111 protein-coding genes, 1 tRNA gene and 1 pseudogene (2 of these 113 cut by a window edge) are annotated in these 115,343 nt (G+C 41.0%); 44 read left to right on the top strand and 69 right to left on the bottom strand.

Annotated elements, in window-relative coordinates; genetic code table 11:
• Positions 1 to 680, top strand: partial view of an ABC transporter ATP-binding protein gene (locus tag AABS66_RS01035; RefSeq protein ID WP_206084186.1) — the 3' portion only. The gene continues 103 nt to the left of window position 1, outside the view; 680 of the gene's 783 nt are visible here — the last part of the coding sequence; its start codon lies beyond the left edge, outside the window; the stop codon is at positions 678 to 680.
• A 102-nt stretch (positions 681 to 782) separates the two neighbouring features.
• Here the strand turns inward: AABS66_RS01035 and zwf are convergent, their stop codons facing one another.
• Complete coding sequence (zwf, locus tag AABS66_RS01040; protein ID WP_206084185.1) at positions 783 to 2,258, bottom strand: glucose-6-phosphate dehydrogenase; 1,476 nt, start codon at positions 2,256 to 2,258, stop codon at positions 783 to 785.
• Positions 2,259 to 2,729: 471 nt separating this feature from the next.
• On the opposite strand from zwf, the gene AABS66_RS01045 reads away from it, so the two are divergent.
• Positions 2,730 to 3,575: a MurR/RpiR family transcriptional regulator gene (locus AABS66_RS01045; protein WP_206084184.1), complete on the top strand. Its 846-nt coding sequence runs from the start codon at positions 2,730 to 2,732 to the stop codon at positions 3,573 to 3,575.
• A 199-nt stretch (positions 3,576 to 3,774) separates the two neighbouring features.
• A complete protein-coding gene (gene pyk / locus AABS66_RS01050) occupies positions 3,775 to 5,217 on the top strand; it encodes a pyruvate kinase (protein ID WP_206084183.1) in 1,443 nt (480 codons plus the stop codon).
• 86 nt (positions 5,218 to 5,303) lie between these two features.
• On the opposite strand, the gene AABS66_RS01055 is transcribed toward pyk, so the two are convergent.
• From AABS66_RS01055 to znuA, 9 genes are all read right to left on the bottom strand, one after another.
• Positions 5,304 to 5,732, bottom strand: a complete 429-nt coding sequence (locus tag AABS66_RS01055; protein ID WP_349421774.1) for a hypothetical protein — start codon at positions 5,730 to 5,732, stop codon at positions 5,304 to 5,306.
• 136 nt (positions 5,733 to 5,868) lie between these two features.
• Positions 5,869 to 6,888: a fimbrial protein gene (locus AABS66_RS01060; RefSeq protein WP_272538478.1), complete on the bottom strand. Its 1,020-nt coding sequence runs from the start codon at positions 6,886 to 6,888 to the stop codon at positions 5,869 to 5,871.
• 8 nt (positions 6,889 to 6,896) lie between these two features.
• A complete protein-coding gene (locus AABS66_RS01065; RefSeq protein ID WP_272680890.1) occupies positions 6,897 to 9,383 on the bottom strand; it encodes a fimbria/pilus outer membrane usher protein in 2,487 nt (828 codons plus the stop codon).
• A gap of 12 nt (positions 9,384 to 9,395) precedes the next feature.
• The gene (locus AABS66_RS01070) at positions 9,396 to 10,058 is read right to left on the bottom strand and encodes a fimbrial biogenesis chaperone (protein WP_206084179.1); all 663 of its coding nucleotides are present in this window, start codon (positions 10,056 to 10,058) and stop codon (positions 9,396 to 9,398) included.
• Between the two features lie 58 nt (positions 10,059 to 10,116).
• Positions 10,117 to 10,638, bottom strand: coding sequence for a fimbrial protein (locus AABS66_RS01075; protein WP_430224445.1), 522 nt, complete (start codon positions 10,636 to 10,638; stop codon positions 10,117 to 10,119).
• Positions 10,639 to 10,826: 188 nt separating this feature from the next.
• A complete protein-coding gene (locus AABS66_RS01080) occupies positions 10,827 to 11,684 on the bottom strand; it encodes a LysR family transcriptional regulator (protein WP_206084177.1) in 858 nt (285 codons plus the stop codon).
• Positions 11,685 to 12,935: 1,251 nt separating this feature from the next.
• Positions 12,936 to 13,910 carry a lauroyl-Kdo(2)-lipid IV(A) myristoyltransferase gene (lpxM, locus tag AABS66_RS01085; RefSeq protein WP_206084176.1) on the bottom strand — a complete coding sequence of 325 codons (975 nt, stop codon included), beginning with the start codon at positions 13,908 to 13,910 and terminating at the stop codon, positions 12,936 to 12,938.
• Positions 13,911 to 14,028: 118 nt separating this feature from the next.
• Positions 14,029 to 15,366: a murein DD-endopeptidase MepM gene (gene mepM, locus AABS66_RS01090; RefSeq protein WP_241016837.1), complete on the bottom strand. Its 1,338-nt coding sequence runs from the start codon at positions 15,364 to 15,366 to the stop codon at positions 14,029 to 14,031.
• A gap of 20 nt (positions 15,367 to 15,386) precedes the next feature.
• On the bottom strand, positions 15,387 to 16,346 hold the full coding sequence (gene znuA, locus AABS66_RS01095; RefSeq protein WP_206084175.1) for a zinc ABC transporter substrate-binding protein ZnuA: 960 nt from the start codon (positions 16,344 to 16,346) through the stop codon (positions 15,387 to 15,389).
• A 76-nt stretch (positions 16,347 to 16,422) separates the two neighbouring features.
• Between znuA and znuC the strand changes: the two genes are divergently transcribed.
• From znuC to AABS66_RS01110, 3 genes are all read left to right on the top strand, one after another.
• The gene (znuC, locus tag AABS66_RS01100) at positions 16,423 to 17,190 is read left to right on the top strand and encodes a zinc ABC transporter ATP-binding protein ZnuC (RefSeq protein WP_206084174.1); all 768 of its coding nucleotides are present in this window, start codon (positions 16,423 to 16,425) and stop codon (positions 17,188 to 17,190) included.
• The gene (gene znuB / locus AABS66_RS01105) at positions 17,183 to 17,968 is read left to right on the top strand and encodes a zinc ABC transporter permease subunit ZnuB (RefSeq protein WP_206084173.1); all 786 of its coding nucleotides are present in this window, start codon (positions 17,183 to 17,185) and stop codon (positions 17,966 to 17,968) included. Before znuC ends, znuB begins: the two co-directional genes overlap by 8 nt.
• A gap of 143 nt (positions 17,969 to 18,111) precedes the next feature.
• Complete coding sequence (locus AABS66_RS01110; protein WP_430224446.1) at positions 18,112 to 18,579, top strand: hypothetical protein; 468 nt, start codon at positions 18,112 to 18,114, stop codon at positions 18,577 to 18,579.
• Positions 18,580 to 18,640: 61 nt separating this feature from the next.
• Here the strand turns inward: AABS66_RS01110 and ruvB are convergent, their stop codons facing one another.
• The 6 genes from ruvB to aspS form a co-directional block, all read right to left on the bottom strand.
• Positions 18,641 to 19,651 carry a Holliday junction branch migration DNA helicase RuvB gene (gene ruvB / locus AABS66_RS01115; protein ID WP_206084171.1) on the bottom strand — a complete coding sequence of 337 codons (1,011 nt, stop codon included), beginning with the start codon at positions 19,649 to 19,651 and terminating at the stop codon, positions 18,641 to 18,643.
• Positions 19,652 to 19,667: 16 nt separating this feature from the next.
• Entirely contained in the window at positions 19,668 to 20,285 is a 618-nt protein-coding gene (gene ruvA, locus AABS66_RS01120) for a Holliday junction branch migration protein RuvA (protein WP_430224447.1), read from the bottom strand.
• 140 nt (positions 20,286 to 20,425) lie between these two features.
• Entirely contained in the window at positions 20,426 to 20,947 is a 522-nt protein-coding gene (gene ruvC / locus AABS66_RS01125) for a crossover junction endodeoxyribonuclease RuvC (protein ID WP_206084169.1), read from the bottom strand.
• A 239-nt stretch (positions 20,948 to 21,186) separates the two neighbouring features.
• Complete coding sequence (locus tag AABS66_RS01130) at positions 21,187 to 21,930, bottom strand: YebC/PmpR family DNA-binding transcriptional regulator (protein ID WP_206084168.1); 744 nt, start codon at positions 21,928 to 21,930, stop codon at positions 21,187 to 21,189.
• A 30-nt stretch (positions 21,931 to 21,960) separates the two neighbouring features.
• Positions 21,961 to 22,392 (bottom strand): dihydroneopterin triphosphate diphosphatase, encoded by a 432-nt coding sequence (gene nudB, locus AABS66_RS01135; RefSeq protein ID WP_206084167.1) that lies wholly within the window; start codon positions 22,390 to 22,392, stop codon positions 21,961 to 21,963.
• An 8-nt stretch (positions 22,393 to 22,400) separates the two neighbouring features.
• Positions 22,401 to 24,170: an aspartate--tRNA ligase gene (gene aspS / locus AABS66_RS01140; protein ID WP_206084166.1), complete on the bottom strand. Its 1,770-nt coding sequence runs from the start codon at positions 24,168 to 24,170 to the stop codon at positions 22,401 to 22,403.
• 518 nt (positions 24,171 to 24,688) lie between these two features.
• Here aspS and AABS66_RS01145 point away from each other — a divergent pair.
• The 5 genes from AABS66_RS01145 to cmoB all read left to right on the top strand — a co-directional run bounded on the left by AABS66_RS01145 (position 24,689) and on the right by cmoB (position 27,924).
• Positions 24,689 to 25,012 (top strand): DUF4377 domain-containing protein, encoded by a 324-nt coding sequence (locus tag AABS66_RS01145; protein ID WP_206084165.1) that lies wholly within the window; start codon positions 24,689 to 24,691, stop codon positions 25,010 to 25,012.
• Between the two features lie 111 nt (positions 25,013 to 25,123).
• Positions 25,124 to 25,528, top strand: a complete 405-nt coding sequence (locus AABS66_RS01150) for an NUDIX hydrolase (protein ID WP_206084164.1) — start codon at positions 25,124 to 25,126, stop codon at positions 25,526 to 25,528.
• Between the two features lie 149 nt (positions 25,529 to 25,677).
• A complete protein-coding gene (locus AABS66_RS01155) occupies positions 25,678 to 26,076 on the top strand; it encodes an MAPEG family protein (RefSeq protein WP_206084163.1) in 399 nt (132 codons plus the stop codon).
• Between the two features lie 124 nt (positions 26,077 to 26,200).
• Entirely contained in the window at positions 26,201 to 26,950 is a 750-nt protein-coding gene (gene cmoA, locus AABS66_RS01160; protein ID WP_225818333.1) for a carboxy-S-adenosyl-L-methionine synthase CmoA, read from the top strand.
• Between the two features lie 2 nt (positions 26,951 to 26,952).
• Positions 26,953 to 27,924, top strand: coding sequence for a tRNA 5-methoxyuridine(34)/uridine 5-oxyacetic acid(34) synthase CmoB (gene cmoB / locus AABS66_RS01165; RefSeq protein ID WP_206084161.1), 972 nt, complete (start codon positions 26,953 to 26,955; stop codon positions 27,922 to 27,924).
• A 54-nt stretch (positions 27,925 to 27,978) separates the two neighbouring features.
• On the opposite strand, the gene AABS66_RS01170 is transcribed toward cmoB, so the two are convergent.
• The 5 genes from AABS66_RS01170 to AABS66_RS01190 form a co-directional block, all read right to left on the bottom strand.
• Positions 27,979 to 28,755 carry a dimethyl sulfoxide reductase anchor subunit family protein gene (locus tag AABS66_RS01170; protein WP_430224448.1) on the bottom strand — a complete coding sequence of 259 codons (777 nt, stop codon included), beginning with the start codon at positions 28,753 to 28,755 and terminating at the stop codon, positions 27,979 to 27,981.
• A 1-nt stretch (position 28,756) separates the two neighbouring features.
• On the bottom strand, positions 28,757 to 29,374 hold the full coding sequence (locus AABS66_RS01175; RefSeq protein ID WP_206084159.1) for a DMSO/selenate family reductase complex B subunit: 618 nt from the start codon (positions 29,372 to 29,374) through the stop codon (positions 28,757 to 28,759).
• Positions 29,375 to 29,384: 10 nt separating this feature from the next.
• Positions 29,385 to 31,811, bottom strand: coding sequence for a DMSO/selenate family reductase complex A subunit (locus AABS66_RS01180; RefSeq protein WP_430224449.1), 2,427 nt, complete (start codon positions 31,809 to 31,811; stop codon positions 29,385 to 29,387).
• A 334-nt stretch (positions 31,812 to 32,145) separates the two neighbouring features.
• Complete coding sequence (gene cutC / locus AABS66_RS01185; protein ID WP_272538485.1) at positions 32,146 to 32,907, bottom strand: copper homeostasis protein CutC; 762 nt, start codon at positions 32,905 to 32,907, stop codon at positions 32,146 to 32,148.
• A 184-nt stretch (positions 32,908 to 33,091) separates the two neighbouring features.
• Entirely contained in the window at positions 33,092 to 33,646 is a 555-nt protein-coding gene (locus AABS66_RS01190; RefSeq protein ID WP_206084156.1) for a VOC family protein, read from the bottom strand.
• 166 nt (positions 33,647 to 33,812) lie between these two features.
• Here AABS66_RS01190 and argS point away from each other — a divergent pair, with 166 nt between their 5' ends.
• Complete coding sequence (gene argS / locus AABS66_RS01195; RefSeq protein ID WP_206084155.1) at positions 33,813 to 35,543, top strand: arginine--tRNA ligase; 1,731 nt, start codon at positions 33,813 to 33,815, stop codon at positions 35,541 to 35,543.
• 19 nt (positions 35,544 to 35,562) lie between these two features.
• Here the strand turns inward: argS and AABS66_RS01200 are convergent, their stop codons facing one another.
• From AABS66_RS01200 to rimJ, 4 genes are all read right to left on the bottom strand, one after another.
• Entirely contained in the window at positions 35,563 to 36,135 is a 573-nt protein-coding gene (locus tag AABS66_RS01200; protein WP_206084154.1) for a helix-turn-helix transcriptional regulator, read from the bottom strand.
• A 54-nt stretch (positions 36,136 to 36,189) separates the two neighbouring features.
• A complete protein-coding gene (locus AABS66_RS01205; RefSeq protein WP_206084153.1) occupies positions 36,190 to 36,426 on the bottom strand; it encodes a hypothetical protein in 237 nt (78 codons plus the stop codon).
• 331 nt (positions 36,427 to 36,757) lie between these two features.
• Positions 36,758 to 38,296 carry a murein biosynthesis integral membrane protein MurJ gene (gene murJ, locus AABS66_RS01210; protein WP_206084152.1) on the bottom strand — a complete coding sequence of 513 codons (1,539 nt, stop codon included), beginning with the start codon at positions 38,294 to 38,296 and terminating at the stop codon, positions 36,758 to 36,760.
• 83 nt (positions 38,297 to 38,379) lie between these two features.
• Positions 38,380 to 38,967, bottom strand: a complete 588-nt coding sequence (gene rimJ, locus AABS66_RS01215; RefSeq protein ID WP_272538486.1) for a ribosomal protein S5-alanine N-acetyltransferase — start codon at positions 38,965 to 38,967, stop codon at positions 38,380 to 38,382.
• 349 nt (positions 38,968 to 39,316) lie between these two features.
• Between rimJ and AABS66_RS01220 the strand changes: the two genes are divergently transcribed.
• The 3 genes from AABS66_RS01220 to AABS66_RS01230 are packed head-to-tail and all read left to right on the top strand — an operon-like array spanning position 39,317 to position 41,336.
• The gene (locus tag AABS66_RS01220; RefSeq protein WP_353165975.1) at positions 39,317 to 39,487 is read left to right on the top strand and encodes a hypothetical protein; all 171 of its coding nucleotides are present in this window, start codon (positions 39,317 to 39,319) and stop codon (positions 39,485 to 39,487) included.
• Positions 39,488 to 39,531: 44 nt separating this feature from the next.
• Positions 39,532 to 40,737 (top strand): multidrug efflux MFS transporter MdtH, encoded by a 1,206-nt coding sequence (mdtH, locus tag AABS66_RS01225; protein WP_206084149.1) that lies wholly within the window; start codon positions 39,532 to 39,534, stop codon positions 40,735 to 40,737.
• A gap of 38 nt (positions 40,738 to 40,775) precedes the next feature.
• Complete coding sequence (locus AABS66_RS01230) at positions 40,776 to 41,336, top strand: lipoprotein (RefSeq protein WP_206084148.1); 561 nt, start codon at positions 40,776 to 40,778, stop codon at positions 41,334 to 41,336.
• A 203-nt stretch (positions 41,337 to 41,539) separates the two neighbouring features.
• Here the strand turns inward: AABS66_RS01230 and AABS66_RS01235 are convergent, their stop codons facing one another.
• Both AABS66_RS01235 and ghrA read right to left on the bottom strand, forming a co-directional pair.
• Entirely contained in the window at positions 41,540 to 42,097 is a 558-nt protein-coding gene (locus AABS66_RS01235; RefSeq protein WP_272538490.1) for a TorD/DmsD family molecular chaperone, read from the bottom strand.
• Between the two features lie 144 nt (positions 42,098 to 42,241).
• Positions 42,242 to 43,183 (bottom strand): glyoxylate/hydroxypyruvate reductase GhrA, encoded by a 942-nt coding sequence (gene ghrA / locus AABS66_RS01240; protein ID WP_206084146.1) that lies wholly within the window; start codon positions 43,181 to 43,183, stop codon positions 42,242 to 42,244.
• A gap of 337 nt (positions 43,184 to 43,520) precedes the next feature.
• Here ghrA and AABS66_RS01245 point away from each other — a divergent pair.
• Positions 43,521 to 43,608 (top strand) — tRNA-Ser (locus AABS66_RS01245).
• Positions 43,609 to 43,617: 9 nt separating this feature from the next.
• On the opposite strand, the gene AABS66_RS01250 is transcribed toward AABS66_RS01245, so the two are convergent.
• The 5 genes from AABS66_RS01250 to AABS66_RS01270 all read right to left on the bottom strand — a co-directional run bounded on the left by AABS66_RS01250 (position 43,618) and on the right by AABS66_RS01270 (position 49,809).
• Positions 43,618 to 45,135, bottom strand: coding sequence for an alanine/glycine:cation symporter family protein (locus AABS66_RS01250; RefSeq protein ID WP_206084145.1), 1,518 nt, complete (start codon positions 45,133 to 45,135; stop codon positions 43,618 to 43,620).
• Positions 45,136 to 45,221: 86 nt separating this feature from the next.
• Positions 45,222 to 46,706: an aldehyde dehydrogenase gene (locus AABS66_RS01255; protein ID WP_430224450.1), complete on the bottom strand. Its 1,485-nt coding sequence runs from the start codon at positions 46,704 to 46,706 to the stop codon at positions 45,222 to 45,224.
• A 10-nt stretch (positions 46,707 to 46,716) separates the two neighbouring features.
• Positions 46,717 to 47,583 carry a 4-hydroxy-tetrahydrodipicolinate synthase gene (gene dapA / locus AABS66_RS01260; RefSeq protein ID WP_430224451.1) on the bottom strand — a complete coding sequence of 289 codons (867 nt, stop codon included), beginning with the start codon at positions 47,581 to 47,583 and terminating at the stop codon, positions 46,717 to 46,719.
• A gap of 17 nt (positions 47,584 to 47,600) precedes the next feature.
• Positions 47,601 to 48,848 carry an NAD(P)/FAD-dependent oxidoreductase gene (locus tag AABS66_RS01265; RefSeq protein ID WP_349415188.1) on the bottom strand — a complete coding sequence of 416 codons (1,248 nt, stop codon included), beginning with the start codon at positions 48,846 to 48,848 and terminating at the stop codon, positions 47,601 to 47,603.
• A gap of 10 nt (positions 48,849 to 48,858) precedes the next feature.
• The gene (locus AABS66_RS01270) at positions 48,859 to 49,809 is read right to left on the bottom strand and encodes a 4-hydroxyproline epimerase (RefSeq protein WP_206084141.1); all 951 of its coding nucleotides are present in this window, start codon (positions 49,807 to 49,809) and stop codon (positions 48,859 to 48,861) included.
• Between the two features lie 154 nt (positions 49,810 to 49,963).
• Here AABS66_RS01270 and AABS66_RS01275 point away from each other — a divergent pair, with 154 nt between their 5' ends.
• The 6 genes from AABS66_RS01275 to dauA all read left to right on the top strand — a co-directional run bounded on the left by AABS66_RS01275 (position 49,964) and on the right by dauA (position 57,329).
• Complete coding sequence (locus AABS66_RS01275) at positions 49,964 to 50,767, top strand: AraC family transcriptional regulator (RefSeq protein WP_206084140.1); 804 nt, start codon at positions 49,964 to 49,966, stop codon at positions 50,765 to 50,767.
• A gap of 245 nt (positions 50,768 to 51,012) precedes the next feature.
• Positions 51,013 to 51,636, top strand: coding sequence for a CDP-alcohol phosphatidyltransferase family protein (locus AABS66_RS01280; protein ID WP_206084139.1), 624 nt, complete (start codon positions 51,013 to 51,015; stop codon positions 51,634 to 51,636).
• A 9-nt stretch (positions 51,637 to 51,645) separates the two neighbouring features.
• Entirely contained in the window at positions 51,646 to 53,412 is a 1,767-nt protein-coding gene (locus tag AABS66_RS01285) for a bifunctional alpha/beta hydrolase/class I SAM-dependent methyltransferase (RefSeq protein ID WP_430224452.1), read from the top strand.
• Between the two features lie 205 nt (positions 53,413 to 53,617).
• Positions 53,618 to 54,958 (top strand): phosphatase PAP2/dual specificity phosphatase family protein, encoded by a 1,341-nt coding sequence (locus AABS66_RS01290; protein WP_430224453.1) that lies wholly within the window; start codon positions 53,618 to 53,620, stop codon positions 54,956 to 54,958.
• A complete protein-coding gene (locus tag AABS66_RS01295) occupies positions 54,955 to 55,356 on the top strand; it encodes a hypothetical protein (RefSeq protein WP_272573267.1) in 402 nt (133 codons plus the stop codon). Before AABS66_RS01290 ends, AABS66_RS01295 begins: the two co-directional genes overlap by 4 nt.
• Positions 55,357 to 55,595: 239 nt before the next feature.
• Complete coding sequence (gene dauA / locus AABS66_RS01300; RefSeq protein WP_206084135.1) at positions 55,596 to 57,329, top strand: C4-dicarboxylic acid transporter DauA; 1,734 nt, start codon at positions 55,596 to 55,598, stop codon at positions 57,327 to 57,329.
• Between the two features lie 57 nt (positions 57,330 to 57,386).
• Here dauA and AABS66_RS01305 read toward each other — a convergent pair whose 3' ends face one another.
• From AABS66_RS01305 to kdsA, 3 genes are read right to left on the bottom strand one after another with little or no spacing between them, the layout of a single operon-like run.
• Entirely contained in the window at positions 57,387 to 58,124 is a 738-nt protein-coding gene (locus tag AABS66_RS01305) for a tetratricopeptide repeat protein (RefSeq protein WP_206084134.1), read from the bottom strand.
• Positions 58,125 to 58,144: 20 nt separating this feature from the next.
• Positions 58,145 to 59,047, bottom strand: coding sequence for a TIGR01212 family radical SAM protein (locus AABS66_RS01310; RefSeq protein WP_206084133.1), 903 nt, complete (start codon positions 59,045 to 59,047; stop codon positions 58,145 to 58,147).
• Between the two features lie 11 nt (positions 59,048 to 59,058).
• Entirely contained in the window at positions 59,059 to 59,913 is an 855-nt protein-coding gene (gene kdsA / locus AABS66_RS01315) for a 3-deoxy-8-phosphooctulonate synthase (RefSeq protein ID WP_206084132.1), read from the bottom strand.
• Between the two features lie 373 nt (positions 59,914 to 60,286).
• Here kdsA and AABS66_RS01320 point away from each other — a divergent pair, with 373 nt between their 5' ends.
• Positions 60,287 to 60,775, top strand: a complete 489-nt coding sequence (locus tag AABS66_RS01320) for a cysteine hydrolase family protein (RefSeq protein ID WP_430224454.1) — start codon at positions 60,287 to 60,289, stop codon at positions 60,773 to 60,775.
• Between the two features lie 115 nt (positions 60,776 to 60,890).
• Here the strand turns inward: AABS66_RS01320 and AABS66_RS01325 are convergent, their stop codons facing one another.
• From AABS66_RS01325 to hemA, 5 genes are all read right to left on the bottom strand, one after another.
• Complete coding sequence (locus AABS66_RS01325; protein WP_349415193.1) at positions 60,891 to 62,018, bottom strand: ABC transporter substrate-binding protein; 1,128 nt, start codon at positions 62,016 to 62,018, stop codon at positions 60,891 to 60,893.
• A 160-nt stretch (positions 62,019 to 62,178) separates the two neighbouring features.
• Positions 62,179 to 62,988: an invasion regulator SirB1 gene (sirB1, locus tag AABS66_RS01330; RefSeq protein WP_206084129.1), complete on the bottom strand. Its 810-nt coding sequence runs from the start codon at positions 62,986 to 62,988 to the stop codon at positions 62,179 to 62,181.
• A 23-nt stretch (positions 62,989 to 63,011) separates the two neighbouring features.
• Entirely contained in the window at positions 63,012 to 63,845 is an 834-nt protein-coding gene (gene prmC / locus AABS66_RS01335) for a peptide chain release factor N(5)-glutamine methyltransferase (protein ID WP_349415194.1), read from the bottom strand.
• Positions 63,845 to 64,927, bottom strand: coding sequence for a peptide chain release factor 1 (gene prfA, locus AABS66_RS01340; protein WP_206084127.1), 1,083 nt, complete (start codon positions 64,925 to 64,927; stop codon positions 63,845 to 63,847). The genes prmC and prfA overlap by 1 nt, the downstream gene beginning before the upstream one ends.
• 31 nt (positions 64,928 to 64,958) lie before the next feature.
• On the bottom strand, positions 64,959 to 66,221 hold the full coding sequence (gene hemA, locus AABS66_RS01345) for a glutamyl-tRNA reductase (protein ID WP_272573270.1): 1,263 nt from the start codon (positions 66,219 to 66,221) through the stop codon (positions 64,959 to 64,961).
• Between the two features lie 500 nt (positions 66,222 to 66,721).
• On the opposite strand from hemA, the gene lolB reads away from it, so the two are divergent.
• From lolB to prs, 3 genes are all read left to right on the top strand, one after another.
• A complete protein-coding gene (gene lolB / locus AABS66_RS01350; protein WP_206084125.1) occupies positions 66,722 to 67,378 on the top strand; it encodes a lipoprotein insertase outer membrane protein LolB in 657 nt (218 codons plus the stop codon).
• Positions 67,375 to 68,250: a 4-(cytidine 5'-diphospho)-2-C-methyl-D-erythritol kinase gene (ispE, locus tag AABS66_RS01355; protein WP_206084124.1), complete on the top strand. Its 876-nt coding sequence runs from the start codon at positions 67,375 to 67,377 to the stop codon at positions 68,248 to 68,250. The genes lolB and ispE overlap by 4 nt, the downstream gene beginning before the upstream one ends.
• Before the next feature lie 68 nt (positions 68,251 to 68,318).
• On the top strand, positions 68,319 to 69,266 hold the full coding sequence (gene prs / locus AABS66_RS01360) for a ribose-phosphate diphosphokinase (RefSeq protein WP_004910604.1): 948 nt from the start codon (positions 68,319 to 68,321) through the stop codon (positions 69,264 to 69,266).
• Positions 69,267 to 69,570: 304 nt separating this feature from the next.
• On the opposite strand, the gene ychH is transcribed toward prs, so the two are convergent.
• Positions 69,571 to 69,837, bottom strand: coding sequence for a stress-induced protein YchH (gene ychH, locus AABS66_RS01365; RefSeq protein ID WP_206084123.1), 267 nt, complete (start codon positions 69,835 to 69,837; stop codon positions 69,571 to 69,573).
• 300 nt (positions 69,838 to 70,137) lie between these two features.
• Here ychH and pth point away from each other — a divergent pair, with 300 nt between their 5' ends.
• Positions 70,138 to 70,728 carry an aminoacyl-tRNA hydrolase gene (gene pth, locus AABS66_RS01370; RefSeq protein ID WP_206084122.1) on the top strand — a complete coding sequence of 197 codons (591 nt, stop codon included), beginning with the start codon at positions 70,138 to 70,140 and terminating at the stop codon, positions 70,726 to 70,728.
• Positions 70,729 to 70,831: 103 nt separating this feature from the next.
• Positions 70,832 to 71,923 carry a redox-regulated ATPase YchF gene (gene ychF / locus AABS66_RS01375; protein WP_206084121.1) on the top strand — a complete coding sequence of 364 codons (1,092 nt, stop codon included), beginning with the start codon at positions 70,832 to 70,834 and terminating at the stop codon, positions 71,921 to 71,923.
• Between the two features lie 567 nt (positions 71,924 to 72,490).
• Here the strand turns inward: ychF and AABS66_RS01380 are convergent.
• The 3 genes and pseudogenes from AABS66_RS01380 to AABS66_RS01390 form a co-directional block, all read right to left on the bottom strand.
• Positions 72,491 to 72,589: pseudogene (locus AABS66_RS01380) on the bottom strand (PAAR domain-containing protein); the annotation flags it as partial.
• A complete protein-coding gene (locus tag AABS66_RS01385; protein ID WP_430224455.1) occupies positions 72,585 to 72,914 on the bottom strand; it encodes a hypothetical protein in 330 nt (109 codons plus the stop codon). The gene AABS66_RS01385 and the pseudogene AABS66_RS01380, both read right to left, overlap by 5 nt.
• 67 nt (positions 72,915 to 72,981) lie before the next feature.
• Positions 72,982 to 74,589, bottom strand: a complete 1,608-nt coding sequence (locus AABS66_RS01390) for a GMC family oxidoreductase (RefSeq protein WP_272680877.1) — start codon at positions 74,587 to 74,589, stop codon at positions 72,982 to 72,984.
• Positions 74,590 to 75,010: 421 nt separating this feature from the next.
• Between AABS66_RS01390 and AABS66_RS01395 the strand changes: the two genes are divergently transcribed.
• Entirely contained in the window at positions 75,011 to 76,174 is a 1,164-nt protein-coding gene (locus AABS66_RS01395; protein WP_430224456.1) for a calcium:proton antiporter, read from the top strand.
• Positions 76,175 to 76,244: 70 nt separating this feature from the next.
• On the opposite strand, the gene AABS66_RS01400 is transcribed toward AABS66_RS01395, so the two are convergent.
• Positions 76,245 to 77,138 (bottom strand): LysR family transcriptional regulator, encoded by an 894-nt coding sequence (locus AABS66_RS01400; RefSeq protein ID WP_206084118.1) that lies wholly within the window; start codon positions 77,136 to 77,138, stop codon positions 76,245 to 76,247.
• A 124-nt stretch (positions 77,139 to 77,262) separates the two neighbouring features.
• Here AABS66_RS01400 and AABS66_RS01405 point away from each other — a divergent pair, with 124 nt between their 5' ends.
• Positions 77,263 to 78,912: an alpha-keto acid decarboxylase family protein gene (locus tag AABS66_RS01405; RefSeq protein WP_430224457.1), complete on the top strand. Its 1,650-nt coding sequence runs from the start codon at positions 77,263 to 77,265 to the stop codon at positions 78,910 to 78,912.
• Positions 78,913 to 78,971: 59 nt separating this feature from the next.
• On the opposite strand, the gene AABS66_RS01410 is transcribed toward AABS66_RS01405, so the two are convergent.
• Positions 78,972 to 79,949: a Gfo/Idh/MocA family protein gene (locus AABS66_RS01410; protein ID WP_206084116.1), complete on the bottom strand. Its 978-nt coding sequence runs from the start codon at positions 79,947 to 79,949 to the stop codon at positions 78,972 to 78,974.
• A gap of 78 nt (positions 79,950 to 80,027) precedes the next feature.
• Entirely contained in the window at positions 80,028 to 80,954 is a 927-nt protein-coding gene (locus AABS66_RS01415) for a LysR family transcriptional regulator (protein ID WP_206084115.1), read from the bottom strand.
• A gap of 116 nt (positions 80,955 to 81,070) precedes the next feature.
• On the opposite strand from AABS66_RS01415, the gene AABS66_RS01420 reads away from it, so the two are divergent.
• From AABS66_RS01420 to AABS66_RS01440, 5 genes are all read left to right on the top strand, one after another.
• The gene (locus AABS66_RS01420; RefSeq protein WP_430224458.1) at positions 81,071 to 81,523 is read left to right on the top strand and encodes a DMT family transporter; all 453 of its coding nucleotides are present in this window, start codon (positions 81,071 to 81,073) and stop codon (positions 81,521 to 81,523) included.
• 5 nt (positions 81,524 to 81,528) lie between these two features.
• Positions 81,529 to 81,957, top strand: coding sequence for a DMT family transporter (locus tag AABS66_RS01425; RefSeq protein WP_206084113.1), 429 nt, complete (start codon positions 81,529 to 81,531; stop codon positions 81,955 to 81,957).
• Between the two features lie 267 nt (positions 81,958 to 82,224).
• Entirely contained in the window at positions 82,225 to 82,953 is a 729-nt protein-coding gene (locus AABS66_RS01430; protein WP_272573276.1) for an IclR family transcriptional regulator, read from the top strand.
• A gap of 21 nt (positions 82,954 to 82,974) precedes the next feature.
• Positions 82,975 to 84,384 carry a YfcC family protein gene (locus AABS66_RS01435; RefSeq protein ID WP_430224459.1) on the top strand — a complete coding sequence of 470 codons (1,410 nt, stop codon included), beginning with the start codon at positions 82,975 to 82,977 and terminating at the stop codon, positions 84,382 to 84,384.
• 4 nt (positions 84,385 to 84,388) lie between these two features.
• Positions 84,389 to 86,209 carry a CocE/NonD family hydrolase gene (locus AABS66_RS01440; protein WP_430224460.1) on the top strand — a complete coding sequence of 607 codons (1,821 nt, stop codon included), beginning with the start codon at positions 84,389 to 84,391 and terminating at the stop codon, positions 86,207 to 86,209.
• A gap of 73 nt (positions 86,210 to 86,282) precedes the next feature.
• Here the strand turns inward: AABS66_RS01440 and AABS66_RS01445 are convergent, their stop codons facing one another.
• From AABS66_RS01445 to AABS66_RS01475, 7 genes are all read right to left on the bottom strand, one after another.
• Positions 86,283 to 87,422, bottom strand: coding sequence for an ABC transporter substrate-binding protein (locus tag AABS66_RS01445; protein ID WP_206084110.1), 1,140 nt, complete (start codon positions 87,420 to 87,422; stop codon positions 86,283 to 86,285).
• 18 nt (positions 87,423 to 87,440) lie between these two features.
• A complete protein-coding gene (locus AABS66_RS01450; RefSeq protein ID WP_206084109.1) occupies positions 87,441 to 89,564 on the bottom strand; it encodes a TonB-dependent receptor family protein in 2,124 nt (707 codons plus the stop codon).
• Between the two features lie 370 nt (positions 89,565 to 89,934).
• Entirely contained in the window at positions 89,935 to 90,780 is an 846-nt protein-coding gene (locus tag AABS66_RS01455) for a dimethyl sulfoxide reductase anchor subunit family protein (protein WP_206084108.1), read from the bottom strand.
• Positions 90,781 to 90,791: 11 nt separating this feature from the next.
• On the bottom strand, positions 90,792 to 91,334 hold the full coding sequence (locus AABS66_RS01460; RefSeq protein ID WP_206084107.1) for a DMSO/selenate family reductase complex B subunit: 543 nt from the start codon (positions 91,332 to 91,334) through the stop codon (positions 90,792 to 90,794).
• Positions 91,335 to 91,347: 13 nt separating this feature from the next.
• Positions 91,348 to 93,930, bottom strand: a complete 2,583-nt coding sequence (locus tag AABS66_RS01465) for a molybdopterin-dependent oxidoreductase (RefSeq protein ID WP_430224461.1) — start codon at positions 93,928 to 93,930, stop codon at positions 91,348 to 91,350.
• A gap of 29 nt (positions 93,931 to 93,959) precedes the next feature.
• On the bottom strand, positions 93,960 to 94,643 hold the full coding sequence (locus tag AABS66_RS01470) for a TorD/DmsD family molecular chaperone (protein ID WP_206084105.1): 684 nt from the start codon (positions 94,641 to 94,643) through the stop codon (positions 93,960 to 93,962).
• Complete coding sequence (locus tag AABS66_RS01475) at positions 94,633 to 95,997, bottom strand: radical SAM protein (protein ID WP_430224462.1); 1,365 nt, start codon at positions 95,995 to 95,997, stop codon at positions 94,633 to 94,635. Before AABS66_RS01475 ends, AABS66_RS01470 begins: the two co-directional genes overlap by 11 nt.
• Before the next feature lie 748 nt (positions 95,998 to 96,745).
• Between AABS66_RS01475 and AABS66_RS01480 the strand changes: the two genes are divergently transcribed.
• Positions 96,746 to 97,288: an RNA 2'-phosphotransferase gene (locus AABS66_RS01480; protein WP_272680864.1), complete on the top strand. Its 543-nt coding sequence runs from the start codon at positions 96,746 to 96,748 to the stop codon at positions 97,286 to 97,288.
• A 3-nt stretch (positions 97,289 to 97,291) separates the two neighbouring features.
• Here AABS66_RS01480 and AABS66_RS01485 read toward each other — a convergent pair whose 3' ends face one another.
• Complete coding sequence (locus AABS66_RS01485) at positions 97,292 to 97,759, bottom strand: Lrp/AsnC family transcriptional regulator (protein ID WP_225818287.1); 468 nt, start codon at positions 97,757 to 97,759, stop codon at positions 97,292 to 97,294.
• 164 nt (positions 97,760 to 97,923) lie between these two features.
• Between AABS66_RS01485 and AABS66_RS01490 the strand changes: the two genes are divergently transcribed.
• Positions 97,924 to 98,535 (top strand): LysE family translocator, encoded by a 612-nt coding sequence (locus tag AABS66_RS01490; protein ID WP_206084102.1) that lies wholly within the window; start codon positions 97,924 to 97,926, stop codon positions 98,533 to 98,535.
• Here the strand turns inward: AABS66_RS01490 and AABS66_RS01495 are convergent.
• Complete coding sequence (locus AABS66_RS01495) at positions 98,532 to 99,098, bottom strand: HutD/Ves family protein (protein ID WP_206084101.1); 567 nt, start codon at positions 99,096 to 99,098, stop codon at positions 98,532 to 98,534. The two genes, AABS66_RS01490 and AABS66_RS01495, sit on opposite strands and share 4 nt — an antisense overlap.
• Positions 99,099 to 99,194: 96 nt before the next feature.
• Positions 99,195 to 100,619 (bottom strand): PLP-dependent aminotransferase family protein, encoded by a 1,425-nt coding sequence (locus AABS66_RS01500; protein ID WP_430224463.1) that lies wholly within the window; start codon positions 100,617 to 100,619, stop codon positions 99,195 to 99,197.
• Between the two features lie 244 nt (positions 100,620 to 100,863).
• Between AABS66_RS01500 and AABS66_RS01505 the strand changes: the two genes are divergently transcribed.
• From AABS66_RS01505 to zinT, 5 genes are all read left to right on the top strand, one after another.
• Positions 100,864 to 102,201, top strand: a complete 1,338-nt coding sequence (locus AABS66_RS01505; RefSeq protein ID WP_206084099.1) for a cytochrome ubiquinol oxidase subunit I — start codon at positions 100,864 to 100,866, stop codon at positions 102,199 to 102,201.
• Positions 102,191 to 103,201, top strand: a complete 1,011-nt coding sequence (gene cydB / locus AABS66_RS01510) for a cytochrome d ubiquinol oxidase subunit II (protein WP_206084098.1) — start codon at positions 102,191 to 102,193, stop codon at positions 103,199 to 103,201. Before AABS66_RS01505 ends, cydB begins: the two co-directional genes overlap by 11 nt.
• Positions 103,158 to 103,337, top strand: a complete 180-nt coding sequence (locus AABS66_RS01515; protein ID WP_206084097.1) for a DUF2474 domain-containing protein — start codon at positions 103,158 to 103,160, stop codon at positions 103,335 to 103,337. The genes cydB and AABS66_RS01515 overlap by 44 nt, the downstream gene beginning before the upstream one ends.
• Positions 103,338 to 103,488: 151 nt before the next feature.
• A complete protein-coding gene (locus AABS66_RS01520) occupies positions 103,489 to 104,334 on the top strand; it encodes a siderophore-interacting protein (RefSeq protein WP_430224464.1) in 846 nt (281 codons plus the stop codon).
• Positions 104,335 to 104,515: 181 nt separating this feature from the next.
• Complete coding sequence (gene zinT / locus AABS66_RS01525) at positions 104,516 to 105,175, top strand: metal-binding protein ZinT (protein ID WP_430224465.1); 660 nt, start codon at positions 104,516 to 104,518, stop codon at positions 105,173 to 105,175.
• A gap of 76 nt (positions 105,176 to 105,251) precedes the next feature.
• Here the strand turns inward: zinT and phoH are convergent, their stop codons facing one another.
• From phoH to AABS66_RS01545, 4 genes are all read right to left on the bottom strand, one after another.
• Positions 105,252 to 106,037: a phosphate starvation-inducible protein PhoH gene (gene phoH / locus AABS66_RS01530; protein WP_206084094.1), complete on the bottom strand. Its 786-nt coding sequence runs from the start codon at positions 106,035 to 106,037 to the stop codon at positions 105,252 to 105,254.
• A gap of 477 nt (positions 106,038 to 106,514) precedes the next feature.
• Positions 106,515 to 107,486: an endonuclease gene (locus tag AABS66_RS01535; RefSeq protein ID WP_375084308.1), complete on the bottom strand. Its 972-nt coding sequence runs from the start codon at positions 107,484 to 107,486 to the stop codon at positions 106,515 to 106,517.
• A 291-nt stretch (positions 107,487 to 107,777) separates the two neighbouring features.
• Positions 107,778 to 108,248, bottom strand: a complete 471-nt coding sequence (locus AABS66_RS01540; protein ID WP_206084092.1) for a threonine/serine exporter — start codon at positions 108,246 to 108,248, stop codon at positions 107,778 to 107,780.
• Complete coding sequence (locus tag AABS66_RS01545) at positions 108,239 to 109,051, bottom strand: threonine/serine ThrE exporter family protein (protein WP_430224466.1); 813 nt, start codon at positions 109,049 to 109,051, stop codon at positions 108,239 to 108,241. The genes AABS66_RS01540 and AABS66_RS01545 overlap by 10 nt, the downstream gene beginning before the upstream one ends.
• Positions 109,052 to 109,249: 198 nt before the next feature.
• On the opposite strand from AABS66_RS01545, the gene AABS66_RS01550 reads away from it, so the two are divergent.
• Positions 109,250 to 109,879 carry a TetR/AcrR family transcriptional regulator gene (locus tag AABS66_RS01550; RefSeq protein ID WP_206084091.1) on the top strand — a complete coding sequence of 210 codons (630 nt, stop codon included), beginning with the start codon at positions 109,250 to 109,252 and terminating at the stop codon, positions 109,877 to 109,879.
• An 8-nt stretch (positions 109,880 to 109,887) separates the two neighbouring features.
• Here the strand turns inward: AABS66_RS01550 and AABS66_RS01555 are convergent, their stop codons facing one another.
• Positions 109,888 to 110,289, bottom strand: a complete 402-nt coding sequence (locus AABS66_RS01555; RefSeq protein WP_206084090.1) for a hypothetical protein — start codon at positions 110,287 to 110,289, stop codon at positions 109,888 to 109,890.
• 239 nt (positions 110,290 to 110,528) lie between these two features.
• Here AABS66_RS01555 and AABS66_RS01560 point away from each other — a divergent pair, with 239 nt between their 5' ends.
• Positions 110,529 to 110,822 carry a DUF5339 family protein gene (locus tag AABS66_RS01560; protein WP_225818277.1) on the top strand — a complete coding sequence of 98 codons (294 nt, stop codon included), beginning with the start codon at positions 110,529 to 110,531 and terminating at the stop codon, positions 110,820 to 110,822.
• 53 nt (positions 110,823 to 110,875) lie between these two features.
• On the opposite strand, the gene AABS66_RS01565 is transcribed toward AABS66_RS01560, so the two are convergent.
• The 7 genes from AABS66_RS01565 to sra form a co-directional block, all read right to left on the bottom strand.
• On the bottom strand, positions 110,876 to 111,313 hold the full coding sequence (locus AABS66_RS01565) for a universal stress protein (RefSeq protein ID WP_206084088.1): 438 nt from the start codon (positions 111,311 to 111,313) through the stop codon (positions 110,876 to 110,878).
• A gap of 169 nt (positions 111,314 to 111,482) precedes the next feature.
• On the bottom strand, positions 111,483 to 111,818 hold the full coding sequence (locus tag AABS66_RS01570; protein ID WP_206084087.1) for a hypothetical protein: 336 nt from the start codon (positions 111,816 to 111,818) through the stop codon (positions 111,483 to 111,485).
• A gap of 128 nt (positions 111,819 to 111,946) precedes the next feature.
• Complete coding sequence (locus AABS66_RS01575) at positions 111,947 to 112,375, bottom strand: universal stress protein (RefSeq protein ID WP_206084086.1); 429 nt, start codon at positions 112,373 to 112,375, stop codon at positions 111,947 to 111,949.
• A 114-nt stretch (positions 112,376 to 112,489) separates the two neighbouring features.
• A complete protein-coding gene (locus AABS66_RS01580; RefSeq protein ID WP_206084085.1) occupies positions 112,490 to 112,927 on the bottom strand; it encodes a VOC family protein in 438 nt (145 codons plus the stop codon).
• Positions 112,928 to 113,012: 85 nt separating this feature from the next.
• Positions 113,013 to 113,936: a Gfo/Idh/MocA family protein gene (locus AABS66_RS01585; protein ID WP_206084084.1), complete on the bottom strand. Its 924-nt coding sequence runs from the start codon at positions 113,934 to 113,936 to the stop codon at positions 113,013 to 113,015.
• 330 nt (positions 113,937 to 114,266) lie between these two features.
• On the bottom strand, positions 114,267 to 115,046 hold the full coding sequence (locus tag AABS66_RS01590; protein ID WP_206084083.1) for a YaeF family permuted papain-like enzyme: 780 nt from the start codon (positions 115,044 to 115,046) through the stop codon (positions 114,267 to 114,269).
• Between the two features lie 229 nt (positions 115,047 to 115,275).
• Positions 115,276 to 115,343: the 3' portion of a stationary-phase-induced ribosome-associated protein gene (gene sra / locus AABS66_RS01595; protein WP_206084082.1), read on the bottom strand. 121 nt of this gene lie beyond the right edge of the window; the window shows 68 of its 189 coding nt (coding positions 122-189); its start codon lies beyond the right edge, outside the window — the gene reads right to left on this strand; it ends in the stop codon at positions 115,276 to 115,278.

Consider the following 115,343-nt stretch of genomic DNA (forward strand, 5'->3'; position numbering starts at 1 on the left):
CTGTCATCATTGGGCCTAATGGGTGTGGTAAATCCACTTTACTGCGCAGTTTATGCCGTTTGTTAACGCCACGCTCCGGCTATGTTTCCCTTGACCAGCAACCATTGTCAACCTATTCGACTAAAACATTAGCTCAACAAATAGCCTTGTTACCACAAACAATGCAAGCGCCATCAGGTATCACGGCCATGGACTTAGTGGCTAGAGGCCGCTTTCCTCATCAAAGCTTAATGCACCAGTGGCGTAATGAAGATAAACTCGCGGTTACTGAAGCGATGCAACTGACTGGTATTACTGAATTTGCTGATACCCCTGTCGAATCGTTGTCCGGAGGGCAACGCCAGCGCGTTTGGGTTGCGATGATCCTCGCCCAGCAAACAGAAATTATCCTGTTAGATGAGCCAACTACCTACCTTGATATTGCTTATCAAATAGAGTTACTCAATATTTTTCAGAGTTTAAACCAGCAACAAGGCCGTACTATTGTCACCGTACTGCATGACCTCAATCAGGCTTGCCGTTATGCAGACAACCTCGTGGTCATGGTAAAAGGCTCGATTGTTGCCCAAGGCAAGCCTCAAGATATCGTCAACGCTCAATTAATTAAGCAAGTATTTGATGTCAATTGTTTAATTACGCCTGACCCTATCACCCACACCCCAATGATAGTGCCTTATTAAGTCGATTTTTATGCAAAAAAAAGCCCCACCTGTAAGATGACCAATTTATTGGGTCACTTCAAGATGAGGCTTAACTGCAATGAATAACTGTTTTACCTATAATTATTCAAATTCATTCCAAGAACGGCCATCGCGAGCAATCATTGCAACAGAAGCAATTGGCCCCCAGGTTCCCGCTTGATATGGTTTTGGTGCTTCGTTATCCATTGCCCATGCATCCATGATAGAATCAACAAATTTCCATGCTTCTTCAACTTCATCACGACGTACGAATAACGCTTGGATACCACGCATTGCTTCAAGCAGTAGACGCTCATAGGCATCGGCTAGATGAGTTTGATTAAAGGTTTCAGAGAAACTTAAGTCCAATTTAGTGGTTTGCAAACGGTGTTTATGATCAAGGCCTGGAGCCTTATTCATAATTTCGATATCAATCCCTTCATCTGGCTGCAAACGGATAGTCAGTTTGTTTTGTGGTAAATCTTGATAGCTTTCAGAGAAAATATTCAGTGCAGGCTTTTTAAAGTACACAACCACTTCTGAACATTTTGCTGGTAGGCGCTTACCTGTACGTAAATAGAAAGGCACACCCGCCCAACGCCAATCGTCGATATCCACACGTAGTGCAACGAATGACTCCGTCATACTCTGCTTGTTAGCCCCCTCTTCCTCGAGGTAGCCAGGAACTTTTTTACCTTGAACAAAACCAGAGGTGTATTGCCCACGCACTGCTTTTTCACGCACATTGGTATGGTCAATACGGCGTAATGAGCGCAACACTTTGACTTTCTCATCACGAATACGGTCAGTGGTTAAATCGGCAGGTGGCGACATGGCAATCATCGTCAGAATCTGCAGTAAGTGGTTTTGAATCATATCGCGCATTTGACCTGCTTGGTCAAAATAGCCCCAACGGCCTTCAATCCCAACTTCTTCTGCAACAGTAATTTGCACATGGTCAATCGTACGATTATCCCAGTTGTTGATAAACAACGAGTTTGCAAAACGCAGCGCTAACAGGTTTAAAACTGTTTCTTTGCCTAAATAGTGGTCAATACGATAAACTTGGCTTTCGTCAAAGTATTTCGCTACTTCATTATTGATTTCTTGAGAAGATTCCAAATCAGTACCTAATGGTTTTTCCATCACGACACGGTTTGGTTTTTTGTTTAATTTTGCGTGACCAAGACCTTGGCACATTGCACCGAATGTGCTTGGTGGCATGGCAAAGTAATGAATAGCTGGGTGTGAATCTTGCTTTAGCATATCCGCTAAACGCACAAAACTGTCTGTTTCGTTAACGTCTAAATTACAGAAATCTAAGCGGGCACTGAGTTTTTCCCACAATGCTGAATCGAGTTCTTCTTTTAAGAATTTGTCTAACGCTTCTTTAACGAATTCGACATAATCAGCTTGTGTCCAATCTGCACGGCCTACGCCGATAATTCGTGTGTCAGGGTGGATGTAACCCGCCTTTTCCAACTGATATAAAGAAGGAAGCAGCTTACGACGCGCGAGATCTCCCTTGGTACCGAAAATAATTAAGTCACAAGCTTGAGCAGCATTATGTACCGCCATATTGGTTCTCCTCAATTTGCGGAATCTAAGACCTAACTAGGATAGGCCTTATTGTAATTTTGTTAAAATTAGCCCTAATTCCGCTAATGTACCCTGTTGCTAGTGCTCAGTAAATCTTCATGATACTGATCACAGTTTTTATGCTGAAAAAAGCAGCATATCATTGTTCTTAACTGCCATTATACACTTTATGTCATCCTACCCGTAAAACTAACTCGAAAACTGAAAGGAGCCAGCTTCCGTAATAAAATGACAAAAAATGAGGTCAACTTACTGAGGTGAAAATTAGATACGCTTCAAAGTTTACAAAAAAGCTGCCATTTATCACCTGCATTCAGATAGCCTACTTACCGCACATAGTATATTTTCACTCTAAGTGATTGCCTCACGACAGCCAGCTTATAATGAAACATAACATAGCGTGATGGCAGAAAAATTTCTCCTTTTGATGAAATAGGCGCTTTTGCTATTATGAATATTTTAGAACAAATGAAAACCAGCCTCGATTTTTTAAGCAAATCGGAGAAAAAAGTGGCTGAAGTGATTTTAGGGATGCCACAGCGCGCTATTCATCTGAGTATCGCAACCCTTGCTCAATTAGCTGATGTCAGTGAACCTACAGTTAACCGATTTTGCCGGAAGATGGATACCAAAGGGTTTCCCGATTTCAAACTTCGCCTCGCCCAAAACTTGGCTAATGGCACCCCCTACGTTAATCGACATGTAGAAGAAACGGATACAGTAAACACCTATACACACAAAATTTTTGAATCCGCGATGGCAGGTCTTGATCATGTGAAACATACGCTTGACATCGGCGCAATTAATCGAGCTGTTGACTTACTCACCCAAGCACGAAAAATTAGTTTTTTTGGCTTCGGCGCATCCGCTGCCGTCGCTCACGATGCAATGAATAAGTTTTTTCGCTTTAATATTCCTGTCATGTATTTTGATGATATTGTCATGCAACGTATGAGCTGTATGAATAGTACTGAAGGGGACGTCATTGTGCTCATTTCCCATACTGGGAGAACAAAAGCCCTTGTTGAGATGGCTCAATTAGCCCGACAAAATGATGCAACGGTCATCGCTATCACTTCAGAAAATGCCCCTCTGGCACAAGCCGCTTCATTATCTATCATTATTGATGTCCCTGAAGATACTGATATATACATGCCGATGGTTTCTCGAATGGCGCAACTTGCTGTTGTTGATGTATTAACAACTGGATTTACGTTAAGAAGAGGTGAAAAATTTAGAGATAACTTGAAGCGTGTCAAAGAAGCCTTACGCGATTCGCGGTTTGATAACGTCTAAAGCTAAAACTGACAGGATAAAATGTCTTTCTGTGCTCATCGGACTTTAATAGTTTTACAGACCTGATAGCATTAAGAAATTTGCAGTATATAATAGCTGTGCTCGTGTCAGCATCCCTATTTGCAGTAAACAGGTTTCGAAATGGAGTGAAATGGTTTCACTCTTTTATCAACACCATTACAGGTCAACGGAGTCATACATGTCTAGACGGCTTAGAAGAACTAAAATTGTTACAACTCTTGGTCCAGCTACTGATCGTGATAATAACCTCGAAAAAATTATCAATGCAGGTGCCAATGTTGTTCGCCTTAACTTCTCCCACGGAACTCCAGAAGACCATCAGCTACGTGCTAACAAAGTGCGTGAAATTGCCGCTCGTTTAGGTCGCCATGTTGCGATCCTCGGTGATTTGCAAGGTCCTAAAATTCGTGTTTCTACGTTTAAAGACGGTAAAGTATTCTTAAATATCGGTGATAAATTCATTCTTGATGCAAACTTAGGCAAAGGTGAAGGTGACCAGCAAAAAGTCGGCATCGACTATAAAGGGTTACCTGCTGATGTCGTTCCTGGTGATATCCTGCTACTTGATGATGGGCGTGTTCAATTAAAAGTCCGTGAAGTACAAGGTTTGCAAGTCTTTACGGAAGTAACCGTTGGCGGCCAATTATCAAATAATAAAGGTATCAATAAATTAGGTGGTGGCCTTTCTGCTGAAGCGTTAACAGACAAAGATAAAGAAGATATCAAAACTGCCGCTAAAATTAATGTCGACTACTTAGCAGTTTCTTTCCCACGTTCAGGGGAAGATTTAGATTATGCGCGTCGTTTAGCGCGTGACGCAGGTTGTGAATGCCAAATCGTAGCGAAAGTTGAGCGTGCAGAAGCCGTTGCAAATGACCAAGTTATGGATGAAGTTATCCTTGCCTCTGACGTTGTTATGGTCGCTCGTGGTGACTTAGGCGTGGAAATTGGTGATCCTGAACTCGTTGCTGTCCAGAAAAAGCTAATCCGCCGTTCACGTCAATTAAACCGTGTCGTTATCACTGCAACCCAAATGATGGAGTCAATGATAACAAACCCAATGCCAACACGCGCAGAAGTCATGGATGTGGCGAATGCAGTGTTAGATGGCACGGATGCGGTGATGTTATCCGCAGAAACCGCCGCGGGTCAGTACCCAGCAGAAACCGTTGCCGCCATGGCACAAGTTTGTTTTGGCGCAGAAAAAATGCCTGGTTTAAATGTGTCTAAACACCGTTTAGATGCTGAATTTAGCAGCCCTGAAGAAGCCATCGCGATGTCAACGATGTACGCAGCTAACCATCTGAAAGGGGTAAAAGCAATTATTGCGATGACTGAATCAGGTCGTACCGCCCGTATGATGTCCCGCATCAGTTCTGGCTTACCTATTTTCGCTATGTCACGTCACGAAAAAACACTGAACCAGTGCTCATTGTATCGCGGCGTTACCCCTGTTTTCTGTAGCACACACACTGATGGTATTGAAGCTGCAGCTGAGGCCGTCACTCGCTTACGTGATAACGGCTATTTAATGAGTGGAGATATCGTCCTCGTGACCCAAGGTGACCTGATGGGTACAGTAGGAAGCACTAATACTTGCCGTATCTTAGAAGTCGAATAATCTTCCCTCTGTGTTCAACTGAGCGGAATTAGGTTATCGAACATAAAAGGCAGCGGTTATTCGCTGCCTTTATCATATCCGTATCATCAAGCTTTTGCCTTCTTCCACTTGGTAAACGCATCGCTAATTATTACGGCAATTTTATCGTAATTTTCCCAACTATTTTCAACATGATAAGTAGACGGTAAATCACTTTGTAAAACACGTTCATAATCATCGAAGTACCCACCTTCTTCTGCCCCGTAATAAAACTCAGTGAACGCATTACCTTCATCGTTTAAATCTTCACTGATAAATTTTTCATCACACATAGAAATTAAGAATTCGCGACCATCCATTTTTCGTGCTTTAACTAACTCAATTTCATCTTCCGATTCTTCAAGGTGAAACTCACCAACTAAATTATTTTGAATGATCCAAGTCAGGTAAAAACCAATGTGCGTTCCACCATTTTCAGTAGGAAGCCCTTCAGGGTAATCGCCTCCATAGTGCCAATCCATACGATCAATTGCCATTGTCTTTTACACCTTCATTATTATTTATCAACGACCATTACTATACAGGGTTAAATTCATTTAATTGATAGGAAATTTGGCATAAAACAGTGTGCTTCTGCATTTAGTTGTTTGCTAAATACAGAAGCTACCATTGCTAATGATATTGTAGATTAAACTGTAATGTGCCATTCGCTTTGCCTGTTTTCGTTGCAGATTGTGTTTGTATATAGGCGGCTTCTAAAGGAATATTATATAACCCTGCACTGCTATTTTTTTCGACTAAAGTCATCAGCTGATTCAATTTAATTGGCTCGCCTTTATATTTAACTTGAATAGCATAACCTTGCGCGGTATTGATGTCGCTTAAGTCATTCAATGCAATAGCCCCTGGTGTTTGGCTCGCATCTTGTGTTCCGATAAACGTTACCCTAATTGCCGAAATAGGGTCACAATCGAGTTGTATTTGAAGATTTTTCTGACTCTCAGGACTCGTTGACCCCACGCCTGAAAAAGTTGTTTTGCTAACATTTCCAAAAGGAACATCAATATTTTTATTTTTCACTTCGCACCCGCTTGAAACTACCTTTACCGGACCCATCATAACTCGCGGCTCCGTTTTTCCATATGAATCAGACGTAATAAAACCATTGTTGTACAAAATAAGCATTGCAGCCTCAATACTGGGTAATGTTTGTGTTGTAACATTTTCACCCACTTTATAAAAATCTGCTCTTAACTGTACGGAATAGGATGCTGAAGATGAATTAACACCACAAATCATTCTATTGCTAATATTTCCATCTTTAGTATTCACGCCATCAACATATGCATTTCCTGAACAAGGGCTTGTCACTGTGCCATGAAGCGCATAGCCTACACCTGAGCTGTTGATCTCTCTCACATAACCAACACCAGGGATTTTTATTGATGGAGCTGAAAGCCCTGTAAGATAAATTCCCACTTCTGTTCGACCTGTGACATTCCACCAAACCCACGGTGTGTAACCTCCCAAATCGACCGAATCAATAAAACTGCCAACAGGCAAAGTTCGAGGCACATAAAGTGTTTTTGCTACATCTTTTGTTCTTGTCGCAAATTCAGCTCTATATTCTGCGAAACCAGATTGTGAATATAAAAGCGCAGGAATACAGAATATTAAACCTAATTTTTTCATGATAACTCCTATTCACAAACGCGTTCTATAAACTGAATTTTGTCACTCTCTAGTGATAATAAAAGTGGCACAGTGCATTGCTGCGCTGGTTTATTCCCCCACTTCACTTTAATAACACTTTGCTCTGGTACACCACTTAAATACACTTCACCATCATTGGCTACAATACCACTAGTCACTTGTTTATCTTTTTCAAACACGAAGACTTGAGTACCAAAAGCAATCGGATTATCTTTATTCATTAATCTTAATAAAATTCTTGCCCCGCGTTTCGCTTGGAAATTTGCTAATACAATTGCACCTTGTGTCGGAACAACTGTCGTCGTATTGATTGCAACATCATTATTTCCTGTCAATGTGGCAGTATCCACACTTACCTTATTACGTTCATAACGTGTCACTGTTGGAATAACCGCATAACCCGAGGCATCCGTATATAAAGCTTGGGAGTTATTCACTTTAAGATTATCGATATCTTCCGCTTTAACTAATACCGCTGAGTCATAAATTGTTCGAGATGCCGTCATTCCGCCAGAATGCAGTAACAGCGCACCTGTTGCACCTAAATCTACAGAGTTATATTTAGGATCATAGTTATATCCAGCGCTGTATTCTCCTGCAGAAATAATATAGTTAGCACTTATCGAATTACTGTATTCATTTCTGCTATGGTTATAGCGTTGAGTAAGGTCGTATTGAAGGTTATTATCTTCTAAACGTGTGCCATTAAAGCTAAGCGAACTTGTTGAATCTCCTTTACGACTAGTATTAAAACTATAATTAACCCAATTATTTTTCTGACCAATATCAAATGGGATACTCAAATTCACCGAAAGCATTTGATCATTTGTATTAGAGTAGTCTTGCTTTATATATGAATAAGCAACACTGTAGTTCATCGCGTTGTAATTTGAACTAAAACTCATTGTCAAATTTTTATCTGAACCGCCCTTATCCCAATAATACTGTTGATAGCCATTGACGGAAAAATAGCCAACTCCATCCAATGACTGTGAAATAGACGCTTGGAATTGTTGCTTTTTCCTGCCTATATCGTAGAAATAGTTATTTGATGAAGAAAAATCATAATAGTTTTTTGTTGAATAACGATATGAAGCTAACGAAAATGATGTACCTGTACCAGGCAGGTATTTTGAATATTGAACGCGATATGATTGCCCATCCGCTTTTGTTTTATCAATTAATGTTGTCGAGGCTTGCGTAATATCCGTTGAGATAGCGCCAATATTTCCCAAATTGATGCCAGTTCCCATTGTATAAGCTTGGTAATCAGCGGAAACTAAAAAACCACCATATATCGACATGTTATAAGGTAAACCATAAATTGCAGAAGCTTGTGCAAAATTAGGATTTCTTCGCGCATTATCAACATTATATTTACCAATATCGAGACTGTATTTTAGCGCTCCAGACCTTTGCATCATTGGCACAGCTGAGAATGGTTGAATAAAAGAACGTGTTGTACCATTTGTTTCTTCAATAGTAACGTCTAAGTCACCACTATAAGATGTTGGGTAAAGGTCATTAATCGAAAACTCACCTGGCGGTACTGTCGTTTGGTAAATGACATTACCATTTTGCCTTACCGTCACAATGGCATTGGTCTGTGCAATTCCCGTTACAACAGGTGCAAAGCCCCTCTGGCTTTGTGGTAACATGCTCTCATCTGACGCTAATCTAACCCCACGAAACGGGTTGCTTTCCATTACACCATTATCAGAAGATGTTTCGCCAATCGTTAAACGGCTTTTTAATGTTCGAATATCCCGTTCTAAATAAGTTTGTAGGTTATTCCAATGGCTTTCATCCATCGTTTTACTGTATGTACTATGATTTCTTAGCCGCCATGCATTTAAATTAATGCCACTTCTCAAACCTAGAAATGAGTTATTATTGTTATCTCTGTCTTTATACCAATACTTGTTATATCTTGCTGTATAATTAACAAACGCGGCATTAATTCCGTCATCCCATTCACTTGGTTCAACGTAACCACGGCTCGTATTCTCTAACCCAATTTGAGGAATACTTAATTGCAATTGATTAACTTCAAAATGATAGCCCAGCTTCGCCCCCGGAATAAGTGTCTCAATGTTTTTCACATATTCGTTCTCATTCATATCTGAGAATTCTTGGCTTACTGAATTTTTCACCCCCCATTCTAATAACATTTTTTTTGTCACTTCAGGGATGAGCTTTTTTATTTTATTGTCATAAACAAAGGTTATGCTCTTGTTCACAACTAAATTATTGTTTATATAGATATCGACATAGTAAGTACCTGGCAGTTGTCCACCGACTTGCGAAAGGTAGCCTAAACTATTAACGTCCGCCACTTGGCTTTCAATGCCTGTATTAATTGCATTAATATCAAATATATCTTCAGAAATAGCACTATTTGTATAAATCACCATGCTGATAGGTATAAATATTTTAGAATAGGCTAGCTTATTTTTCGCGCAGGCAACTGACATTTTTATATACTCTTACTTGTTTTTTTTCTCAATAATGGCGCCATAATCATTAATAAATTGCACCACTATAGAATTATCATTGTTCATATTTTTCTTAAGAATATAATCGTTGTTAAATGGGTAAATTAGGTTTTTGCCATTTACCACATTGCCATTCACTAATATATTTTTTATCGACAAATGGTAAGGTGTTTGATTATTAATCATAATTCCATCTGTTTTTTTTACTAAAAAAACCTTTTCGAAGTCGAATGGCTCAATATCTTTTGAACGCAAAAATAATTTAAACTGTGAGTTAATAATTATCTGTAATTCGTTTTCTATTCCACTATCCTTTGGTGGTATAGATTTGATATTCAATAAATACAGTTTTTCCTGATTAGCCCCTATTGGCTCGCCTATATATGAAATACGTGCAGAACCATTTGTGTCAGGTTCAATCCTAAATAAAGGTGGAGTCGCTATAAATGGCGTTTTTCCTTCACCTTCATAGGGTGATACCCAACTTTGTATTAAAAATGGTTTTTCTTTATCACTATTATAAATTGGAATATCAATTTCACGTTTATTCTCTTCATAAACAAATCGTGTTCCCCCAACGCTAATACCTGCTGCGTAAGAAAAATTGGACATAGTGAACGTAAATAAAAATACTGAAAGTAATATTCTTTTCATAAACACAGCCTGGATTTAAGGAAAGATAGAGAGTGGCGAATACCACCCTCTAATAGTATTAATGGTATTGAATACTATAAACTGCACTGCTGTTTGCAGGACCTGCGGTTGCAGCGCCCGTTGCTTTATAACGAGCAACATAATCTAAATCGACTGTTGCACCATCAAATTCAACTTCTTTTGAATCTTCAAACAGTTTAATTTGTGTAGTTGCATCTTTTTCAAATAAAGCGATACCCACGTTTTTAGCAACGCCCGCAGCTTGGTTGATCGCAAGAATGTCACGGTCAGCCGTATCACGTGTGCCGCCAAAACGTACTGTCACTTTAGAGTTAGCTGGGCAATCAACAAGCTTAATTGTAAAATCCTTTAGTCCAGCAACTTCACCTTGTGCAGCTAAGCTTTTTGATGAAACTTTTCCAAGGTCAACATTTAAATTTTTAGAGTTGCTATCTACTGTACAAGCGATATCTGTTATTTCTCCAGTAAAATTAATTGTACCTGAAGCTAAAACGGTTGACGCAGATGTTACAGCTAAAGCCCCCCCTATTACTGTTAGGGATTTTTTTAGAATACTCATAATAGTTCCTATAATATAGATCTTTAATTATTAATTATTACTTAATGAATAATTACATTACTCATATTGGGAGTGCGGACGGAATATACCATCTACCTTTAGTTAAGTTAACAAATTGATACATTGAATTTTTTTAAATTACATCTAAAATTTTCATGTTTATTTTTATCATTCAAAAAAAGATGTATTTATTTATTTTTATCATTATCGATAAGGTAATATTTTAAAATATCACTCACCATTGAATTTTTATTCAAATACATATAAAAGCGATATTCATTGCTTTTATTTGCAATTCTCAGCTCTTTTAGTGAATTATTATTCAGCTCATCCTGTATTAGATTTTTAGGTAACCATGAATATCCAACTGAATTTTCAGTTAATTTTACCGCTATTTCAACGTTAGCTACATTAATTGTCTGAATGCTTTTCTCAACTTCACCAAAAGCAGGAAGCAGAACGATATGTGTTGTTTTTTCTAATAAATTCAGCACATTAGACTCATTACATGATTGTAATTTATGGTCTGGGCTTGTCACTAAAATAGCATCAACTTGCTCTAAATAAATTGGGTTTAAAGACTCAATTTTATGATGAGTAATGAGCAAATCATAATTTTTCAGTGATAGCACATCGGCCCTATCTAATGAAACTCTTTTAAAATCAATATCATAATCCTTTCTTAGACGTGTGAACTGTCCTATTTTTTCAAGTATTTCATCACTTTGATACAAAGAGTCCATTACAATATTAATTTTTCCATTACCATCATAATTCAATGATTTAGCCAATTCTTCTAATGAAATTGCTTTATTTGTAACCTCCCTAGATAATGCTAAAAGTTGTTCGCCCTGTTTAGTGAGTACTGCACGGCGTCTTTCTAAAGAAAATATCTCAAGTTCCAATGTTTGCTCTAATTTGCTAATCGTATAACTAATTGATGATTGTGTTCTATGCAAAATTTCAGCTGCTTGAGCAAAGCCACCATAGTCAACGACAGCTTGTAAAGTAATCCATTGATCTAATGTCGTTCGGGTTTTTTCCATAATCTCTCCAAGTATTAGCCTGAAGTTATTTTTTTAATTCCATTAAAATATAGCAATATATTTTAAATGCGTTAATAGGTATTTATACATAGAGGTTAATTAACAAACATATGTTTAGTTTTTTTTAAGTTAATTTTCTTAAAAATTAAAATATTAGTTTTTAAATGGTCAATTGTTTCTTATTTATTAACAATTAAAAAATCAAATGAAAATCAATAATATTAAATTAATTTAAAACTTAATAAATAAAAACAATAGACTTTTTATTTTTCATTTAAAATAACAAATAGAAATAAACTATTTAATTTTTATTTTAATATAATTTGTTTTTTACTTTATCATTAAATTTCTCTTTATACGATTAAATTACCATCTATATTTAATCATAAAAATAACATAATTCTAATCATAATAGAATAAATTACCCCCTGCATTATCATTAATGGTTAGTCTTTTTATGATAATAAATTAACATTAAATGCTTCACATTTAAAAAAACTCATATAAAAAATGAAATATAGCACAATAGTCAACGGTAGAAACCATGATCTGTGCGTGCTAATTTAATAACGTTAGCCTAAACATCCATTTTTCATCACATTTATCTCTAATTTTGAGGGTTTAACAAAACCAGCATGTTTTTTTCCAGTCATGATGATAGATAAATATATTAGTCTTCCGCTTAACGCACTCCTTAACTGAAATTTATTTTACCTATAACCCGTATTATTGCCCTCAATCATCTGGCTTATTAAGTCGATTTTAAATGCGTGTTATAGATTAGACATAAAGGTTAGATTTCTATTTTGTTCAAAAAATCAATGTATATGAAGAATTACATTAAATATAAATATGTAAAACATTAAACTATAACATAGATAAACCTTATCAAATCATCAAATAGATAAAGTTTACTTACTCTTTAAAAGCATTTAAAAAGGGAAATATGGTTTTTGACGTAGAAAATGAGGTTAATTTATGGAATGCAAATGACAATAAATAAAAATATTTCTTTAAATTTCAATAAATTGAGAATGAAATATTATATATGGATTATCTTCGTGAATTTTTTAATTTTAGAAGTAAGTCTAAAAATAAATATTTTAACCTAGGATTACCCTACCTTATGTTAAATTTTCATGTTAAAACTTATAAAATTATAAAAACACATTGGGCTTGAATATCATGATTCTTAGCGAAAAAAAACCACCACAGTAATGTGATGGTTTCAATTGTAACGTTTAAGTCGCACTACCGGTACAGATCCTTACGTTGATAGGGTTCTATCTCCCCTTTTTTGCGTGTTTTCAATAGTTTTAAAATCCATGTATATTGTTCAAGGCTAGGCAAGACGAGGTATTCAAGCTCTTCATTCATCCTACGTGCTATATACTCATCGTCTTTCCCATCAATGTCATCCATTGGCTCACGAATATAAATGTGTAATTGATGAGTTTTATGATCATATACTGGAAATAGCGGCACAATTTTCGCTTTGCATACTTTCATTAAACGACCAATTGCAGGAAGTGTCGCTTTGTATGTACCAAAGAAATCAACAAATTCACTGTGTTCCTCACCATGGTCTTGATCAGGAAGATAGAATCCCCAGTACCCTTGCCTCACGGATGCGATAAATGGCTTAATCCCCGCCTCTCGCGAATGGAGGCGGCCACCAAAATGATAGCGCGCTTTGTTCCAAAGATAATCTGCAACAGGATTCTTTTGATGGTGAAACATTGCGGCCATTTGCTGGCCTTTTGCCGCTAATAACATCGCAGGTGCATCGACTGCCCACCCATGTGGCACCATAAAAATCACATTACTTTGTTGTTCTTTTAACCGCTGAATGATTTCTTCATTATGCCAATGTGTACGTGCTAACGTTTTATTTGCCCCTCGTAGGCACAATTCCGCCAACATGACAAAAGACTGCGGTGCAGTTTCAAACATGCGATCAACTAAATCTTCTCTTTGCTCTTCCGTGTACTCAGGAAAGCAATAAAGTAAGTTGATCTTCGCACGACGACGAGCACTTTTGGCTATTCTGCCCACCCATTTGCCTATTTTAGCCAGCATCGGGTCACGAATTTTAACAGGTATATAAGCAAGCCCTGCAAATACAGCGGCTCCCAACCAAACACCCCAATATTTTGGCAATAAATAAGAACGATGAAATGTTGGCACATAGCCTTTTTTACTGTCTGTGTCTTTATCTTTATTCATACTGCACTCAAGTGAATAATGGCTATATTTTTATAGCTTAAAATAATGATTTATGGAAGCATTTCAAAAAAAACTGGCAGATACAAGTACCTGCCAGTTATGAAAGGAGAAGAATTTATTACAGCTTCAGTTGAGGTTTTGTTTCTTTAACTAACGCTAAGTATTCTTTGCGCTCTTTACCTGTTAACCCACCTGAACTTGGTAATTTGGCAGTTAAAGGATTAACCGCTTGCTGATTTACCCACATTTCAAAATGCAAGTGCGGCCCTGTCGAGCGCCCTGTATTACCTGACAATGCGATGCGGTCACCACGTTTGACTTTTTGACCAGGTTTAACAAGTAATTGACGTAAATGCATATAACGAGTGGTATATTGGCGACCATGACGAATAGCAATAAAGTTGCCCGCAGCACCACTGTATTTCGACACAATCACCTCACCGTCACCAACTGCTAAAACGGGTGTCCCTACTGGCATTGCAAAGTCTACACCCTTATGTGGTGCAACACGCCCTGTTACTGGATTGACACGACGAGGATTGAACTGGGAAGAAACCCTAAATTGTTTCGCTGTTGGAAAACGCAGGAAACCACGTTCTAAGCCATTCCCTTCGCTATCATAGTATTTGCCATCTTCAGCTCGGAACGCATAATAGCTTTTACCATTAGTTTGCAAACGTACACCAACAAGCTGGCTTTGTTCGCTGCGGCCATTGAGCATTTCACGGCTCATTAACACACTAAATTTATCGCCTTTTTTCAATTTACGAAAATCAATTTGCCATTGTAGCGCTTTAATGACTTCACGGCCTTCATTACGTGTTAAACCTGCTTTACTGGTACTTTGTGCAAAAGAACCATCAACAGTACCTTTTAAAATACTGTTCGTCCATTCGCCAGTACGAATTTGCTTAACCTCTTCGAATTTATTCGTCGTGCCTACTCGGTTAAATACCCGCGTTTCACGGCGATTCACTTCCCATGTTAGTGATTCTAATTCACCTTGCTCTGTCAAAGACCAATTTAGTGCCTGACCAATTTTTAGGTTTCTCAGTGACTTATGTTGATTCGAAAGTGTTGCAACATCCCCAGCTTCAATACCAAACTGAGTTAAAATTGTTGTTAAGTTATCACCGCTTGCAACAACATATTCATGGGCTAACGGCGTTGTCTCCCCCTCCGCACCATCTGCTTCTGCTTCGGTATCTGCAAGACCTTCGTCAGGTAATTGATCACTACTATCTTGAATAATATCGTCAGTGGCATCAGTGGAAGGTAATAACGCTAGAGGAATGATGGTATCAGGCATACCATCATTTTCAGAAGTCGTTGGAACATGAACTGGCCGCCAAATTGCGACGGCCATGGTAGCGACTGTAAGCGTACTTAATACGATTTTATGAGTTCTAGACAGGCTACCATATACCTGAGCCAGACCTTTGGCCATTTGCTGCACTTAAACAATTCCTTCTATTTTTAATTCAGGCAGCTGGCATATTGTTCCGACAAGTTTGTCAAAAACTGCATGTAGCTATCTGGTCCAAGTACCAGCCCAATTCCGAGTGGGTCGAGAGTTCCCATTTTGACTCCCGTATTACGCGCTACACTTTCAATTACTGCAGGCCTGAATTGTGGCTCAGCAAAAACGCATTGCGCTTTATGCTCAACCAATTGTGTTCGTATTTGATGTAATTTCTGCGCACCAGGCTGTATTTCTGGGTTTATCGTAAAATGCCCCAAAGGAGCGAGTTGATAGTGTTTTTCAAAGTAGCCATAAGCGTCGTGAAAAACAAAATAACCCTTGTTTCGAGCTGGCTGCAAAATACTAGCAATTTTTTTATCACTTTGCGCCATATTTTCTCTGAATTTACGAAGGTTTACGTCTAGCTTATCTTTTTGATCAGGATAAAGCTCTACTAAACGATCATGAATGTCCTGTGCAGCGAAATTTGCGATCTCTGGGGATAACCAGATGTGCATATTATACTCACCATGGTGATGATGTTCGTGATCCTTGTCATGATTAGCTTCATCCGAGTGTTCATGGTCATGTTCATCTTCATGAGACTCGGCCATAAGTCGTGATTTAATGTTTGTCTGTTCCGCTAGTGCCAGACGTTTATTCTGAGGTAACGTATTGATAGGCTTCTGTAAAAACATTTCGAGATCAGGTCCAACCCACACAAATAAGTCTGCTTGTTTAATTTTTTTCAAATCAGAAGGTTTTAATGCGTAATCATGCGGGGATGAACCGTCTGGCAGTAGAACTTGTGTCTCCGTCACGCCATCAGCAATACCTGAGGCAATAAAAGCCAATGGACGAATCGATGTTACCACATCCGCATTTGAGGTAGACACCAATGTTGCACTCAATACGGAGGTCGCCACAGCTCCGAAAAGAAATTTACGGGCAATGTGTTTCGATTTATGTATCATAGCAGTCTTTTTCCGTGATTTTAATTTTGAAATGTTATAATATAACACAACATGATTTCTGCAAGATGTTTTTCATATGCAACCATTACTGACTTTAAATAAAATTTCTGTTTCATTTGGTGACAAGCAAGTCCTTAAAGATGTGTCCTTTGAACTTAACAAAGGAGACATTGTGACGCTTTTAGGGCCAAATGGTGCAGGAAAATCAACCATAGTACGTGTTGTTCTTGGGTTACTTCCCCCAACTTCAGGCTCAATTGAACGTGCCTCATCACTTGCTATTGGCTATGTTCCTCAAAAATTGCATTTAGATACAACGCTCCCCCTAACAGTAAAGCGTTTTATGTTACTCAAGCTAGGTGTTCGCCAAGAACATTTATTACCTGCTCTTGAGCGTGTTAATGCGACTCATCTTCTAGAGCAACCGATGCAAAAGTTATCGGGTGGTGAAACTCAACGCGTTTTACTCGCACGTGCATTGCTCAACAAACCTGACTTGCTCGTACTGGATGAGCCTGCGCAAGGTGTTGATATTACAGGTCAAGTTGCTTTGTATGACTTAATTAATCAATTAAGAACAGAGCTTGGCTGTGCCGTACTCATGGTTTCTCACGACTTACACCTAGTGATGGCAAAAACAGATAAAGTACTCTGTATTAATGGCCATATCTGTTGTTCAGGTGCACCTGATGTGGTGTCCAATCACCCTGAATTTGTTGCTATGTTTGGGTATCGCGGTGCGCAACAATTAGGGGTATATCGCCATCAACATAATCACCAACATGATTTAGAAGGTAATATTATTCGTAGCCATCAACACAGCAAGGACTGCAAGCATGATTGAGTTATTATTACCTGGCTGGATAGCGGGCATGTTACTTGCGATTGCAGCGGGGCCATTAGGCTCTTTCGTTGTTTGGCGTCGCATGTCCTATTTTGGTGACACTTTAGCACATGCTTCTTTATTGGGTGTTGCCTTTGGGTTATTACTAAATATTAACCCTTTTTATGCTGTCGTTGCCGTTACCCTTTTACTTGCACTAATTTTAGTTTGGCTTGAAAAACGTCCACAACTTGCCGTTGATACATTACTCGGAATTATGGCTCACAGCTCGTTATCACTCGGTTTAGTGGTCGTAAGTTTAATGGCTAATGTACGTGTTGACCTAATGGCTTACTTATTTGGTGATCTTCTCTCTGTTAACTATGAAGATATTATCATGATCTTTATTGGTGTGATTGTCGTTTGCGGGTTACTTTTTTATCGCTGGCGAGCGCTTTTATCCATTACCGTTAGTCCTGAGCTTGCTTTTGTCGATGGCATCAATATTCAACGTTTACGTTTATTATTGATGTTAGTCACTGCATTAACAATCGGTATCGCCATGAAGTTTGTTGGTGCACTAATTATTACTTCACTTCTGATTATTCCAGCCGCTACCGCTCGTCGTTTTGCACGTACACCTGAGCAAATGGCATTTATTGCGGTGTTAATTGGTATGATATCGGTCACGGGTGGATTAACCTTTTCGGCATTTTATGATACCCCTGCTGGCCCATCGGTTGTTTTGGTTTCTGCCGTTTTATTTGTGCTCAGCTTAACAGTTAAAGCAAAAAACTAATTGATAACTTAAAAGTTTATCCACGCCGTTGTTTATTTTGAACAACGGCGTTTTTATTTATATAAACTTAATTAATATAAATGGCTTTTCCTTTACCGATTATCCATACTCACAAAGAGTAATTTAAATCACAGGATGGTAACATGAAGCAGTCCCTCACCTTTTTGGTTGCTCTAGGGTTATTTTCAGCATCGGCAAGCGCAATAGAATACTCATGCCAGTTAGAAAATAACAAATTAGTTAGCGTTGTTATAGAAAAAGGCAAACCCCCTGTCTATCGTTATGGAACCTTAGGTAAAACTGAGATTACTCTGCCCACCAATACAAAAGGTAAAGAGAATATTTTTGTCGGAGAAGGGATGTTTATCGGTGGTGCAAGCTCAGTCTACATTCGTTTTCAGAATGGTAATTATAATTATGTACTTTATGATGGGGAGGGTAAAGGTTGGTATTATCAAGGTGTTGTTGTCTACAAAGGTGACAAAATTATCAGTAAAAAAGCATGTAAACCATCATCGAACCTGAACTTGTACAGTATTCTAGATTATGGTTTACCGAAAGACACGGGTGATATTGATATCGATTTTACAACCGACCCAAATTCCCGATAAATGCTCAACGCTACCCAGCACGTAAAGTTTCCCCCACCTTAATTCGCTGGTGGGGTATTGGTTACACCTCTTTTGGCGTTAAACCAAAATGGTTATACGCATGCGCTGTCGCCATTCGTCCTCGAGGAGTACGTTGGATAAAACCTTGTTGAATTAAATAAGGTTCTAAAACATCTTCGATTGTTTCACGTTCTTCCCCAATTGCTGCTGCTAAGTTATCCACACCAACAGGACCACCCATAAATTTATCGATAATCGCCACGAGTAGCTTACGGTCTAAGTAATCAAAGCCTGCTGCATCGACATTTAACATATCCAAAGCTTGGTTTGCGATTAGCTCATCAATAGAGCCATCACCTTTAACTTGTGCGAAATCACGTACACGACGTAACAAGCGATTTGTAATACGTGGCGTGCCGCGAGAGCGCATGGCAACTTGCATGGCACCTTCTTCGGTGATATCAAGCCCCATATATTGGGCGCTACGTTTGACAATATACTGTAAGTCCGCAACCTGATAGAATTCAAGGCGTTGTACGATACCAAACCGATCACGTAACGGGGAAGTTAGTGACCCAGCCCGCGTTGTTGCACCAATTAACGTAAATGGCGGTAGGTCAATTTTAATGGAACGCGCCGCAGGCCCTTCACCAATCATGATATCCAATTGGTAGTCTTCCATTGCAGGATAAAGAATTTCTTCAACAACAGGTGAGAGGCGGTGAATTTCATCAATAAAGAGCACATCATGTGGCTCTAAGTTGGTTAGCATCGCAGCTAAATCACCTGCTTTTTCCAATACAGGCCCTGAGGTTGTCCGTAAATTTACGCCTAATTCGTTAGCAACAATCCCTGCGAGGGTTGTTTTACCCAGCCCTGGGGGGCCAAAAATCAACAGATGGTCGAGAGCATCACCCCGCATTTTGGCTGCTTGGATAAAAATCTCCATTTGATCTTTAACCTGTGGCTGACCAATATACTCGCTGAGTAATTTTGGTCTAATCGCACGATCAATGGCTTCTTCATCCGACTGTAAAACTTCAGCAGTAATTAAGCGATCTGCTTCAATCATCTCAATGGCCTCTTAATCAGAGTGCTGCACGTAAGGCATCACGGATTAATGTTTCAGAATCACTGCCTGGCTTCGCGACTTTGCTTATCATGCGACTCGCTTCTTGTGGCTTATAGCCCAATGCAATTAATGCCGCCGCTGCTTCTGCTTCGATATCAGCAGTACTTGGTACCTTACTATTCACATTAGGTAAGTTGATATCACTGGTTTGATTGAATAAATCACCATTCAACCCTTTGAAACGGTCTTTCATTTCAACAACTAAACGTTCGGCTGTTTTTTTACCAATCCCTGGTAACTTAACCAATGATGCAATCGCTTCTTGTTCAATTGCAGAAACAAATTGTTGTGCTGACATACCAGACAAAATTGCCAATGCAAGCTTAGGCCCAACACCGTTAACTTTGATTAATTCTTTGAACAGTGCTCTTTCTTGCTTATCGTTAAAACCATATAGTAATTGGGCGTCTTCACGAACAACAAAATGTGTAAAAACAATCGCTTCTTGCCCAATATCAGGTAATTCATAGAAACACGTCATTGGCATATGAACTTCATAACCTACCCCTTGAAGTTCTAATAAAACTATTGGTGGTTGCTTTTCTAATACGATACCACGTAAACGACCAATCACATTGAATTCCTCTATTATGGCCTAAGACGAAATCTGTTTAGCCAAAGTTATTAATAGTGCTGTTTATACCACAAAAAGAGCTGGATGCATATCCAGTTGCAAGCTATTTGTTTTCATACCGTCAGCTTTCAGACAAACTTCTACCTTAACCGCCCACGCGTTAATACTAAACGAGGATCACCCACTTTTAATAAGTTCTGATTAAAATGGCAATGTGTAATCGCAATCGCCAACGCATCCGCAGCATCGGATTGTGGGTTAGCGGACAGCTTGAGTATTGATTTAACCATATGTTGTACTTGGCTTTTTTCAGCGGCCCCTGTCCCAACAACCGTTTGTTTAACTTGGCGAGCCGCATATTCAAACACTGGAATACTCAAATTTGCCGCTGCAACTATCGCGACGCCACGTGCTTGGCCTAATTTGAGCGCTGAATCTGGGTTTTTTGCCATAAAGACTTGTTCGATTGAAAGAACGTCGGGCTGGTATTGTGTGATAATTTCCGAGACCCCCGCATAAATACGTTGCAGACGACTTGGTAAATCATCAACCTGAGTGCGAATACAACCACTGCCTAGATACAGTAATTGCCGACCTTGTTGGCGAATAACGCCGTAGCCAGTGACACGAGAACCAGGGTCAATTCCTAATATAATTGCCATAAAGAATCGATTTGTACCTCTTATTATTAAATGCTATTTATTCATCATTCTACTTAGTAGCATAATACTATCTATTTCAATTAAATAGCTATTTGATTCTTAATGTTATCCATGGAATATAAAAAGTATAGTAGAAGAAAAAGAAAGAAGAACAAAGGCGTTAGAGAAAACAGGCTGGGTCAGCCCGCTTTCTCTACGCGGAGGGACTAGATTACAGATGTAAAATAGTACGTCACTGATTACAGTGTCGCTGCGACTTCGTCAGAAATATCACCATTATGGTAAACTTCTTGAACGTCGTCAGAATCCTCTAACATGTCGATAAGGCGCATCAATTTTGGTGCCGTTTCAGCATCAAGTTCTGCTGTGATCGATGGGATCATTGAAACTTCAGCCGCTTCGCTCGTAAAGCCTGCTGCATCTAATGCATCTTTAACCGTACCAAATGTTTCAAAGGTAGTGTAAACATCGATTGCACCGTCGTCATAGGTCTCAACGTCATCCGCACCCGCTTCAAGCGCCGCTTCCATCAATGCATCTTCATCCACACCTGGTGCATAAGTAATAACACCACGTTTGGTAAATAAATAAGAGACTGAACCATCTGTTCCCAAGTTACCACCTGTTTTAGTAAACGCGTGGCGCACTTCAGATACGGTACGGTTACGGTTGTCACTTAAGCACTCAACCATAACAGCAGTACCGCCAGGACCATAACCTTCATAAATGATGGTTTCCATATTATCACTTTCATCATTACCCACACCGCGTGCAATTGCACGGTTTAAGGTGTCACGAGTCATGTTATTTGATAATGCTTTATCTACTGCGGCACGTAAACGTGGGTTAGTGCCAGTATCACCACCACCTAAACGTGCAGCAGTGACAAGTTCACGAATAATTTTTGTGAAAATCTTACCGCGCTTAGAATCTTGGGCTGCTTTACGGTGTTTGGTATTGGCCCATTTACTATGACCTGCCATGAAATATCTCCAAAAACGTCAATACAATAATTAATTAGCAAATTCTAAAATAGCCTGACTGTTACTCCATGATTTAGTAAGTTTTGCCGCTTCATTTGGGCTTAACCAACGAAACTCTGTATGTTCAGTCAGTAATGGCATATGTTCTTCATCTAGCACCATTTTAAACCAGTGCTCTTTGCAATGTGTTACATTCGGTGCATAACGATGCCTGAAATGCGGAAAAATTTCAAAGATGATGCTATGGGACAAGTCTTGCAAGCCGTTTTGTTTAACGTCAAAACCTGTCTCTTCTTTGATTTCACGACACGCAGTTTCATACGGTTTTTCGTTAGGTTCCAGACTTCCAGTCACGGACTGCCAGAAGTCTGGATCATCTTTACGCCGTAGCATTAGCACCCGACCGCTTGTTTCAGCCACGATGATGACTAATACCGATTCAGGGCGCTTAAATGCGGTCATTCGCCGTCTTACTCTTCGTCTTTCGCCACAACAGCAATCGCCAACTCAGTCAATGAGTCTGGGTTTGCATAGCTTGGTGCATTCGTCATTAAACAAGCCGCAGCGGTTGTTTTCGGGAAAGCGATAACATCACGGATGTTATCCGTTCCAGTCAATAACATCACTAAACGGTCAAGGCCAAAAGCTAAACCTGCGTGTGGTGGTGTGCCGTATTTCAGTGCGTCTAATAAGAAACCAAATTTTTCACGTTGATCTTCTTCATTAATACCTAAAATGCTAAACACGGTTTGCTGCATTTCATTACGGTGAATACGCACTGAACCGCCACCCACTTCATAACCGTTAATCACCATATCATAAGCATTGGCAACAGCATCTTCTGGTTTACTTGCTAGCTCTTCTGGTGAGAAATCTTTCGGCGATGTGAATGGATGGTGCATCGCGGTTAAACCACCTTCCCCATCTTCTTCAAACATTGGAAAATCGATGACCCACAGTGGCTGCCAGCTATTTAGATCTGTCAGTTCAAAATCACGCCCCACTTTCAAACGCAGTGCACCCATTGAATCTGTGACCACATTTTTCGCACCTGCACCAAACAGAATGATATCGCCATCCGCTGCACCAGTACGGTCTAACAGTTGGTTAATCACCTCTTCATTGAGGAATTTTGCGACTGGGCTTTGAATACCTTCTATTCCTTTAGCACGTTCGTTGACTTTCATCCAAGCCAACCCTTTCGCACCATATATACCCACGAATTGGCCATATTCGTCAATTTGTTTACGGGTCATTGCTGCGCCGCCAGGCACTTTCAATGCCGCGACACGGCCTTTCGGATCATTCGCAGGACCAGAGAATACGGCAAACTCAACATCTTTAACGATATCAGCAACATCCACCAGTTCCATTGGGTTACGAAGGTCTGGTTTATCTGAACCATAACGACGCATTGCTTCTGCAAACGTCATGATTGGGAAATCGCCTAAATCAACATTTTTCACGTCTAACCAGAGATTGCGGATCATGCGTTCCATGATTTCGCGTACTTGCTCTGCAGTCATAAATGAGGTTTCAACATCGATTTGAGTAAATTCAGGTTGACGGTCTGCTCGTAAATCTTCATCACGAAAGCATTTTACGATTTGATAATAGCGGTCAAAGCCAGACATCATCAGTAACTGTTTAAACAGTTGTGGAGACTGTGGCAGCGCGTAAAATTTACCTTTATGAACACGGCTTGGAACTAAATAGTCACGAGCGCCTTCAGGCGTTGCTTTAGTTAACATTGGCGTTTCAACATCAACGAAGCCTTCTGTATCCATGAAATTACGGACAAAACTGGTAATTTTCGCACGAGTGCGTAAGCGCTCAGACATTTCAGGACGGCGTAAATCTAGGTAGCGGTATTTTAAGCGACGCTCTTCTGTATTTGTTTGGTTGCTATCGAGTGGCAACGGTTCTGATTTATTGAATACATAAAGCTCTTGCGCAAAAATTTCAATTTCCCCAGTCGCCATATCTTTATTTTTCTGGCTATCTGGACGCGCGCGTACTGTCCCTGTGATTTGGATACAGAACTCATTACGCAGCTCTGACGCTTTTTCAAATATGTCTTTACGATCTGGATCGAAGAAAACTTGAACGATGCCTTCACGGTCACGCATATCGATAAAAATCAAACCACCTAAGTCGCGACGGCGGTTTACCCATCCACAAAGAGTGACCTGTTGGCCTTCGTGAGCAATGCTTAACTGCCCACAATAATTAGTACGCATACAATATCCTTTTACTCAGCTGTTGTGCTTTTGCTTGCTGCGGGATTTTGGCATTTTGCTGAACCCTATTTGCGAAACACGGGCTGAAAATTCAGAATGTCAAAAAGGCAGACATTATACAGGAAATTCTGTTAGACAAATAGTTGCGAATACCGCTTATCGCCTAAACCATTTTGTTTTTAATCATATTTTCATCATTTTTATGGTTGTTCATCAACTTCATTGTGATTACCACCCTTAGCTAGACAGGGTTAAATGAGGAATATGGTTAAGTTGATTTTAAGGGACTAAAGACGCCATGTATATATTATGGCAAAGGTTTATTTCTAATATCACTTATTGCTGCACAAAAAGTACACGAAGCTTACAGAGTAAGACCTTCATCCCTTTTTATAACTTAATAGCTTAGACATTCTGGGAATTAGGTCGATTTAGGAATTGTTACCTTTTTCAGTTTGCTATAATCCAATTAACTCAGTAATCAACCTAATTAATCATCTGCTGCTTAAGGATCACACATGAAAAAACTGTTAATTGCTTCATCTATGCTGATGCTACTTGTTGGATGCCAAACTGTGAAAACTGCAGATATTGATAACAATAAAACATTTTACATCGATTCCACACTCGCTGACTGCGTGGGTGTTGCTCCAATGAAGTGTATGAAAGTCAAAGAAAACCCAAATGATGACTGGCAGTTATTCTATAGTTCTATTCAAGGTTTTGAATATCAACCAGGCTTCTCTTACGTCTTACAAGTTAAACAATTTGATGTACCAAACCCACCAGCTGATGCACCAAGCATCCGCTATGAACTTGTAAAAATCGTTGAAAAGAAATAAATTTTAATCCTTGATAGTCATTAAGTGAGCTTACTTCCTGCTTAATGGCTTTATTTTATCTCAACCAAATTGAGCAAACTAACCATCGGAAATAACAAGAGTAGCAAAATTATGAGTGATAAAATTATTGATAAACTTGGGTTAATTGCTTTGTCTGAAAATAAAGTTGCCATGGTACGCTCACACAATAAAAGCTTATTTTACATCCCAGGCGGAAAGCGCGAGCAAGGTGAAAGTGATGAGCAAGCTTTATGTCGTGAAATTGAAGAAGAATTGACGTTAAACTTAGTACCTGGCTCTATTGGCTTTTATGGTGAGTTTATAGGACTTGCTGATGGTAAAGACGGTGGCACACAAGTGCGTATTCGCTGCTATTTTGCAGATTACCAAGGAATACCGCAACCTGCCGCTGAAATTGCTGAGTTAGCGTGGTTTACCAGTGAAGATTTACCTCGATGTTCAACGACAGCCGCCGCGGTTCTATCCCAATTAAAACAAGATGGCTTAGTCAAGTAACGCTACGTGATTACCCAAAAAAGTTGTTAATTCATTTGTCGAACGGCATTTTAGGATTTACAATTTAGAAAATATCGTTAATACCCATTACTATAACTTATATTTTTAGGTGTTTTCATAATTTGATTCGTTTTATGGTGGAGTAAAAAATGGTCAGCTCTTTGTACGCTGTACTGGGTGCCTTACTGCTGCTTAGATTATCTTTAAATGTTGTGAAGCTACGTAACCAGTACCGTATAGCCTATGGGGATGGTGGTTTTTATGAACTGCAAACCGCAATTCGTGTTCATGGCAATGCCATTGAATACATACCTATCTCCCTTATTTTATTACTTTTAATGGAGATGAACGGTGCTCAAGTTTGGATGATCCACATTTGTGGTTTAATTTTAATTGCAGGTCGGTTACTCCATTCTTATGGCTTAAAAAACCATGATTACTCTTATCGCCGCTCAGGTATGGTTGCAACTTATCTTTCGATGGCATTAATGGTTATCGCCAATACTTATTATCTGCCATGGCTACAAATCGTTTCATTTAATCTTTAGTGCTCTTCTACGGCACGACTTAATGTGCCGCCTCATTATTTCATTCTCAATGGATTGATTTTCACTGTGCTACCTTTCTGATACAATCCCCCACTACTTTTGTTTGATTATTAATACAGAACTTATGTCAAGTCAGGATCCAAACCACAAAGACAGTCTTTTTTCCGCACCGATTGCTAACCTTGGTGATTGGCAATTTGATGAAAAAGTCGCCGAAGTATTCCCCGATATGATCCAGCGCTCTGTGCCTGGCTATTCCAATATTATTACCATGATTGGTATGCTTGCGGGCCGTTTTGTGAAGCCAAACAGCCGCGTATATGATTTAGGCTGCTCATTAGGTGCGGCAACGCTTTCTATTCGACGCAATATTACGGTTGAGAACAGTAAAATTATTGCTATCGATAACTCCCCAGCGATGGTAGAACGATGCCGCCGCCATATTGATGCCTACCGCGCAAAGACCCCCGTTGAGGTGATTGAAGGTGATATTCGTGATGTGAATATTGAAAATGCATCAATGGTTGTACTCAATTTTACTTTGCAATTCCTCAAGCCTGATGACCGACTTTTATTACTCGAAAAAATTTATCGCGGGTTACAACCAGGTGGTATTTTGGTTCTCTCCGAAAAATTTAATTTTGAAGACAACGAAATCGGTGAGTTACTGTTCAATATGCATCATGATTTCAAACGGGCAAATGGCTATAGCGAATTAGAAATTAGCCAAAAGCGCAGCATGTTAGAAAACGTGATGTTGACTGACTCCGTTGAAACACACAAAGCTCGCCTAAAACACGTTGGGTTTAGCCACTGCGAAGTTTGGTTCCAATGTTTTAATTTTGGCTCACTGTTAGCGCTTAAAGAGGCTTAAAGATGATTGATTTCGGTCGTTTTTACCAACAAATTGCCGTTGGCCCATTAAGTCACTGGTTAGAAACATTACCTGCGCAGTTAACGGAGTGGAAAAAACAAGGTTTACACGGTGGTTTTTCCTCATGGGAAAAAATGCTTGATAATTTGCCTGTTATGCATCCAACCCAATTAGACTTAATTAACAGTGTGACGGCAACTCGCGATCCAGCGCTGACCTCTGGGGAAACACGCCGTTTAAATAATATCCTTGAGCAATTAATGCCATGGCGTAAAGGCCCTTTCTCCCTTTATGGTGTCAATATTGATACCGAATGGCGTTCAGATTGGAAATGGGATCGTGTTTTACCGCATATTTCATCATTAAAAAATAGGTATGTGTTAGATGTAGGTTGTGGCAGCGGTTATCATATGTGGCGGATGTTAGGGCAAGAAGCCAAATTTGTTGTCGGCATTGACCCCACAGAACTTTTCTTATGCCAATTTGAAGCGGTAAGAAAATTATTGGGTGATAACCAACAAGTGCATTTATTACCTCTCGGTATTGAGCAACTTCCTGAGCTAAAAGCCTTTGATACGGTGTTCTCCATGGGGGTTTTATATCATCGCCGCTCTCCACTTGACCACTTATGGCAATTAAAAAACCAATTAGTTAGTGAAGGCGAATTAGTGCTCGAAAGTTTAGTGGTTGAAGGTGATGAATTTCAATGCCTCATCCCAGGTGATCGCTATGCACAAATGCGTAACGTCTATTTTATCCCTTCCGCTAAAATGCTTAAGGTGTGGTTAGAAAAATGCGGTTTCGTCGATGTGCGTATTGTTGACCAAGCCGTAACTTCATTAGAGGAACAGCGCCGCACACCGTGGATGAAAACAGATTCTCTCGCAGAATTTTTGGACCCGAATGACCAAACTAAGACGGTTGAGGGCTATCCAGCTCCGCTGCGGGCAATTCTAGTTGCACGAAAGCCTTAAACGAGTAATGTGCCTATCGGTATAACCCCATAGGCACATTTCATCAGCCCATTATTACATCGCTATTTGCCATAAGTTATAAAATGCAACTCGTCCAGATAACTCGGCGAGTATCACCGCTAACACGCAAATACTGAGCACAATAGCAGAGTTTCTGCCGCGATAGAGCAGCGCAGGAAAAACAAACAGCATGATTGCTATCACCACTAATTGAAACGCCCAAAAACCAGCTTGTTCAGCACTTATTACAGGCCCTGTTTCACCTAGGAATGAGATATATGCCGCTCTTGTGGCAAAAATGATAATCGCACCAAGCAGAAATGCCATTGAACCAAGCCGTTGCGCCCCCATTAAAATCGCCAGTGCCCCACCGCCAACAAACAGTGTCATCCACATTTGCAGTGTTGTGAAAACCGTAAACCAGTTGGCAACAGTTTCAATATTATAGACTTGTGGTATTGACCATACGAATGCCAATCCGAAAATGATCGCGCCCACATTACAGACTTCTCGTAACATGGCATTTTTGACAAACAACGTAAAAAAGACAATCCCTGCACCAAATGCGACAAAAATACCGCTCAGTAAGGCTTCATTACTCATTGGCGAGCGCCCTACACCTAACAACATATTGAAAAAACGCAATGGTTGTCCCACATGCAAACTGCCGATAACTAAAGCGATAAGCATCAATACAAAAGCCAGGATGTTCGATTGGCGTAATTGTTCGCTACTCGACCAACCGATTCGTTTGCTTAGATAAGCAAACGAATAAAGCCCAGCGGCGGACTGACCAAAAACAGTAAAAAAAACAAGAGGAAGTTCGTGCATGTTAGACCTCCGCAGGGTTCTGTAATATCCCGCTTTTATCACCCGATGGTTTAGCATCTTTATGCGGTTTAATCACGATATTGGGATTTGTTAAACTTGGGTCTGGCATTGGGGCAATCCCACTAATTTGTCCATGGCGCTCACGTAACACGTTAATATCATCAAAATCTAACGCACGCTGAGGGCATGATTCGACGCACACAGGTTTCATGCCTTTTTCTACTCGCTCATAACAGCCATCACATTTGCTCATCAGCTTTTTCTTTTCATCATATTGCGGAGCGCCATAAGGGCAACGTAACTCACAATACCGACAACCGACACAAATAGTTTGATCAACAACCACGAGGCCATCTTGCTCTCGTTTATGCATCGCTCCTGTTGGGCAACCCTCGACACATGTTGGGTTTGAACAGTGATTACAAGAAATTGACAAGTAATAGCTGTACACATTTTGCTGCCAAATACCGTCTTGTTGCTGCCAACTTCCCCCTCCGAATTCATAAACACGGCGGAACTTAGGGCCAAGGTCTAAATCCTTTTCATCTTTACAACTGACCTGACAGGTTTTACACCCCGTGCATTTGGTCGAATCAAAATAAAAACCATACTGTTTCATTTGTCGCTCCTTATGCACGTTTCACATCAACGAGGTTAGTATGTTGAGGATTACCTTTTACGAGTGCAGACGGCTGCTGAGTCGTTAGCGTATTAATACAACCACCAATATCAACGCCTTCGCTATCAAGTTCACGCCATGCCCCTTGAGGAACCGCAATCACGCCTGGTAATACCCGCGCCGTTACTTTCGCCTTAATTTTTATGCGCCCTCTATCATTGAAAATCTCAGTGAGATTGCCATCTTGGATACCTCGAGCGGATGCATCGATTGGGTTTATCCAATATTGATGTGGTACAGCCTCACGCAATACCGCGACATTAAAGTAGGATGAATGCGCATGGCCTTTATCATGAAAGCCCGTCATTTGTAGTGGGTATTTTTCCCTTGCCTTTGTATTTTCAACCCCTTCTGTATTCACACAGTATTCAGGCACTGCGGGAATACGTTGGTCATCAGGGTAGTCCCATTCTTGGGCTATTTTTGCTAAGCGTGCTGAGTAAATTTCAATTTTGCCTGATGGCGTTGGCAGCGGGTTTTCGGTTGGTGAATCCCGATAAGACTTCAGTGCAATATAGTCTGCACTATTTGCGAGTTTTCTATCAACAATCCCCATGTCATTGGTTTCTTCGAAAGTGGGTAACTGTGGATTTTTTTCACGCATTTGGTTGTAACAATGTTCTATCCATTGCTCATGAGTTCGCCCCTCAGTAAATTGGTCTTTAATCCCCAATTTGTCAGCAATATCAGTTAAAACATCGTAAGATTGTCGGCATTCCCACAGCGGTGTGATCGCATTTTGCAGGCGTATCGCATAGTGATAAGCTCCACTTGCATAGGAATTATTGATTAAGTCATTCGACTCAACGCTGCTCACATCAGGTAGAATTAAATCTGCGTAGTTGGTGGATGGCGTCATGTGGATATCCCACACAAGAATAAATTCACAGAGTGATTCATCCGCCAAAATTTTATGGGTTTTATTTAAATCTGAGTGTTGATTTCCCGTCACATTACTAGCGTAATGCCAAAGAAATTTTACGTTGGTTTCAAGCTTGTCCTTTCCTAATAGCGTGGCATTTTCCGCTGTCATTTCAGTACCGCGGACAATGGCATCAGTCCACATAAAACACGGGATTTTAGTTTTTACAGGGTTAGGTATCGCAAATCCAGGAACGGGATAAGCTACGTTACCGCCCCATCCCCCTGCATTGGTGCCTGCTCGACCAATATTGCCCGTCACAATAGGCAACATCATCACCGCCCGTGCAGCTTGTTCCCCTGATGCGGTTCTTTGTAAGCCCCAACCTTGCGAAATCCACGCGGCCTTGGCATTGCCCAATTCACGAGCCAATTGAATGATCCGCGTTGGTGATACCCCCGTTATTTTGCTCGCCCATTCTGGTGTTTTTTCGACACCATCTTCACCGAACCCTAAAATGTAATCTTTATAGGAGGCATTTTTAGGGGCCGAGTCTGGTAATGTTTGGCTATCCCACCCAACACAATATTGTGCGAGAAAAGCTTCGTCTGTTAATTCTTCTTTAATTAAAGTATGAATGATAGCAGCAACGAGCGCACCATCCGTTCCAGGATAAATAGGTATCCACTCTGCGCCTAATGTTGTCACACTATCCGTACGACGCGGGTCGATAATAATCACTTTTGCTTTGCTTTTTTCTAATGCTTGCAAGGTTTCATAGAATTGCCCACCACCTGACATGCGCGTTTCTGCAATGTTGTGCCCAAACATAACAACGAGATCGCTGTTGGCAATTTCAGATAAAAGGGAATCATCCAACTTGCCATATACATAAGGGATCACGCCGTTTATCTGTGCTGTTGAATATGTTCCGTGTTGGTCAAGAAAGCCACCAAGCTGATTTAATAAACGTTTACAGGCATTACGCCCTTGTAAATTAGCCCCTGTCGAACCCGAGCCATATTGGTAATAAATCGCTTCATTGCCGTACTTATTAATTGTCTCTTTTAATTTTTCAGCAACAATGGTTGTCGCTTCATCCCAACTAATACGTTTAAATTTGCCTTCTCCCCGTTTACCAACACGGATCATTGGGTATTTTATTCTGTCTGGGTTATAGGTTTTCCAACGAACAGAACGCCCTCTTAAGCAAGGGCGTATCTGGTGTAAACCAAATTGACTGTCATCGTACATCGTTTCATTAGAAATACGGGTAATAACATCATCTTTGACATGAACTTTTAGTGGACAGCGGCTTCCGCAGTTCACTAAACAGGCGCTATATTTGATTTTTTCATTAATTTCATCTGGCTGGGTTTTAGCCATTGAAGCGGCTTGAGCCGTAAAGGGTAATGAGATAGAACCTGCAACGGCAGTTGCTGTTGCGGCTGAGGCAGAGACTTGAATAAATCGTCTCCTGCTTAACGCTTTCTTTCCTAAGTGATTAATAATCATTACATTGCTACCTTCTAATTATTATTAAATAAACTAAAAAATATATTTTTATAATAATTAGATAGTAGGCATGTATTTTGTAAGGTTAATTGATATGCATCAACCAAGATGAGTTTGTGAATATGTTGGCTACTTAAACCCAATAATCCATGGTTTTTGTTAAATTCTAACGCATAATCAACTAGTAAAAGTCAGAACTTCAAAAAAGAATATTTATAGAAATTATAGATTTACTACTCTAATGTTTACTTGACTGCTTTTGCTATTCCCTATAGCACCAAGACAAAATAAGAAGAAACCCATAATAGGTTTCTCCTTTAAATTTTGAGCACCTTTAAATTAGTACTTTTTCCGTAATAGAAATAAAGTCCTTCATCGCTTCTACAGTAGGCCCATCAACGCAATAATGTGTGAACTCATCCGTTTCACTATTAGATGCCATCGTCACGCCCACTTTACGGTAATTCATGGTTGATGGTACCGTTTTACCTGCAGAACTGTGTACTTCAGTTAAACCAATTTCCATAAACTTACTTAAATTAGCTAAACGAACCCCCGCACCTGCCATAATTTTAGGACCATTGATTTCTTGGCTTTTTTCGTGCAATTCTTTCAATAATGGCAATCCCAATTCTGCACTCTGCTGCTGGCCCGAAGTTAAAATTCGCGCTACACCTAATTCATTTAATTGCTCTAAGGCAAGTAGTGGATTGATGCACATATCAAACGCGCGATGGAAAGTTATATTCATCCCATTGGCGATTTCCATCAACCCATGCATACGGTTAATATCAATGCGCCCTTCACTATCAAGAATGCCAATGACTGCTCCTGGAAACCCCATTTCCTTTATCATGATTAAATCTTCACGAATAACGTCAAATTCGCTAACGTTATAGCAAAAATCACCACCACGAGGACGAATAATGGGATGAACTGGAATGTGAAGTTTTTCTCTTGCTAATTTCAGATAGCCATAGCTTGGTGTTAGACCGCCATCTGCGGCACCAGAGCATAATTCGATACGGTCAGCACCGTATTCTTGCGCTACTTGAGCACATTCAATTCCGAAACAGCAAATTTCCAGTTTCGCCATGATTACCTCCAAATGTGGTAATAAAGCCCATGCTTTAAATTCCCCTAATACAAATAGATAGGGGTAGAATAATAATTGTTAATACCGTTTTGAATAATGCCATTTATTAAAAAATGTTATCGGATGGATATCACACCCCGAAAAAAACACTGGCACTATTGATCAATAACGTTAATTGCATCACTTATTTTTCACTTTCAATTATCTTTTTTAGCGTAAATGGGTGGTATTTGACGGTTATTTTACCATTTGACACTGCCAATGTTGGATTGGGCAAACGTTCTTGCTGCCCTTTAGGCTGACTTACTTTCACATTAAATCCGATTGGAAGAGGGTTCGGCAGTAATGCTCGTGCCGTTTTTTCCAATTCTGCGGGAGGCACATTAATCACCATTTCAATATGTTCCCAACTTTCTTGTGGGTATTTTTTATCTTTTGGAAACGGTAGCTCAACGATAAATACACTCTGCCCAGCAATTTGTAGTGGTTGGCTAAGTTCATATAAACGAATTGGCCTGCCATTGATGATATTATCGGAAATAATCTGCCCGCATTGCAATAAACCTTCATGCCAGCGCTGTGCTGTTTCAAGGTAGTGGCAGCGTACTGAAATATGATCGATAACGTAAGCCGTTAATGACACATCAAGTTGTTTCGCCATTAATTGCAACTGGTTGGCAAATTTAGGTAAGTCTTCCCATAAATCGTTTAATTGTGGAACTTCACGAAATGGCAGCACAACAAAAACCTCTTTTTATCTACTTATCATCTAAACAATGGCGCTGACTGTAGCATGAGTCCCCCAAAATATGGTATAAAACCTGCCGATTTTTCTCTTCCACCTTTTAGTTCTCCACATGTGATGGCACAATGTGGTAACTATGTTCGTAATTTAAGGTAATTCAGTGAATATTCAGGCGATTCTTTCAGACAAAATTAGTACTGCAATGCTTGCAGCGGGCGCTCCAGCAGACAGTGATGCACTCGTGCGTCAATCCGCTAAAGCCCAATTTGGTGATTATCAAGCCAACGGCGTCATGGGCGCGGCTAAAAAACTGGGGATGCCACCACGACAACTCGCTGAACAGATCCTCAATCATTTAGATTTAGATGGTATTGCCAGCAAAGTGGAAATTGCTGGACCAGGCTTTATTAATATCTTCCTTGAACCTTCTTGGGTTGAAAAACACGTTGAAGAAGCATTAGCCTCCCAACGTTTAGGCCTTGCCCCTGTAAAAGCCGAAACCATCGTTATCGACTATTCTGCACCTAACGTGGCAAAACAAATGCACGTTGGTCACTTGCGCTCAACCATTATTGGTGACGCTGCTGCACGTACGCAAGAATTTATCGGTCACCGCGTGATCCGCGCTAATCATGTTGGCGACTGGGGAACTCAGTTCGGTATGCTCATTGCTTATCTTGAAAAAGTGCAAAACGAAAGTGCCAATGACATGGCGCTCGCTGATCTGGAAGAGTTTTATCGCGAAGCTAAAAAACACTATGACGAAGATGAAGAATTTGCGGTACGTGCTCGTGGTTATGTCGTAAAACTGCAATCAGGTGATGAATACTGCCGTGAAATGTGGCGTAAGCTTGTTGATATCACTATGCAGCAGAATCAAGAAACCTACAAACGCCTAAATGTCACTTTAACTGAAGACGATGTAATGGGTGAAAGCTTATATAACAGCATGTTACCAGGCATTGTCGCTGATTTAAAAGCCAAAGGTTTAGCCGTTGAAAGTGAAGGCGCTACCGTCGTTTTCCTTGATGAATTTAAAAATAAAGAAGGCGAACCGATGGGCGTGATCGTCCAGAAAAAAGACGGCGGTTTCTTATACACCACCACTGACATCGCTTGCGCCAAATACCGTTACGAAACGCTCCATGCCGATCGCTCATTATATTACATCGATTCACGTCAGCACCAACATTTGATGCAAGCTTGGACTATCGTCCGTAAAGCGGGTTATATCCCTGAGACAATGGCACTTGAACACCACATGTTTGGAATGATGCTGGGTAAAGACGGAAAGCCATTTAAAACCCGTACAGGCGGTACTGTACGTTTATCTGACTTATTAGATGAAGCCGTTGAACGTGCACAAGCGCTGATCCGCGAGAAAAACCCAGACATGCCTGAAGACGAGCTACTGAATGTGGCGAATGTCGTTGGTATTGGCGCAGTAAAATATGCAGACCTATCGAAAAACAGAACAACGGACTACATTTTCGATTGGGATAACATGTTAGCGTTTGAAGGAAACACCGCACCGTATATGCAATATGCGTATACCCGTGTTGCTTCTATCTTCAAAAAAGCCAACTTAACTCAAGCAGATCTGACTTTACCAATTTCACTGCAAGACCCACGTGAAATCGCACTGGCGACACGTTTATTGCAGTTTGAAGAAACCATTCTCACTGTTGCGCGTGATGGAACGCCACATGTGATGTGTGCTTACCTGTATGAACTTGCAGGCCTATTCTCTTCTTTCTACGAACACTGCCCAATTTTATCGACCGAAGATGACGCTGTACGCCAAAGCCGTTTAAAACTGGCGGCGTTAACGCAAAAAACCTTAAAAACAGGTTTAGATACATTAGGTATTGAAACAGTCGAAAGAATGTAATCACGTTCGCGTTATTTAATTAACAGCTCGCCTCGGTGGGCTGTTTTTCTTTTCGTCGCGTAAGTAACTTTTGCGTCAAAGTCTGTATTTCTTCAACGTTTTCATTCGCACAATTTTGTAAGACTAGATTCCACTTACACAATGTTTTTGCTTTTTCACAAAGTTCAGGGTCATGCCCTAAACGATTATTATCCTTTAACCACCTAGCCACACTAGCCCAATCCCACAAAGGTGAGTTGCCACTTAAACGTTGTACTGGGGCTGGAAAATTGCCTTTTCCTCTTGACCCATCTTTTAATAATGCAACCGCTTGGCGTGTTAGCCCTGCTAACTCTGCAATATCACTTAAACCAACCAGCGTGCTATCAACTGATGCCACTTGCATTGAGATTTCTGCGCTCTCAATATCAGCAATTGCCGTTTCAATAGCCGCATCCAGTGAACTCGCCTCTCTATCAAACTCTAAATAAACGGAATTACCATAGTAGCACACCAAGGCATCATCACAGCCTGCCGTAAATAAAGCATCTTCTAAGCCCGTGGTATCTACCGTTACTCCAGAAAGTGTTAACGTGAATGCGTATTGCGCCATCAAAGCTCCTTAATCTCTTTTTTATCATCTAATAAGCGGCCTAAGCCGCTATAATTATTTCGAAAGTGCAATACAGTGATCCACTTTCCGGATGATCTGCTTGGCATGGTTTTCCATCACTCTTGGTGTTGACCAAACACTCATCATATGTGTTTTGTGCTCATCGACAGCGTTACCACAACGTAATTTACAAAATGTATGTGATGAACTCCCTGCACTCACCCAAAACCAGCCATTAGCAATCGCATATTCAATGGCTGCTTGAATATGCTTGTTCGGATGTTTTTTCATCGCCCTCCGATAAATACACTATAACCAAAAACGTTGACATTGGTCAACATCCTATTTATGCCAATTTCTAGTGGCCTCCTACGCTTTATTGATAAAAAACAAGCGCGCACTAAATATACCGTAAAACAAACAATGAAGGTTATTTTTATCAATAAAAACAATTACTTGATATATCATAAAATAATTATAATATTATTAATTGAGGAATTATTAAAAGAGATGAAAAAATTGGAAATGGATAGAAAATACAATGGGGTTTAAAACGATAGAATATCGAGACAAAAAAGCCCAAATTAATGGGCTTTCATTAAATTAACAGACTTTCAGCATGTTACGCGATGCTTCTCTTCATAAAATCACGTGGGCGGAAACCTAATATATATAAAGCAACAAAATAGCTTCCAGCTCCGACAATCACCACACCAATTAAGCGCAACATACGCATGAGCATATTCCCTTCTTGCCAAGATGGCATAAAGTGCAGCAGGCCAAATAACACCGCGCCCATTACAACTAACGCAATCAGTAGCTTAAATAAGAAACCTTTCCACCCTGCAAGCGGTTGGAAAATATCTTGTTTACGTAATTGCCAATACAGAACACCTGCATTAAAACAAGCCGCTAAGCCAATAGATAATGCCAAACCAGCATGTTGTAAAGGCCCTATAAAGGCTAAGTTCATTAATTGCGTCAAAATTAAGGTCACGATGGCAATTCTAACTGGAGTACGAATATCTTGGCGTGAATAGAAACCAGGCGCTAAAATTTTCACTAAAATCATGCCTGTTAGCCCTACACAATAGGCTATCAATGCATATTGTGTCATTAACGAATCATGTGCGGTAAAGTTACCATATTGGAATAATGAAACCGTCAGCGCTTCAGATAAGATAGCTAAACCAAGAGCACATGGTAATGCTAATAGCAGGCAAAGACGCAGTCCCCAGTCCATTAATTGTCGATATTCATTCTGGTTTCCACTCGTAAAGCTCTTCGCGAGAGATGGCAGCAAGATCGTTCCCAAGGCCACACCAAGCACTCCAGAGGGTAACTCCATCAATCTGTCCGCATAGTACATCCACGAAACAGACCCTGACTGTAGGAATGAGGCGAATATAGTATTAATAATTAATGAGATTTGCGCGACTGACACACCGATAATCGCAGGCCCCATCATTTTCATTACACGCCAAACACCGCTATCGCGAAATGATAGGCGCGGTAACACTAACATACTAATTTTCTTTAAATGGGGAAGCTGGTAGACCAATTGTAGCACCCCCCCCACTAATACCGCCCATGCCAGTGACATGATCGGCGGGTCAAAGTAAGGTGCGGCAAACGCAGCAAAAATGATCATACTCACATTGAGTAGTGTGGGTGCAAAGGCGGGTACAGAGAAGCGGTTCCACGTATTTAAAATTGCCCCAGCAAGGGAAGCGAGTGAGATTAGAAAAATATAGGGAAATGTGACTCGCAACAGGTCGGTTGTTAACGCAAACTTATCCGCATCATCAGTAAAGCCAGGGGCTGTCACATAGATAATCCAGGGCGCCGCAATCATGCCCAATACAGTGACTATCGCTAAAGCAAGGGTGAGCATCCCCGCAATATAAGCGACAAATGTACGTGTAGCTTCTTCACCTTGTTGGTTTTTATATTCCGCTAATATGGGGACAAATGCTTGAGAAAATGCCCCTTCTGCAAAAATCCGACGTAACAGATTTGGCAATTTAAACGCGACAAAAAAAGCATCGGCAGCGGCGCCTGCACCAAATACCCGAGCAATGATGGCATCGCGAATAAAACCAAGGACCCGAGACATCATGGTCATTGAGCTTACTGCCGCCAGCGATTTTAATAAATTCATGATTGATAGACTAAAAGTAAACAATCGTATCAGTTTAACAGCGCGGGCTGCCACTGACTACGATTGAAAAGTAAATTAAGAGTTTACGCTTTATTCATTGCCCAAGAATTATCCGTCAATGCAGTTAATACATGGTCACGCCACTCACCATTGATTTGTAAGTATTGCCTTGCATAGCCTTCACGCTCAAAACCAAGCTTGGCCAATAGATTACCACTACGCATATTATGAGGCATATAGTTTGCCATGATGCGGTGCATTTTCTGATGTTGTTGCATATAGCGAGTTACTTGGGTTAACGCTTCAAACATCAAGCCTTGCCCTTGCCATTTTTCGCCCAGAGAATACCCTAAATAGCACGCATGGAATGAGCCACGCAGGACATTACTAAAATTTGCTACTCCCATCACCTCGTTTTCTTCTTTATCTAATAGTAGGAAATGATAAGCACTACCTTCGCGATGCATTTCATTCATCACTTGCAAACGATTTTGCCAGCCAGCGGGTTGATAGTGAGAGTTATCTCGAGTCGGTTCCCAAGGGATAAGAAAGTCTTTATTCAAGCTGTAATAATCAGCTAGGCGATAATTATCTCGCTCATAAGTCAAACGAATAATCATTCTATCAGTGATCAGGCGTACCTTCGGTACATTTGAGCGATAACCAAACATCGTTAACCCTTTATTAATTTAAAATAGCTAGATTCCCTAGCCGTGCATATTTATTCGTTAGCTAAATAGCAAAGTGTAGCATTCTCTATTATTGATGAGCATCTAAAATCAGTCAGTCAAATAGATGAATTATCTTGCTCTCAATTTTCAATTCTTCAATAGTTTGCATTGCAGCTAGGCGGCAAACGCAGCTATCCCTATGAGCATACAAAAGTATGTGATTAGGGGAGCTAAGTGTAGCCAACAACGCTGCGGTGCAAAATATGACGATTTAACGTCTTCTCTTACTAACTCTTTCAATAGCCTAAATAGTTTGCATTGCAGCTAGGCGGCAAACGCAGCTATCCCTATGAGCATACAAAAGTATGTGATTAGGGGAGCTAAGTGTAGCCAACAACGCGGCGGTGCAAAATATGACGGCTATTGCATCGATAAAAATAAATCATCGATCCTCGATGCCACCCTCGATAAAAAAATATCATCTATTGCTCTCTATTATACTGATATTATTGATAAGTAACATTATGGAACAATCCTCTCTTAGCAATTTTTTAATGGTGTGTCATGGCACAGGTGTCACGGGCAAGAAGCCTTGGTAAATATTTCCTTTTGCTCGACAACATGTTAGTTGTCCTCGGCTTTTTTGTCGTTTTTCCATTGATTTCAATCCGATTTGTTGACCAACTAGGTTGGGCCGCTGTAGTGGTAGGCTTCGCATTAGGCCTACGGCAATTTGTTCAACAAGGCTTAGGTATTTTTGGTGGCGCAATTGCTGACCGATTTGGTGCTAAGCCTATGATTGTTATTGGAATGCTTTTACGAGCAAGTGGCTTTGCTTTGATGGCAATCGCTTACGACCCTTGGGTGTTGTGGCTATCTTGTGTGCTTTCTGCCCTTGGTGGCACGCTATTTGATCCCCCCAGAACGGCGCTGGTTATCAAACTTACTCGCCCCTACGAACGCGGCCGTTTTTATTCACTTTTATTGATGCAAGATAGTGCTGGTGCTGTTATCGGTGCTTTGATTGGTAGCTGGCTGCTACAATATGATTTCCACTATGTCTGCTGGGCGGGTGCCGTGGTGTTTATCATTGCCGCCATCTGTAATGCATGGTTACTCCCCGCTTATCGTATTTCAACGGTAAGGACTCCGATTAAAGAAGGTATGAACCGTGTTTTAAAAGACAAACGGTTTGTCACCTATGTTGTGACCTTAGCAGGTTACTTTATGCTTTCTGTGCAAGTGATGTTAATGTTCCCAATTGTTGTCAATGAGCTAGCTGGAACACCAACGGCAGTAAAATGGATGTATGCCATTGAAGCTATGATTTCTCTCACTTTGCTTTATCCCATTGCACGTTGGAGTGAAAAACATTTTCGCCTAGAGCAGCGGTTAATGGCAGGCCTATTTTTAATGAGCTTAAGTATGTTCCCAATAGGGATGACAACTTCGTTAAATATGTTATTTGGTTTAATTTGTCTATTCTATTTAGGAACCGTGACTGCCGATCCTGCTAGAGAAACGCTGAGTGCTTCACTTGCAGATCCCCGAGCTCGTGGCAGTTATATGGGCTTTAGCCGTCTCGGCCTTGCCCTAGGTGGTGCTGTTGGTTATACGGGTGGTGGTTGGATGTATGATATTGGGCACCAATGGAATATGCCTCAATTGCCTTGGTTTTTACTGGGGATAATCGGTTTTGTCACTCTGTGGGCGTTACATAAGCAATTTAACCGTAAAAAAATTGAAACAGTCATGTTGAGTGGGCAGTAATGCGCTAAACTAGCGGTATTACTGTAAAAGGAGTCTTTATGAAAAAATTTTTATTGGCCACAATGATTGGTTTTATCACTCTAATAACGGGCTGTAGCCAATTATCTGAATTCAGTATTAGTGAGTCCCAAATAAATAGCTACCTTGCTAATAAAGTAAAATATGACCACAAAGTGGGGATTTCTGGGCTTGCTGATGCAGATATCCAACTGGCGAATTTAAAATCTGAAATAGGCCGTAGTGAGCCAGGTAAAATCGCCCTAAATGGTGATGCTACGGTTAAGTTAGACTCTTTGATTGGAAAAGCAGAGGCGCAAATTAGCTTAACCTTAACGGCTCGCCCAATTTTTGATGCAAAAACAGGGTCTATCTACTTAAAAGAATTGAATATAAGCAATTATAAAGTCACCCCAGAGAACATGGATACCGCCATGTCTGCGGTAATCCCTTATCTAAATAGTTCCCTTGAAACTTTCTTCGAAACACAGCCCGTCTATGTCCTCAACCCAGATAACGGCGCTGCAGAAGCAACAGCCAAAAAATTGGCTAAGGGACTTGAGATTAAACCAGGTAAACTGGTCATTCCATTAGTGGATTAATTTTAACCATAAATTTTTTTGATTGAGAAAAGCATTAAAGGCAACAGAGAAATCTGTTGCCTTTTTAATTCAATCAGAAATATTAATCAATACTGTTTATTATCGCTCTTGAATATAAGTGACAGTGTCACATAAGAGCCTTTCGTTGGCCTTTTTGCATTCCGTAAGTCATGAGGTCTGGCTACCGATAAAACACTCACAAATTAGTCCTCATTAGCCTCGGAATCTAACTCATCACGCAGCGCAATAACGGCATCACGGGCAATTTGGGCTAATGTGCGATAAAACGCCGTCGTGGCATGGGCTTCGACTTTACCTAAAAATGCGCCGTACCAGCTGAGAATGTAGCTATCAAATAATTCTTCTTGTGCCGCGGTTTCATCTTCGGCGGCTTGATCTTCTAACCAAGAAGCAGCCAATAATAACGCCCCCAATGTGCTCACTGGCGCATCCGTTAAGGTCATGCCTCTAACGGTTAAAAACTCACGGATTTCAGCTTCTGTGACTTCTTCGTCATAATCATTGGCTAGCATTGATACTGTGGCATTTTCACCGACAAACATGGCTTGGTAGTCAGCACTAATCGCTTTAATATCCAATCCTTTCGCCATACGTGCCCACAATTCATCTTGCTCTAGAGGCCATGATGCTTTCAATTTATCCTGCGCAATCATATCCATAAGAGGTTTAACAAGAGCGTCATCAGCGCTGCGTTGGAATAATGTGCCTAAAATACGGCAGACGATTGAGAATTCGTTCATATGGGTTTTCCTATTTAAAATTCAGTTGCGACTCAGCTCTTAAGCTCAGTATACCGAAAAAATAAGAAACGTATTAGAGAAGAAAAACACAACAAAATTGCAAGCTAGCAAAAAGCAGGTAGCTTGCAATTCTTTTAGATGTAATTAGTAACCACGTTCCATATCAACCACTCCCACAGGCGCTTCCCCCGCTTCAATGCGCTTGATATTACTGACAATCATATCCATTGCTTCTTTCGGCTGGGTAAATGCAGCCACATGCGGCGTAATCGCAATACGTGGATGCGTCCAGAACGGGTGCATTTGGGATAAAGGCTCACTCGCAAACACATCTAATGCAGCCCCAGCAACTTGTCCTGCATCCAATGCAGATAATAAATCCTGCTCTATCAAATGTGCACCACGAGCTAAGTTGATGACATAAGCGCCTTGTTGCAATTGGCTAAACAGCTGTTGATTTAAAATCCCAACCGTTTCTGGCGTGCTTGGCAATAAATTGATGACCACACGAGTTCCCGAAAGGAATGCAGGTAATTGCTCATTGCCATAATAACTTTTTACATTAGGGATTTGTTTCTCAGAACGGCTCCACGTTCTGACATGAAAACCAAAGCTGACTAAGCGCTTCGCAACAGCTTGGCCCAATGCGCCAGCCCCCATGACACCAATCACAAACTCTTCATGTTGATAAGCAGGCAGTTGCTTCCATTGACGCTGAGATTGTAACTGCCGATATTCATCCATACGACGAAAGTATGCTAAGACCTTTGCACAGGCATATTCTTCCATTTGGATAGCCATGCCTGTATCTTCAAGGCGCATCACAGGGACACCCGCAGGGAGTGTACCTGGTTTATCTTGCTCTTGCTTTAAGATGGCATCCACACCTGCACCTAATGCAAAAATACCTTTTAAATCATTGCGCCCCGCAAGGCATTCATAGGGTGGCAGCCACACCATAGCGTAATCTGCACTTTGCTTATCCCCTTTTTCCCATTGGCGAATATTAGCTTGTGGTAATCTAGCACGCATTCCTTCAATCCATTGTTCTGAATTAAAGAATGGATGGTAAAATAAAATATTCATGGCAGCTCCTCTTAGGTTTCTAACAGAGTGTGCGCAATGACGTTTATTTTCAAGTCCATACCGCAACCAAGATCACTTTCGTTGAGGATTTTGTTAACTAGCTAACGAATTTTATGCTTAATCCTTGCAGTTCTTATTAACATTAAAAAAATGATTTATCTTAACAAGCAACAATTAAGATTAGATATTATACAAATTGATTTTTATTTAGCTAAACGGACATAAAAAGTAAGAAAAAGAATCAATAGGGAGTTGACGCAAGACGCTATTTTCCCTATAGTAGCGCCCCGTTGCACAGCAGGATTTCTCTCTGGTCTGCAACGGATTTAGAAAAAACGGTGAGGTGTCCGAGAGGCTGAAGGAGCACGCCTGGAAAGTGTGTATACGGCAACGTATCGAGGGTTCGAATCCCTCCCTCACCGCCATTTTTTCTACTAGTTTTCCTCTTCTTTTATCTGTAGTTTCCCTTTATTTTCATTATTCTTTTGCTCAATACCAATACCTCGTTCATGATATTCACGGCTAATATCTTCCCATAACTCTGCATTTTCTATCCCTGCAACTTTTGGACTGAACACAGGGTCAACACCTAATTTTTCCTGCCGTTCATAATCTCGCAGCGCTCTTAGCGCAGGTTTAGAAAGAAACACTATCGCAATTAAATTTAGGTAACTCATACTACCAAACCCAATATCACCTAAGCTCCACATTAAGCTCACTGATTGCACGCTACCCATAAACACAATAATTAAGAACACAAACTTAAGTATCAGTTTTAAAACAGGATAAGCAAGTTTGCGGTCAAGGTAGACAATGGTTGTTTCAGCAATATAGTAATAAGCCATTAAGGTTGTGAATGCGAATAAGAATACTGCTATCGACACAAAGCCTGAGCCCGCAGAGGTAAACACGGTAGAAACCGCCATCTGTGTCCATGCGGTTCCTGCTGCAACACCTGGTACATATTCCACCAGCGCGGTTGCAGAACCATCGGGGAATACATTGTACATATTGGTGACAAGGATCATTAAGCCTGATGCTGTACAGACTACAACCGTATCAATATAAATGGAGAATGCTTGAATAAGTCCTTGTTTTACTGGATGACTCACTTCTGCAGCCGCTGAACTAAATGTTGCCTCACCAGCACCTGCCACATTGGAAAATACCGCGCGACGAACACCCCATGATACTGCGGTTCCAACAATCCCACCAAATACCGCATCCATACCCAATGCACTTTGGAAGATTAAATTAAACATCGCAGGTACTTTTTCATAATGGCTGCCCAAAATAATCACCATCATCACCAAGTAAGCTATCGCCATCAAGGGAACGATTTTATCTGCTGCACTTGCGATACGTTTCACGCCACCAAAGATAAGCCATGCCATTAATACGGTGACAATCGCCCCAGTCGCCATCGGAGGAAGGTTAAACGATGTCTGGAAAGAGTCAGCAATGGTGTTAGCCTGAATACCTGGCACTAATACACCGTAAGATAAACAAATTACGGCGGCAACAATGATGGCAAACGGCTTCAACTTTAACCCTTTTTCAATATAATAAGGGGAACCACCGCGATATTGCCCATCTGAACGTTGTTTATAGATTTGAGCAAGTGTAGATTCAATAAAGGCACTCGCGCCACCTAATAGCCCCATGACTACCATCCAAAAAATGGCACCTGGCCCACCAGCAGCTATTGCAGTAGCAACCCCCGCAATATTGCCAACACCAACACGGCCTGACAATGCTAAACAGAAAGCTTGGAAGGAAGAAATCCCCTCTTTTGATGCTTTATTTTCCTTTAATAAACAAATCATTTTGATGAGATAGCGAAATTGCACGCCACGAGTCGCTAAAGTGAAGTAGAGTCCTACGCCCAGTGATAAAAACACCAGTGCATTACCCCATATGTAACCAACGATGGTATTAACGATGGCTTCCATTTTGTACTCCTTCGTTATTGTAATTGTTTATTGTGTGTTTGCAGGGTAAAAAAAACCTGAGCATTGTAGGCTCAGGTCAACGTTATTTATTGGTGAACAAACCAGATAACTTTGGTTTGGCTATACTGTTCAAAAGCCTCTAGGCCATTGTCTTTTCCGCCAAAACCGGATTGACGGAAACCACCAAATGGCGTGGTAATATTCCCTTCACTAAAACCATTGACTGAGACAGTTCCCGCACTAATTTGGCGAGCAACGCGCATGGCTCGGTGGACGTCTTGACTATAAAAAGAGGCCGCTAACCCATATTGTGTCTTATTGGCTAGCGTAATTGCCTCTTCTTCCGTTTTGAATGAGGTTACTGCTAAGATAGGGCCAAAAACTTCTTCTTTAAACAACGACATATCTGAAGTCACATTATCGAAAATTGTCGGCTCGATATACCACCCAGAACCAATTTCATGGTGAACGCGACCACCAATAGCGATTGTCCCCCCTTCTTGCTTTGTGATATCTAAAAACGATTTCACTTTATCAAAGTGCGCTTTTTCAACCATCGGCCCAATTGATACATCCGCTTGCCTCGGGTCACCCACTTTCCATTCTTTTGCTGCAATCGCCAGTTTATCCAGCAGAGCTTGTTTAATATTTTCATGCACAATTAAGCGAGAACCGCAGCTACAGTTTTCACTCATATTCCAAAAGGCGGCGGCCATGATATGGGGAACAGCCGCATCAAGGTTGGCATCTTCAAATACAACCTGCGGACTTTTGCCACCACATTCGAGAACAATTTCTTTTAAGTTGCTTTCCGCTGAGTATTTTAAAAATAAGCGCCCCACTTCGGTTGACCCTGTGAAGGACACCACATCCACGTCTGGGTGACGTCCCAGTGCTTCGCCCACTTTTTCGCCCAGCCCACAAACTAAGCTGAGCGCCCCCTTCGGTACACCTGCCTCATAAGCTAGCTCAACCATTCGATAAGCACTCAGTGACGTTAGCTCCGCGGGTTTCACAATCACAGAGTTGCCGATAGCAAGCGCAGGCGCAACTTTCCATGCAAACATTTGGGCTGGGAAATTCCAGGGTAGAACCGCGCACACAACCCCAATAGGCTCGCTAACTATCAACCCTAATTCTTGTTGGCTTGTTGGTGCTATTTTTCCAAATAATTTATCAATCGCTTCGGCATACCAATAAAAGGTTTCAACGGTTGCTGGCATATCGGTATTGATACATTCGGTAATGGGTTTTCCCGCATCAATGCAATCAAGTGCTGCAAGTTCTTCGCTGTGTTCAGCAATTAAATCCGCCCACTTGAGCATCACCTCTTTGCGTTTTTGAGGAGAAAGTGCACTCCACTCACCGCTTTTAAAGGTATTTCGAGCAACTTTTACTGCAGCATCAACATCTCTTGCTTCACCGTCAGCGATATAGCCAATAAGGCTATTGTCAATGGGAGTTCGGTTTTCTAATTTAGGTTGAGAAATATTCACCCCATCAATTAAATTACCCGCCCATAGTTTTCCTTGCTTGGCGAGTTCAAAAACCTGCTGTTGATTTAGTTTCATTATCCCCACCTTACCTTTTCACTAATTTGACAAATTCGTCTTTAGCTTCAACGGCTAAATTAGTTAAAGGTAAACGCACAGGGCCTGCGTTAAACGTGCCATTTAAGCAACCTGCTTTGGCTTTTTGGTTATAATCGCCAGACTCCATGGAATAAATTCCTGGGTATATTTCATTCATTATTCTTTTCGCTTCTTGCCAATCTCCTGTTTGTGTCGCCTTAAAAATAGCAACTTGTTCAGCAGGGAACACATTGCCTGCACCCGCTATCCAGCTTTTTGAACCCCAAAAGAAGAAATCAACGGGTTGGTCATCACAACCACAAATCACCTTGAAGTTGTTAAACGGTGTCTGTAATAGGCGTAAAGCACGGCTGAAATCCCCGCTACTCTCTTTAATGGCAACTATGTTGTCGATTTCAGCCAGCTTAACCACAGTTTCGTACTCAATTTCGATACCAATGCGTGCAGGGAAGTTATACATAATGATCGGCAGCGTTGTGGCCTCTGCAACTTTTTTATAATGCCCGTACACGCCTTGTTGGTCAGGCAAACTATACGGTGGTGGTGATAACATTAAACCTTCATATCCAAGGTCCTTTGCTTGTTTTGCGCGCGCGATCGCACCTTCCGTTGATAGATCGTTAATCCCTGCAATCAACGTTACGCGCCCCTTCGCAATTTTGCTCACGGTTGATAAAACGGTTTTGCGCTCATCTTCATTTAACGCGTAGTATTCCCCTGTCGTGCCGCAGACCACTAACCCTGTGACGCCTTGGTCAATAAGCTTTTCAGTTAAATCAGCTAATGCACTAATATTTAATGAATAATCGTCATGAAAAGGGGTAACTAAAGGGACAAGAATGCCATGAAAATTCATCTGAATTCTCCTTAAAATTATAGAAATCGCTCAATGGAAAAAGGGGTGCAGTCGATAACAGTCGGCTGCTCGTGAATAAAACTATTTACAAGGTCAGCCGTGATTGCTGCCTGTGTGAGCCCTAGGTGTTGGTGACCAAATGCAAAAATATACGGGCCTTTATTATCAATGACAGGCAATGAATCTGATGTTGATGGGCGAAACCCCATCCACGGTGTTGATTGTGCATCATTTAATGGCGCCTTTAGCATTGGGGCGGCGAGTGGTAAAAAGTGACGAGCCCGCTGCATATTTGCAGGGCGCTTTAACCCTGCATATTCAACGGTACCAGCAAGGCGTAAACCACCCGCCATCGGGGTCATAATGAAACGCCTGTCCATGCTGGATACGGGAATATTCAGCCGCCCTTGTTCTTGAGGTAGCATTAAATGGTAGCCGCGCTCTGTTTCAAGTGGCACATTAATACGACTAACCATTTTGACTAATGATTTAGAAAATGCGCCGCCTGCAATAACCACTTTTTGCCCTGTAAATTTCCCTTGGGTTGTGGTGATAGAGGCTTCTTTATTTGATGTCGAAGATATCGCAATGACTTCACAGTTGGTCAGTATATTTCCACCTAACTCAACAAATGACTGCGCAAGTTTTGAATGTAATTTTGATAAATCAACCACATGCCCAGTATTTGGGAAAAATAGCCCTCCAAGTTGATTCGTGGCAAGTGCAGGTTCGCGCTCAAGTAACTCGGTTTGATCGATAACCAAGTTGTGTACATTCATGTTTTGTAGAGATTCACCATGTTGATGGAGCTTTTCGAGTGTTTCTTTTTTTTCAGCCACTAATAATGAGCCTTGCATTTTAACAAGGTCGCTGAGTTGCCATTTTTGAATAAAGGCTTGCCACGAGTCAAAAGCCGCACTATTTAACGTCATTAACGTCTGGTGAATGTGGGTAAACGGCTTATGGCGCATGTTACCGACTAGCTTTAACATCCACGGTGTTAGTGGTAATAAGTAACGCCAATCCAAACGTAATGGGCCAAGTGGGTCGAGCAACATTTTCGGAATTGATTTCAATACAGAAGGGTCTGCAATGGGGAAAACTTGCTCAGTTGCAATATGCCCTGCATTACCAAATGACGCCCCAGAGCCAATTTCATTTTTATCCACCAGCAGGACGTCGGTACCATTAGCTTGTGCGGTAAGCGCAATGCTTAGGCCAATAATTCCACCGCCGACAACAATCACTGAATATTGACTCTTCATCGCCATCCCCTTACGCAACCGAAATACCGAAACGAAATGGGTCTTGCGCATCAATCAGCAACGTATTTTGGCCGCTAATATAGGCATTTCCTCGAATTGTAGGAATAATGCCGTTTTCATCCGCGGGCTGGAAACTCGCTTGAAACTCACTGCCAATCACGCTCGCTTGGTGCCAAATTTCTCCCGCTGCGAGTTTTTTATCCGCAGCTAAACAGGCTAATTTGGCACTGGTACCTGTCCCACAAGGGGAGCGGTCATAAGCACCACCAGGGCATAACACAAAACTTTGGCTATCGGCTTTAGGGTGTGAACCAAATAGTTCGATGTGATCAATTTCTTGGTCATTCTTACCAAAGATTTTTTGGTCAACAAGTGCTTGTTTAATTTTCAAACTCACGTCTGTTAGCAATTTAACGTTTTTAAAATCAATCGAAATAGGTGAGTTTTCTACAAGAAAAAACCAATTACCCCCCCAGGCGATATCCCCTGTGACCATACCGATATCAGGCACATCAACTTGTACTGCTTTACGGTAACGATATGAATATACGTTCTGGATACTCACGCTGCCATCGTTGTGCAGTTCCGCCGTAACATCCCCAACAGGGGTTTCAATCAAATGCTTTCCGTAAGAAATTTTCCCGAGAAAATGCAAGGATGCGACTAAACCTATCGTTCCATGCCCACACATCCCAAGGTACCCTTCGTTATTAAAAAAGATCACCCCTGCCGCGGCTTTCGGATTTTGTGGTTTACATAATAGTGCCCCCACGAGAATGTCATTGCCTCGTGGTTCTAGGATGGTTGTTCTTCGCCATTCGTCATGGTTATCACGCAATATTGCCAAACGTATTGCCATGCTTTCACCACCTAGCTGAGGGAATCCTTCAATCACTAAGCGTGTTGGTTCCCCTGCTGTATGGGAATCTATTACTTCAATTTTAGAATATTCAGATCGCATTGATTAGCACCCTATTAATCATGGTTTGTTAATAGATTGCTTGATTTTTGTTAATCAATCTTGATATCTTTCCATCGAACTTATGCGTTTTTCTGCACAATCTAAAAATATTTAAGAAAATTAGTAACAATAATTTAATATTTGGGGGCGCAGCATGATCAATTTAAATAAGTTATTATTAATCAGCCAAGAAAATATGCTTTTTCCTGTTGATAACATTGAAGTTTTACTAAACCATCTCGGTTTAGTCATGCCGTTAATTAATACACTCCCTAATGTCACTTTTTTTGTGAAAGACCATAATGCACGGTATTTACTTGCCAATGATAACTTGGCGATTCGCTGTAAAAAGAATGGTATTAATGACGTAATTGGTAAAAGTGCAGAAGAGTTATTTCACGCTGAATTAGGGCAAAGTTACAGTTCGCAAGATTACCTTGTGATGGAAAAGAAAATCAGTGTGATTAATAAACTTGAGTTACATCTTTATAAAGCTGGGTTACTTGGCTGGTGTTTAACCACAAAGGTACCCATATTTAACACTCGAAACCAAGTAATTGGTGTAGCAGGGATTTCTGTCGATTTACAGGATATTAAATCTGTTAGTCCTAAATTAAATAACCAACTTAGCCTCGTTGAACGCTATATTAGTGACCATTTTGATACTGCAATTAAAATAACGAAACTTGCGGATATTTCAGGACTTTCACTTTCACAATTAAATCGTCAATTTAAAGCTATTTTTTTAATTACACCGCAACAATATATTCAAAAAAAGCGTCTCGAACATGCCATTGAGTTATTAGAAGATGACCATTCAATTACAGATATTTCAATAAAATGTGCTTACACTGATCACAGTGCTTTTTGTCGCAAATTTAAAGAAATGACCACCATGACACCCAGCCAATTTAAGCGTATGCGTTCAACACTTGATAAGCAAAAAATAATCGCGTGATCGGGTATCTTATTGTTCATCTCTAATCTTACTGAGTATAAAACAAGCTTTGTTTAATCTTTGTTGATTAAGCTAATTTCCTCATTGATTTCAATAGACTAATCGAAAAAAACATCCTACTTTGATCTTAATATGCCTAAGTAAAATAAATTAACTTAAGATAGCTCTTATTGCGGCTATTTATGAATAGCGTATTGATATGTCCAATGTAAGACACTATTGCATGTCATATAAAAGGATAAAAAATGACCATTTATGATCTGAAACCAAAATTTCAAGATCTACTTCGCCCAATCGTTAGTAAATTATTTAATGCAGGGATCACGGCTAATCAAGTGACTTTGGCTGCATTATTACTCTCCATTATTGTCGGTTTGGTTTTGTTTTTCTTCCCAAACCCACATCTATTTATTTTATTGCCGTTTGTGTTGTTTATCCGCATGGCGCTCAATGCTATTGATGGCATGCTAGCACGAGAACATCATCAAAAAAGCCAATTAGGTGCAATCCTCAATGAATTAGGTGACGTCGTTTCTGATGTCGCGTTATACCTCCCTTTTGCTATTATTTTTCCCCATGCAATTTGGCTAATTTTGCTTATTTTATTTTTCTCACTGTTGACTGAGTTTATTGGTGTCACCTCACAAGCAATAGGTGCGTCAAGACGCTATGACGGCCCTATCGGGAAAAGTGACCGAGCCTTTATTTTTGGCGCTCTCGGATTATTCGTGAGTATTTTTCCTCAGCTTCTGTTCGCTGATTGGATAAATTATCTCTTTATTATTCTATCTTTGTTGCTGCTTTATACCTGCTATAACCGTATCCGCCGTGCATTGGATGAGTTTCGCACGTCTTCGGATAATAATTAAGGAATAATTATGAACGCTCAGACAGATTATCTGACGCAACGCCCTGTTTTAGAATCGCAATTTACAACTAGTGATCACACTTCGCTTTTTTACCGCCACTGGCCAACGGAAACGACAACGGACAAAGCAATTATTTTATTCCATCGTGGTCATGAGCATTCAGGCCGTGTTGCACACCTTGTTGATGAGTTAAACTTTCCTGACTACGCCATGTTCGCTTGGGATGCTCGCGGTCATGGGCGAAATGAAGGTCCAAGGGGCTATAGCCCTTCTCTTGGCACATCCATCCATGATGTCGATGAATTTGTCCGATATGTCTCCACGCAATATCAAATCCCTTTAGAAAATATCATTGTAATTGGGCAAAGCGTGGGGGCTGTGTTGGTTTCCGCATGGGTACATGACTATGCGCCGAAAATTCGTGGGATGGTTCTTGCCTCACCTGCATTTAAAGTTAAACTGTATGTTCCTTTTGCTCGCACAGGGTTAGCTTTAATGCAAAAAATGCGGGGCCTGTTCTATGTTAATTCTTATGTAAAAGCGAAATTTCTTACCCATGATGAACAGCGTATTGATTCGTTTAACCGCGATCCGCTAATCACTCGACCTATTGCCGTTAATATCTTACTTGAATTGTATAAAACAGCCGATCGAGTCGTTGCAGATGCCAACGCAATTACCTTGCCAACTCAATTATTTATATCAGGTAGCGACCATGTTGTTCATCACCGCCCACAGCATCAGTTTTTTGAGCGCTTAAATACACCAATCAAAGAAAAGCACATCTTACCAGGCTTTTATCACGATACTTTAGGTGAGAAAGAGCGTCATATTCCTATCGAAAAAATACGTGATTTTATTAGTAAATTATTTAGTCTCCCTGTTTACCGACATGATTACCAGTACGAAGACACATGGAGCACTAGCGCAGAAAATTACCGTAAACTGGCTACTCCGTTACCCAAATGGTGCCCGAAAAACCTTGCCTTCAAGATTATGAGTAAATCAATGAACACCATAGGTAAAGCTTCTGAGGGTGTTCGCATCGGTTACGATAAGGGCTTTGATTCAGGATCAACTTTAGACTATGTCTATCGTGATAAAGCGGAAGGAAAAGGCCTATTCGGACGCGTGATTGACAGGCAATACCTCAACAGTATTGGCTGGCAAGGGATCCGTCAGCGTAAAGTCAATATTGAAAATACTTTACGCCAAGCTATCCGTGACTTAACAGATAACAATATGCCAGTACGTATTATGGATATTGCAGCGGGTCAAGGCCGTTATATCTTCGATGCAATTAACGATTATGGCAAAGTTGAATCTGTTCTTTTGCGTGATTACAGCCCAATTAATGTAGAACAGGGGCGTTTACATATAAAAGAGCGTTTCCTTGAAGATAAAATCCATTTTGTGGAAGGCAATGCCTTCGACGCTGATGATTTAGCTTCCGTGACGCCTGCGCCTACACTGGGTGTTGTGAGTGGTTTATATGAGCTATTCCCGAGTAACCAACTAATTAGAGCTTCATTAGATGGATTATCCCGAGTCATACCTTCAGGTGGGCTGCTCATTTACACTTGCCAACCATGGCACCCTCAAGTGGAAATGATTGCTCGTGTTTTACCCAGCCACCAAGGCGGACAAGCTTGGGTTATGCGTTGCCGCAGCCAAGGCGAAATGGATGCTTTAGTTGACGAAGCAGGGTTCGAAAAATTAAGTCAATCTATTGATAACTGGGGAATATTCAGCGTATCAATAGCGAGACGCCGTTAATCTTTTAACCTATCATTTGAGGTTGGTTGCCGTCAACGTAGCTAACCTCAAGTTTGCCAATATTGGCTATCTCTATTGCTTCTGATAGGCAAAGCCCCTATGTTGTGAGTTAAATATACATTTTCTTTCTACAAACAGGTAATTGCAGCACTCACTATTTATTCTTAGATGATTTTTAGAGCACAAAGGAATATTGCAAAGGACGATGACAGCCCTTCACCAACCTACTCAGCTATTATCTAAACAACACACTTTGTTGTTTGGCCTGCTGTGGCTAATTTTTTTAGCTCCATTTTTCTTTCTCACTTATGGACAGGTCAATAACTACACAGCGACCTTACCCCATGTACCTTCCTTTGTGTATTCATGGGAAAAGCACATCCCGTTTGTTCCTTGGACTATTATTCCCTATTGGAGCATTGACCTATTCTACGGATTATCCTTATTTATCTGTACAACACGGCGTGAACAAACAATCCATGGTCTACGATTAATTACCGCTTCCATTTCTGCCTGCGTTGGCTTTCTTTTATTTCCACTTAAATTTAGCTTTCCTCGCCCAACTACGGATGGCGCTTTTGGCTGGATGTTTGACAGCTTAGAACTTTTTGACCTGCCATTTAACCAAGCCCCCTCATTACATATCATTTTGCTTTGGCTCCTATGGCTACGCTTTCGAGCTCATACACCAACACGGTGGCGTTGGCTGCTCCACAGTTGGTCAGTTTTGATCTTAATTTCTGTCCTCACGACTTGGCAGCACCATTTTATTGATGTTATTGCTGGTTTCTCAGTTGGTTTGCTTGTCAGTTATTTGCTGCCTATCAATACACGCTGGCAATGGCATTACACAGGGTCCCCTCGCAGTTTTAAAATGAGCAAAAATTATGGCATTGGCTCAGTCGTTTGCTTTTCTCTCGCTTTTTTGATTCAAGGTGCTGCTTGGATATTGCTGTGGCCTGCTGTTGCTTTATTGTTTATTACTCTCGGTTACTTAGGCGCTGGTGCCAGCATCTTTCAAAAAACACCCGATGGCAAGATTTCCCCGTCCGCCGCTATCTTATTATTACCTTATCGCCTAATTGCTTGGGGAACCTATCATTACTTTGCTAAACATTGCAGGCAACCTAGCATTGTGAATCAACATATCGTTTTGGGAGGCCGCCCGCTTTACCCTTTGCAAACTGCAGCTGTTTTAGACATGACTTGCGAATGGCCTCGCAATTCTTTTAGCAAAGGGCTGAAGTATTGTAGCCAGCCACAAATAGATTTGTTACCACTGAGCGCAGAGGATATCGAGCAATCAGTCCATACGATGGATAGTTTAGCCCAGCACGGTGCTGTCTATATTCATTGCAAACTGGGTTATTCACGCAGTGCCACCGTTGCTGTTGCATGGCTAGTTCACCATGGTGATGCTCAAACGATAGATAAAGCAGTCGAAATGGTTGAACTTGCTAGGCCACAAGTTATTTTAAACCCAGCAACTAAAGAACAATTAAATAATTGGTTTACGCACTATTATTTAAATAGGAAACATAAATGAACCAGCTTACAGATAAAAACTGCGGAGAAGTCATTCAGATACTGACGCGAAGTTGGCTCTATTTGGCTATAGGTTCTGTATTAGGTTTAATTTGCCAGCTTAATCTTTTTTTAGGTATAAATAACGGAAAGTACTATTTATTTGTTGGCATTATTTTATTTATTATTAGTCATTACTATATTTATCGTTTGTGGCTTGATAATCATTTTTTTAAGATGATTTATCAACAAGGAACAACTGAGCCCTTTGATTATGCACTCAGTTTCTTTATGCATAAAAAGCCAACTAACCGAACGATGGAACAGCGTTGGCAAGGCACAAAGAACTTATTTAAACATGCTGTCTTATCTGTTGTTATCCTTTGGATATGGCTATTAGTTACGGTAATAACATTATAATGAGTTAGGTTAATTTTTATTTATTTGTTATGAAAAATTTCTGCTTATTATTTTAAATTCAAGTAAAAACACCATTAGCTTTATTTACCTGGTAAATTAGGTGGTTTTTACTTTTGTTACTGAAAACGTTATGATAATTACTGTTTCATTGATGCATAACAGATTTTTTGAGCTTAGCTAAGCGTATCCTTATAGGTACATTTTCGTTTATTTTTCACCCTGTTATTTGGTAGGGTATAATGAGTACAAAAAATATTAATAGGCTGCGCCCTTTTAGCGCACTAATAGATTCGTGTTGGAAAGAAAAATACACTGCTGCACGTTTTGTGAAGGACTTAATTGCAGGTATTACCGTTGGGATTATTGCTATACCATTAGCCATGGCCTTAGCGATCGCCAGTGGCGTTCCCCCCCAATATGGCCTTTATACCGCAGCAATTGCGGGAATAATTATTGCCATTACGGGAGGGTCTCGTTATAGCGTTTCGGGGCCTACAGCAGCATTCGTCGTCATCTTATATCCCGTATCACAACAGTTTGGTCTTAGTGGCCTATTAGTTGCCACACTTATGTCAGGTGTCATTTTACTGGCGATGGGTTTTGCCCGCTTTGGTAAGTTTATTGAATATATCCCAGTATCAGTAACTTTGGGCTTTACTTCAGGTATTGCCATCACCATTGCCACCATGCAAATCAAAGATTTCTTTGGCTTACAGATGGAACATGTTCCTGAGAACTATGTTGATAAATTGATTGCCATCGGCAATACATTCCCCACGTTTCAATTCAGTGACACACTAATTGGTTTATCCACACTGCTTGTCTTAATTTTTTGGCCTAAGTTAAAGCTAAAATTCCCTGGGCACTTACCTGCTCTCGTCGTGGGCACATTGGTCATGTGGGTACTTTCATTATTTGGGCAAGAAGTGGCAACCATCGGCTCTGAATTTAGTTATTTTCTACCTGATGGAACTGAAGGGAGTGGTATTCCGCCTATTCTGCCTCAGTTTATTTTACCTTGGGAACTTCCTGGTAGTGCGCCAATTAGTTGGGCAATGATCACCGCACTTATGCCTGCAGCATTTTCGATGGCGGTTCTTGGTGCGATTGAATCACTGCTTTGTGCTGTTGTGCTTGATAACATGACGGGTAAAAAACACCATTCCAATAGTGAACTGATTGGCCAGGGAGTCGGTAATATTGCGGCACCCTTTTTTGGTGGGATCACGGCGACAGCTGCGATTGCCCGTTCTGCTGCAAACGTCCGCGCGGGAGCTACATCACCGATTTCTGCGGTGATTCATTCAATCTTAGTATTACTCACCTTACTGGTGTTAGCACCGATGCTTTCTTATTTACCACTCGCTGCAATGTCCGCATTACTGTTAATTGTGGCATGGAATATGAGTGCAGCAGGTAAAGTGGTGTATTTAATTAAACGCGCCCCTAAAGATGACATCATTGTGCTTGTTCTATGTATGTCTTTAACCGTTTTATTCGATATGGTCATTGCCATTACGGTGGGGATCGTATTGGCATCTCTGTTATTTATGCGCCGTATCGCTAATATGACTCGCTCAACACAACTTGCTGAAACGGATGAAGAAAATAGCCGATTAGTCGTGCGTATTAATGGCCCACTATTTTTCGCCGCCGCAGAACGTATTTTCGATGAGTTGCGCGTAAAAAGTGCAGGCTATGAAACTATCATCATGCAATGGGATGCAGTACCCGTCTTGGATGCAGGGGGATTAGAAGCCTTTGAAAAATTCATTGATGCCGTGCGTAAAGACACCCATGTGATGGTTTGTGATATTCCATTCCAACCGCTAAAAACCTTGGCTCGCGCTAAAGTTACGCCAATTGCTGGGGTATTAAGCTTCCATAATTCCATGGATAACGCATTAGAAGCGGTTAAATCCATTGAACAAGCTAAGCAATTAAACACTCCCACTAATACTGAAGCAGTATAATTGTACTGTTCAACCCTCCACCACACAGCAATGTGGTGGCGGGTGACCTATTATTGTTTATTGTTCACCTAAGCAAAACATTTCATTGCCTGCTTTTCTGCCTTTTTCACAGGCCAAACCTCTTAATTTCTTTGCTTTTTGTTGATCAAGGGTCACGGTTCCTGTGTTATCTTCTGCAAATCGAAAGGCTGCCATCCACTCTGCATAACCTGCATATGTCATCGCATCGGCTTTATCAAACCATTCCTGTGATTTTTGCTCGTCCATCGGTACACCTTTCCCATCTAAATAAATGATCCCTAACATCAATGGGGCGCTAAAATAATCTGGATTATTAAGCTCCACCACCTCTTCCAACAATTGAATTGATTGTGGGTAATCCGTACTTCCTGCTATCGGATTAATTAATGATTCTGCTAAGCTAATCTTTCCTCGTACACTGCCTTGTTCAACAGCTTTTGTTGCAAATTGCCTTGCAGCGACAAATTCTTGCGTAAAATAACTATCGCTTAGCAAGCTAATATCCGCTAACAAGGTATATCCTTCTGGATTACCATTTTTTGCCGCCGCATTCGCCCACAAACGTGCACTATTTAAATTTTGTATTACGCCCAAACCTGAGTAATACATTTGTGCTAACTGATATTGCGCTGAGGCATCATTATTAACAGCTTTTTGTTTCACTTCAGAAAAAAGAAGTTTATCTTCAGCGGTCAATTCTGGCTGTGCAACAATTTGAAAAGGAAGAATAAATAAGGAAAGAGTAATAATTGTTTTTTTGAGGATTAATTTCATAGATGCTCTCAATTAAGCGACTACAGTGCGGAACCTTGCCCGCCTTTTCGTAAGAAGTATTGATATAAGTTATTCATGCCAATCCAGTGGTTTTCACACCACTGTGGCGCGAGTAAAGTAGGTTTTCTTGCACTGGCACTAATGCGGTGGTAAACAATGTCTTTCGGTGTGTGACGTACTATTTCACCAGCTATAGCGGTATATTCATCTAAAGATAATGTGGGTAAACGCCCTGCTCGCCAACTTTTGGCCATCACACTACCTTCAACAATATGCAAAGGATGTAGCTTGATACCATCAGTACCACATTCAAGTACCTTTTCTAAGGTTTGCATATTCATCAGGGCATCCTCACCAGGTAAGCCACAGATTAAATGGGTACACACCTTTAAACCGACTTGCCGCGCCTTTTGTGTTGTCTGCTGATAAGCGTCAAATCCATGTCCACGGTTAATCCGATGCAATGTTTTGTCATGAGCGCTTTGTAGCCCAAGCTCTAACCAAATCTCATAACCTTGCTGTTTGTATTCACTAAGCAACGATAAAACAGACTCGGGCACACAGTCAGGACGCGTCCCCACACACAAGCCAATAATATCGGCTTGTTGTAATGCTTCTTCATACAATTGTTTAAGTAAATTTACCTCTGCATAGGTACTGGTATAGGCTTGAAAATAAGCAAGATAGCGTTTAGCGCGGGAAATTCGCGTGACTTGATCAGATATTTGTTCACTAATGGATTGACTAGATTGGCTCTCATCGGAAAAAGAAGCCACATTACAGAAGGTACAGCCCCCTCGCCCAAGGGTACCGTCACGATTTGGGCAACTAAAACCCCCGTGTAATGTAATTTTATAAATTTTTTCACCGTATCGGCGCTGGAGATCAGCGCCGAACATGGAAACAACTTCAGTGAGTTGCATTTACACCAAACTTAACGGCTAGTGTCTAACTCAGGGAACCCTTTCACCACATCATCAATAGCTTTCATTTGCTTGAGGAATGGTTCCAGTTTATCTAAAGGTAGTGCTGATGGGCCATCACAACGTGCGTTATCTGGGTCTGGATGCGCTTCAAGGAATAACCCCGCGATACCCACAGCCATACCTGCTCTCGCCAATTCAGCAACTTGAGCGCGGCGACCACCTGATGCAGCACCGAATGGGTCACGGCATTGCAGTGCGTGGGTCACGTCAAAAATCACAGGACAGCCTTTAGATGACTGAACCATTACATTAAACCCAAGCATATCAACAACTAAATTGTCATAACCAAAGTTTGCACCGCGGTCACACAGAATAATTTTGTCATTACCACCTTCGATAAACTTCTCAACAATATTCCCCATTTGGCCTGGGCTGATGAACTGTGGCTTTTTGATATTAATGACAGCGTCTGTTTTTGCCATCGCAGCAACTAAATCTGTTTGGCGAGCTAAAAATGCAGGTAATTGAATGACATCAACCACTTCAGCAACGGGTGCCGCTTGTGCTGGTTCATGGACATCCGTAATAATTTTTACGCCAAAAGTTTGTTTAAGTTCTTGGAAGATTTTCATCCCTTCTTCAAGACCAGGGCCACGGTAAGAGTGGATTGATGAGCGGTTTGCTTTATCAAATGATGCTTTAAAAACATAAGGAATGCCCAATTTTTGCGTCACAGAGACATAGTGCTCACACACTTTCATTGCCATATCACGAGATTCAAGAACGTTCATTCCACCAAACAGCACAAACGGCAAGTTGTTCGCGACATTGATATCACCAATATTGACTACTTTCTGTTGCATACTCTTACCTTAAATATAATTATATCTTAAATGATTGTTTTTCATGAACTGTATAGAGATATCTTCAATGTAGCGCATGAAAAAACGAAACCGTAAAAATGTATTTTTCTATTCTAAGCCGTGCATACCAAGTTAGTACATTGCTATATTCAGGACATTATAGATTATCGTTGCATATAATAAAACATCATAGCCAATACCCCTTTGCGTAAATTCCCTTTTCTCATCGCTAGTCGCATCTTAATGAATCGTTCTATGCATCATACTGAAGGGGGGATTACCTCACTCATAACTGATATTTATTAAAACAGTTGTCATTACAGCTGTGTTATTTCATAGTTAAACTCAACTTAAGCTAAATAAATGAGGAATTATGAATAAGGCTCTAATCATTATAGATGCACAAAATGACTATCTTTCTGATGGCAGATTTCCACTATGGAATATTGATGAAACATTGAAACATATATCAGATAAGACTTCACAATATGAAGAAAATGGTTATATCGTTATCTTTATTCAGCACTTATCACCGCAAGGCGCTGCTTTTTTTGATGAAACAACACAAGGTTGTGAACTGATATCAAGTTTAACCAAGCTATCTACAAAACATTTTATTGTGACTAAACATCATGGTAACTCATTTGATGAAACTCAACTTGATGATTTACTGATAACTCATAATATTAACGACATTGAACTATGTGGGATGATGACTCAAAACTGTGTACTATTTACAGCAATTTCTGAGCAAGCAAAAAAATATAAATTAACCTTATTAAGCGACTGTTGTACAAGCGTTTCCCCCATCATTCACACTGTTGCATTGAGAGGTTTATCCCGAATAGTAAATGTTGTTTAAAGTAGCCCACCAAACCCAATAAAAAATCGTTTATAGCCGATTATTGAGGCTGCGAATATATTGATACAACGAATAAAAGCCCTTAAAATATCAAGGGCTTAAGACTCAATCGATGTTATTTGATTGCTTTCGCACCCCAAATAGCTTCTGAACTTGGAAGTGTCGTATATTTTTGTATTATCTCTTTGTATGTATCACCTGGTTTCAATTCAGAGAATTGCTCTGGGTAGATAAACGTCGCTAAATACTCTAAACCAACGATGTTATATGGATGGTTATAGAAGTTATGATATACGCCATACAATCGGTTGTTTTCGACCGCACTAATTTGGTTAAAACCGATACGGTTCTTCAGGCGATTAAATCCTTCTTGCACTGCTTTGTCAGATACCCCATAACCAAACGGTGCCGCGATGCTATTTTTATTAACCCAATGAGAACCCGTCACAATATAAACATCAGGGCTGGTACTAATGACTTGCTCTAATGAGACAACACCTGAAGCCCCCGGTAGGAAGCGGCTACCAATATTATCGCCACCAACAGCCTGTACCATTCCCCCCCAACCTGCATTGTTATGTGTAAAACAACAGCTATCTCCATTAGCTCCAGCCTTTGCTTCTACAAACACACGTGGCTTATGCTTAATTGACTGTGTTTTACTTTGAATGCTGTTTAGGTGCTGTTGATAAAAATCAGTGTATTCCTTCGCTTCATTTTCTTTGTTTAAAATAACACCAAGGAGATCAACACTTTCTTTCGTATTCTTGACAGGCTCTAAGAAAGTATCAATATAAATAATTGGTATGTTGGCATCTTTTAATCGACTAACTACTCCAGAACCTTCTAAAGCAGGTTTTGCTCTTAACTGAGCAATCAAAACATCGGGTTTCTGTGCAATCACTTGTTCAGTATTAACTTCACCTTTATCATTGAAGCCCATGTCAGGGATCGCATTTATATTTGATTTCCACTTTTGTTCAAGTAAAGCAACTGATTGTGGGTCTGATTTTTTTAGGTTGTTGTTCCAAGCGACGACTCTTTCAAACGGGTTACTTCTATCAAGTAAAGCTAACGTTAAAATATCGCGCCCATCTTGCAATACAACTCGCTTCGGTTCTTGTTTCAACGTTATTTTTTGGCCATCGGTATCTGTAACCGTTATTGGGTATGTTGTTGCTGATGTTGCAAAAGGAAGTAATGCAGAAAAGGATATTGCTAGCAGGTGATATTTTTTTTTCATGTTGCAATCTCTATTAAATAACACTAACGATAACAATTATCATTAGCATTATCAATAAAAAGTTGCTCACAATAAGGTGATATTTTAGCTACAAGCCCAAGCTACTGATAAATATGACACTCAATCATGTTTATGAATAGCCAAGAAGCTTGTATGCTAATTAATGTAATACGATTGGATGGTTATCCAATGAATAAATTTGAATTTTGATCATTTCAGATACTGGGTCTTCTGGGCAGTGCTCAATAAAATAGTTGAGGTCACTTAATGCCACATGATTACAATCTAAATGCGCCAGTATCAGCCCACGGTCACGGATTTCATAGGGATCTTCAGGGTCTAGCGTAAGCAACGTTTCGCAAACTTTTAACGCTAGCTCCATTTTTTTCTCTTCCATTAGAGCGGCTTTTAACGTATCAAAGATTTTACGAATAACGATGCTATTTTCCGCAACATCAAGTTGGTCTTGGAAAAATTCAGAGAATGGGTCGACTGTTCCTTTTAGCCACATATTCAGCGTATGAAATGACAATGACTCACCATTAGCTGGGTTAATAAACCATGGTTCACCATCACGTTTTTCAGTAATAATTAATAGCTGAGTAGGGAAAATGGCAGGCCGAATATCAATATCTAGGTGCTGAGCGATATACAATAAAATGGCGCCGAGAGTGACAGGTGTACCTTGTTTGGAAATTAAGACTTTATCAAGCCAAAGCATGTCTGATAATGCATAGATACCCTGTGCAGGGCCGAATGACCATTGTTGATAAAACAATGAAATCAATTGCGCTACTTTAGTTTCATTATCCGCATGTAAATCAATGGCCGATTTTGCAGATACAACAAGGCTATCTAATTGAGCTTGGACTTTCATCAGCGGAAAATCATGACGGATACATTGAGAAACGGTCATAATCCCTTCGCTTAAGGGGAGCTGATTAAATTCAATATTCGCTATGGTCTTCATTACATTCCTACTACTGTGCCCACTTAACCATTCCATTGACCGAGTGAAATTCTTTCTTGCCCACCGTAATCGAGACACGTCTCAATTTGGGTGTACCCATGTATTGCAAATAAATCACGCACAGCCGAACCTTGTGTCCAGCCATGCTCGAGAAGTAACCAACCTTGATGTTTAAGGTAGTTTTTAGATTTATCAATAATATGTGCTAAATCAGCCAATCCTTCATTTTTTGCAATTAATGCCGTTGCTGGTTCAAATCGCACATCACCTTCACTGAGATGCTTATCATTTTCGTCAATATAAGGTGGGTTACTCATAATCATATCAAATTGTTGAAATGATAAGGAAGCAAACCAATCACTTTGCATAAATTGGACGTTAGCAATATTCAAACGTTGTTGATTTCGTTGAGCTAATAATACGGCTTCTGGATTAAAGTCAATGCCAATAACTTGGCTACTTGGCAGCTCAGAGGCTAGCGCTAATGCAATTGCCCCTGTTCCTGTGCCTAAATCCAATAAATGACAAGGTTGATTTGTTAGACGTTTTAAGGCTTGTTCAACCAAACATTCGGTGTCTGGTCTTGGAATTAATGTGGCAGGTGAAACATAAAGTGGTAGCGACCAAAACTCGCGCTCGCCAATAATATAGGCTATTGGTTCACCTTTTTCACGGCGCTGCAATAGCTGCTCAGCCTGTTGCTGTTCCAATGCGGTCAGCGGTGTTTCACTAAAAGCAAAAAGGTAGGTACGGCTGCGCCCCGTCACATGTTCAAGCAGAATTTCAGCATCCCGCTTTGCGCTATCGCTTGCAGACAGTCGGCTGACTGCCTGCTTTAGCCATTCGCTATACTGCATTATTCCTGCTCGGATAGTGCAGAAAGTTGGTCTGCTTGGTATTCGTTGATGATAGGTTGTATTAAGGCATCTAATTTCCCTTCCATCACTTCATCCAAACGGTATAACGTCAAGTTAATGCGGTGATCCGTAACACGCCCTTGCGGGAAGTTATAGGTACGGATACGATCTGAACGATCCCCTGAGCCTAGCAAGTTACGGCGCTCAGAGGCTTCCGCTGCGTGACGTTTATCCATTTCGGCTTGGCGAATACGCGCACCTAACACTGACATCGCTTTCGCTTTGTTTTTATGTTGTGAACGTTCGTCTTGGCACTCCACCACAATCCCTGTTGGAAGGTGAGTAATACGAATTGCCGAGTCGGTGGTATTAACGTGCTGCCCACCCGCTCCTGATGAACGGAAAGTATCAATACGTAAATCCGCAGGGCTGATGTCAGGTAACTCCGCTTCAGGCAATTCAGGTAAAATGGCAATAGTACACGCAGATGTGTGAATACGCCCTTGTGATTCGGTTTCAGGGACGCGCTGAACACGGTGCCCGCCAGATTCAAATTTTAAACGTCCGTATACACTATCGCCCGAAATTTTAGCGATAACTTCTTTATAGCCGCCATGTTCACCATCACTGGTGCTCATTAATTCAACGCGCCAGCGGTTATTTTCTGCATACCGACTGTACATGCGGAATAAATCGCCAGCAAAAATCGCGGCTTCATCGCCACCTGCACCCGCACGGATTTCCACGAAACAGTTATATTCGTCATCAGGATCTTTTGGAAGTAACAACAATTGCAGTTGTTGTTCGAGCTCTTCATTGCGCGTTTTTGCTTCTTTTAGCTCTTCTTGAGCCATTTCTTTCATTTCAGGATCGTCTAACAGCATTTGCGCGGTTTCAATATCGTCCTGTACTGTGCGCCATGCGTTAAAGCATTTTGCCACATCAGATAATTGAGCATATTCTTTTGATAAAGCACGAAAACGGTCTTGATCGGCAATCACACCTGCATCTGCAAGGTGCGCTTCGATTTCTTCGTAGCGTTCTTGTAATGCTTCTAGTTTTGCGACAATAGAAGGCTTCATTCGTTATATAAGACCTATGATTAAAAAGTGGTTATTGATGGTCCAGCCCTAAGCTGTCCCTAAGTAGATTTAGACGCTCAACATCACCATTTCCCGCTGCTTGTTGCAGCGATTTGGTCGGAGCGTGAATAAGGCGGTTGGTAAGTTGTTGCGATAACTGCATAATCACTTGCTCAGGGTCAGCGCCTTGTCGAACAGCCGCTAAAGCTTTTTCGGCCATATTCGCCCGAATTGCTTCAGCTTGCTCTCGGTAATCGCGAATTGTAGACACTGCGGCTTGTGAACGCAACCAATCCATAAAATGGCTGCTTTCTTGTTCAACAATAAACTCCGCTTCGACCGCTGCTGCTTTACGCTGCGCTAAATTTTGCGCAATAATGGACTCAAGGTCATCAACGGTATACAAATACACGTCACGAAGTTTTTCAACATCTTGTTCAATATCCCGAGGAACGGCAATATCGATTAACAACATTGGCTTACTGCGGCGAACTTTCATTGCCCGCTCTACCATACCTTTACCAATGATAGGCAGCGGGCTCGCTGTCGAACTAATCACTATATCAGCTTCAGCTAAACGGTTATCAATATCCGCTAATGAAACCACTTGTGCATTAACTTCATTAGCTAACAACTCTGCACGTTCACGGGTTCGGTTGGCTATCATCATTTTTTGCACGCCGTGCTCACGCAAATGGCGAGCGACTAACTCAATAGTTTCCCCTGCACCAACTAACAAAATATTCAAATGTTTGAGTGACTCAAAGATTTGACGTGCCAATGTACACGCAGCAAAAGCAACAGAAACTGCATTAGCGCCAATATCCGTTTCTGTCCGCACGCGTTTTGCGACAGAGAACGATTTTTGGAATAGGCGCTCTAATTCACGGGATAACGAATGGCTATCTTGTGAAAGTGCAAACGCCTTTTTCACCTGTCCGAGAATTTGCGGTTCGCCTAAAACCAAAGAATCGAGGCCACTTGCGACTCTCATTAAGTGGCTCACTGCCTGGGAGTCTTGGTGCCAATACAGGCTAGGTTGTAAATCTTTGGCAGTAATTTCGTGAAAATCACACAACCACTTAATAAGCTGTTCTTGCGCTTTGTCTTGTGACTCAAGGCTCAAATACAGCTCAGTTCTATTACACGTAGACAGCACAACGCCGCCATTCACTTGAGGTTGTTTAAGAAGATCCTCAAGTGCATGGTCGATTTTTTCAGGACCAAATGTCACCCGCTCACGCAGGGCTACTGGTGCTGTTTTATGATTGATGCCTAAGGCTAATAAGGTCATTGCGCTTTACGACTTGCTCACATTGCTAATTATTCTTTCAGTAACGCTATACTCATTAATGAATAGTGCATTACTGCTATTTATATTTGCCTATTGTAGATGATCCTCGCGACGCTTTCTATGCCTCACAAGGTTCTATCATTCAGAAAGATGACCCATCCCAAAAAATAAATGAAAAAAATAGTTTTAACGATTATTTTTCCTGATGAAAGCAATCACTAACCTCTCTAATTTTTATTGTTAGCAAATTATTAATCACAATGCTAACGACTACAATAACATGCATAAAGAATGCAATTATTTCGCACAGAAAGCAAATGGCTATCCCCAATCACTTTAATCAACTTTAGGCCAACTTTAGGCAAATAACCCTATTCTGATTGATCCAATCACCAGATTAGCGCACAATTTTGCTCATCAATACGTTATCTTATTTACAACCTAGCGCAATTCGCTCTAATTCATGATGTTATCTGTGCCCTAAAACATTGAGATTGATTATGCAATTAACCCAAGTTTTGTCGTTCGCTTTACCTGTTAAGGGCTTTATACGCCTCTTGCCACTCTCTTGCCTTCTATTAACTGCTTGTGTCACTACGTCACAAAATACCACGAAAGGCACAGGTTCAGCGTCTGATGCACAATGGAAAGCCCACCAGCAAGCATTGAACCAACTACGTGATTACCAAACACGCGGCTCGTTTGCGTATAATGGCGGCGAAACTAAAACGTATGCAAAATTTTTCTGGCAACAATATACACCAGAAAAATACCGTTTATTGTTGACTAACCCACTTGGCAGCCGTGAATTAGAGCTCACCGTTGAGCCCGATTTGGCACGTTTAACCACCAAGGATGGGCAAACTCACATGAGTGATGTACCTAGCGAGCTAATTTATCAACTGACTGGAATGGAAATCCCTCTAGATGACTTAACGGCTTGGTTAGTCGGCTCGCCAGGACGGGCAACGAATTTCACCTTAGATGAAAATCACTTATTGAAAAATGTGACGTTTGAACAAAATGGGGAAAAATGGGTGTTAGATTATATTTCTTATGATACTAAAACCTCACCTATGCTGCCAAATTACCTTGAACTACGCCAAGGTGGACGATTAATTAAACTGAAAATGGACAGCTGGACACTGAAAAAATGACATTAACTTGGCCTTCCCCCGCTAAATTAAATTTATTTTTGTATATTACTGGCCAGCGCCCCGATGGTTATCATGAATTACAAACACTGTTTCAATTTTTGGAGTATGGCGACGAAATCACAATAACAACACGCCATGATGACCAATTGAATTTGCTCACGCAAATGGCGGGCGTTCCCCCTGAAAAAAACTTGATTTTGCGGGCTGCAACATTATTACAACGCTATTGCCGTGAAACGCTCAACTGCACCAAGCCCCTTGGTGCTGATATCGCTATCGATAAAATTCTGCCTATGGGAGGAGGAATTGGTGGCGGTTCATCCAATGCTGCAACCACATTAATTGCGCTTAATGAGCACTGGAAAACACAAGTCTCCGATGAGGTTCTTGCTGAACTAGGCAAAACTCTCGGCGCGGATGTGCCTGTCTTTGTTCGAGGCCATGCAGCGTTCGCTGAAGGAATCGGTGAAATATTAACCAAAGCTTCCCCTCAAGAGAAATGGTATCTGGTTGCTCATCCCGGAATTGAAATATCAACCCCGATGATCTTCACAGATCCAAAATTAAATCGAAATTCTCCAAAACGCTCCCTAGCCGCATTATTACTGGCTCCGTACGCAAATGACTGCGAACCAATCGCAAGAAAACGTTTTCGTGAGGTTGAACAGCTTGTTTCTTGGCTGTTAGAATATGCTCCGTCTCGCCTAACAGGAACAGGCGCATGTGTTTTTTCTGAATTTGAAACACAAGCGGATGCCCTTAAGGTGTTAAATAAAGCCCCATCGTGGGTGCAAGGGTTCGTCGCTCGAGGCGTTAACGTATCCCCACTGCACAATTTCCGCGCTGGGATAACCCGTGTATTGCACCAATAAGTAATGAAACAACGCTCATTGCTCTTGGTCAACAATATCTCTCTGGACGCAAGCCTGAGGTTTTTCTCGTGCCCGATATGAAGCTTTTTGCTGGTAACGCTACACCGGAACTAGCACAACGTGTTGCTAACCGCCTTTACACTAATCTTGGAGACGCGGCTGTTGGTCGTTTTAGCGACGGCGAAGTCAGTGTTCAAATTAATGAAAATGTTCGCGGTGGTGATATTTTTATCATCCAGTCAACTTGTGCACCAACTAATGACAACTTAATGGAACTGGTTGTTATGGTCGATGCCCTGCGCCGTGCATCTGCTGGTCGTATTACCGCTGTTATCCCTTACTTCGGTTATGCAAGACAGGATCGTCGCGTACGTTCTGCCCGTGTACCAATCACCGCTAAAGTTGTTGCCGATTTTCTGTCCAGTGTTGGTGTTGACCGTGTTCTCACGGTTGACCTTCACGCAGAGCAGATCCAGGGCTTCTTTGATGTGCCTGTTGATAATGTATTCGGTAGCCCAATTCTTCTGGAAGATATGCTTCAGAAAAACTTGGAAAACCCAATCGTTGTATCTCCAGACATCGGCGGCGTGGTACGTGCTAGAGCTATCGCAAAACTCCTGAATGACACTGACATGGCAATCATTGATAAACGTCGCCCTCGTGCAAACGTTTCTCAAGTTATGCACATTATTGGTGATGTTTCAGGTCGTGATTGCATCTTAGTTGACGATATGATTGATACCGGTGGTACGCTGTGTAAAGCGGCTGAAGCGCTGAAAGAACGCGGTGCTAAACGTGTGTTCGCATACGCAACTCACCCGATTTTCTCAGGCAATGCTGTAGACAACATCAAAAATTCAGTCATTGATGAAGTCATTGTTTGTGACACTATTCCACTATCTCCTGAAATCAAAGCGCTGAGCAACGTTCGCACTTTGACCTTGTCAGGTATGCTGGCTGAAGCTATTCGTCGCATTAGCAACGAAGAGTCTATCTCAGCAATGTTCGAGCATTAATGCCCCTTTTGAGTAATTAATGTTTCAACGGTGATAGAATATCACAACTAAAAATTAAGCCCCTACAGTTATCTGTAGGGGCTTTATGATTTTAGAGGGTTATAACGACAGATACCTATTTCTATGGCTATTTCCTACTCACACAACCTATACGCCATAAAAATAACCAACTTCTTTGAAAAGACAAACAAAACCTATGTAGCTAGGCGACTTCGCTATTAAAAGCACTGACTATCACCCAGCCATCTATCATCTATCATCTATCATCTATAATTATTACTAACTTAATTAATAAGAAGAATAATTATGGATAACGGTGATTATCTTTACGTGAGTAATGTTTTAAGACCCAATAGCGGTCAGCCACTTTTTCACGTCCACCGACTCTCGCGCCCACTAACCATACCATTGCACCCACGAAAATTCCGAAGAGTGAGCCGTTAGTGACAAGCTCTGATAGACCAAAGTTGATGACATGGGCAAATAGGTTAACACCAATGCTTCCAATCATCATGACCATTCCTAACCCCATGAGAACATTACCAATTATATGGGCACTTTTCCGTTTCATATCTACCTCCAGTATCAGTGAACTGATAAGCAAGCAACTGTAAATAAATTCGGTGGTTCTTTATATTTATGTAAGAATTATAGTGCATTAAGTAAAATTTTTTGCGATAGGCATCACAAGGTACGAAGTTAACAATAATATCTAAACATAAAGTGCTTTTTATCAAAAAAACATAAAAAACGAATAGTTCATATGGCAACTATAATCATCGTGATGTTTTTTATCTGATTTTTGTACATCCTCCCCTTCACAAGGTAAACTAGGTGATTAATTCCATAAACTGACAGTGAAATAGTCGCCGTGAGCAAAATTAAATTAATTGTTGGCCTTGCAAATCCGGGGGCTGAATACGCACAAACCCGCCACAACGCAGGGGCATGGTATGTTGATTTACTGGCACAGCGCCACAATCAACCCCTAAAAGAAGAACCGAAATTTTTCGGCTATACCGCACGCATTAATCTTAGCGGTAATGATATCCGCTTATTGGTGCCAACCACCTTTATGAACCTCAGTGGAAAAGCCGTCGCGGCAATGGCGAACTTTTATCGTATTAACCTTGATGAAATTTTAGTTGCCCACGATGAGCTTGATATTCCACCTGGTGTAGCAAAAATGAAGCTTGGTGGTAGCAATGGGGGCCATAACGGGTTGAAAGACATTCAAAGCAAATTCGCCAATAACCCAAACTTTTACCGCTTACGCATCGGTATTGGCCATCCAGGCGATAAAAACAAGGTTGTTGGTTTCGTTTTAGGTAAGCCACCGCTGTCTGAGCAAAAACTGATTGATGATGCCATTGACGAAGCAGTAAGGTGTACTGACATTCTATTATCGGATGGAATGGACAAAGCGATAAACCGTTTACATAGCTTTAAAGCGTCTGCATAAGAGTTCATTTCATCAAAATCGACTTTTTGTGTATAATCAGCGCCAATTTCTAAACATTGGGTGCAGCACTCGCCTGCCCCTCGCTATTTAAGGTGAGAAACATATGGGTTTTAAATGCGGTATCGTTGGTCTGCCAAACGTGGGTAAATCCACATTATTTAATGCATTGACCAAAGCCGGCATCGAAGCAGCCAACTTCCCTTTCTGTACAATTGAACCAAACACGGGTGTTGTGCCAATGCCAGACCCACGTCTTGATCAATTAGCTGAAATTGTGAAGCCACAGCGAATTTTACCAACCACCATGGAATTCGTAGACATCGCAGGTTTGGTAAAAGGCGCATCTAAAGGCGAAGGTCTGGGTAACCAGTTCTTAACTAACATCCGTGAAACCGAAGCTATCGGCCACGTAGTGCGTTGTTTTGAAAACGACAATATCATCCACGTCGCTGGCCAAGTTAACCCAGCTGAAGATATTGATGTTATCAATACTGAATTAGCCTTGGCGGATCTTGATACCTGCGAACGTGCTATCCACCGCGTACAAAAACGCGCTAAAGGTGGCGATAAAGACGCAAAAGCTGAATTGGAAGCATTAGAAAAATGTCTGCCACATTTAGAGCAAGCTGGCATGCTACGTACCTTGGATTTAACCACAGAAGATAAAGCAGCAATCCGCTATTTAAGCTTTTTAACGTTAAAACCAACCATGTATATCGCGAACGTCAACGAAGATGGTTTTGAAAATAACCCGTTCTTAGACAAAGTGTATGAAATTGCTCAAGCCGAAGGCTCTGTAGTTGTGCCTGTGTGCGCTGCTATCGAATCTGATATCGCTGAGTTAGATGACGAAGAACGCGACGAATTTATGGCAGATTTAGGCATCGAAGAGCCAGGCTTAAACCGTGTTATTCGTGCAGGTTATGAATTACTTAATCTGCAAACCTACTTCACTGCAGGTGTTAAAGAAGTTCGTGCATGGACAATCCCTGTGGGCGCAACTGCACCACAGGCGGCAGGCAAAATCCATACTGACTTTGAAAAAGGCTTTATTCGTGCTCAAACCATCGCATTTGATGATTTTATCCAATACCGTGGTGAGCAAGGTGCCAAAGAAGCAGGTAAAATGCGTGCTGAAGGGAAAGATTACATCGTTAAAGATGGCGATGTATTAAACTTCTTGTTTAATGTGTAGCCCTACAATCTAGTCCACACTGTTTTATAAAGTATCACACCATAATAAAACAGCATAAAAACTCATGGTATCAACTTGGTTTTATGCTGTTTTTTATCTCACTAAGTTTCATAAAAGCTCATAGTTAAATGAGTATGCAACTGAGTACAACTTATATTAACCTTGAAAAAACGATCGCTACTCAACACATCAAAACGATCATTTTATTAAAAGTCAGATTGGATATAAGAGAACATTCAAACCCACGACGAAGAAATGAAGGCTAATTATCAATTCAATAGATACAACTAAAAAAGCAATCACTCGCCAAAAACTGACTTTCTTTCGCAACAATGCAATAAGGGCAAATAATATCCCCCCTGTAATTGCTGTTCTGATAATAAATAACCCAACCATCGGATAAAGAATAGAATATCCATTTAAAAAACCTCGTTCAAAAACTTCCGATATCATGAACGCAACAACAATTATTGGTACAACCCATCCCAGCCAAAATGTAACAGCAAGTGAGTACTGCCCTGTCATTAGTTTTTTAAAAACACAATAAATCCCTCATAATTTTTTATCTTAGCCGATTTTTACCGATGAATTACCAATTAACACCCCACTGCAGCTGACAGCATCACCTGTTCTAGCCGCAGGTTTGCCATCAATAAACACACTACTTTTTTTGGTCTTGTTCTAACTGACCGTTTAATTTATTGGCAATATCAGGAACTAAGTAAAATTTATAGTTGCCATTCATACGCCAACGGGTGCGAACAGTGCCAGCTCCATCCCCGACGGGATGTTTTGGATCTTCACTGGTTTGTCTGGCTTCAAAGAAGCTGACAGTATTGCCGTGGTGGTAATACACTTCCCCCATATCAGGAAGTGCTTTTTGCAGTGGAATAGTTGGCAATGGTGCCAATGTCCAACTAAACCCAAAAACTGTGCCCAATGGGCCGCATATATTAAATAGCCAGTTATCCATATTGGTATCGAATGGCACTCTGAACAATTCGCAATATTCAGAGCCTCTTAAATTGCCAGAGTCGTTTTGTTATACCTAACGGTGGTTATTTCCTATCTTCAATAATCATCGCTGCGGCACGTTCTGCAATCATAATAGTCGGTGCATTGGTATTACCGCTTGGAATTTCAGGCATTACGGAGCAATCTACAACACGTAAATGATCAATACCATGCACCCGCAACCGTAGATCAGTCACTGACGTTGTAGGGTCCGTTCCCATGCGACAGGTTCCTACAGGATGGTAAACTGTTTTACAGAAATTCCGCACAAACTCTTCAAGTTGGGCTTCATCATGGCGTACAGAGCTCGGAGGCATTAAAACCTCTTTGCTTAGCGCTTGTAATGAAGGGGAATCTAATACTTCCAGCCCAAATTTAACCGCACGCTTGCAACCTTCCATATCTTCAGGTGATGCAAGATAATTAGCGTGAATTTTTAGCGGTGCTTGTGGGTCTGCGCTACGTAATAAAACTTCACCACGTGACTTAGGCTGTAGGTACCCGACCTTTAAAGAGAACCCGTGGGCAGCTGGCAGAGGCTCACCAGGAACATCATCCCAACTGTCTAAAATCGGTAAAAAGTGAATTTGCACATCAGGGCGACCTTGGTTGCAGCTGTCTTTAAATGCAGCGCCTTCTAAAACGTTAGAGGTAAGTAACCCACTGCGAAATACCATCCACTCCACACCATGTTTAATCGCATTTAACCCTTGGTCTGCGCCAAATAAGCTTATCGGTTGCTTAGTGGTGACGTTAATTGACATATGTAGGTGGTCATGAAAATTTTTGCCAACGGGTAAGTTAGCAAGGGTATTAATACCAAGGGAAGACAGGTGCTCTTCAGGCCCTATCCCTGACAACATTAATAATTTTGCTGAGCCCATCGCGCCAGAACAGACCAACACTTCATGAGTGGCGATTGCCTCAATCTCATGGCCATTTTTCCCTTGATAGGCAACACCGACAGCACACCCATCACGAATGATAACCCGGTTCACTTGGGTACCAAGCTTTAATGTCAATTTATCACTCTTTTCCACTGATTTTAAATAGGTTTTTGATGTACTGGCTCTTTCTCCATTATGCGTTGTTGTCTGGTAAAAGCTGGTTCCTTGCTGGCTTTCTCCGTTAAGGTCATTGACATAAGGCAGGCCATGTTCTTGTGCTGCACGAATAAATGCCATTGATAATGGATGGCGATATCGGTTTTCACTCACTGGGAGTGGGCCTTGCGTCCCATGATATTCCCCCGTCAGGCTTTCATTACGTTCCGCTTTTTTGAACCATGGCAATACATCCTCATATCCCCAACCTTCACAGCCGTAATTTAGCGCCCAATTATCATAATCTTGTTTTTGGCCTCGGATATAAATCATACCATTTACCGAGCTGCTTCCTCCCAATACTTTCCCTTGAGCAATTTGCATTTTGCGGTTGTTAGCATGAGGTTCCGGTTCAGTTTCATAAGGCCAGCTTTTTTGGGCGATAATTTTCGCCACACCTGCAGGCATACGAATAAATAGATGGTTATCACTGCCACCGGCTTCGATAAGCAATACGCGAGCTTGCGTTTCTTGAATTAAACGAGCGGCGAGCACACAGCCTGCTGAGCCCGCCCCAACAATAATATAGTCATACTTTTCTGTGCTCATTTCTCACCCTCATCAAATAAAAGAAACAATCTATTTTCATTTATTTAACAATAGCGCCTTTGATTTATTAATGTATGAACAATATTTTGCATTTGTGATTTAAATCAAAAACAATTTCCTGTGTAACTATTTTACACTCTTAATGTACCTTGTTTATTCAGGGAAAATTGCAATTTAACTTACCAATTGAGTTACACTCGCAACTCATTAATAAATGAATATCTATGACTATTTGACACGCAATTTAGTCATAGAGAAATATCATTTTTTATGCCCACTGGCGTTATCAGCCAAAGCAAAGCTTAGTTGCAAGCTCATAAATGAGTGCTATAGTAGGCAATAATTTATATTCTATCGGTTTGAGGACGACCTCAAACACGTATCATCAACAGGGACGGCCCTTTCTTTTTAGGTAAATACTATGGGTCACTTCTGTTTCAATAGTCCACTCATCCCTTTAACGACTTGGGGTCGGTTAGCTGGCTCTTGGCTAGTCGTCATTTTTTTTATCTTAAATGGCGATACATTACTCAATGACGGTCTGTCTGCATTGCGTGCAACTTGGGTTTTTTTGCTGCTATTTATGACAATACTTACCGCATCTTTTGGCGTGGTTAAAGAGGCCGACCACTTAGCTGAACAACTCGGTGAACCGTACGGGACGTTGATCCTCACCTTATCTATCGTGTTAATTGAGGTTATTCTTATCGCCTCTGTCCTGCTAGGACCCGGTGATTTTCCGACCATAGGGCGTGATTCCATATTCGCCGTGATGATGATCATCATGAACCTCGTTTTAGGCATATGTCTGCTAGCGGGGTCGGCTAAAAATGGCGAGCAAGAATACAATACTCAAGGGGCAAACAGTTACCTTTCAATGATTGTGTTGCTGACCAGTTTAGCCCTAGTATTACCCAATTATACCTCCTTCCAAGGGGAGTATTCCCATACGCAGGCAATAGGCATTTCGGGTCTCACTCTTCTAATCTATGGGGCATTTTTGTGGATGCAGATGCGTGGTCACCGTCGGTTTTTCATTCAACCCCCTAAAGGGTTTATGAATATTCCAGAACAATTTGATTTAACAGACAAAACTACCGAAAACAATTCGCCTCAATCAGGGGCAAATAAAAAAGTGATTATTATCCGTTCTTGTGTGTTAATTGGGTTGATCCTACCTATTGTGTTACTTGCACATTATTTAGCTATCGTGACTGATTACAGTATTAGTGCCTTAGGTGCGCCTGCTGCTGTAGGTGGTGTCCTGATTGCTATTATCGTGTTTACACCTGAGTCTATCACCGCCGTAAAAGCGGCAATGAATAACGAGATGCAACGCGCGATAAACCTTTGCCAAGGTGCTTTTGTCTCAACTGTTGGCTTAACTGTGCCAGCCGTATTAATTATAGGGATTATTACCGGTAAACAAGTCATCATGGGAATTTCTAATGCAGAAACAGCGTTATTCGCGATTACCATGTTGCTTACTATGCTTTCATTTAATGGGCAGAGAACATCGCCTATTCAAGGATGGATGCACCTTACAGTCTTTGCTGTATTCGGGCTTATTCTATTTTATCCCTGATTAATCGCTAAAGTTAAGGGCTTCTTGGGAAAGACCAAACTGGTATCAATCCGTTAATGTAAGCCCTTTTTTATCTCCTATTTATTCTTAACATATTCAAAGCCAAGTCGTGCCACGCTTGAGCTCGGCGGCTCTGCTGGTTATTTTTCAGCGTGGCTAAGGCTAAATCATAGGCAAGTATTGGCTCAATCACAGGGATAATCGATAACCCCGCTGAACTCGTTTTGCGCCACATACTATCTGGAAGCAGTGTTATCCCGACACCAGCCCTCACCATCGCGGTGACTAAATCAAGATGGCTACTGCGCCCTGAAATCACAGGCTTATGGCCATAAATTCCGCAGGCACTGATAACAAGCTCATTAATCCGGAAATCATCAGAAAAGAAAATAAATGGCTCATTAATTAATTCAACAAACTTGACGCTATCTCGCCTTGCCAAGGGGTGCTTCTCATTAACCAATAACATTAATCTATCTGTCGAAAAAATATCTAGATCAAAGCGCTCATCGTCAAATGGGAGCATGACAGCCGCGGTTTCTACCTCGCCATTTAACATGGCATCACGCATCTTCCGCGTTCCTAATTCCAGGATTTTTAACTCCACTTGGGGATAACGCAAGCTGAACGCCATAATGATGTCAGCAAAATAGGTTGAGGCAATCACTGGGGGTAACCCAACAGGTAAAACCCCCGTTAGTGGCCCTGATTTTTCTTTTAATGCCTGTTCCATACTTTTAAATTGCGCCAAAATTTGCTTTGCGTGAGCCAACAGAATCGTCCCTTCATCCGTCAACCTGACCCCTTCGTTCTCCCTGATTAACAAGGTATAACCCAGCTCATCCTCTAGCTTTTTAATACTGCGGCTAATAGCAGGTTGCGTCACAAACAGTTGTTCAGCAGCACGGCTAAACCCATTGAGTTGCACCACCTCAACAAAATAACGTAACGAACGAATATCCATATCTCACCTATGATTTTTAGTTATAGTTAGAATGATTATAAGTGATTTCCTATTCAGAAAAATATAGTCTAAAAATAATGTTAAGCAACATTATAATCTAATGTAATTAATAGGAGTCAATATAATGAACCTGACCGTCATTGAATATGTTTTGAATCGCCTACAAGAAATCGGTATCAACGATATTTTTGGCGTCGCAGGGGATTACGCTTTCCCAATTGAAGACGCCGTGTGTGAAAATAAGTCGATGCGCTGGATTGGTAATTGTAACGAACTCAATGCCTCATATGCAGCCGATGGGTACGCTCGTATAAAGGGTGTCGCTGCACTATCCACCACCTTTGGAGTTGGGGAGTTAAGCGCTTTAAATGGCATTGCTGGCGCTTATGCTGAACACTTACCTATTTTTCACCTCGTCGGCATGCCTGCCAGTGGTGTACAAAAAAATCATCGATTAGTCCACCACACATTGGGCAATGGTGACTTTAATGTATTTTACCAAATGAGCCAACATTTAAGCTGCGCTCATGCCGTTTTAACGCCTGAAAACTGCATCGCTGAAACTGAACGTTTAATCACAACCGCTTTACAAGAACGCCGCCCTGTCTACTTAGGCATCCCTTCGGACTATGCCATTATGCCCGTTATGGCAGATAAAAATGTGGACAAACCCGCTATTCCTAAAAGTAATAGCGGATCACTGTCTGCGGCAGTAACGGCTATCTTAGAGAAATTGAACGCATCCACTCAAGCCTGTTTTGTCCCAGGGATATTAACCGCACGTTTAGGCCTTGCACAGCAAGTGCAAACCCTGATTGATAAAACAGGGTTACCTTACACCACGATGTTTATGGATAAGGGCGTATTGAGCGAATCCAACCCAACTTATATTGGGCTCTATAATGGGCACTTAATGAACCCTAAAGTTGCCGATTTTGTCGAAAGCTGTGACTGTTTAGTCGGAATTGGCGCGGTATTAACTGACTTTAACTCAGGCAGTTTTACCGCAAAAATAAACAGTGAAAACTGTATTAATATTTTGTCAGACCACGTTATTGTCGGCTCTGCTGTTTATCCACAAGTCTATATGAATGATGTGCTTGACCAGTTGAATAAGCTTGCGCCTACGTTAAACCATAAAGTAATCCAAGCCGAAGGGTTAGGTTCCCCCCTCCTAAATGAACAAGATAAAATTACAGCCGAATATCTTTATCCTCGTCTCGAAAGCCTGTTCCGTGAAGACGATATCATTATTGCCGAAACAGGGACTGCATCAATGGGCTTAGGCTTTGCTTTGCTACCCAAAAATGCCCAGTTCCATAACCAAACCTTATGGGGATCAATTGGTTGGGCGACACCTGCCGCTTTTGGTGCTGCGATAGCCGAGCCCAATCGCCGTATCATTCTGGTCACTGGTGAGGGATCACACCAGCTTACCGCGCAAGAAATCAGTCAATTTGCCCGCTTTAATTTAAAACCGATAATTTTTGTGCTTAATAATGATGGCTATTTAATCGAAAGGTTACTTTGTAAAGATCCTGAGGCCTATTACAACGATTTGCCACAATGGAATTATGCGCAGTTGCCCCATGCATTAGGTTGCGAAGATTGGTATTGCCAACGCGTCAACAGCTGTCATGAGCTCGATGCTGCGATTAATACGGCACAATCTTCTGATCATGCGGCTTATATTGAAGTGGTGATGGACAGGTATGCATCTTCTGAATTAGCGAGAAAATTGGGTGAATCCGTCAGTTCATTATATTCATTTTAAACATACTGGAATTGGCAGCGTGTTTCTCTTATCACCAAGCTGCCAATTTATTGTGCCCATTACTCAAATATCAAGCCCACATTTTCCCGTGCTTCGGTGAGAACTTTAGACACACTTAATGCTAATGCCAGTAATTCATCACTTTGCTGGCGTTTTTGTGACGCAACCTGATCGCGAAAATAAGCAAATTCATAAATCATATGGTTAATGGACTCATCGCGGATCACTGTTGAGGTTTCACCCTCGATGCACACCTCTACTTTTTGGCAAAGGCTTGGGGCGCCCTGCACTTGGATGTATCCTTTTGTACCTTGGATAATGAAAAAACCAGGGCTGGCTGAGTCTTTTGCCCCCACGCAAGACGCTGTTGCAGTCGCATACTGCGCCGTGAATATCCCTGACGTATCAATGCCATTAAACCCTCTGTTACATATATACCGGCTGTTATCAGGTTTACCCATTAATGCAACCAATAAATAAATGTTATAGAGGTTAATGTCATATAACGCCCCACCCGCTTGTTTTGGGTCAAATGCCCCATGAACATGCCCTTGCAGGTAATCATTATAACGGCTTGAATATTGCGAATAGTTACCTTGAATGGCTTTTATTTCACCAATTTTACCCATGTTTTGTTTGATAATTGCAAATTCTGGTGTATGAATTGAAGTGATCGCTTCGAATAAGAAAAGATTTCGTTTCTGGGATAATAAAATTAATTCTTGCAGCTGTTCCCAATGCGGCGTAAACGGTTTTTCGCAAATCACGTGTTTATTGGCCATCAGTGCTTGCTCAGTATACTGGTAATGCAAATGATTCGGCAGCCCAATATATACTGTGTCAACGTCCTCATCCTGCAATAACACTTGGTAATCCGTATAAAGTTTCGCAATACCAAATTGCTGACAAAGTACTTTACCTTTTTCTTCACTTTCGGGCCTAACGCACAGTGCAACTAATTCAATCTCTTGCATTGTTTTTAATGCATCGAGCGCCATCATAATTATTTTGCCTGAACCAATGAGTGCAAGTTTCATTTACGTTACCTGTCGCGAATAAAATCAGTTTTAATTTGTTCATTAATAACAAGACATGAGCAGACAATCAATGAATACTCACCTTTTATCAGCCTTACTTTTGATTCGTTGCGGGTATTCACTGCCCACTGCAAACTGTGTATATAAAAAATCAATAAACACTTTTATTTTACGGGGTAAATATTCTTTTTCTGGATAGACTACGTAAATATTATGATCAGGCAATTGATAATTCGTTAGTAATGGAATTAACGTATCATCCCCCTCTATCACTGTAATAAAATGCGGTAATAACGCGATGCCGATATCGGCTTTAACGGCTTGAATTAAGGCTTGGCTATTATTAACCCGCAATGAACCTTTCGGTACATGGCTAAATTTTTTCCCTTTTTGATAAAAAACCCACTCTTGCCCTGCTTGATAAAACGAATATGACAAGCAATTGTGTTCACGTAAATCCGCCACTTTAGTTGGTGTGCCAAACCGAGCTAAATAACCTTTTGAGGCATATAAGCCACTGGTGCAAGGGAATAATTTACGCGCTACAAGGGAGGAGTCAGGGAGTTCACCGATACGTACAGCGATATCGTACCCATCAGTAATCAAATCCGTCACTTTGTCATCAAAAAACAATTCAACATTAAGTTCAGGGTATAGCTGCATAAAGGCAGGAAGCATTTTAGCAAGGTGTAATGTGCCAAACGACATCGGTGCAGAAATTCGCAATGTCCCTGCAATTTTGTCACTAAATTGGGATGCGACATCTTTCGCCATCATTGCCAACTGATATGACTGGCGAATATAGCCTATATAAGCCTCCCCCGCCTCGGTTAAACTCACGGTTCGGGTGGTGCGATGAAACAATTTAACCCCTAACGTATCTTCAACCTCTTTGAGAGCCTTGCTGATCCCTGACTTGGTCATATTCAACGACTTTGCTGCTTTTGTCAGGCTTAAAGCATCCGCTACCGCAATCAAAATAGGAAATGCGCTCATATTATCCATTGATCAATCCACTTATTGTCAACCAAAAGCAAACAGTCTGTTTTCTTGATGCAAAACTAAAAACAGAATACCTTATCACCCTCGAAATACAAATTGATTTTATAAGATTCATCATCATGAATAATAAGTATATTTTATCATTAATGGCGCTGACATCAGGTGTCTTATTATCATTAATGATTATGGCAAACAGCTATTTATCGCTTTTTACCACACCGCTAACCGCTTCTTGGCTAACCCATGCGATTGGCTCAATATTTTCATTGATTATTTTTCTGTTTTACGTAAAAAAACAGAAAAACAAAGCCTCCACGACTCGAGGTAAATTACTTTGGTATCTCGGAGGGATCCCAGGGGCTTTTACGGTACTGCTCGCCGCAATCACAGTAAATAGCCCGCTTTCGTTATCTGGCAGTATTATCTTGATGATCACTGGGCAAATATTATTCAGCTTGTTAGTCGATGCTTTTGGCTGGTTTGGCGTAACAAAGCGCAGGATCACCCATAACGATATTCTGATGTGTGTCTTACTAATCAGTGGCAGTAGCTTGTTAATTATCGGGAAATAATAAAAATGACACTCTATATTTTTATCGCATTATTCAATGGGGTATGCATCGTGATGAGTCGAACACTCAACGGAAAACTCGCTCAGCAACGCAACGCATTTTACAGTGCCTTAATTAATCATTTAATTGGTTTTTTATTCTTAACTGTCATTGTATTAGTCCTAAACCAATATCAATTTAACCTTACTGAAATTCCGTTAATTGCCTTTGTTGGAGGAATAATTGGCGCATTTTTTGTCGTCATCAATAGCTATGTTTTGCCATTGTTAGGGGTGATGTTAACGTCTGTATTCGTTATTTGTGGCCAAATGATATCAAGCTTAGTGATAGATACGGTTAATGGAATACAAAACCAAAATGCCTATTTGCAATTAATCGGGGTCGCTTTGATTATCGTGGGTGTTATGATCAATTTTACTAGGCAAACCAGATAATTGATATTTCGGGGCTATTTTGGCATCAATCATATTTTATTTGAGCGAATCGCCCTTAAATCACCTAAGTGTTTAAAATTAAAATAACCATTTGTTTTATTTAAAAATAAATAGCTATCCTTCCTAATTTTCTCGTATCCTCTATTTTAAAAACCCTAACTCACCTCACAATTTATTAACAACTCTCTTGAATCATTTTTTGTTATTCCCCATGCTAATTTTATTAAATAAACCAGTGGTTTACTGTACAAACCGATCGAGGTTGGCATGAAAGACAATATTGTGACGGCTGTTGATGACGCCCTTTTGCTCCTAATGTTATTAGGTGAGAAGGATAACCTTGGACTAAGCGAACTCTCCCGTTTATCGGGAATGAATAAATCGAAGGTTTACCGCTTGCTCTGCACTTTAGAAAACCGCCATTTCGTACAAAAAAATGATAACCCCGTTACTTATCATTTAGGCCATCAATTGTTAAGTTTAGGGAATTGTGCACGTCAACAAATTGACTACATCCAAGTGGCTGACATTGAAGCAGAACGGCTGCGCCAACGCTTCGATGAAAACATTCAATTGCGTATACGTGATAACGATGACGTCCTTCAAGTTTTACATAAGCCGTCAGGACAATCACTTCAAGTCCGTAGTGAAGCAGGCAACCGTCGTGCCCTCGGCTCTGGTGCATCAGGAAGAGTCTTGCTTGCCTATTCACCTTTAGATGTGCAATCCCATTTTACCGAGAAAAACCCCTCTCTTATCCAAACATTGGCAGATATACATACTCGAGGCTTCGCCATTACGCGCGGGGAATTAACAGCAGGAATTGGTGCAATCGCTGCGCCAATTTTTACGCAAAATGGGGATTGCATTGCAGCACTCAGTATCAGCCTCCCGCTTAGCCGTTTTTCTGATGACAAAGAAAAAGAAATGACGGAGCAACTTCTTCAGTCTGCTCTACGTATCTCAAGGCAACTCGGTTATATCCCTAATAATTAATACAATAAAAGAGACTACACCATGCAACCAACACAAACCCTCAAGCAGAATGCATCGCCAGGTTGGCAGATGAACCCCGTTTTAGTCATGTTAACCATTGTGATTATTGCCTTTTTAATGACCTATTTTGTTGAGTCTGGGCAATATGAACGCGATGGCAAAAAAGTCATTCCTGACTCTTATCAGACAATTTCCAAAGAAGTGAACTTTGGGCAAGTCTTAGGAACCGAAAAACCCGCTGAAAATGAAGCGGCTCCCGTCAGTTTAATTCAACTATTTAAAGCCATCCCAGAAGGAATTATTAAGCAATCCCCTCTTATTTATATGGTGCTATTTATTGGTGGAATGTTTGGGATCCTGAATAAAACGGGGGCTATCGAGTCAGGGCTTGGAAGGCTATTGCATGTCACTCGGGGGAATATTTACTTATTAATTCCTTTTTTAATGATTGTTTTCTCGATGGGAAGTACCTTTATGGGATTAGCCAAAGAGTACCTTTTGGTGATCCCGATGGTCATTGCCCTGATGAAACGTGTTGGGCTTAATGAGCTTATCGGCCTCGCAATTGTTGCTATCGCCGTTAAAGTTGGTTACCTCGCGTCAATTACTAACCCTTATGCATTATCGATTGCTCAGCCACTGGTGGGACTACCTGTATTCAGCGGTTTAAGCATGCGTGTTGCCGCCTACTTTATTTTTATCAGTTTAGGGATTTTGTTTATCTTTTACAGTATCCGTAAAACGACATTAACTCGCTATATTGTTGAAGAAAATAGCCAGTCAAGCGCGCTGACAGGCCGCCATAAGTTAATGTTAATTATTTTAGCCATTGGCGTGGCTTTTTTAGTCTATGCATCTAATCGCTGGCACTGGAAGAATAATGATTTATCCGCTTATTATTTGTTTCTAAGCGTCGTTTTAACTTTTTGCAGTGGCCTAACGGCTAGCGCAGCAGCGGATGCTTTCGTTAGCGGGATGAAAAAAGTGCTGATTGCTGGCGTGCTTATTGGGCTCGCAACGGCGGTTGAAATTATTCTTTCCCAAGGCAAAATTCTGGATACGATAATTCACCAACTGGTTGGCTTAGTAGGTAACCATGGGGCTTATGTTTCCTCATACAGTATGTTTATTTCTCAATTATTATTAGATGTCGCTATCCCATCCACTTCAGGGCAAGCCGCTGTCACTATGCCAATATTAGGCCCCGTAGGTGAAATTTCAGGTGTTTCCCCGCAAACGACTGTTTTTGCTTTTTTAATGGGGAATGGGCTGACCAATATGATCACGCCAACCTCCAGCGGATTACTGATCTTTTTAGCGACCGCAGGTGTCAGTTGGACCACATGGGCAAAATATATTTTCCCACTTTTTTTAATTTTTATGGCTGTCGGTATTGGCTTACTAACCATCGCAGTCAGCATAGGATATTAACTATATGGATATGAAGAATTTCCGCATCGTTATGCGTGATGGTGTAACCCTATCAACGGATGTCTATTTCCCGCAAGACGCTGATGATTTCCCTTACCCCGTAATTATCGAGCGCACACCTTATGACAAAAAAGCCCCTTCTCGTTCTGAAAAAACGGTCACTGGGCACCAGATAACGCGTCAGGAGATGGCGCGTTGTTTCACCCATGCAGGTTTTATTATTATTTATCAAGACTGTCGTGGCCGTTATGAGTCCGAAGGTAAATTCACCAAATATATTAATGAGGCAGAAGATGGTTTCGATACACTACAATGGATTATGGCACAGCCTTGGTGTAACGGAAAAATCGGCTCTATGGGGCTTTCTTATGCAGCCCATACACAATTAGCCATGGCCTGTTTGAATCCACCAGGCTTATCTACCATGGTGCTCGATTCAGGGGGCTTTGCCAATGCATTTCAATGCGGTATTCGTCAAGGGGGAGCCTTTGAGCTCAAACAAGCCACTTGGGCGTATAAACAAGCAAAACTAAGCCCACTCGCTCAACAATCCTCCACGGTTTCAACGGCTTTAGCACAAGAAAATATTCATGATTGGTTTGCGGCTATGCCATGGCACCAAGGGCATACATTACTAAAACATGTGCCTGAATATGAATCTTATTTGTTCGAGCAATGGGAAGAAGAGTGTTTTACCGATTATTGGAAAAAAATAGGCATCTACGCTGAGGGCTACTACGACCAAATCCCCGATATCCCCGTGTTATTTATGTCCAGTTGGTATGATGCTTATGTTAGCTCGACATTAGATAACTACCGCGCATTCACCACAACAAAGCAATCACCACAAAAATTAATCATGGGCCCTTGGCTACATGGGGACCGAAATATTACCCATAGTGGTAATGCTGAATTTGGTGAAGTTGCCGCTTTTGATCACAATGTCAGTGAAGATTGGTTAGCCTGCCGCTTAGTTTGGTTCAACACGCATTTAAAAGGTCTTAACCCACCAAAGCCTCAGCAAGACATTACTTTTTTTATGATGGGTGGCGGTAGTGGTAAACGTAATTCTGAGGGGCGTTTAGAACATGGTGGTGAGTGGCTTCACCACCAACAATGGCCATTACCCAATGTTGAAAAAACACCTTTTTTCCTTTGGGGAAATCAATCTCTTCAGCGTGAAGAGTGCCCCAAGCAAACAACAATATCCTATTGCTATGATCCTAAGTACCCTGTTCCAACCATCGGCGGCGCTTTAACATCAGGCCAACCTATCTTTTGGGGAGGAGCATTCGATCAACGTGAACTGCCTGATTTTTTTGGCAGCCAACAAAATAACCTGCCGCTTTCCGCTCGCCCTGATGTTTTAGTTTTTGAAACCGACATTTTACAAGACGATATTTGTTTGGCTGGTGATATTGAAGTGTCTTTATGGATCAGCAGTGATGCCTTAGATACGGATTTTACAGCTAAATTAATTGACGTTTATCCACCCAATGAAGATTACCCGCAAGGTTATGCCATGAATATTACCGATGGTATTTTCCGCTGCCGTTTTCATCAGGGCTATGAGCAAAAAACCTTGTTAAACCCTAATGAAGTGGTTGAAATTAAAATCAAACCGTTTGCTTGCGCTAACCGTTTTGTGAAAGGGCACCGTATTCGGTTAGATATTTCCAGTAGTAATTTCCCCAAATACGATTTCAACACCAATACAGGTGAAACTATCGCAGGGGATAGAACATGGAAAGTGGCACATAACAGTATTCATATTTCAAAGAGATACCCATCGAAGGTCGTATTACCCATCGTTAAGAAAACGTAATCACTTCCGATAGGTACGATTAAGATATTGGCCTGCTTTAGTAATCAAGCAGGCCAATGAAGAAGCCATGTTTTTACTGTGCTTTAACCCAGAACACACCATCGCCCTCTAATGCCGTGAAGGTTTTGTGCAGATAATCGCTATCCGCTTGTGGGTCAAGTTCGGCAAATAAATTGGGGTGAAGAAACTTCGCTATCGCTTCCACCGCAATAATATTAAACGGAGTGTCATAATATTGCTGGTATAACGCTAAAACCTGCTTGTTTTGATATGCCGCTAATGAGCGCAATTTAGGGCGTTCCATCAGCTTGATTAGCCTAGCCTGCGATTTGGCTTTATCGCCTGTATACCCTAAAGGCACTGAAGCGCTACCTTTACGTGTGCTATCCCAATCCGCGGCGGTCATTAAATAATAGTCAGGATTACTGTGAATTAACTGCTCTTCGTTAATTTCACCACCCATTCCAATACTGAACCACTGTGAACCGAGGTTATTTCCCCCTGCCGTTTCAACAAACTCACCAAAATTGCCATTGCCAAAGGTTTTGCAACAGTAATCTTCACCTGAAATCCCTGCAGCCCTTTCAATAAACACACTTGGGCGCTGGCTTTTATCAAGTGTTGCCACTTTACTGCGGATCAAATCCAACCTTTGTTGATAAAACTGGTTAAATGCCTCCGCTTGTTGTGGTTCACCGAACACTTGGCCTAATAATGCCATACTCGGCATGGTATTTTTCAGCGGGTATTGCCGAAAATCGATGAAAATGACGGGTAAACCGCTTTTTTCCAGTAAAGATAGCGTGCCACTTTCCGTCAACTTGCTTTTCAAACCGATATCAAAAATCAGTAAATCAGGTTGAGCGACCAAGGCCTTTTCAACACTAAAGTCGGTTGTGTAAGGATTTGGGAAAACAGGAATTTTGCTTAGTTCAGGAAACTTTTTACTGTACGCTGCGCTTAAGTCGGGCGCTTTTTTGATAAGCGCATCATCCCACGCAATAATGCCTTTTAATGGGCTTTGTGGGTGCAAGATATTCAATGCCACCAGCACACGGCTATCCGCCAGCATCACCCGTGAAACAGGTGCATTAACGGTAACTTCGCGCCCCGCGATATCGGTCACTGTCATAGGTGCAGCGAAACTCGTCGCCGCACTGAACAGACTCAAGAACCCAAATAAGCAATACTTATTGATAAATCGACCTATCATTATCCTGCCTTATCTTAACTAAAATTTCACTGATGCTTGAACATAGTATGTTCTTGGCTGCCCAACGTAGATCCCATAGTTGTTATCTGTCGAGCGAGTAAAATAGGTTTGATCAAATAAGTTTTTAATACCAGCCGATAATGTTAAATCAGACAAACTTTTACCAAAGTGGTATTCCCCACGCGCATCCCACACCATATAGCCAGGTATTGTGCCATATCGGCCATCTGCACTTGGTTCGGTCACATAATGACTTGTTGTCCCTGGTGATTCCTGAGTTGATTGCGCATAGGTATTTAGGTTCCACACCCAATTGCCTGTTTCATAACGGCTACCTGCGGTGATCACTTGACGTGAATAGAACGGTAAGTCTTTATGAGCAAAATCCCCTTTCTTACTGACTGCTTTAGTATAGGTATAAGTGCTATACACGCTCACACCATCAAGAACATCGGTGAGATCCGCTAAATTGTACCTTGCCGCTAGCTCAACACCTTGGTGCGTCGTCGCGCCTAAATTAGTCCAACCAGTTGTATTTTCGACATAAAGAAGCTGGTCGTCGAAATCGATATAGAATAAAGTCGCTTCTAAAGAGAGCGCTGTATTGTCGTATTTCGTGCCCACTTCATAGTTATGGGCTTTTTCTGCACTTAACCCGTTAGCTGGTGAATTGCCAACCCCTTTTGTATTCAATTGGAAGTACTGCAAACTCCCAAATGAAGTGCTGGCATTAGCAAATAATTTCCACTCATCATCAATATGGTAAATCACCGCCAATGCAGGAAGTGGCTCACTGTAACGCTTACTGCGATTTTGATTTTTAAAACTGTCGTTTAAGTGAATATTGATGTTTTCGTAGCGAATACCCGGAATGATAGTCCAGTTGCCGACATCAATGGTGTCATCAAGGTAAATCGCATGCGCTTCCGTTCCGCCCGAGGTGTGTTGGTAGTAGTCGTTGGTACTTGGGCGTGTGTTTTGTGTGCCAGCTTGGTACCAATTTGAGCGATAGGCTTTTTCATCAGCGGTTTCATTTAAATAACGGTAGCCCACAGTCACTTCATGGGACATATTATTAAAACGAAACAATTGTGAATAACTTGGCTCAATGGCATACGCGGTATAGTGACGCGGGTAAGAAACCAAACGTCTCTCGTTGGCTTTGTCTTTATGGTCACTTTCAATATAGCTACCACGGTAGCTTTTGCTAAACCACGTCATTAATTCGAATTGCTTGTCATCTTCTTCATGTTTATATTTCAATGACATATCTTGGCGATTCCCTTCAAAACGGTCATAAGGCCGCGTTGATTGGAATGGGTCTGCATTATATTGAGCTTGGGTTAACCCGCCTGGCATTCCAGACATCGCGTGATAATAGTGAAAATTCGCTAATAGCTCGTCGTTATCCGTGATGGCATAACGGGTTTTCAACATAAAATCATCAATATCCGTATTATCATTACTTTTGCGATAACCCTGCCCGTGTAAACCCGAATATAGGATCATGGCACCCGCTGAATCATCAGCTTTAGAGCCACCTAATGAGGCATCCACTAAGGTCTTTAACCCACCTGTTTTCGCCCCTTGGGTTTGTACCGCTACCCCGCCACCAAACTCCTTTGGAATTGGCTTGGTCACAAAGTTAATCACTCCACCTACGTTTTGTGGCCCATAACGTACAGATGCCCCACCACGGATAACATCGATGGATTCAATACTGCCTAACGAGAGTGGTGACATGGAAAGTTGTGGCTGACCATAAGGTGCTGCCGCCAACGGCATCCCATCAAGCAAAATCGTTGAACGTGGCGATAAACGTGAGGTTAAACCGCGCACCCCCACGTTTAAGGAAACATCACTTCCCCCAGTTCCATTACTTTCACGCACTTGAACACCAGGGATACCTTTTAGTGCATCCGCAATGGTTTCACTGCCCGTTTCTTTAATTTGTTGCTGTGTTTTAACGGTTCGTGCACCGGGATGGTTAAATACCACTTCGCTGTCTTCGGTATTTTCGAGCCAGTTACCCGTGACGGTGATTTGGTCATTTTTAGCGTTATCAGCCGCAAAAGCATAGTGAGAAATCAATGAAGCAGAAATTGCCAATGGCAAAAGTAGTTTGCGAGTTTTCAAGTTCATAAAAGGCGAGTTAAGAAAGAAGATTAAGATCAATAATGATAATTATAATCATTAGTAATAATCAACCATATTTACTCTTTTTTTATAACAAAAACATCTAACTAATTAAATTATTAGTTATTATTCTTTTTTTAGGCTAAAAAAAAGACAAATAAAAATCCGAAGGGGTTACCTTCGGATTTCAGACTGCTGACAAACCAATTAGGTTTGGCTGCAGGTTGGATAGGTTTTGAAAATAAATTAGGAAAATCAATTTATTGATTTTCGGCTGATAACACAAAGCAGGAAAAACCACACTTTTATCCTGCTTTGTCAACAACCTCCATCCGAAGGGGTTACCTTCGGATTTCAAATAACTCAAGAGTTAAAATTAACCTCCGAGAGAGAAAAATACGACGCGCCCCACAGCTTCACTAGCAAAAATACATAACACAGCAAATGACATGACTAATGTTGCATTCGTTGATTGGCTTGATTTTTGGCACAACAAACGACCAACAAACAGAACGCCTACTGCGATTAACGCCACACGGGCAATACTCAGGCTAAGTAATCCTTCAGGCAATTCACGCGGGGTCATGCCCATATAAATTGGCTCACCGATATTGCTCAGTAATGACAATGCACCGAGTAACATCAATAATATCCCCACTACACCCACACCTAATGAAGCTTTTACCACTCGCTTAAGTTGATCCTCTTTACCCAAAGAACGCAGGCCACCCACTAGCAATGAAGCCGCAATCACACCGCCAACCAATAACACTGCCCCAAAGAAACTGGCGTAAGTAAATAAACCACCCCACAAGTTAAAGAGCGTGTTTGCGTACAGCGCCGACATGGCATACATATACACCAAGCCCGCGATAGCGCTGAGAACTAATAATGCACTATTCGCTTTATTTTTGAGTAATAACAAGGCTGTGCTCAAAAATAACAATGCCATGTAAATCGCGGTTGCCCATACTTCACGGCTCATCCAAGAACTAGAAACATGGACCATGGTGTAAAACATGTGTAATGGATTACCCATATGAAACAATGAGCCCAATAACCCTACGCACCCTAAAACAAAACTCGCAACTACGGGCTTTTTAATAAGTTGCTTTTTTTCATTTCCTTCAAGGATACGACAATAGCACAGCAACGAAACAACCAAGCAGCCTACTGATGCTTGCATAAATAAGGTGAAAATCACCAATGGAAATTCATGCATGATAATTCTCCTTATCCTTTCGTGCCAACAACAAGGTTGGGTTTGGTGATGCTTGAACTTGGCAGGCCATCAATATCCGCATTGGTCCCGTATTTTTTGCGCAGTTCGCTTATCAAGCCAAACTCTATTGCACGCATTGGGCAAGAATCGACACACATTGGGTTCCCCCCCTGCTCGCGTAAATCAATACAGGTATCACACTTAGTCATCATGCCGATGCTGGCATCAAATTGTGGGGCTTCATACGGGCAAGCCCATGTACAATAACGGCAACCGACACATTTATCGTGGTCAACCAAAACAACGCCATCTTCTTCACGTTTGTGCATAGCCGTTGTTGGACAGTGGCTAACACATTGCGGGTCATCACAATGATTACACGCAATAGATAAATGCCAACGATGTGGGCGGGGATATTCACCCACTTCGATATCGTACACACGGCGAAAATTACGCCCAACCTCAAGGTCATTTTTATCTTTACATGCCACAACACAGGTTTTACAACCAATACAGGTGGCAACATTGATATAAAATCCGACTTGTTTATCCATTATTCATTGCCCCTTAAAAAATAATACGCTGTGGAATTGCAACATCAGGGACTAACTGGTCACCATCCCATTTTTCGATGTTACATAACATGGTATTCCACCCTGATGTTCCTAACCCTGTTGGGACTTGGATCGTCAGCGTATTATCTGCACCAGCCATATCTATCCCTGTTTTTTCATCCACATCCGTCCAGCTACCATGAGGTAATGCAACTACCCCTGGTTTCATGGTTTGCGTGACTAGCGCTGGGCGGACAATTTTTCCGTGAGGGCTGCTAACCAATACCGTTTCGCCATGCTTAATTCCTAAACGTTTAGCATCAGAGGCATTGATATAGATCGGACTTGGCCACTGCTCACGTAGCCACGGCACATTATCTAACGTACTGTGTGAACGACGTAAATAGTGTGGGTTATAAATTTGGAATGGATAATCCCCTTTCTCTTTTTTGGCAAAGTCTTTAAAACTCGCCTCATAACCGCTAGCTGAAGGAATATATTCAGGAATTGGCGGTAATTTCGTCCAACCACATTCATCGGCTTTTTCCACCAATGTTTGGCAATAAATTTCAAACTTACCACTCGGTGTTGGGCGAGGATTCGCTTGCGGGTCACGAATAAAATCTTCGTAAGCAATGTAACCGTAATTATCTTCTTGCGTGCGCTGCACTTGATATTTACCAACAGTTAGGAACTCATTTAACGTTAAACGACCTTGCTGTGGTTTCCCTGTGACTTGCCATTCATCGATATCTGCTTGGGTAATCGTGAGCAGAGGCTCTTTAGTCTGACCATCTTCCCCGATAATGGTTGCCCCATTAAGTTTATTGAAAAACTGTTGTTTTTCTGAAACAGGGAAGACTTCATCCACATTGATCCCAAGGCGTTTGCCCAGTTCTTTGGCAATCCATTGATCACTTTTTGCCTCATAAAGTGGCGGGGTCACATTCACGGCGGCAATAATAACTTCACGGTTACTTGGGTTTAAAATCGTCCCTTCGCGCTCCCATTCTGTGGTAACAGGCAAGACGATATCAGAGTATTTTGCACAGGTATGTGGCACATAAGCTGCTGTTACCACGAGTTCGACATCTTTTCGATAGGCTTCAATACTTTGAGTAATATTTGCACGCGTCTGCAATGTCGCATTGAATGGGTGAATGATCATTTGAATATTCGCATCCACATCTCCCACTCCGCGCTGGCGGAATTTTTTCTCCAGCAATGCACGATTGAGTTCATTATGGTTGATTTTCAAACTCACAGGGTTGGGGATGGATGGTAAACCACTTGCGCCTGCCATCACTAAGCGTGTGCCGTTATTTCCCGCAGCAAAATGACAACTCACCCCCGTCATACGCCCTGGGCGCCCCATATGTCCCGTCATAAAGCCCAATGTTGAGAATGCTTGAACCCAGCCCTCTCCATTATGGATACGTGCAGGTGCCCAGCCCGTCAGTAAAGCAACGCGGTTTGTACCCCCGATTTCACGGGCTAATGTTCGAATATCTGTCACTGATAACCCACAAATATTTGCTGCCCACTCAGGGGTTTTTGGTTCACCTGAATAAGTGCCTAATAAATAATCTTTAAAATTACCTTTTGGATCTGCACCTGAGGGCATGTTTTTTTCATCAAAGCCCACAGTACAACGGCGTAAAAATTCCCAATCAATTAATGGGTTTTCTGGACTATCCATTTCTAACAGTGCATACATGATACCCAATGCAAGTGCATGGTCGGTGCCAGGGTTGATGGGATACCAATCCGCATCCATTAGTTCAGCCGTCGTGGTATAGCTTGGGTCGATGCTGATAAAACGTGCACCTGCTTTTTTAGCTTGATAATAGTTATAGGTTGGGCTTCCAGGGCTACTCCATGCAGGATTCGCCCCCCACATAACAATGAGCTGCGAGTTGCGCATATCAAAGCGGTCATTGGTACCAAAAGTATAAAAGCCTTCCAATAAACCGAGGTGAGCAGGCGTTTCAAACCAAGCGCCCCATGAGGTAGTTCCCCAATCCCCAACAAAACCACCTGCTTTGGCGTACACATTTTGGATATCAACACCGTTTCCACCCGTGATCCAAATCGATTCCTTGCCATATTTTTCTTTAATACGTTTCGATTCTGAGGCGACAATATCAAGGGCTTCATCCCAACTGATACGCACCCATTGGTCACGTCCACGCAAGCTTTTATCACCGCCACCTGGTGCCCAGCCTTTACGTTTCATTGGGTATTTTAAGCGATCAGCACCAAAAACCTGCTTACGCTGAGAACGCCCACGCAAACAGCCTCGTTGCTGTGGAAAATCGGGGGAGTCAGCAACCACATCATCCGTTTTTTGCCTCACTACCACACCATCTACCACCAGCGCTTTATTCACACAACGCCCGCCACAGTTATGCCAGCACGCAACGGGCTTCCATTTTCCTTTGGTGATAGTATCCGTCGCTTGTACAATCGCTTTTTCTTCTTCTGGTGTGGATGCGTAAAGCCGTTTACTCAACGGTAATGTGGCCATTACCGATGCTGCCGAAGTCCATGCTAGAAATGAACGACGACTTAAGGCTATTTTCTGTCTTTCTGACATTGCTCTTACCTCTTCCTTTCGTTTTATTATTATAAATTGACTAATTCATTGATTTTATTTTGATCATTTCGCAAAAAGGGTTCTAACAGTGCACTCAATTGGCGGTAAAATGGGGTGTTCGCATGGTTATGCAGGTCACGGCAAAATGGAGTAATAAACGCCAATAGGTGGTCACTTAAGAATAAAGACGATACCTGCAATAACGCTTTTGATTCGTCAGTGAGCTCAGGTTCTAAATCGGTAAGCTCAACAATTTTCTGGCTGAGGTTCCACATAAAATCCAGCTCATAGCCAATATGATCCGCAGCTTCGAATTCTTTCTGTCCTAATTCAAATCCATATTTTTGATAGAAGGATTTCACTGCAAGGGTGTTTTCTTGGAATAACAGTTTGTCTCGTGAGACATAAGTGGACTCCCATGGTGCTGCTGCAGGCGCATCTGGCCCAATAAATAAGCGTGTGAAGTCCCAATGTAAATCCTCAAAGCCATCTGTACCCGCTTGTAAGCTGCGTGCTTGTAAGTCTATTTCCATTGCACTAACCGCATCAGCCATCACTGGCAAATGGTCTTCACAAGGGAATAGCGCCAATCCCCCTTCACACAAATATTGCAGTAATTCAGGCGTTGGCTCTTCCATGAGTAAGCGACGCAATACGTCATAAGCAAACTGCCTCCCATACAAAAAATCTAAAATGGGGTTTTCATTTTTCACAGGAACCTCCCTGTATGTCGGTCAATAAAAATTCAGTGGGTGTGGTTAATTCAATACGCACTTCTTTAATCAATGGATCGCCATTTTCATCTGGCTCAACAATATGAGAAGTGAGTGCGATAGGGAGATTTGCTAGCGTCTGTAGATACAGAATCGATTCAGGGTTGAATTGCAAAAAACCGTGAAGCAATTCATGTTGAAAAGGCACATTGGCTTGTTTTAAATAATGAGCCGCTTTCTCGCAGTCATCGCCAAACACCTTGGCACTTTTGAAAAAATAATCCTTTGTAGAGAAAAAATAATATGGGCCCATCACCTGCTCATCATGCTGAAAAAATGCGTTATTTTGGTACACCTGCCCCGTATGTTTATTCTCTAAAGAGCAATAATGCACGCCGAGAGATAAACGCTTTTCTAGCGCAAATTTTAGTACACGTAAGCAAGCTAGCTCGCTATCAGCAACCGCAAGCCCTCCTGCATACCAATAGTTGTAATACACCTCATAGGGTGGGTTTTTTAGGTTAAAATTGCGGGATTTGTATTCATGGCTATTAGTCAGGGGAAAGCAGAACTCTAATAAATTGATACCATCAATTCCAATATCATCTAACTGTATCAGCAGCTGATACATTTGCTCTTCAGTATTGGGGATCACGGGCATTTCCACCATCACTGTAGGGAAAATTTCGCGGGCTAAGGCGATACGGCGTAAAACTTTTTCAATGCGTTCTTTTGAATCATCAATTTTGATGCTAAAACGCACCTCTTGCAGGCCTGCCTTCGCTAATGAAAGGGCCGTAGTGCGGTCTAGCGGGTCACCTGCGGTATATAAACGGGTATGAACTTGCGGTAACTTTTGCTGTACACGTTGAAAGAATTGAATGCTTTCTTCACGAAATAACAGCGGTTCCCCGCCCGTTAGTGCGATGTGGGATAATGGATAGTTTTGCTCTGCAATAGCGTCTACCTCGCCTATTGCATCGCGCATCTCCCGTTGAAAACCTTCATAATTTTCTTGATTAGGATTAAAGCAGAAATAGCAATCACGGTGACATTTTAACGACAAAAATGTCGTGTGGCTCCCTTCCCCCGTTCGGCACTGTACACAAGCGCTAGAAAGCCACCCGCAATGAATACTTTTGCCATTATTCGCAAAGATTGCCCCTAATGTTTTCAGCTCATTTTTCAGTTGTTGAATTTCAGTTTGCTGTGAAAAAGGAATTTCAAAATCTAAACCATACGCTGAAATAGCAGATTGCGTCTTTTTCTCAATCACTAAATAGCGCATAGCATAGCGTGAAAATTTATCATTTTTGAGTGTGGACAGAGTGCTATCTGTTATCGGATAGATCATTAAATTACCTTTAATAAGGGATACCGTTTTATTAGCTATGTTGTGATAAAATATAGTAGGCAGTGATCGCCTAATTATTTGACTGATATTGATAGCTGAACAACAGATGTATGCACTGAATCTTTGGTGAGATTAGTTTTATTTTAACTACAAATTAAAATTATCTATCATTTGCTATATTAATAAACCCAGTATAAATAATTAAAGCAAAATGAAATTGCGCAGGATCAACAAAAATTTCTATTTCAGTGTACTTCCCCTCAGTTATCAATTATAAAAAATCTTATATACTCAAAGCATTACAACAAACCATCACATAATCCCATTACGAATGGTTATATAACAATTTATACATCAAATAAAAATAGTGTTAAAAACATCAAGAAAAATAATATTTAGTCTAATATTTAAAATGAATGATTCCTTTTCAAAATGTAACATTAAATTTCAAACTAATAGATAATCACTCTCATTAATGCCACCTATTTTATTTTTAATCCTACGCTTAAATTTAATCGAAAATATTTTTAATTAATTTGAGCCACCGTTATCTCAATAATCAGATACAGGTCTTTAATTGATTAGAAAAAATAATTTTCACCATGAATTATTTTTCAACATAAAAAATACTTTAGGATTATTTACATCGTTTTTATTGTATGGTTTCGTTATGATTTCATCGATTAATCACGCTTAGTCATTAATTAAATTAAACTTAAAGGAAATAAATATTATTAACAGGCAGTATATGCAAGACAAAACAATTCAATTTAGTAAATTTTTAAGCTACGTTTTACGCCACAAACCTGAAGCCATTGCACTCACTCTCGATCAAGATGGTTGGGTTAGTGTTGATGATTTATTATTACAAGCCAACCGCCACGGGAAAAAGCTCACCCGTGAAATATTAGAGTATATAGTTGAAAATAATAATAAAAAAAGGTTCACCTTCAATACTGAACATACCATGATCCGCGCCGCGCAAGGCCATTCAACTCAACAAGTTAATCTCAATCACCTTTCGCAAACACCCCCAGAGTTTCTTTATCATGGAACCGCAATACGTTTTGTCGATTCAATTAGACAACAAGGGTTATTAGCGGGTAATCGTCATCATGTGCATTTGTCGGACAACACAGAGACGGCAACCAATGTAGGAGCACGGCACGGCAAGCCCATCGTTTTGGTAATTGAAGCCCAAAAAATGGTGGAATCAGGTTATCTATTTTACTTATCAGATAACCACGTTTGGTTAACTGAACATGTTCCCGCCAAATTTATCCAACCGTAATAGCTAAAGTGGCAACGCATATGTGACCTTAACCGTTTCCATGGGGACTTCGGTCTTAATACTTTGGATACTGTTTATTTGTGTTAAATGATCCGCATGAAAACGGCGATATGAAGCAAGGTCTTGAGTGACAATGCGGATTAATGCATCACACTCACCCGCCATCAGATGGCATTCCACCACTTCAGGCATCTGTTTAATATCCTCAACAAACTGATTAATGGTCTTAGCATCCTGTGTTTTAAACCAAATGCGCGCAAATAACGACAACCCCGCGCCTATTTTAGCGCCATCAAGTACCGCCACATAACGTTTTATCACTCCCGCCTCTTCGAGCAATTTTACACGACGCAAACAAGGAGACGGGGAAAGCCCAACCTCTTTAGCCAGCTCAACATTCTGTATTTTTCCATCACGCTGTAGCACCTGTAAAATACGTCTATCAATGGCATCGAGTTTTATCATATTCATTTTTATTGAAACCTAAAGCTCACTTATTAATATTTATTGATATTCAATGCTAATTTATTATTATTTTCAAGCAATAAAACAACCCTATACTACTGCATTGTCGTTATAATTTTTACGCAGCTGGCCAGTTGCCTCATCAACAATAAAATCAAAGAGGTCATTCTATGGAGTTACACACATTAGCATTATTCAGTGCTACAGTGATCCCACTGATTTGCACACCAGGCCCTGATATTTTATTTATTTCAGCACAGGGGCTTTCAGGTGGGCCAAGTGCCGCTTGGAAGGCTAATTTAGGGATTATTTTAGGTTATGTAACCCATGCGATACTGGCGGCACTTGGCCTTGCTGCAATTGTTGCAACCTCACCAATGGTGTTTCATACAATAAAATGGGTTGGTGTTGCCTATGTAGCATACCTCGCTGCTCGGATGATCATGTCTGCAATGAAAGCCAATGAAGTCAAAATACAAAAAGTATCGAATAAAGCGGTGATTGGTAAGGCATTTTTAACCAGTTTTTTAAACCCTAAAGGCTTACTGGTGTATTTTGCAATCTTACCTAATTTTATTCAGTTGAGCGAAAGTGTTGCGATTCAATCGCTAATCCTTTCTGCCACTTTTATTGTGTCTTGTGTGGTGATTTATGGCGTTATTGGGATGTTGTTTGCTTCCATGCATAAAAAACAAGGTTATAACGACAATAAACGCCGCATTACAGAAGGCGTTGCAGGTGGCTTGTTAACCTTTGCAGCTATAGGATTAGCGGCAAGTTAACGTGGTAATAGTTCAATATAAATCAGCTGGCTATTGGCATTAAGGGGGGTCACTTCACCCTCGCCGATATCCGGCAACCACCAACCGCCTTGACCAACCACCATTCGGTTACAGCTCCCGCCAGACACAGCCCATTCGCCACGTCGTACAAAAACTAGACCAGCTTGATTGTTCGGCAGTTTACACGTCTCAGTCACTAAAGCGCTTTTTACCACCCAGCGATCCGCGCGGAAAATAAAATTCAATAGCTGTGTATTCGGCTGGCTCACATTGATCGCCGCATATTGCTGAGCTGAAAATTGAGCATGCTCACCAACCTGGCTCAACCGCTGCGTAAAATTTTTATTATCGGTTAATGTTATTTCTTGGTTATTGAGCAAAATAACTAACCTTTCACCTTCAGCGTAGCGTTTAAGGTAGCTATCTTGATTAATCGTCGCGATGCTTGCACGTAATGAATAATCTGAAGCCACGGGCCAGCAAAAAACTTCTTGGCTGGCCCCTCCTCCATCATTCCATTTGAGATGTGGCAAATCAGTGATATCAAAACATTTAATTTTCACATTACCTCCCAAAACGTTGTCATTCACTGTTTTAGATGTGTACTTAGAGTCGCAAAGTTAATCTTTCAAGGCAATGAATTTACAACGATAATGTGACTAATCGCGCTTCTCTTTAATTAATTGGTGACATAATCGACCTAATGTTTTCATCGCCTCTTCAATACGCTCAGTCCATGTAAAAGAGGCATTTAAGCGAAATGCATGGTTAAACTGATCACTGGTCGAAAACATACTGCCAGGTGCAATGCTGATACCTTCTTTTAATGCTAATTGATATAAGCGAATTGCATTAAACGGCGGCTCAAATTCTAACCATAAAAAGTAACCACCTTTAGGCATATTCACTTTTACCGAGGACGGCATATACTTCGCTATTGCCCCTAGCATCTGATGCTGTCGTTGTTCCATGGTGACTCGCAATTTACGTAAGTGACTGTCGTACCCCCCTAAAGAGAGGTACTCAGCAATAGCGAGCTGTGTGGGAACACTTGCTGACACCGTACTCATCATCTGCAAATGCTGGATTTTGGTTGCATGATGCCCCGCAGCCACCCACCCCACACGATACCCAGGAGCCAAACATTTGGAAAATGATGAACAGTGGAAAAAGTGCCCTTTAGTATCTAACGCTTTGGCAGGAATGGGTTGTTTGTTGCCAAAATACAATTCACCATAAACATCATCTTCAATTAATGCAATTTGGTGTTTATTTAAAATATCCACCAACCGCTTTTTATTGGCTTGCGGCATTGTGCCACCCAATGGGTTTTGATAATGCGTCATCAACCAACAAGCTTTAATCGGGTATTTGTCGGCAATGTCCTCTAATGCATCAAGATCGATACCAAATAAAGGGTCAGTTTTAATCGCGATCGCTTTGAGTTTTAACCGTTCAATCGCCTGCAATGACCCATAAAATGCGGGAGATTCAATAACGACCCAATCTCCAGGTTGGGTCACTGACTGCAAACTTAACACCAGCGATTCCATCGCACCTGCAGTAATCACAATTTCATCTGGAGCGACATGGATACCTTGTGTCGCATAACGCTGGGCAATATTACGACGTAATTGCTCATTTCCTGGCGGTAAGTTAGCGGGTGTATTAAATTTGGATAAACGCCTCGCGACGGATGCCAATGATTTAGCAAGTTTAGGGTCATCCAATAACGCAGGTTCTGGAAAAGCAGAGCCAAATGGGATAATATCGGGATCCTTACAAGCTTGTAATACCCCAAATATTGAAGCGTTAATTTCTACATTCTCATTTAAGTGGAGCCCTTTTCCCCCTTTTGCCGCTGCAAAGGCGTTATTTCGGTTGGCCACATAGTATCCAGATTGTGGACGTGCGGCGATCCAACCTTGGCTTTCAAGTAATTGATATGCTTGCACCACGGTCATTAAACTGAGACCTGATTGCTTAACACTTTCCCTCAGTGAAGGTAATCTGTCACCAACTTGCCAAATATTGTCTTCAATTTGTTGACGAATTTGCGCTGCTAACTGTTCATATCTCGTCATAGCCGCCTCAACTGTTATAGTTAATATCCCGATAATTGTTACTATTATAGTTTATCGTCTCATGTTCTACTTATCCACACATTCACCTGACTTTTTTAACTATAAGCACAAAACATTTTTAGTCGGATTGCGATACTTAGCATTCCGGTGTGAGCAATTTATTTTGCTAGGGATAAGCACCTCGATTGTGATCACCAAGGCTTTAAATGCAGCGTGCCATTAACATATCCACTCAGGGGTCAATATGTTTGGACTAACTGCGCTGGAGCTTGCCCGTATACAATTTGCGTTTACGGTCTCGTTCCATATTATTTTTCCGGCCATTACTATTGGGCTCGCAAGCTTTCTTGCGGTGCTACAAGGCTTATGGCTAAAAACACGTGACGAAGACTATATAAAACTGTTCCATTTTTGGACAAAAGTTTTTGCGGTTAACTTCGGAATGGGCGTGGTATCAGGATTGGTGATGGCATACCAATTCGGTACTAACTGGAGTTTCTTTTCAGACTTTGCAGGTGGGATCACAGGCCCGTTACTCACATATGAAGTGTTAACCGCCTTCTTTCTTGAAGCGGGTTTCCTCGGTGTCATGTTGTTTGGCATGAACCGTGTCGGTGAAAAACTGCACTTTTTTGCTACCTGCATGGTCGCGCTAGGTACCATTATTTCCACATTCTGGATTTTGGCATCTAACAGTTTTATGCAAACACCACAAGGTTTCGAAATCATCGATGGCCGTATCGTCCCCGTTGATTGGTTAGCGGTGATCTTCAACCCTTCTTTCCCATATCGTTTATTGCACATGACGACGGCTGCATTCCTTGCTGCGGCATTCTTTATTGGTGCATCTGCGGCATGGCATTTACTCAAAGGCAATAAATCCAGCGCAATGAAGAAGATGTTCTCCATGTCGTTGTGGTTGATTTTAGTTTTAGCACCTGTCCAAGCGTTAATTGGTGATGCGCACGGCTTAAATACACTGAAACATCAACCTGTTAAAGTTGCTGCAATGGAAGGCCACTGGGAAAATAAACCTGGTGAAGCCACACCGCTTATTTTGTTTGGTATTCCAAACCAAGAGAAAGAAAAAACCGAATATGCCATCGAAATTCCGTACCTTGCGAGCCTAATTTTAACTCACAGCATTGATAAACAAGTGCCTGCATTAAAAGAATACGCACCAGAAGACCGACCAAATGTATTCATGGTGTTTTGGTCGTTCCGTGTAATGGTCGGTTTAGGCTTATTAATGATAGCCGCAGGGGTTTGGGGCTTATGGCTTCGTTATCGTAAAAACCTGTATGAGTCCAAAACATTCCTGCGATTTATGTTCGTCATGGCACCCTCTGGCTTGATTGCTATCTTAGCGGGCTGGTTTACGACGGAAATTGGTCGCCAACCTTGGGTGGTGTACGGTTTGCAGCGCACCTCAGATGCCGTCAGTGCCCACGGTGAAATGCACATGAGCATCAGTTTAATCGCCTTCTTTGTGGTTTATGGTGGCGTATTCGGTATCGGCTACATGTACATGATGAAATTAATTCGTAAAGGTATCGCGGAGGACGCAGCTCATGGGCATTGATTTACCTCTCATTTGGTTTGTCATCATCGTATTTAGTATGTTGATGTATATCGTGATGGATGGCTTCGATTTGGGTATCGGTATTCTCTATCCCGCCCTAAAAGATAGCCAAGACCGTGACTTAATGATGAACAGCGTTGCCCCCGTTTGGGATGGTAACGAGACGTGGCTTGTGCTCGGCGGTGCTGCTTTATTTGGTGCATTCCCGCTTGCCTACGCCATTGTGTTAGATGCGTTATCCATACCGCTAACTTTTATGCTGTTAGCCTTGATTTTCCGTGGTGTGGCATTTGAATTTCGCTTTAGAGCGGATGAATCTCACCGTCGCCATTGGGATCACGCGTTCATTTGGGGCTCTATTTTCGCGACATTTGTTCAAGGCGTCGTCGTGGGTGCTTTTATCCAAGGCTTCCACGTGGAAAACCGTACCTTTATGGGCGGCTACTTTGATTGGTTTGCCCCCTTCCCACTGTTTTGTGGTTTTGGCTTAGTTGTTGCTTATGCTTTACTAGCTTGTGGCTGGCTAATCATGAAAACCGAAGGGCATCTACGCCGTACCATGTACCGTATTCTGCGCCCATTGACCTTATTAATGGTTGCAGTGATAGCGGTTATCAGCTTATGGACACCGATGCTTAATCAAGCCATTTTTGATCGCTGGTTCACACTGCCCAATCTGTTCTTCTTCTTGCCTGTTCCATTACTGGTTCTGGGTTGTACATGGCTAATCTTAAAAAGTGCAAAGCGCCAGCAGCATGATAGCGTTCCATTCTTATCTGCCTTGATGTTGATATTCCTCGGCTTTACAGGTCTGGGGATCAGTATCTGGCCAACATTAATCCCACCAGCAATTAGCTTCCGTGACGCCGCGGGCCCCTCTGAAAGTTTAGGCTTTATGTTAGTGGGCGCGTTATTCATTATTCCTGTTATTTTGGTTTATACCTATTGGAGTTACTATGTCTTCAGAGGAAAAATTACCCCAGACCAAGGCTACCATTGATACCGCCGTAACCTCCCCTTGGTGGAAAAAACTCGGTTGGATGGCACTAATTTGGCTAGGAAGTGTATTAGCACTGTTTGCTTTCTCTTCCGTGTTTAAATTGATGATGACCGCCGCAGGGATGAAAGTGAAGTAGATAACTTAAGTGCCTTATGTTAATACCTAAGGCACTTTTTATTGTTTTATGTGAAACAAATGGGGTGAATATAGATAGTTATATAATTAATATACGTGATATGATAATGATAATAGTTACCAAATAATAAAATTATCATTAATGAAGGAGAATGTCCGTGGCTACTGAACAATCCGTTGAAAAAAATATCTATCGCCCGGCGCCACCGCAGCTTATTCAAGTTAAATCCATTACTGATGTCAGCCCCTCCATTCGCAGCATCACTTTTACGGGTGAAAAGCTTGCAGACTACCCAACCAATAGCGAAGGTGGGCACTTAAAAATCTTTTTAGCCCCTGACTTAACCAGCCAACCCGCTCTGCCTATCCTTAGTAAAGAAGGCCGTAGCTGGCCTGAAGATAAACCTCGCCCATTTGTGCGCACCTATACCGTTAGAGCGATTCGCCCTGATGTCAGTGAAATCGATATTGAATTTGCCATGCATGACGGTGCGACAGGGCCTGCCTATTTATTTGCCCGCGATGCCAAACCTGGTCATTGGATGGGGATCACCAATCCTGGTGGTCCAGACCCACTACTACCAAGTCGAAAACACTATTTTATGGCGGGGGACTCCAGTTCACTGCCTGCCATTGCCGCATTATTAGAAAAAATGCCAGCAGATGCCCAAGGAAAGGTGGTACTACGCATGGATAACCCAGCGGATGTACGCCCACTTAAAAAACCTGCTCAAGTTGAAATCATTTGGATTTGTGGAGATATCAGCAAAACTGCTGAATTAATTAGCACATTTAAATCGTGGGATATTCCTGCCACAGATTGTGCATTTTGGATCGCGGGTGAAGACCAAATAATTCGTGATTTACGCCGTTTTATTCGTCGTGAAAAAGGGTTTGGCCGTGATGATATCTATGCTATTCCATACTGGCGCCACGGCTATGATGAAGAAGGTTATCACCATGAACGCCATGCTGTAATGGATAACCCTGACGATTAATTAAGTTTTAAATTACCCTCAACGCTTATCAGTTGCATTATCGCTGATAAGCGTTTCCCTACCTGTTTCCTGCCCACTTTTTTGAGTTTACTTGCATCGTATCACGCTATCTTGCGCATTTTTTTATTGCGGTAAATGTTATGTTATAACATAATAAATTTGAACATTATCAAAATAGGAAATGACAGTGCATAAACACACATTATTAAATACAGCGCTTAGCGCAGTTTTTGCCATTAGCAGTTTTTCTGCTATCGCACACGGTTCACATAGCCATGCACATCCGCAATCGGAAAAAGCCCTTCAAGCCTCAAAAGGCATCTTTGAAGATTCAGATGTCAAAGACCGCTCGTTAAGCGATTGGCAAGGCGTATGGGAGTCAGTAAATCCATTATTATTAAATGGTAAGTTAGATGCTGTTTTAGAAAGCAACGCACAGAAAAATAAAGATAAAACCGTTGAAGAATACCGCGCTTACTATAAAAAAGGCTACGCCACAGATGTTGACAGTATTGGCATCGAAAATAATGTGATTGAATTTACCCAAAACGGTGTCGTCAATAGCTGTCAATATGCGTATTCAGGCTATAAAATTTTACATTATACTTCGGGCAAAAAAGGCGTTCGCTACCTGTTTGAGTGCCAAGATGCTAAATCCAAAGCGCCAAAATACATTCAATTTAGCGACCATATTATCGAGCCGCAAACGTCAGGCCATTTCCACTTATATATGGGGAATGAATCACAAGAAAAACTCCTGGGACAATTAGACAATTGGCCAACCTATTACCCTTATTCATTAACCGATGAGCAAATCGTCCACGAAATGCTGTACCATTAATCATCAGTGACTAATAAAAAATATGCCCCAGTAATCACTTATGGGGCATATTTTCATCACTCTTAAGGCAAATGAATTAGTCGTTATAGGCTAATAGCGCTTTATGGCACAATTGAGATCTCACACAATCATCAATGGTAAAGTTCACCATCGAGACCATTTCATCACTGCTGAAACGTTGTAACGCATCCGCAAGACCAGACTGCACCCCATCAGGTAAGTCGCACTGAGTCACATCCCCGTTAACAATAACCGTGACGTTTTCCCCCAAACGCGTTAAAAACATCTTCATTTGGGTGACAGTGACATTTTGCGCCTCATCTAAAATCACAATGGCATTTTCAAAAGTTCGACCACGCATATACGCAAATGGCGCGATTTCAACTTTCGCAATTTCAGGACGCAAGCAATATTGTAGAAATGAACTCCCTAACCTTTTGGCTAGAACATCGTATACAGGGCGAAAATAGGGGGCAAATTTCTCAGACATATCCCCAGGTAAAAAACCAAGGTCTTCTTCCGCCTGAAGAACAGGCCTTGTCACAATGATCTTGCTGATATCTTTATTAAATAAGGCATCTGCGGCCAGCGCGGTACTGATGAAGGTTTTACCACAGCCTGCTTCGCCATTGGCAAAAATTAACTGTTTGTGTTTAATCGAATTAATATAGAGCTTCTGAGCTTCATTTCGTGGCAGGATTGGTGAGCCATCACGACGTTCCTTTGCCATACCAATAGGCTCAATGCCTGTCAGTTCAGCGAAGGACGCAACGTTATTCATGTCAAACCGACCAGAACGTTCTTTACGTGATGAGCGTTTCATTTCACGACGTGCTTTTGTTGCAGCTTTCTGTCTACTCATAGTATTAACCCTTCCAGGTATCAGTGATGTCAATTTCAGATGACTAACTATTCAGAACAGAGAGGAGCTCCCTTCAAGCTCTTAGTTAACGATAAAACGGTGTAATGTGGTTCAATCCTCTTTCTTTTTAACGGGCCATAAAAAAACCGGTTAGTCATCTCACCATGACAATTTCATGATGGAGGCTAACCGGTCTTGTGTTCGTATTAATAAATACTGACTTCCCATTAGTTTCTCCTGTGACAGCGATACCGTTAAACTAATGAATCTGTATGACACTAATATGACAAACTGCAATATTTTTTGTGACTCAATGAGGCGCTGTTTTTATTGCAGTTTTTACTTTCCCTAAATATAGCGCTAATTTTTTTCAGAAGGCAACATTTTTTTAACACATTTTTGTGTTTTATTTGTCACATCAAACTTTCACTAAAAAAAACGCCAATAATCAATTCGTTATTGGCGTTTAAATGACCATTAACGTGGCTTGCAGTTACCAGCCAGGTGATAACCCGCTTCTTGGGCCGCATTTTCGTTAGAAAACATGATTGCATTTTTATCTGATAATGTCTTAAAACCAGAACAATGGGAGAAATGATACTTTTTGGAATTTTTATTACCTTTAATTTCAGCTGAAATTGCTAAGTTAGTTTGTTTTTCAGACTGTTTAGGCAATATTACAGTTGAAGATGGAAAAATCTTCACACCTTCCCCCCCATTTTTATGGTTTAAGCTCCACTGTTTTTGCCCTGTCACAAATGGATTATGGTGCCCCATTACTTTAGCAATACGTTCATCACGGGTACGTTCCCACAGGTTTGGTGGGAATTTTTTATCCCATGCCATCAAGAGTTGCTGTTGCTGACGTGACATGGATAAATTATAACGGTCATGCATATAAAAATAGACACGAGCAACCTGCCCTTTCACCTCATCGCGGGGCTCAAAGACTTTTTGTTTAAAATCGACACGGCTACGACACATTCCATATGGATACGGGGTATTTGGGGATAATTGACCGAAACTAAAATTGCTTCTATCTCCATTTACCTCACCAATGGAAGGCGCCAGGTTATGCAAATCAGCTTCCATACGAGCAAAAACAGGGTCTGTCGAAACACAATTTTTCCGCCCACCATTCTGCCAACATTGGCGCTGATGACCGAATACCCATGCAGGCACAATATGTTCCCACTCTATACGTTCGGCACGGCTTTGCTGTTTGCGTACCTGATAGCCACAAGAGATTAAATCCACTTGCCCACCACTTTTGCCTACCCACTCCCACTGACAGCCACAGTAAATCGTTCCTTCCCCTTGTTGACTTTGATCGGAATAGACTTGAGTTTTGCTGAGCACTTTCGCTTGGGTGAATGAGCTAGGTGCTGCAAAAGAAAAGGAAAATGGTAAAAATAGAAAGAAAGACAGAATAAAACGGAAGAAAGACAAAAAACTGGATTGTTTCAAAATAACACCACTAATCAGAATATAAGCGAAAAATTAATATAAATACGTTAGTGTTATTTCTAACACTCTAATGCATATAGAAAATATCGTACATTCTAATCAAATAAAAACATTTATGGTATCAGCGATTGCCTATTTTTATTGAATAATTACACCTTCGGATTTTCTGCAAATTTAATAGTTCATGTTAGTTATTATCGGTGTTTTTTATCATTAATAACGCCAAGCGATAGCCTGCTTCAGAGCAAAAACATCCCTTAGCTTTATTGAATATCACACACTTGGGCGTTTACGGTATAGCCACAGCCCAGGCAATGAAATGCCGATGGATAATGCCCCCACAATAAAAGAAGCTTTTAAGAAGTTTGTCACTAAAACCTCAATTAACTCAGGGCTATAACCAAATTGGGAAAGCTTCACCACAGAGATCATCGCCACATAGGCACTAATACCAGGAAACATAGGGATCACCGCAGCAACCGTAAATACTTTTGGATGGGCTAACCACCAGCGGGACCATTGGATACCAATGATGCCAATTAAAATCGCGGCGAGAAAACTGGCCCATTCAATTTGTAGCCCTAGCGCCATCAATATCATTCTAAACCCATAGCCAATCGCACCGAGCAAAGCACAGTATTTAAGTGCCCGCACAGGGACATTAAACACCATGGCAAAGCCAACGGCAGGAATAGCGGCCAACACCATTTTTTCGATTAACACTAATAGAAATTCTATGCCCATTCTTTTAAATTCCAGATAGTCATGGCTAGTACCACACCAATACAGGTTGCGAGTGTGAGTAAACTTGCCATTGTCCAGCGTGCTAAACCTGTATTCACATGCCCTTTAAACATGTCTGCAACCGCATTAATCAACGGGAAGCCTGGTACAAGCAACAAGACACTCGCTGCCATCGAAATGGTTTCTGTCACCGTCAGATAAGGAATTTTGAGTAATAGCCCTGAAACTGAGGTAGCAACAAAGGCAGTAATGCAAAAATTGATCAACGGGTTCATTTGGTGAGAGGTTAAAACCTGCCTAATATACATTGCACAACCACTGGCTAAGAATGTAATTAAAGCACTTTCCCAACCACCGCCATTGAGTTTACTAAAGCATGCACAGGACAACGCAACCATTAGCACCATCAACCAACGTGGGTAACGTAATGGTTTTATAGAAGACAGTTTCTTTTGTAACTGTTTTCTGTCTAATAAATGATGTTCAACTAATATTACGGCATGTTGTACTTCTGTCACCACATGCATATTAATACCACGGTCAATAATTCGTCGTGTTGAGGTTAAACAGCGGCCATCAATAATTGTCGTTAAAACTAAAGAGTTAGACGAAATAGCACTGTCCACTTGACTAGCACCAAGTGCAATGCCTAATCGCGTTGTCAATTGTTCCACTAACATGCTCTCAGCACCATGTTGCAACAATAATAAGCCGCATTCGATGCATAGCCGAGTGATTTCCCGTTGCATTTCAACAGAATCTCCCTCTGTTAAACTGTGCCCATTTAACATACATCCCGCCATTGCGCCCCCAAGATTATGACAAGCATTCAGAAATTCACTTAAACATGTTAGTCTTTACAAATATCATAAAGCCAACTATCAGCTTAAATCATGATCTCTTTCAGGTAAATCTGTGATTCAGAGCCTATGGTTTAAACTTTTTTGGCAAAATTGCTACTTTATTTCATTATTCAAACAAAATGATAGGATCAATCATTCATGAATAACGCCCTTGCAGCCAAAACACCAAAAGGCAGACGCCGCCATCAAGCGATTATTACAGCGGCAGCTGAGGTATTCCTACAATATGGTTTTGAGGGAGCAACTTTGGACATGGTGATTGAACGTGCTGGCGGATCTCGCTCTACACTCTATAAAAACTTTGGGGATAAAGAAGGATTATTTGCTGCAGTTATTGCTGATATGATTGATGAAATTTTCTCAGAACCAAACGAAAAAGTACCACATTTTACTACCATTGAATCTGTACTGGCTTTTTATGGCTCACAGTTCTTGATCAGTGTACTTAAACCACAATCCATTAGCTTATACCGATTGATCCTTGGAGAGTACAACCGTTTTCCTGAAATCAGCCAAGCATTTTTCGAACAAGGCCCTGTAAAAAGCTACCGTTTACTGACCCAAAAACTCCTTGAATTACCTGAAGTGACTGTCGATGAAAAAACATTATTACCTATTTCATCACGATTTTTGGAAATGATCAAAGCGGATGTATTCATCACGACATTTTGTGTTGAAAACTTCAAACCCAGCGATGAATTTATCAACCAACAAATTGTACTTTCTGTTGATATCATCGCTAGCTATATTCGAAAAATAAGCGCTTAACCTTTCCATCAAGCTAAAAGAGCTTGAGCTTGTATTTTCGCTGTATAAATATCCTTCGCCAATAACACCTCTGGGCCATACAATGCAGATAGCATCGGCGCTAGGCGTTCTTTTTCTTCTTTATCACTCCCATCGGGCTGCAATGTCACTACCATCGCACGACAATGTTGTTCCATAGGTTCTTTAGCATGCTTTAGCCAACGACGTACATATTTCATGCTTTCGATATCCTCTGCTGATGGTTTATCTTTTGGTGCTGTTGGCGGATATACTAAGGTAAACTGTGCCCTTCGTGCTAATAATAAGTCCATTTCCTCTAGCCATAAACGTGTTTCATCCATTGTGGATGGGAAGGCGTTCATAATACAAACAGGCCAACTGTTTGTGTCCACCATAATTTTATTCTGCATAATAATCTCACTGTATGTCATCAAAGTGTACTAGAGTGTACACTTTTTATTTAAGACCAGTCAATAATGATTATCATTTGTATTTTGCAAAATATGCTATTCTATAACTTGTTGTGCAGGAATAATCTCAATATGTCTAAAATTATTATCACTTAAAATATTAATAAAAGTTGAGTGATGCGTTTTTTAAAATGGAATGTTATCCTGATATTATTGTGACTTTTGAAAGTGAAAATACGATGAAAAAAACTCTTCCGATTGCATGTGGGTTATTTATGGCTGTTGTTGCCTTTAATGCGAATGCAGGTGCAACATGTGATACCTACTTTAAAGAAATGAACGAACTTGTTAAACAAGCTGAAGAACAATATAAAGATGAAGCCAATGCGGGAGAGCAAATTGCACTGATGAAATCTCAGTTAGAAGAGGCGAAAAAAGCCCTCGCTAGTTACCCTGATGATGCTCAAGAGCAAGCTTGTAGCCAGGCACTAAAAGCAATTGAGCAAGCCAAAGAAGCGGTTAAAACAAAATAATCCATCTTCCATATATTCTAAAAAAACAGCCTGAAACCAGGCTGTTTTTTATTTTAGCGAACGACAAGCACCGATATTTTCGCATAAGAAACAATACCAGATGCATTCGAACCTAATAAATGTGTTGAAATGCTTGGGTTTCTAGAGCCAATAACAATTAAATCAGCATCAATAGTTTCAGCTTCCGCTAAAACTTTGTCCCTTGGAGAACCAAACTCCACCTTATAAGTAATTTTATCTGAAGGATAATCGATTTTTTCAATAATTTCTTTGAGCTGTTCTTCCGAACGTTCCACAGCTTTTTTTGCAAATGAAGACAATAAATCATAGTGATAACTATAGCTCATCGAAAATCTTGAAACATCAGGAACAGAGTGAAATAAGTGAATTGTTGCATTCGAAATTTTCGCCAAATAGACCGCATGTTTCAATGCATTATCTGTTAAAACATCTTCAGATATGTCCACAGGAACCAAAATTGTTTTATACATACGATGCCCCTTATTAATTGTGTTTATCCATTTTCAAACCGTATTGTTGTTCATTTTCACGATTTGATTATTCGGTATTGCGGGTGAATAATTATCATTAAGCCTTTAAAAGTATAGTATCGCTATACTTAAAAAGCTGTGAAGCTCCCTACTTTTTACTGCAAAAAGTTTATTCCTCTAAATGCCATTTATGCAAAAGACGATGAATAAACGGGGTTACAATCAGCCCAATACTAATAATAAAAACGCTTTGTAAAAATAAGCCATAAATCGCAATAAAAAAACGACCGCCTTGGGTTATAGGGGCTGGCTCAATAGCTTGGCCACTCAGCATTGATAGTGCATTTAGCATCGATTCAACAATGGAATGCCCTTCAATAAAATAAAAACCAATAATACCAGGCAATAATCCAAGAAAAAAAACCAAAAGAGCCAATAAATAAAAGCGTATTACCCTGAGAACAAAATGCTCAATACGCAGTAATTCTTTCGAAAATTTTTCCATATAAACTTAGTGAAACCTTATTATTAGCTAAACTGATTAAATATAAAATTAAGCACAATTAAGCCCATAACTTAATCAATATAAATAAAAAAGAGCCTACAACATAGTGTAGGCTCTTTTCTTATTCATTAACGAACAACAAGTACGGATGTTTCTGCGTAGCGGACAATACCCGCTGCTGTTGAACCTAACAGGTGAGTCGTAATATTAGGACGGCGAGAACCAACCACAATGATATCGGCTTCAATATCTTTGGCTGTATTAATAACCTCATCACGTGGGGAACCAAAGGTAATAGTGTAACTCACATCTTCATGAGGTAAATCAATCGAATCCATCAACATTTTCATGTCTTCTTCCGCTTTTACCGTCGCACGATCTTTTATTTCCATATAACCTAACGCGTATGCGTTGATAATTGCAGAGGAAATAGGCAAGACATGAATTAGGTGAATTTTCGCGCCGGACTGTTTTGCTAGATTAACCGCATGGCGAACCGCTTTACTGGTTAATTCGTCTTCAGTTAAATCAATAGGGACCAGAATCGTTTTATACATAACCCCTCCTAAATAAATGTTAAAATTAAGCTCTACAACAAAATTATAAACAATTACTTATAAATGTCTCTTATTCATAAAGATAAATGAGATCTCTAGCGACAAATTCAAACACTATTCCCGTAACCATGGAGTGATTGTTAAACCTACTAACATGCCTTCTGGGCTTAATAAACGGGTGACAGTTTGTCCCCATGGCTCCATTTGGTTATTAACCAACAATTGATAACCGTGTTCTTGGCAAGTCTGAGTCACTTTTTCAATATCTGAAACTTCAAATTCCATCCAACTTTGTGGAATAGGAATATCTGCAGGCCATTGGTCTTTGTTAAAACACGATTGCGCAGCTTGATTTAAAGGCCAAAGTGCAAAATGTTTAACACCATCAAGATGTTCAGGCTCACAGATCAAATATTCGCTACCATTTTCTATCGGTTTCAATGGCAGCCCTAAAACATCTAAATAAAAATGCTGACTTTTTTCGAAATCCGCTACAACTGGGCCAAATCCAGCAATAAACAATACATCCGAGCTATCGTGTAAATCTAACATGGTGTGACCTCAATAATGTATCATCCGACCTTATTAAACATAGCGAACAAAACACCCGCCTTTAGCGCTCGCCATTTTATTTTATTCAGTCATTTTGCAACTGTAACAGCATAGATTCAACCATTCTCTGAGCAATAATTCCCTGCTCTGCGCTGATTATGGGTTGTGTCTGGTTTGCGACTGAATCGATAAAATGCCGAACAGCACCATCAAAACCACGTTGCACCAAAATAGAATCCCAGTTGCCAGGTTGTTTATCACGGATCTCTGACGCCGTTTCGCAGCGCCAATGGTTCATATTGGTAATTTGGTGAAGCACATCTTCAGCGATAGCCGTGACCTGTTCTTGCTGGCTACCTGCTTTACGGTGCATCGAAGTCGTTAGCCAGCAATCACCCGCCTGTAAGTGATGTTCTGCATAGAATAATTCACCATTACGAGTTTGTTGAATGTTGCCACTTTTCAAAACAGCCTCAAAACCGCCTAACCAAAGCACTGTATCAACCACATGTAAATAATCATCGTACAGCGTATAAGCCATATCTTTAGGCCCAATGCTATTGATGCGGTGCTTATCCATACGAATAGAAGAAAAGTGTTGCGTGTTTTGTTTTAACGCGACATAGAAAGGAGAAAATCGGCGATTGAACCCCACCATTAAGGTTCTTTGTTGTTGATGCGCTAATTCAATCAATTGTTCAGATTGTACAATCTGTTCAGTCAGTGGTTTATCTACATACACATGCACATTCGCTTGCAACAAGCGTTGTATCACCTCAAAATGGCTCGCTGTCGCGCTGTGAACAAAAACAGCATCACATTGAGCAGCCAAAGCATCAATGGAGCTAAATAAAGGGAGCCGATAGCTGTCACAGACTAATTTAGCTTTTGCCTGATTTGGCGAGAATGCGCCAACTAAATGCCAATTATCTTCTTTAGTTAAAATAGGCAAATAGGCTTTTTGCGCAATTCCCCCTAGGCCTACGACTCCAATCTTTAATCTACCCATCTTAATTTCGCTCTTAAGTGATTTATCTAGTCGGAAATCATCTCATTATTATAATTTTTTTTAAAAATTTTTTTGTCGAAAAACTCAATAACATAACAGACAAAAACATAATTATTTGTTTTATTTGAAATAAAAGGCAATTCCGTCATGAAAAAGCCATGAGTAGCAATACAAAAAAAGGGGTTGATTTATTAAATGAGAATGGTTATCTTTTACCTCGTGAATACTTGAGTAAATCACTCAGGTTTGTCACAAACGACATTGCTCACATTGCTTCCAGTTTAGCAGGCCAACTTAATTGTTGGCCTTTTTTTATTCTTCAGTATGTTGTTATTGCTTTCGTATCGCGCTGCTAAAGCTCCATGACTTTAAGTGACCAACATATAGTAAGCGCTGAGTTGGCATAAATGTTGGTACATCGTCTGTACGCATATGCAATATATCAGCAGGGGTGATCCATGATGAATTTCCTTCAAACAACGGTATGCCTGCATATTTATAAGCATCTAGGACAAACTGCGAACAAAAGAAGCCGTTCGATTGGTCAATATCATCCCCTAGTTGGACCTTTGCTAAGGTGCGCAAGCAAAAATTACGCACAGTTTCACCAATTAAAGGTAATTCACATACCCGCTTAGTGATCATCCACGGGGCTATCATCACAATACCTTTATAGTTATACTTATTTCCGTTGTTGTGTACTGAAAATTCACGTAGCTTATCCGCATGAAACGAGGTTAACCCAGCCTGCCTTAATACCACCATATTGTTTGAATCTTTAACGGCTTGTTGCAACGTAATGATTCTAACACCACTACCAACCGACTCAGCAACTTCCCCAAGCCCTAAATAAATAGAGGCATGGCTTACACCACTGATACTAAACAACCGAATCCCCCAAGAATTCAACCCTGTAGCGGATGACAATAGGATATCACCAGGTAACATATCTGAGACAGACAAAGGCTCTACTGTATCTTTGATAGGTACAGTATTCGCATGTTGAATACTGAATTTGAAACGATTAGTTTCTTCATCGGATTTAAATTGAGTTGAGCACCCTGAGAGAAAAAAATAAAATACAAACAAAAGTAAAAATTGAAACTTCATTCTAAAGTACCCAACATTCTATTCTACATTTTTTAATGGAATACTCATGTTATCGTCAAAAATTATTTATGACTATCACTTATTATAAAAGAGACTTAAATTGAAAATCGTGATCACAAAATTTGAATAGAATGTAATGATGGGAGGCAAAATAAATATTGGAGGACAATTTATAGCATTTAGCCATCTATAACCCTCTAGTCAATACTAGAGGGCGACATACTCTCAGTTAACTCACCACATATTCAGGGTAAAATACCGTTACTGAATGGTATGTTTTCTTTTCCGTCGCTTTAT

Source organism: Providencia sp. SP181, assembly GCF_050446505.1.
Taxonomy (GTDB): Bacteria; Pseudomonadota; Gammaproteobacteria; order Enterobacterales; family Enterobacteriaceae; genus Providencia; species Providencia vermicola.

Excerpts from the sequence above, each read along its gene's own strand:
- AABS66_RS01285 (WP_430224452.1), top strand. The coding sequence starts at position 51,646 with ATGAACGCTCAGACAGATTATCTGACGCAACGCCCTGTTTTAGAATCG.
- prfA (WP_206084127.1), bottom strand. The coding sequence starts at position 64,927 with ATGAAGCCTTCTATTGTCGCAAAACTAGAAGCATTACAAGAACGCTAC.
- AABS66_RS01130 (WP_206084168.1), bottom strand. The coding sequence starts at position 21,930 with ATGGCAGGTCATAGTAAATGGGCCAATACCAAACACCGTAAAGCAGCC.
- pyk (WP_206084183.1), top strand. The coding sequence starts at position 3,775 with ATGTCTAGACGGCTTAGAAGAACTAAAATTGTTACAACTCTTGGTCCA.
- AABS66_RS01295 (WP_272573267.1), top strand. The coding sequence starts at position 54,955 with ATGAACCAGCTTACAGATAAAAACTGCGGAGAAGTCATTCAGATACTG.
- AABS66_RS01390 (WP_272680877.1), bottom strand. The coding sequence starts at position 74,589 with ATGAGCACAGAAAAGTATGACTATATTATTGTTGGGGCGGGCTCAGCA.
- ruvC (WP_206084169.1), bottom strand. The coding sequence starts at position 20,947 with ATGGCAATTATATTAGGAATTGACCCTGGTTCTCGTGTCACTGGCTAC.
- cmoB (WP_206084161.1), top strand. The coding sequence starts at position 26,953 with ATGATTGATTTCGGTCGTTTTTACCAACAAATTGCCGTTGGCCCATTA.
- AABS66_RS01560 (WP_225818277.1), top strand. The coding sequence starts at position 110,529 with ATGAAAAAAACTCTTCCGATTGCATGTGGGTTATTTATGGCTGTTGTT.
- AABS66_RS01265 (WP_349415188.1), bottom strand. The coding sequence starts at position 48,848 with ATGAAGAGTCAATATTCAGTGATTGTTGTCGGCGGTGGAATTATTGGC.
- AABS66_RS01280 (WP_206084139.1), top strand. The coding sequence starts at position 51,013 with ATGACCATTTATGATCTGAAACCAAAATTTCAAGATCTACTTCGCCCA.
- prmC (WP_349415194.1), bottom strand. The coding sequence starts at position 63,845 with ATGCAGTATAGCGAATGGCTAAAGCAGGCAGTCAGCCGACTGTCTGCA.
- AABS66_RS01400 (WP_206084118.1), bottom strand. The coding sequence starts at position 77,138 with ATGGATATTCGTTCGTTACGTTATTTTGTTGAGGTGGTGCAACTCAAT.
- ychH (WP_206084123.1), bottom strand. The coding sequence starts at position 69,837 with ATGAAACGGAAAAGTGCCCATATAATTGGTAATGTTCTCATGGGGTTA.
- AABS66_RS01290 (WP_430224453.1), top strand. The coding sequence starts at position 53,618 with ATGACAGCCCTTCACCAACCTACTCAGCTATTATCTAAACAACACACT.
- AABS66_RS01325 (WP_349415193.1), bottom strand. The coding sequence starts at position 62,018 with ATGAAAAAAAAATATCACCTGCTAGCAATATCCTTTTCTGCATTACTT.
- phoH (WP_206084094.1), bottom strand. The coding sequence starts at position 106,037 with ATGAGTAGACAGAAAGCTGCAACAAAAGCACGTCGTGAAATGAAACGC.
- dauA (WP_206084135.1), top strand. The coding sequence starts at position 55,596 with ATGAGTACAAAAAATATTAATAGGCTGCGCCCTTTTAGCGCACTAATA.
- AABS66_RS01555 (WP_206084090.1), bottom strand. The coding sequence starts at position 110,289 with ATGCAGAATAAAATTATGGTGGACACAAACAGTTGGCCTGTTTGTATT.
- AABS66_RS01060 (WP_272538478.1), bottom strand. The coding sequence starts at position 6,888 with ATGAAAAAATTAGGTTTAATATTCTGTATTCCTGCGCTTTTATATTCA.
- nudB (WP_206084167.1), bottom strand. The coding sequence starts at position 22,392 with ATGACCGCATTTAAGCGCCCTGAATCGGTATTAGTCATCATCGTGGCT.
- ruvB (WP_206084171.1), bottom strand. The coding sequence starts at position 19,651 with ATGATTGAAGCAGATCGCTTAATTACTGCTGAAGTTTTACAGTCGGAT.
- AABS66_RS01155 (WP_206084163.1), top strand. The coding sequence starts at position 25,678 with ATGGTCAGCTCTTTGTACGCTGTACTGGGTGCCTTACTGCTGCTTAGA.
- AABS66_RS01565 (WP_206084088.1), bottom strand. The coding sequence starts at position 111,313 with ATGTATAAAACAATTTTGGTTCCTGTGGACATATCTGAAGATGTTTTA.
- AABS66_RS01320 (WP_430224454.1), top strand. The coding sequence starts at position 60,287 with ATGAATAAGGCTCTAATCATTATAGATGCACAAAATGACTATCTTTCT.
- AABS66_RS01255 (WP_430224450.1), bottom strand. The coding sequence starts at position 46,706 with ATGAAACTAAATCAACAGCAGGTTTTTGAACTCGCCAAGCAAGGAAAA.
- AABS66_RS01250 (WP_206084145.1), bottom strand. The coding sequence starts at position 45,135 with ATGGAAGCCATCGTTAATACCATCGTTGGTTACATATGGGGTAATGCA.
- AABS66_RS01420 (WP_430224458.1), top strand. The coding sequence starts at position 81,071 with ATGAATAATAAGTATATTTTATCATTAATGGCGCTGACATCAGGTGTC.
- AABS66_RS01585 (WP_206084084.1), bottom strand. The coding sequence starts at position 113,936 with ATGGGTAGATTAAAGATTGGAGTCGTAGGCCTAGGGGGAATTGCGCAA.
- AABS66_RS01200 (WP_206084154.1), bottom strand. The coding sequence starts at position 36,135 with ATGGCGCAATACGCATTCACGTTAACACTTTCTGGAGTAACGGTAGAT.
- AABS66_RS01045 (WP_206084184.1), top strand. The coding sequence starts at position 2,730 with ATGAATATTTTAGAACAAATGAAAACCAGCCTCGATTTTTTAAGCAAA.
- znuA (WP_206084175.1), bottom strand. The coding sequence starts at position 16,346 with ATGATACATAAATCGAAACACATTGCCCGTAAATTTCTTTTCGGAGCT.
- AABS66_RS01205 (WP_206084153.1), bottom strand. The coding sequence starts at position 36,426 with ATGAAAAAACATCCGAACAAGCATATTCAAGCAGCCATTGAATATGCG.
- AABS66_RS01110 (WP_430224446.1), top strand. The coding sequence starts at position 18,112 with ATGAAGCAGTCCCTCACCTTTTTGGTTGCTCTAGGGTTATTTTCAGCA.
- lolB (WP_206084125.1), top strand. The coding sequence starts at position 66,722 with ATGCAATTAACCCAAGTTTTGTCGTTCGCTTTACCTGTTAAGGGCTTT.
- AABS66_RS01570 (WP_206084087.1), bottom strand. The coding sequence starts at position 111,818 with ATGGAAAAATTTTCGAAAGAATTACTGCGTATTGAGCATTTTGTTCTC.
- dapA (WP_430224451.1), bottom strand. The coding sequence starts at position 47,583 with ATGAATTTTCATGGCATTCTTGTCCCTTTAGTTACCCCTTTTCATGAC.
- AABS66_RS01235 (WP_272538490.1), bottom strand. The coding sequence starts at position 42,097 with ATGAACGAATTCTCAATCGTCTGCCGTATTTTAGGCACATTATTCCAA.
- AABS66_RS01590 (WP_206084083.1), bottom strand. The coding sequence starts at position 115,046 with ATGAAGTTTCAATTTTTACTTTTGTTTGTATTTTATTTTTTTCTCTCA.
- zwf (WP_206084185.1), bottom strand. The coding sequence starts at position 2,258 with ATGGCGGTACATAATGCTGCTCAAGCTTGTGACTTAATTATTTTCGGT.
- AABS66_RS01150 (WP_206084164.1), top strand. The coding sequence starts at position 25,124 with ATGAGTGATAAAATTATTGATAAACTTGGGTTAATTGCTTTGTCTGAA.
- znuB (WP_206084173.1), top strand. The coding sequence starts at position 17,183 with ATGATTGAGTTATTATTACCTGGCTGGATAGCGGGCATGTTACTTGCG.
- zinT (WP_430224465.1), top strand. The coding sequence starts at position 104,516 with ATGACAGTGCATAAACACACATTATTAAATACAGCGCTTAGCGCAGTT.
- AABS66_RS01450 (WP_206084109.1), bottom strand. The coding sequence starts at position 89,564 with ATGAACTTGAAAACTCGCAAACTACTTTTGCCATTGGCAATTTCTGCT.
- AABS66_RS01230 (WP_206084148.1), top strand. The coding sequence starts at position 40,776 with ATGAAAAAATTTTTATTGGCCACAATGATTGGTTTTATCACTCTAATA.
- AABS66_RS01540 (WP_206084092.1), bottom strand. The coding sequence starts at position 108,248 with ATGGGCATAGAATTTCTATTAGTGTTAATCGAAAAAATGGTGTTGGCC.
- AABS66_RS01075 (WP_430224445.1), bottom strand. The coding sequence starts at position 10,638 with ATGAGTATTCTAAAAAAATCCCTAACAGTAATAGGGGGGGCTTTAGCT.
- ghrA (WP_206084146.1), bottom strand. The coding sequence starts at position 43,183 with ATGAATATTTTATTTTACCATCCATTCTTTAATTCAGAACAATGGATT.
- AABS66_RS01430 (WP_272573276.1), top strand. The coding sequence starts at position 82,225 with ATGAAAGACAATATTGTGACGGCTGTTGATGACGCCCTTTTGCTCCTA.
- AABS66_RS01440 (WP_430224460.1), top strand. The coding sequence starts at position 84,389 with ATGGATATGAAGAATTTCCGCATCGTTATGCGTGATGGTGTAACCCTA.
- hemA (WP_272573270.1), bottom strand. The coding sequence starts at position 66,221 with ATGACCTTATTAGCCTTAGGCATCAATCATAAAACAGCACCAGTAGCC.
- rimJ (WP_272538486.1), bottom strand. The coding sequence starts at position 38,967 with ATGTTTGGTTATCGCTCAAATGTACCGAAGGTACGCCTGATCACTGAT.
- ychF (WP_206084121.1), top strand. The coding sequence starts at position 70,832 with ATGGGTTTTAAATGCGGTATCGTTGGTCTGCCAAACGTGGGTAAATCC.
- AABS66_RS01460 (WP_206084107.1), bottom strand. The coding sequence starts at position 91,334 with ATGGATAAACAAGTCGGATTTTATATCAATGTTGCCACCTGTATTGGT.
- AABS66_RS01480 (WP_272680864.1), top strand. The coding sequence starts at position 96,746 with ATGCAAGACAAAACAATTCAATTTAGTAAATTTTTAAGCTACGTTTTA.
- lpxM (WP_206084176.1), bottom strand. The coding sequence starts at position 13,910 with ATGAATAAAGATAAAGACACAGACAGTAAAAAAGGCTATGTGCCAACA.
- cmoA (WP_225818333.1), top strand. The coding sequence starts at position 26,201 with ATGTCAAGTCAGGATCCAAACCACAAAGACAGTCTTTTTTCCGCACCG.
- cutC (WP_272538485.1), bottom strand. The coding sequence starts at position 32,907 with ATGGCGAAACTGGAAATTTGCTGTTTCGGAATTGAATGTGCTCAAGTA.
- AABS66_RS01490 (WP_206084102.1), top strand. The coding sequence starts at position 97,924 with ATGGAGTTACACACATTAGCATTATTCAGTGCTACAGTGATCCCACTG.
- AABS66_RS01580 (WP_206084085.1), bottom strand. The coding sequence starts at position 112,927 with ATGTTAGATTTACACGATAGCTCGGATGTATTGTTTATTGCTGGATTT.
- sirB1 (WP_206084129.1), bottom strand. The coding sequence starts at position 62,988 with ATGAAGACCATAGCGAATATTGAATTTAATCAGCTCCCCTTAAGCGAA.
- AABS66_RS01305 (WP_206084134.1), bottom strand. The coding sequence starts at position 58,124 with ATGAAATTAATCCTCAAAAAAACAATTATTACTCTTTCCTTATTTATT.
- AABS66_RS01405 (WP_430224457.1), top strand. The coding sequence starts at position 77,263 with ATGAACCTGACCGTCATTGAATATGTTTTGAATCGCCTACAAGAAATC.
- ispE (WP_206084124.1), top strand. The coding sequence starts at position 67,375 with ATGACATTAACTTGGCCTTCCCCCGCTAAATTAAATTTATTTTTGTAT.
- aspS (WP_206084166.1), bottom strand. The coding sequence starts at position 24,170 with ATGCGTACTAATTATTGTGGGCAGTTAAGCATTGCTCACGAAGGCCAA.
- AABS66_RS01435 (WP_430224459.1), top strand. The coding sequence starts at position 82,975 with ATGCAACCAACACAAACCCTCAAGCAGAATGCATCGCCAGGTTGGCAG.
- AABS66_RS01220 (WP_353165975.1), top strand. The coding sequence starts at position 39,317 with ATGAGCATACAAAAGTATGTGATTAGGGGAGCTAAGTGTAGCCAACAA.
- mdtH (WP_206084149.1), top strand. The coding sequence starts at position 39,532 with ATGGCACAGGTGTCACGGGCAAGAAGCCTTGGTAAATATTTCCTTTTG.
- AABS66_RS01080 (WP_206084177.1), bottom strand. The coding sequence starts at position 11,684 with ATGGAAAAAACCCGAACGACATTAGATCAATGGATTACTTTACAAGCT.
- AABS66_RS01445 (WP_206084110.1), bottom strand. The coding sequence starts at position 87,422 with ATGATAGGTCGATTTATCAATAAGTATTGCTTATTTGGGTTCTTGAGT.
- AABS66_RS01425 (WP_206084113.1), top strand. The coding sequence starts at position 81,529 with ATGACACTCTATATTTTTATCGCATTATTCAATGGGGTATGCATCGTG.
- AABS66_RS01550 (WP_206084091.1), top strand. The coding sequence starts at position 109,250 with ATGAATAACGCCCTTGCAGCCAAAACACCAAAAGGCAGACGCCGCCAT.
- AABS66_RS01505 (WP_206084099.1), top strand. The coding sequence starts at position 100,864 with ATGTTTGGACTAACTGCGCTGGAGCTTGCCCGTATACAATTTGCGTTT.
- AABS66_RS01310 (WP_206084133.1), bottom strand. The coding sequence starts at position 59,047 with ATGCAACTCACTGAAGTTGTTTCCATGTTCGGCGCTGATCTCCAGCGC.
- AABS66_RS01270 (WP_206084141.1), bottom strand. The coding sequence starts at position 49,809 with ATGCGATCTGAATATTCTAAAATTGAAGTAATAGATTCCCATACAGCA.
- AABS66_RS01465 (WP_430224461.1), bottom strand. The coding sequence starts at position 93,930 with ATGTCAGAAAGACAGAAAATAGCCTTAAGTCGTCGTTCATTTCTAGCA.
- AABS66_RS01170 (WP_430224448.1), bottom strand. The coding sequence starts at position 28,755 with ATGCACGAACTTCCTCTTGTTTTTTTTACTGTTTTTGGTCAGTCCGCC.
- kdsA (WP_206084132.1), bottom strand. The coding sequence starts at position 59,913 with ATGCAACAGAAAGTAGTCAATATTGGTGATATCAATGTCGCGAACAAC.
- murJ (WP_206084152.1), bottom strand. The coding sequence starts at position 38,296 with ATGAATTTATTAAAATCGCTGGCGGCAGTAAGCTCAATGACCATGATG.
- AABS66_RS01070 (WP_206084179.1), bottom strand. The coding sequence starts at position 10,058 with ATGAAAAGAATATTACTTTCAGTATTTTTATTTACGTTCACTATGTCC.
- AABS66_RS01065 (WP_272680890.1), bottom strand. The coding sequence starts at position 9,383 with ATGTCAGTTGCCTGCGCGAAAAATAAGCTAGCCTATTCTAAAATATTT.
- AABS66_RS01520 (WP_430224464.1), top strand. The coding sequence starts at position 103,489 with ATGTCCGTGGCTACTGAACAATCCGTTGAAAAAAATATCTATCGCCCG.
- AABS66_RS01415 (WP_206084115.1), bottom strand. The coding sequence starts at position 80,954 with ATGGATAATATGAGCGCATTTCCTATTTTGATTGCGGTAGCGGATGCT.
- AABS66_RS01175 (WP_206084159.1), bottom strand. The coding sequence starts at position 29,374 with ATGAAACAGTATGGTTTTTATTTTGATTCGACCAAATGCACGGGGTGT.
- AABS66_RS01575 (WP_206084086.1), bottom strand. The coding sequence starts at position 112,375 with ATGTATAAAACGATTCTGGTCCCTATTGATTTAACTGAAGACGAATTA.
- AABS66_RS01455 (WP_206084108.1), bottom strand. The coding sequence starts at position 90,780 with ATGCATGAATTTCCATTGGTGATTTTCACCTTATTTATGCAAGCATCA.
- AABS66_RS01545 (WP_430224466.1), bottom strand. The coding sequence starts at position 109,051 with ATGGCGGGATGTATGTTAAATGGGCACAGTTTAACAGAGGGAGATTCT.
- AABS66_RS01515 (WP_206084097.1), top strand. The coding sequence starts at position 103,158 with ATGTCTTCAGAGGAAAAATTACCCCAGACCAAGGCTACCATTGATACC.
- AABS66_RS01395 (WP_430224456.1), top strand. The coding sequence starts at position 75,011 with ATGGGTCACTTCTGTTTCAATAGTCCACTCATCCCTTTAACGACTTGG.
- AABS66_RS01475 (WP_430224462.1), bottom strand. The coding sequence starts at position 95,997 with ATGATCTATCCGATAACAGATAGCACTCTGTCCACACTCAAAAATGAT.
- AABS66_RS01500 (WP_430224463.1), bottom strand. The coding sequence starts at position 100,619 with ATGACGAGATATGAACAGTTAGCAGCGCAAATTCGTCAACAAATTGAA.
- AABS66_RS01275 (WP_206084140.1), top strand. The coding sequence starts at position 49,964 with ATGATCAATTTAAATAAGTTATTATTAATCAGCCAAGAAAATATGCTT.
- znuC (WP_206084174.1), top strand. The coding sequence starts at position 16,423 with ATGCAACCATTACTGACTTTAAATAAAATTTCTGTTTCATTTGGTGAC.
- AABS66_RS01055 (WP_349421774.1), bottom strand. The coding sequence starts at position 5,732 with ATGGCAATTGATCGTATGGATTGGCACTATGGAGGCGATTACCCTGAA.
- AABS66_RS01145 (WP_206084165.1), top strand. The coding sequence starts at position 24,689 with ATGAAAAAACTGTTAATTGCTTCATCTATGCTGATGCTACTTGTTGGA.
- AABS66_RS01180 (WP_430224449.1), bottom strand. The coding sequence starts at position 31,811 with ATGATTATTAATCACTTAGGAAAGAAAGCGTTAAGCAGGAGACGATTT.
- cydB (WP_206084098.1), top strand. The coding sequence starts at position 102,191 with ATGGGCATTGATTTACCTCTCATTTGGTTTGTCATCATCGTATTTAGT.
- AABS66_RS01410 (WP_206084116.1), bottom strand. The coding sequence starts at position 79,949 with ATGAAACTTGCACTCATTGGTTCAGGCAAAATAATTATGATGGCGCTC.
- AABS66_RS01485 (WP_225818287.1), bottom strand. The coding sequence starts at position 97,759 with ATGAATATGATAAAACTCGATGCCATTGATAGACGTATTTTACAGGTG.